The organism is Porphyrobacter sp. TH134, assembly GCF_002855495.1.
GTDB lineage: Bacteria > Pseudomonadota > Alphaproteobacteria > Sphingomonadales > Sphingomonadaceae > Erythrobacter.
Genome location: NZ_PKRO01000011.1, coordinates 1 through 82,845, shown reverse-complemented (window position 1 = coordinate 82,845; position 82,845 = coordinate 1). Strand labels below are relative to the sequence as shown.

The window sequence follows — 82,845 nt, the reverse complement described above, 5'->3', positions numbered from 1 at the left end:
CCCGGAAGACCATCCGCCGGGAAATCGATCAGGCCAAGGCGACACCTCGTAAAGCTGGATGTCGCCTTACGGCTCCTGTGAACTGTCCTTCAACATGAGGCAGATAGGGCGACCACACGACGATGTCTGAAACCTCCGCGCCCCCAAGCAATTGCGCTGCGAATGATTGGTCCTGGAGGCTATGGACAAAGCGCCATTTCTCATTTGACTTAGCTGCCTTTCGGCGCGCTCGAAGTTTGCCTACGTCGTCTTCAATGCCGGCCGCATCCCAAAGTCCGTTGAAAAACGTTCGGATTTCTCGATAATTGGCAAGGCTTTCGACCTCGCGGAAAACGAATGCTTCAAGATTTCTTCCCCAACCGGACAGCGTTAAATTGGCGCTACCCGCACCGATCATTCGCCGACCGTTATCGTCCTCAAGGTAGATGACTTTAGGATGGAAAAGGCTGCGCTCGCCGAACCGCTCCGACAACCGATCGGGACGGATAGCATGTATGGGAACACAGGTCCTTTTGATGCGATTGGTGTCGATGAACCGCGGATCGCAAAAGACCCTGACGTCAGTACCTTTTTCGGTGAGCTCCTGCTGAAGCTGCTCGAACTCGATCCGATTTCGTGGACTTTCACTACCGATCACCGCGGGCAAAATAAACGTCTCGAAGAACTCAATGTCCAAGTTAAATGTGGTGAACCATGCTCGGCGCAGGGGCCCCATCCCGGTCACCTTGCGCTTCAATTCATGCAAGAGTTTCATACAACCGCTCCGCGCAGGCCATTCACGAAGCTGCTGAACTGAGGGAGATAATAGCTATTGTGCCATGAACCAGGCGCACGGCTGTTGGGCTCGGGCATAGAGACCGTCCGCGCATGGACATTGATGGTGCCGTCGCTGCCGACATTGAGCCATGAAACCTGGCCACGGGATTGCATTACCGAGCTATGGTAGATCGCCATTTCGCGAATTTGGCCGTCGAGATCGTTGGCCTTAGCTGCCCTGAGAAGCTGCCTGAGGCGCTTCGCCCCCTCCGTGCCCTTTATGGCTGGCAGATCCGCGTACTCAGAAACAGCACTAGATACGCGGGGCAATTGCGTCGCGTCTCGGCCGAAGTTTGCCCAAGCGCTCGCGACGTCGCCGGTTGATTGGGTTCGCCGAGATGCCATGAGGGTGAATAGCAGCGAGCAATCTGCTAGAAATGGCTCCAGGTGCACAATGTGCTCCAGCTTGGTCTTCTCTGCGGGCGCTAAATCCTGTGCAAGCGCCCGCTCGACAGCCTCTTGCGGCGAGAGATCTTCTGTTTCTTCGAGAACATGGAAAATCGCGCCGGCCGCACCTTGATTGAGCTCTGTCTGAGTCAGCCAAAACTCTTTCGCGTAACTTCCGACTGCCTGAGGGGAGGCAAATGCGCGAGCATATGCCCGAGTTAGATCTGCAGACACATCACTAAATGGAAGCTTCCCGCCTTGGATCGGTCGGGAGACGGTTTCCTTTAGGAATTCATATGTCTTGCTAGCAAGCTTGCTGAGCGAGCTCTTCGGTTCGCCATTTATCAGTTTCTCGGCATCCGCCCACCGGCTTTGATATGCTGGCTTGTGATAGTGATAATTTCCATCGAAGAAGCCCATTTCCATTAGCGGTGTTTTATATCGACCACTGACTCCGAGACCGAGCTGCCGGATCAGGATTTGGCCGACGGGTTCATGGGTAAGGATTAGTGCAGGAGGGCGATCTTCATTCGACCACAGTCTCCGCGCATTTAATATGCCAAGTATTCCGGTCGTTTCTACGTCTTGTATTTTCTCGTGGCGAAGCATTGAAAATACGAAGACGTTCTCAAGGAAAATCAGGCATGCTTGCTTGAAATTCAGGCTATCCTTACTCTGGTATTGGCGATGGAGCGAAGGGCTGAGTTTGACCCGATCATCCTCGACCAGCTTTTTCACCATGTAGTGATGAAACAAGTTGATCGTGAAATTGCGAACGTCGTTCGAGATTGAATTTATCCGGTTGCGAAAAACTTGTCTTCCAAATGCAGACCAAATAATCAGAGTGCCCACGGGGTCAATGTAGGAATCAGACGAAAGAGTGTCGTCGTATTCGGTGAGAAAGCTGTTCAAAAAGTGCGTCATTTGATTATTTTTCTCACGATGTTAAAAGTATCATTGGTGGAGCGCGAAATGGCTGGTCAGAAAGCGCTGGTTGATAGCGGACATCTTTGGGCGTTAGATTGCGGCTGCTTCAGGTCTCAATCCAAGCTTTTGAACACGTAGATCTGCTATCTACATCGGCTATCTAGATGTCTTGCAAGAGGAAATGAGGAATCAAGTGGTTCATTGCTCCAAGCTGCGACCGCTTTTGACGTATCGGGATAAGAGGCTTGGCACATGAGAAAACCTGATTCTGTTGCGGCACTGACCGAATTTGGCCGTGTTCGCCTATCAAAGTCGTTCTTTATGCGGGATTTTCTGTTCTCAGACATCGCCGCGATTCATGGGCTGGCCAACGTGCCTGATGATCCGGACTTGGCGATCGCAGCAGGAAGCAAGCTCTGCGAAGAACTGCTTGAACCGTTGCAGGATCGGTTTGGCCGTATCGCTGTTCGATCCGCCTTTCGGTCGTGCGAAGTCAATGGATTGGGCAATGAGATGCAAGCTGCAGGGAAGGGCGGGTACAACTGCGCGTCGAACGAGGCCAATTTTGCCGGGCATATCTGGGATCGACGCGATGCCGAAGGCCGGATGGGGGCCACGGCATGCGTCGTCGTTCCGGCATTTTGGGACACATTTCAGGCAGAGGGCGATTGGCGCAAACTCGGCTGGTGGATCCACGACCACCTTCCCTATTCGAGCCTAAATTTCTTCCCGAAGTACTGGGCCGTTAACATCGCTTGGCGCGAGGAGCCAGAGCGGCGGATCGACAGCTATACCTATCCCAAGGGCTGTTTGACCAAGGCGGGCATGCCGAACAATTCTGGATCACACGAGCAGGAGTGGGCTGGCATCGAGGCAGCGATGGTGCGCGGATTTGCTTAAAGGGAAAGCACGCATGTCGATCCCAGGACAGTTGATCAGCGCCGTCGATATGGCGGTTGCGGGCGGAATAGATCCGAAGCGCTTTCGAGCTGCCCTTCGCGCAGCAAATCTCGATTGGCATCCACACAACGGGCGTTGGGAGGTCGTGCAAGGGAGTTGTCAGCACCAGGACATGGAGAGGGTCATAGCGCAGCTGACCGCAGGGCGCGTCAGGCTCCGATCTACTTCAAAGGCCGTAAAGGGCGTTTCCACGGCCGCAAACCGCGACGAGCATTACGTGCTCGATCTCTGCGATGCTGTTCTCGGACTGAAGGCTTCCAGGCAGCATTGCTTCCCATTTCTCACCGGAGATCCGGATCGGCATGGTCGCCAAAAGCCACTGCCTGTCGATGGCTTTTACCCGGATCTTGGCCTTGTTGTGGAATATCATGAGCGCCAACACCGCGAACGCGTCGGTTTCTTCGACGATAAGCCGACGGTTTCTGGCGTGTCTCGGGGCGAGCAGCGCCGACGATATGATGAGCGCCGCGCCGAAGTGCTGCCGAGGCACGGCTATAGCTTAGGCTGTGTTGACAAAAGACTTCAGCCATAGGCGGGCGGCGGCGAGGTTGAGGAAGCTCTCGAAGGATAGGATTGTCTTGTCGTAGCGGGTAGCGATACGCCTCTGCGGCTTGAGTTTGCCGAACATGCACTCGACGCGGTTGCGATCCTTGTAACGCCGATAGTCGGGATGCTCTGGCACCTTCCGGTTCGATCGGGGTGGGATGATCGGCAGGATACCCTGGATCAGCAGGCTTTCCCGGAAGCGATCGCCATCATAGCCCTTGTCCGCCAGCAATGCCTTGGGTGCGGCGACCGGGATCTCCATGAGCGGCTCGGCAGCCGTGTAATCGGAAGCTTCGCCGCCGGTCAGGATGAAGCCGATAGGTAGTCCTTGATTGTCACATCGGGCGTGGATTTTGCTCGTAAAGCCGCCGCGTGATCGACCAAGAGCGTTCGCAAAAGCCCCCCTTTTCCGCCCGCTGCCGAGACGTGGCCGCGAACGCTGGTGCTGTCGATCATGTGCTGCCAGTCGTCAGTCAGCCCCAGATCGACCAGTGTTTGCAGGAGGGCATCCCAGACGCCCTGCTCGGCCCAGCGCCGGAACCTGACATAGACCGAGTTCCACTTGCCGTAGCGCTCGTGCATGTCGCGCCAGGGGCACCCGACCCGCAGCACATGTAGCATTCCATTGAGAAATCGCCGGTTGTCGCCCGCCGGCCGCGCCCAGCGACCCCGCTCAGGCGGCAGCAGCGGCCCGATCAGTTCCCACTCTGCATCCGACAAGTCTCCGCGACCCATGACTGCTCCTCAAAAAGCAGTCTTGAATCAGAACTCGGCTCAATTGGGAATCCCTTTTGTCAACACGGCCTAGTCGTTTTCGAGGTGCATGAATTCGCGCATGATAGAGCCAAGCGCCTACTCAGGTTATCTCAAGACGAGGCAATCATCAGGCAACGCCTTCAAAGCTTTATCGCCTGATTAAGGGTTGTTCGGGCAATGATGCACGATGGCTATTGAACCTCGTAACCCCCGACTTGCTGTATTGATAGACGCCGACAATGCATCCTCCCGGATCGCACCGCGGCTCTTTGAAGAGATTGCCAAAATCGGTGAGGCAAGTGTCCGACGTATCTACGGCGATTTCTCAGGCACAAGACTGAAATCCTGGGCCGACGTTCTCGCCACGCATGCTATCAAGGCGCACCAGAACTTCGCATACACCAGTGGCAAGAATGCCTCGGACATTGCTCTGGTTATCGACGCAATGGACCTTCTCCATACCGGCCGTTTCGATGGCTTTTGCCTTGTCTCGTCCGACAGTGATTTTACTGGCTTGGCCTCGCGTATCCGAGAGCAAGGCATCGACGTCTACGGCTTCGGAGAGCAGAAAACACCCGAGAGCTTTCGCCAAGCCTGTCGCCGCTTCATCTACACTGAAAACCTGCTGCCAGAGGCACCCACTCCCGATGAGCCGGGTGGACAGGACTCCCGTCCAGCTAATGTCATGAAACCGCCCACGGCCGCAGCTCCTCTCATCCGGACCGCTATCTCACAGCTTGATGATGAAGGGGGCTGGGTACCTCTCGGCCGCGTGGGCCAACGTCTTGCGGCGCTCGCTTCCGATTTTGACCCCCGAACCTATGGCCAAGGCAAGCTGAGCGACTTGGTCGAAAATGCCGGGGGATTCGAATCTCGCCGAACTGATACGGGCCATTTGCAGATCCGCGTCGTCGCCTCGGAAAATGCGGGCAAGGCTAAGGCTAAACATGCCACGCCCACATAACAGTTCTGGTTCGCTCCTCCGCGAGCTTGGCTCGTCTAGTGTGCTGAAGGTTTGACGAGGGGTCACTGCGGATGGCTCGCCTCACTAAAGCGCATTTGAGCTACATGAAACGCCATGGGATCGAACCCGAAGAAGCTTTTGATGCCACTGGCTTGAGGCGCGCCGAATATCGACCGAGAATGAAGGCTGAGGGGAAGTTTGTCGCCTACGGTGTTACGCCGTGTCACAACGGCCATACTTTGCGCAATCGGTACGGAAACTGCATTCAGTGTTCCCCGGCTTCAATCGCATTTGCGCGTCGGAGTGAATTGCCAGGCTATCTTTACCTTGCCCAGTCGTCGGATTTGGGTTTGATCAAAATCGGCTTCTCAAGCGACGATCCGGACAATCGGATCTACATCGCGAATCTCGATGGCTACGGCGGGGCGTGGGACTGGCGGATTTGCATGACGGTTTGGGCAGAACATGCCGGCGCGAAAGAGATCGCCGTGCATCGCTCGCTTTTCGAATTTCGCAATGAAAGGCTCTGGATACGGAATGGGGCGGCAGTCGTTTCGAAGGAGCTTTTCGATTGTGATCTCGCTCTAGCCATCGAAACTTTGGCGGCGCATCTCACGGCCAGAGAGCAAAAGGCGATTGAGTACCGATAAGCGCCATTGGAAATGCATCTGCGTGGTCGGGTCACGAACCCACCAAGCACAGGCGCATTGTCGCGACCATTTTTGTCGTAGATAACGTTTACAGGGTCGGAATGAACTCAAACTTCCGCACAAGCTTCACCGACCCCATCCAGATTGCGACCCTGGCAGCTGGCAGTGGCCGCATCGGCGTATCATTTTGCCCGGGCAAACAGTGTAGATCCGTTGGTGGATTTGACTGGCGGCGTGACCTCGCTGTTGACTTGGACGCGGTCTCTGAGTGGGGCGCTGTAGCGGTGATCTCGCTGATCGAAGACCACGAGATTGATGCGCTTGGCGTTTCAAATCTGGCTCCGGAGGTGGCAGCTCGAGGGATGCAGTGGTTTCACCTGCCAATCCCCGATGTCACCGCACCCGGCGCTGATTTCGAGCATGGGTGGCGCTCTGCCGGGCCCCATGTGCGCGACTTACTCGCCAGCGGACAAAGCGTCTTCATTCATTGCAAGGGCGGGCTCGGCCGCGCGGGGACGGTAGCCGCGAGGCTCCTCATCGAGCTGGGAGAAGCCGAGCCGAAAGATGCAATTGCGCGCGTGCGCGAAGTCCGCCGCGGCGCAATCGAGACTGTGTCTCAAGAAAATCACTTGCATTCGATCTGGGACATCTACGATCGCGCTCGAGGATGCTTGCTAGGGTTGGCTGTCGGCGATGCCTTGGGGACGACCCTCGAATTCAGGCCGCGCGATTCCTACCACCATATCACCGACATGGTTGGGGGAGGGCCGTTCGGTTTGGAGCCGGGCACGTGGACCGACGATACATCGATGGCCTTGGCGCTCGCGGACGCAATACTTGCGAGTGCAGCCCAGGGTTCTGTCTTCGAGCCAGTGGAGGCGCAAAGTCGCTTCGTCGATTGGTGGAGAAATGGGGCTTACAGCCCGACTGGTGATTGTTTCGACATCGGGATCACGACCAGTCAAGCGCTGAGCCGGTTTGAAGCGACCGGCGATCCCATGTCGGGATCAGCCGATCCTCGTTCGGCGGGGAATGGTTCGCTCATGAGGCTGGCACCCGTCGCGATCTGGGGAATCCATGAGGATCCCTCGATTGTGGCTCGTGTCGCCCGTCGGCAAAGCGCAACGACCCACGCGGCCCCAGCCTGTCTGGAAGCCTGCGATGCTTACTCATTGATCCTGAGAGCCGCCATTTTCGGTGCTGATTTCGAGCGGGCACTGACCCAGGCTCATGGCGAGTATGGGCCTGTGGTCGCGCCGATCATTGCTGGCAGCTGGCGCGGGAAGCAGCGCCACCAAATTTCCAGCAGCGGTTTTGTGGCGCATAGCCTCGAGGCAGCTCTCTGGTGCGTTGCAACCACGGACAATTTTGACGACGCCGTGCTTCTGGCAGCAAACCTGGGGGACGACGCCGACACAACTGCGGCCATCACAGGTCAGCTAGCCGGAGCTCTGTACGGAGCCTCGTCCATCCGGAAATCATGGCTCGAGAAGCTGGCTTGGCGCCATAGGATTGAGGATCTGGCTCGTAACCTAGCCTTCCCTGCAAAGACGCTGCCGAGCTAGTGTTTAACAGGTCGGATGATGACGCCAACACATCAGTGGTTTGATGATACAGCGCACTCGGAGTTCACAGATAGACGGCAGACTTGGCCCAATTACCTACAGCGGGGTCGCGCCCCAGAAATCAAACCGGGGTCCAAGCCTGCCTACTCCCGAGGGAGATATCATGAGAATGATCCAAAGGGACGAAAAGCCAATCCTGACTTCCACATACTCAACATAATAACCGCGAGCTTGCGGGCGACCGCGACCCGTGCCTTCAGAAGTCCGATCCTGTTTGCCAGTCGAAGCCCCCAGGTACGCAAATGGCTTTCTGTCTCAATCCTGCATAGGATCACTGTCGCGGCCGTGATCAAGTGCATCCTCGTCAGTTTGTTGCCATGCCGACTGATACGTCCGCGGCGTGATGTAATTCCGGATTGGTGCAGCGTTGGGGTGAGACCAAGGTAGGCGCCGACGTCTCGATTATGCTTGAAGCGATTGGGATCTCCAATTGCGCTGTAGAACGAGAGCGCGACGATGGTTCCGACCCCGGGGACAGTCATGAAACTCGAGCAAGCGGGTATGCTTGAAGCGAGATCCCGCAACTGTCGATCGAGTACCGAGATCTGTACGCGAAGTGCCTCCGCGATTTCGACTATTGGATGTAAGTCGATCCCGATCTCCAAGCCCTCGCGCTTCATGAGTCTGATCTGATTTTTGACTTCGGCTAACAGTGCTCCCTGACCGGTTAGAAGCTTTATGTCCCCCCCGTGAAGGCGGATGATCGATTGGATCACTGCATCTGTCCGGGTCCTATTCTTCAAAAGGGTTCGTCGCACATTCATGAGTGACCGGATGTTCTGATGCTCCAGTGGCTTAAGGTAGACTGACGAGCCCATCGTTCGCGCAATACGGCCCATTTCAGCCAATCCTCGTGCATCATGGACGTCGGTCTTTTGCCGCCGGATTGCTAGGAATTTGCTAGACTTGCGGACATCGACCACCTGAACTGGAAACCCGAAGGACATGAGTTCGCGCACCATTTGGGTGCCATTTCCGGCTTCAATCGTGATGCGTTGTACGGCTTCGACGCCGTGCCTCCGCAGGATGTCCCTAATGGGTCCGGATTTTGTCTCGCAAATTGCCTCGAAGATGATTTGTCCGTCAGTGTCCACCAGACAAACCGCGGTTTCGAGATGACCGGCATCGAGGCCAACCCAGTAGTTTTGATAGACCATCCAGCGTCTCCCGAGAGGCTTATGCTGGACGCTATGACTATCCACGTATCGAGCCGAAGCCGAATAGGAATGATCCTCGTTCGCGTGATAAGCGCGTAGGAAACGGTAGGAGCAGCGAGGATGGACCCACGAAAGGCTTTGGACGATCTCATACAAGAGCGAGAGGAGTCCTATTCGGCCGTCTCCCGTCTCCTCGGACGAAATTCAGCTTACATCCAACAGTACATAAAGCGCGGGTCACCGGCACGGCTCGATCAGAGTGACATCGCTCAGCTCGCCCTCCATTTCGACGTGCCGGCGAAACTGCTCGGGGGAAAGGGTCATGCCACCACTGCCCGGCGTTCAGTCGTTACAGTGCCGGTGCTTTGGCCAGAAAGTCTTGGCGAGACTCTCGAGCGATCGCGTCTGGTTGATGAGGCTTGGCTAAAGCGCCTGTGTAGCAGACATGGCGGCGTCGCAATTCTGCCAATCATCGGCGAGGCTATGGAGCCGACGCTACGTCAAGGTGATGAGGTGATGATCCAAAGACTACGTGCCGGCGAGACCTTACATGATGGACTTTATGCGGTCCGGGGATCGTCTGAAACGTTCGTACGAAGGATTGCGCTCTACCCCACAGGTAACCGCATCTCTGTGCTGACGGACCATCAATCTTATCCAAGCTGGAACGGCGTGCTTCGAAAATCAGTCAACGTCATTGGAAGGGTGATCTGGATCGGGTCTCAGGTCTCCTGAGTTACTGCAAACTGGGTGGCATCGCCTGATAGCGGATCGACAACGACCACATCGAAATCCTCGCCTGTCTTCGGTTCCGGTCGGGTCAGAAACACGACGCGTTTGCCTGGCAGCGATAGCAGCGCAGCCACCAGAGCGTCGGTGACACTGTCCTCGCGAGAGCGACGATTCGTTTCGGCTCCTGACCGAGAGGCTCAGCGACCATCACGGGCAAGCGTTAGGCAAGATCGCAGGTCGGCGCGAAGATCGGCGTAGACCGCATCTTGAATCAGTTAACCGCCCGATAAAGCTCGAACCGCGCAGCCAACCGGTCGCGGTCGGGCCGGTCGACCAGGCGATCTGGCATCAAGAGTGTCTTGCCGCGCATCGCCTTGATCCCCTGCTCGAGCATGGGTCCGTCGTTCATTGCATAAAGTTCGTCGGAAACATGGATGCGATAGTCGGGGTCGATGCCGATGAGGTTCGCGTCGAACGCGGCGTGATGGACTTTGGACAGAGGCAGGCCATTGGCGACCAGAGGCTGACCGAGCAGTTCGTCGCCATCGGCGATAATATGCGCGGCGTCGAGCAGGCGCCGTTCGGGCAGTCGTGAGATCGCACAGCGCCCGTCATAAGCGCCAAGCACGGCCTCCCGGAAGGTCGCCTGGTGCAAGCGTTGGCTGACGAGACGCAGGGCATAGCGGCGCTCGGGCGCGGGCGGGATGGCGGCCTTGCTGGCGGAAGGTGCCAGAGGCATGCCGAACCCGATCCGGGCGACTAGCTGCGATGCCGACCAGTCGACAATGAAACTGGGGTAGATGGCGGTGTAGCGGCCGGGTGCAATGCCGAGGAAGTAGATGACAGGTACCTGCGCTTCCATGGCTTCCTTCAGCCAGCGATTGTCGGCGGCATCGGGATTGCTGCCCATGAAAGCATAGTCGACCAGCTCTTCGCCAGCATGGATCTGCTCATGGACGCGGCGTTGATCGTCGTACCAGACACGTGCGCCGGTACGCGGAAACACAGTGCGGACACTCAGCAGATAACGCATTACCCTCGGCTTGAAGATGCCGCGCTGCGGATTGACGAACGGGATGCGCTCGCCCTGCCATCGGAAGCCCGCGGCTAGGTCGTCGGCGTCGAGCGGTCGCCCGGCCGCGCGTCGTTCGAGCTCGACGATCGCGGCCTGTCGCATCGCGGCGTCAACGGGGTCGACGAGGCTCATCCGAGATAGCGACGCTCGCGGTGCCAGGCGAGCATGTCGGCGGACGGTGGCGCATAGCCGCGCCGAGGTCCGCGCACCTCGACACCATGCAAGTCGTAATAATGCCGGCCATTGTCGAAATCGGCTTTCAATCGATGGCTGACCTCGAAGCGGTGGTCCTCCGAAACGGTGACGTAGCCGAGATCGAACAGGCGGTGAATGTCGGTGCGCAGCAACAGGCCGTTGGCGGGGTCATGCTCGCCGCCCTCGCCATAGCTGCGGATATGGGCGGCATCGAGAATGGGTAACGTCTGTTCGCCAGAAACAGCGCAGCGCCGTTCATAGGCATCGGTAACGGCAAGGCGAAACGCTCCTTGCCCCAGCCGGGGCCGCACCATTTGTGGTGTGCCATAGCGTTCGGCCGGCGCGCGATCGATGACTGGCAGTCCGGCCCGATCGGCGACACCATCCCACAGGTAGCGGCCCTCGGCATCATCGGTAGAATAGCGTTTGCCGGTGACGATGTTACGCGCAAAGCTTTTAGGGACGGGCAGCCATTGCTCGCACGGCCAGAAAAAGGGCTGGGTCAGAATACGGCAGCCGACCGGCGGATCGCTACGCTGATCAAGAAGGGCGTCGTCGCGGCGGTACCTGGCGATGCGCCGGCGCATTTCGGGCAGAGAGGTGACGCCATTCTTGATTCCGAACGCTTCCCAGGCAAGCGACAGGGGGACGTTGGAGGCATGGCTAAAAACGCCGCCGCCGACGATATAGTCATCGGGCGCGTGCAGCTTAAATAGGAACAGTTCGCCGACCGAGATCGCCCCAAAATTGCGCGTGCCGCTCGGCTGCCAGAAATTGACCTCATCGGGCCGTTCCTGACTGAGCAGCTCGAACCAACTGCGATCGGTGATAGCGACATAAAGACTGACCACGCTGAACAACTTCCCTGTTTTGCCCGTCGAGAGCAAGAGTGCGAAAGCGATTGTCGGCCTTGTCTAGCCTCAGTTTTACGACGTCGTAGCCGAGGCGGGCGGCCTATCCGCTGCTCGTGGCTTGGGCTCGCCGGAATTCCCGGCTGTCGACCCATTGTCCGTCAGACAATATGAGATGGGCGCAATCGCCCCATTTCTCGACGAACGCCGAGACGTCAACGGGTGCGTAATGGTTGGTGATCGAGGCAAAGGGATGAAAGGCGGGCAGCTCGCTCGTGACCTGCCCCTCCGCGTCGCAGAAGTGATGTGCCGCGCCAGGAAGGAGGCGGCGTTCGAACGGCATCGCTGCATTGGGATTGTGGTAGACGTTCAGCCCATCCACCCAACGTTCGTCGTAGCTGGGAGCGTTGACGAGGGAGCGAAAGTGGAGCGGCTCGGTTGCGTTCGGGTCGCTGTCGGGCTGTGTGCCTTCTCTGACGAGGACGACGCGGCCGGTGCCGAAGCCGGCGAGCACACCCATCCGATTGAACTTTGAGATGGTGCCGGCTGTCGTTGACACGACCGCGCTGACGTTCTCGGAGTCATTCGTGCGGAAGAACCCGGAGGGGATGACTTTCTCACCGAAGGCATGCTGCTCTACGCGCGTGGGCACGATCCTCAGTCTTCCATCGGCGTCCTTCGCCCCCGCGTGCTCGTAGCCGAACAGGTAGCGCTCGAGTGCCGATGACGTCGTCACCATTGATCCCGGCGAGGAGAAGTCGGCGATGGCGAGGACGAATGGGTTCGCCGCGACGTGCGGCCTCTCCCAGTAGCGCTTCTTCATCTTGGTGAAGAGCGCGCTGCCGAACTTGATCGGCATGTATTGCTGCAGGTAGGCGGTCTGCTGCTCGGCGGTGTCGCGCGGTGGAGGCGGCACGACCTTCCCTCCGTCACGGGTAGGCCCGACCGTCACGGCCTCCGTTGAGAAGCTACCCGCCAGTCCGGTGCATACGTAGTCCGGCATGGGCTGGGATCGGTCGAAGACGTATCCCAGTTCGACGAGGGTGGCGAACAGATAAAGTTCCCAGATCCGCTGATCGAAGCCGGTGGTCTGGAACTGCTCGATGAAGTTGCCGTCCACGTCGTCATACCATCGCATCATCTTCTCGATAATGTCGCGGGCAGGCGAGTTGGCCTCCTCGGTGATGAGGCTCACGAAGTCTGGATGGAGGCGTTCGTGCGGGTGGACCGGCGTGAAGAAGTCGACGGGGTCGCCGACCTCATCGGCCTGATGGTGATCCTCAGCAGGCGCATCTGCGGCCGCCCGCATTTCCTCAGCGAAAGCTTGGAATGCCTCCTGCGGATCGTCGTAGAAGCCGGAGACCATGACGTTACGGAAGCGAAGATTGCGGTCGGGCGCGAAGATCATCCCAAAATAGTCGCCATCGGTCCGGTCTCGGACGACCATGCCGACGATCCGACCGGCGTCGAGTTCGAAGTAGGCAAGCTCTTCGCATATCAGAACGGCGTGCGGTGCCCGGGCGTATCCAGCGATCGCATTGAATCGAGTAGATGAGATTTCGTCCATGCGGACGTTATGATGCCGGTCCTTGCCGTCGTCTACGAGGGATCGAACCGACTTAGCCACGTTTTCTTATCGACGGCTTTCTTCAACACCAGACCTCGCCACAGTTCAAATGAACGACCTACTTTGGCCGATAGCCGACGAGCATTGGCCGGTCGGTGATAAAGTGCTAGGCAGACAGAGCGAAGGGTGAGGGCTCATCTGTTCCTCTGGGCTGCTGCGGTGATGCGTGAGTCGCCATCAGATTGCCAGCGCGGGAAATGCATCAGCTGGACGGTTTGCAGACCGCCCATTTTCCAAGCCTTCCCCCCCAAACGAAGTATCGAACGGCGGTTAGATTTACGAAAATGTGGGGGAGAGTGTGGGGGTGGCTTTTTTCCGACCCCAATAACAGGATTGATATCAAATCGTTATTTCGATGGTTCGATTCTAGCCCTGTCCACCAACCCCTACCGAGTTGATTGGTACGCTACAGGGGGAAGCCCGGCGGAAAGGGTTTTCGCAGAGCACAGCTTCGCCGATGTCCCCGATCAGACGCGGCATGACGGGCAGGATCAGTCCGATTCCCTGCACGCCCACAACCACGATGAATGCGACGGCAGCCAGCCTGTGTGCGCTTTTAACCGTCATTGGCAGATTATTGCACTGGTCGACGCCAATGCGACACTAAATGTGCTGGTTGGGCTCCAGCCTCGACTTCAAGGTGAGGGAGCGCGCTGGCCACCGGGTCGATGAATTGGGGTGGCCGCGATGCGCTGGGTTACTACGGGCACGCACAGAAGTTCGGAAGGGACGATCTGGCGGACACAACCGCGCAATAATTGCGCTTGCACTGCAAGCATCATCCACACATGCATTACGGGCCACGTTCGCAAGGTCCAATGTCTGATGCGCAGGCGAGGCAATAAGGCGTTGATGGGGAATATGAAAACGATATGAAATTGCGCCGATTGACCTTTTTGTTCAGCATGTGTGTTGCGTTGCCGCTGTCGGCTGGCGATCGGCCTGAAGAACTCGCGCAATCAAATCCGCCCGCCCGGCTGCCTTATGCAGTTCCAGCGCCTGATGCCCCGGCGCTGGCGGCTCTTGGGTCTTTTGCGGTCGGCACGCAAATGCTGGCGATTGACGCACCAGACCGGGTGCTGCTGGCAAGCACCGGTGTTTCGCGGGGGGTGAGGACCATCAAGGCCCGGATCTGGTATCCTTCAGACGCGGCCGCCCATGCGCCGCGAACCGCGTTCGGGCATGCCTTGCCAAAGCGCGGCGGCGCAGGCGAACAATTCATCATCCCCAGCCTCGCCGCCGAAGGCGCGCTGCCGATAAAGGCACAGCGGTTTCCGCTGGTTGTTGTGTCCCACGGGTATGGCGGGTGGGACACCTTTATGACTTGGCTTTCGGAAAATCTTGCGACCAAAGGCTATGTCGTTGTCGCGATTGATCATGCAGATCAGCGCGTGTCGGACCCGGCCGAGTTTCCGGTTTCCTTCGGTAATGTCCTGATCAATCGCGCGGCTGATATACGTGCTGTGATCACAGCTTTGACGAGCCGGGCGGCGGACGCGAGCGATCCGATTGGCAGCGTCATGGATGCCGGCAATATCGGCCTGGTGGGATATTCGATGGGCGGCTTCGGGGTGCTGGGCGCGTCCGGGCTTGATTATGATATGGCGAGCCCGGTGATGGCTCAGCTTCCCGCGCCCGCGCAGTCCGCGATCCTTGAGAGCCAGGCATCGGGCAAGCCGATTGCAGAGCGGATCAAGGGGGTCGTGGCGCTGGCACCGTTTGGCGGAAGTCCGGCCACCCGGGTATGGTCACAGCCGGCGCTGGCCGCCTATGCCAAACCGCTGCTGATCATCGGCGGCGAGCATGACGATGTGGTCGATACCAAAAACGGCGTGAGCTGGATATTCGAGGGCATGATGCGCAATCAGCGGCATTTCCTGCTGTTCCAGAATGCGAGGCACAACATTGGCGGCAATCCGCCACCGCCCGAAGCTGATGGCGATTTTTCGACTCGCGAATACTTTGCCGAGCCGGTCTGGCGCACGGAGCGGATCAACGCGATCAATCAGCATTTCATCACGGCGTTTCTCGATCTTCACCTCAAGCGCGACGAAGGCAAACGGGCTTACCTTGATGTGACCCCGCAAGTTGCAGGCGATGGGCAATGGCCGCTTGCACCGTTGCAGAATGTGGGCGGCACTCCGGCGAGCGCCAGCGAGCCCGGGCACTGGCGCGGCTTTCAACGCCGCTGGGCCCTGGGGCTGGAAATGAAGATCGGCCAGCCTGCGACGCAATGATATCGCGCTGCCGGTGAGGCTTTCAGACGCTGCTGGCCCTGTCGGTCGTTGGGGCATCGTCGATCAGTTCGAGGACATCGCCGATAATCCGCTTCATCGCGGTTCGCGCCCCTGCCACATCACCCGCGACGATGGCGGTATGGACTGCGCGGTGATCCTCCACACTGGCGGACCGGCCCTTGATGCGATTGGTGAAGCGAATGGAGGTGCGCAGCGCGGTCGCGACCATATCGCGGAACTGATTGTAGAACGGATTGCGCGATGCCTCGAGCACCGCGATGTGAAACGCGATGTCGGCTTCGAGCGGGTCGTCGTTGCCCTCTTCGGCGGCGACCATTCGGGCAAGTCCCATGGCAATCGCAGATTGTTCAGCGGGGGTTGAGCCGGCGGCGGCGAGCGCTGCGGCTTCGGGTTCAATGCCAATGCGCAGTTCATTGAACTGGCGCAGCAGGTCGACCGAGAACTTGCGTTCAAGCAGCCAGTGAAGAACATCGGTGTCGAACAGGTTCCAGCTGGATGCTGCCTGGACGATGGTGCCCTGGCGCGGCCGCGCGCTCAGCAGCCCTTTGGCAGTGAGCATTTTTACCGCCTCGCGCGTCACCGAGCGGCTGACACCATATTGCCGGGCCAGCTCGGCTTCGGTCGGAAACGGCTGGGCATCGTAAACCCCGATCACGATGGCACGGCCCAGCGCATCGAGCATGCCATAGGTGAGATTGCGGCCCAGCCCGGTGCGTATGCTAACTGGAGTGGCTGCGGTGACGATGTTGGGATGCTCCTGTTCGGATAAAGCAGATAAAAAAGACTAGATTGCCGAGCGAATTTGTTCAACCGATGGATCAATACTCGTAGCGCAAATCGCGCGCATCGCAAAGGTTCCGCCATGACAATAGCTTCGCTCGCCATCGATTGGGGGTCGACCAACCGCCGCGTGTTTGCGCTTGATTCGGCGGGAGCCGTGGTCGAAACCGAGCGGGACGCGCTGGGGGTACTGGCCATGGCCGGGCGCGATTTTGCAGGCGAAGTGGCGATGCTGCGGGCGCGGTTTGGCGATGTGCCGGTGCTGATCGCGGGCATGGCCGGATCGAACCGCGGCTGGACGGATGCTGGCTACGTGCCGGTCACTGCTGTGGCCCCCGCCAGCCTTGCCGGGCTTGCAGCCGCACTATGCTGGGTCGAGCCGGGGCGCACCGCCATCATTCCCGGCGTGTCGCGGCAAGGCGGGCGCTGCGATGTCATGCGCGGCGAGGAAGTGCAGTTCCTTGGTGCCTGCGCAGCTGGCCTGGTGCCCGCAGACAGCCTGCTGTGCCAGCCCGGGACCCATGCCAAATGGGCGGTCATGAAGGGCGGTGCGATCACCGATTTCACGACTGCGGTGGTCGGCGAGGTGTTTGCTATGCTGGGCAAGGGCGGTCTGCTCGCCGATGGGCTTGATCTGCCGGTGCAGGATGGCCCCGCATTTCGCGATGGGGTCCTGCGTGGGCGTGAGGGCGATCTGCTGTCAGCACTGTTCGGGGCGCGGGCGGCGCTGGTGCTGGGCGAGCGGGAACGGACCGATCAGGCCAGCTATGTAAGCGGGCTGCTGATCGGCGCGGACGCGGCGCAGCGCGTTGCCCCGGGCGCACGGGTTCATGTCCTCGCCGATCCAGCGCTGGGTGCGCTTTATCTGACCGCTCTCGACGTGCTCGGCGCGAGCGGCGTGTTGGTAGACAGCCACAGCGCGTTCATGGCCGGGATCAACGCCATCCGCGCGGATATCACACTGGGAGCCGCGGCTTGACCGGTTCGAGGATCTCGCGCTGCGCGGGTGTCAGCCGATCGAGCAATTCCGGGGAATAGCGGAAGCCATACCGCGTGCTGCCCCAAGCCGGGCCGTAGCGATAGATGACAACCCGGCGATCGCCCGGATTGGTCCGGCGCGTGGCCCCGTGGGCTATGGCATCGACGAACAATAGCGCGTCGCCAGCTTTCAGCGTGACTTCGATCGACCCCTCGATGACTTCGTCCTCAGCCTCGCGGCGCGCATCGAATGGCTGGTTGAACACGGGGTGGGCGATGTTGCTTTTGTGGCTGCCGGGGATCACGCGCGTGCCGCCGTCACCGGGGTTGATATCGGTGAGCGCGATCAGGATATTGACCTGAGCACAGCGAAATTGGCCATTCACGAAGCGGAACTGGTTGCGCACCACGCCGTCTTGACCGCCCGAATGCATCGGGAAAAAGCCGCCACTGCGCCGGATCGAGGCGAAGCATTCATCGATGAACAGCCCTTGCACATAGGTGCCGTCCTCGCCGCAATAGCGGCGGACACGGTCGATCCACGCGGGATGGTCGATCAGCGCTTCGAACGGCGGGCCGGCCTCGACGATATTGTGCAGTTCGGTGCCCGTGGCACCGGCATTGTCCATTCGCTGCACATTGCCCCACCATTGCCCGGCCTCAAGCGCGGGAAATGCATCGAAGGCGGCATTAAGCTGCGCCAGAAGATCCGGTCCGACCGCGCCGGGCAGGACCAGATAACCATTGAGATCGAACAGAAAGTCCTGGGTATCAAAGCCATTGTTCATGCCAAATGCTCCTCAAGCGGCAAGATCAAGCGCCGCACGGACCAACCGCGCGGCATATTCGGTTTGCGGGTGCGCCAGAATGTCGGAAGCTGCGCCTTCTTCCACAATCGCGCCTGCCTTCATGACGATGATCCGTTGGCACAGCGCGCGGACAACTTTGAGATCGTGGGAAATGAACAGATAGGACAGGCCCCGCTCGCGCTGGAGGCGCTGTAGCAGTGCCAGAATTTGCGCCTGGACCGATAGGTCGAGCGCTGACGTCGGCTCGTCGAGCAGCAAAAATTCGGGTTCGACTGCCAGTGCGCGGGCAATCGACAGGCGCTGGCGCTGGCCGCCCGAAAACTCGTGCGGGAAGCGTGCCAGAATATCTCCCATCGCAGCTTCGCCAAGCCCGGCATCATCAAGCGCCGCGCGAACCCGCCTCAGCCGGTCGGCCGGGCCGCTGCCGATGCCGTTGACGATCAGCCCCTCCTCGACGATCTGACGGACCGAAAGGCGGGGGTTGAGGCTGGCGAAAGGGTCTTGCAACACGATCTGCATCCGCCTGCGAAACGGCTGCATCGCGGCGCGGTCAAAGCCATCGATCCGCGTGCTATCGAACGCGATTTCGCCCGAAGCGGCGGCGATCAGGCGCATCATCGCCAGGCCCAGGGTGGTCTTGCCCGACCCGGATTCGCCGACGATCCCAACAGATTCGCCTCGCGCAACCGCGAGACTGGCTGCGTGCACGACGCGAATGTCCGCCGGCTTCGCGCCCCAGCCCGTGCGGCGGGCAGGGAAGTCGACACACAGGTTACGCGCTTCGCACAGCGGATCGCCAGAACCGGTAAACGGCGGTGCGACGGCGGAAGGTTCGGCCGCAAGCAGCATTTGCGTGTAGGTGTGCTGCGGTGTTGCAAAGATCGCGGCCGTTTCTCCCGCTTCGACGATGCGGCCTGCCTGCATGACGTGAACCCGGCTGGCATGGCGGCGGACTATGGTCAGATCATGGGTGATCAGCAGCACGGCCATTGCATAGCGCGCCTGCAAATCCTTAAGCAGCGCAAGGATTTGTGCCTGCACGATCACGTCGAGCGCGGTTGTCGGTTCATCGGCAATCAGCAAATCGGGCTGGTTCGATAGCGCCATCGCAATCATGACGCGCTGGCGTTGCCCGCCCGAAAGCTCGTGGGGATATTGCCGCAATTTCAGCAGCGGTTCGGGCAGGCCGACTTCTTCGAGCAGTTCACCGGCTCGGGTCATGGCCGCTGATCGGCTGATCGGCTGATGGATGCAGATTGCCTCGACGAGTTGTGCGCCGACCGTGTGCAAGGGATTGAGCGAACTCATCGGCTCCTGAAACACCATCGCCATGCGGTTTCCGCGCAGTCGCCGCAGCGCGGGTTCGCGCAAGGTCGTAAGTTCGGTGCCGGCCAAGCGGATGCTCGAGCCCGCCGCGAGCGCTGCGCCGCGCGGGAGCAATCCCATAATGGCCCGCGCGGTCAGCGATTTGCCCGATCCCGATTCGCCAACCAGCGCCACCGTTTCGCCGCGGGCAATGGTCAGCGCCGCTCCGGCCACCAGCGTCCTGGCGCCAAAACCGATGCCCAACCCGGCCACTTCCAGCACGGGATCAGTAAGGGTCGATTGCGTCACGCAGCGCATCTCCCACAGCGTTGAAAGCAAACACGGTGATGAACACAAATCCCACCGGGCTGAGAATCCAAGGGTATGATCCGATAGCGGCAAACGAGCCGGCATCCTGCAACATCAGCCCCCACGAAATCAGCGGGGGTTTCACCGCCAGGCCCAGAAAACCCAGAAAGCTCTCAAGCAGGACGATCGCGGGCAGCGTCAGCGTGAAGCTGACCAGCACGTGCGAAACCAGATTGGGCGCAATGTGCCGATAAACCACGCGCCAGTCGGTCGCACCCAGCGCGATTGCCGCACGGACATAGTCCATCCGGGCCAGCACCATGGTCTTTCCGCGGATCTCGCGCGCCAGCCCGGCCCAGCCGAGCATGGCCATGATGCCGATCAACAGAATAAGAAACATGCCCGAACCCAGCGTGATCGGGATCAGCGCGCCCAGCGCGAGGTAAAGCGGCAATTGCGGGAAGGCGAGCACGAAGTCGATCAGCCGGCTCAGCCAGCGGTCGATCGCGCCGCCTCGGTAACCGGCAATCGCGCCAAGCAGCAGGCCAGTCGTGGTGGTCAGGGTGACGACGATCGTTGCCAGCCCCAGCGAAATGCGTGCCGCCACCAATCCGCGCGAGAAGATATCGCGCCCGAACCTGTCGGTGCCGAGCAAGTGAAGCTCGCCGTCGGGATCGCGCGGCGCCACCAGATGCCCACGCACAAACAGGCCCAGCCGCACCGGCTGTGCGCCTGCTGTGGTCAGGATCGGTTGCAAGGTCACCGGATCGACCTTGCCGCTGTCGATGGGGTTGACGAAGCCTGCGCTGGTCCAATGGCTTGGCGGCTGAAACGGCGCAAAGCGGGTATCGGGATCATGCGGGGCCAGAAACCTGCCGAACAGCACAATTATCAGGAGCAGCACCAGACAGCCGAGCCCGGCCAACCCGAGCCGCGAGCGAGCAAAGCGCAGCCAAACCAGCCGCGCGTAGTTTTGCGGACGAGCAGTGGCCTGTGGGCGGCTCATGCCTCGCTTCCCAGCCTCAGCCGCGGATCAACCAGCACGAGCGCCAGGTCGGCCAGAATGTTGCCGAGGATCAGCGTTGCCGCCAGCACCAGCATGAAAGTGGCGGCTACGAACACATCGCCCACCGCCATGGCCCCGACAATTGCCGGGCCGACCGTGGCGAGGCCGAACACAATCGCCACCTCGATCTCTCCGGTCATCATGTAGGGCAGGGCGACGCCCTGATAGGCGATCAGCGGGTGGACGGCATTGGGCACAGCATGACGCAGGACGACCCTGTGCGCGGGCAGTCCCTTGGCACGCGCCGTCTCGATATACTGCGCGCCGAGCACGTCGAGCAGATTGCCGCGCATGACGCGCACGTTGTAAGCCAGCCCGCCCCAGGTGGCGATCACGATGACGGGCCAAACATGGCCGAGCAGATCGCCGAGTTTGGCAAGGCTCCACGGCGCGCCGGCAAAGGCGGCGGACTGGAAGCTGCCAATCTGGGTGACGTCGAAATGGAAAATGAGGACATAAAGCATGACGAGCGCCAACAGAAAGCGCGGTGTCGTCATGCCCAGGAAGGCGATCACGTTGATCAACCGATCTGCCCATGTGCCGGCATTGGTGGCGGCAAGAATGCCAAGGCCCACACCGATTGCCGACGCGAGCATATGGCACACCAGCGCCAGGGCGATCGTGGCCGGAAGCCGTTCCCAGACGATGTCGGCAACGGGGCGATTGGAGGCCATGGACATGCCGAAATCGAACCGGCTGACGATACCCCAGAGCCAGCGGCCATATTGCACGAGCAGCGGATCGTTGAGCCCGTTCTGCGCGCGGTAGAGCGCCGCCTGTGCATCGGCCTCGGCGGCAGACGCGCCGCCCTGGTTGATCAGCATCGTGCGCAGACCATCGGCATAATCACCCGGCGGTGACTTGATGATCAGAAATGTGACAAGGCTGAGCGCCAGCAGCACGGGAATCGCTTCCAGAATGCGCCGCAGCAGGAAGAGGAAGACGGCCCGGCTCATCGGGCCTTGCAATCAAAGCAGCCGGGCAGTGTGCGCGGGCGCAGTTCCACGCCGCCCTGTTTGGCAGGCGGCACGAACAACCGCTCCCGCATGATCGCATCCTCCGCCCAGTTGAACATGAAAATCGGCATCCCGCCAAACACCCCGCCGATCCGGCGATTGACCACCAGTGCGCCCGGAAAGCGCACCAACCCGACCGCGTTCACATTTTCGGTTGAAAGCGCCTGATAACGCGCCATCAGTCGCCGACGCAGCGCTGGATCGCGCGTAGCCTGAAACGCGCGCACGATTTCGACCATTTCCGTCTCGTAAGGCAGCAGATCAAGCTGGCCATCTGGCCCCGCACGGTGGAACGCGTGGCTATAGGGCCCCATCGGCGCCAGCGCATCGGCGCCCTGGACGACTGTGATCAGTTCGGTCGAATTGGCGCGGGTCAGCAGCCAGTCGAACTGGCCGCTCGCATTGGCGGCATCGCGCTGGGTGCCGCCGACAAAGCGCAGAATAACGCGCAGGCCGATCTCGCGTGCGAAGATGAGCACGCCTTCGGCCAGCGTGCGATCGGTCGCGGTGTCGGGGCTGGCGGTCAGCACGATCTCGATATTGCCGCCATCGGCAAAATTGCGAAGGCCGTCGCCATCGGTGTCCTTGAGCCCGATCCGGTCGAGAAGCCTGCGGGCCTGCGCGGCGTCATGAGCGAACACACGGGTTGCGGCGGCATCGAAAAATGGCGTTTCGGGCAGAATGCCGCCGGCATAGGGCAGCACGAAGGGGCCTTTGGCAAGCGCTGCGGCAAGCGTGCGCCGATCCATCGCGAGGCTGATTGCCTGGCGAAATTCAGGTAGGCGGTTCAGCTGCCTGATGCGCTGTGCGCGGGCATCGGGTTCACCCCAGCCATTGCCTGAAAGATTGAGCAGCACCGAATAAGCAGCGCCGCGCGGGCCAAAAGCGATGCGGAACGGTGCCCCCGGACGCGCGGCTTGCTCCAACACTTCGACATAGTTGCCCGGTACTTCGACGTTGGCGAGATCACTGGTGCCAGCAATCACCTGAATGTCACGGTCATTCCAGCCCAGCAGGCGATATTGCAGCTCGTCGAAATAGGGCAGCTGTTGCCCCTCGGCATCGACTTTCCAGTAATAGGGATTGCGGCGCAGGATCAGAATGTCATCAGGCCGGTATTCGCTGACCACCCACGCGCCCATGACCGGGAAATTGACCCGCGCAGCGGGGAACGCATTGCGATAATCAGCATAGCTGTTGCGCTTGTTGTACCGCGGGTGCTGCGGCCGCAGGACGTGGGCAGGGCCGGGGCAGAACTTGCCGTATGCCATCTGATACAGCACGTCTTCGGGGAAGGGGCGCTGGAATGTCCACCGGATCGTATAGGGGCCAAGCGCTTCGAGTTTCGAACCCTGACCGAATGTATCCGGGCCGGCGCCGCCCAGCGGCGACACTTGCGGATCGAGGACGTTGTCGGTCCAGTAGAACATGACATCGTCGCTGGTGAACGGATGTCCGTCAGACCAGCGCGCGCCTTCAACCAGGTTCATCGTCAATTGCAGGCCGTCTTTCGACCAAGACCAGCTTTTTGCCAGATTGGGCAGGGGCCGCAAAGCATCGGGCCGCACCAGGAACAATGGCCCCGTGCGCGTGAGGCATTCCATTGTGCCGATATCGACCCCGCCCCAGCCCTGCGACTGCCCAGCGCTGTAGTTCCAGCCTTCGGGGCGCCCGCCTGTGACTTGCCGCAGCGCATCGCCGTAATGGCCGGTCCCGTCCGGCATCGCGGCTGGGCCGACGACCAACGGCTCGCGCGGCAGGCGCTTGGAAACCGGGGGCAGCAAGCCTTTGGCCACGAAATCACGGGTGACCCAAACCGGTTCGGAATACGCGGGCAAGCGGCGGAACGACACCAGATCTTCGGGCGCCAATGTCGGCTTCAGCGCACCGGCCGGCATCAGCGCCGCGGTTGCTTCTGGATCGGCGACCCCGGCAGATTGCGGCGGCGCAGAACAGGCAGCTGACAGCAGCGCGGCCATCGCCGCTGCTGTGCGCATTGCTGTGCTTGCCTCTACCATCCCATTCCCCGCCGCGCCGTTCTTCACGGTCACTTTTTGATGCTGTCGGCGTTGCCCACCGATCACAATACGCGCCGTTTCGTCGGCATGGATTTGACAGTAGCAGATTGATAATATAATTGCCAGATCGATGCGGCGCATGGAGCTGAGCTCGCAATCGGAAAGTCGGCAGAACTAGCCGACCCATCAGGGGAGAGACATCGTGGTTCATTCCACCACTAACGGCCGTATGGTCATGAATCTGCGCGCAAGCTGCGCTGCAATCGCTTTCGTTGCCGCCTTTCCGGTCGCCGCGCAGACCGCTGCCGACCCAGAGGGCCCCGGACCGCGGGCTGAAGTCGATGCGCCGGGTGACGAAATCGTTGTCACGGGTCTGCGCGCCGGTCTGAGCCGCGCGATCGACACGAAGCGCAACAGCGACATCATTGTCGATTCGATCGCGTCTGAAGACCTCGGCAAGTTTCCTGACACCAACGTCGCTGAATCCTTGCAGCGCATCACGGGCGTGTCGGTTGACCGCTCCGGCGGCGAAGGCCAATTCATCAGCGTTCGCGGATTTGGCCCCCAGTTTAACACGGTCCTTGTTAACGGCCGCTCGATCGCGACCGAAAATGCGGGCCGGGCTTTCAGCTTCGACCTTCTGGCTGCCGAACTGATCTCTGGCGCCGATGTCTACAAGAGCAGCAATGCCGGCATTCAGGACGGCGGGATCGGCGCGACGATCAACATCAAGACGGCGCGTCCGCTCGATTACGATGGCCAGAAAATCATCCTTTCGGGTCAGGCCAATTACGAACAGCTTGCTGATGAGTTCGCCGGTGACGGCTTTGCGCTTTACAGCAACACCTCCGCCGATGGGCGTCTCGGCATTTTGGCATCGGTCAGCTATCAGCGGCGCAAGGCGCTTGTGAACACGGTGGCGACCAATGGCTACTACCGGACGAATCTGCCGCTTGCCGGTCTCACGAATGTCAATTTTGCGCAGAACTACGATCAGATCTCCGATGCGCAGGACCGTGAGCGTATTGGCGTCAACGGCACTGTCCAATTCGAGGCGAGCGATAAAGTCCTGCTGACCGTCGACGGGTTGTGGAACAAGTTTACCGTCGATTCCACCGCCAATAGCGTTGGCCATTTCTTCTCGCCTGGTTCTGCAACCAGCGCGACGGTGGACGGCAACAACACTGTCACCAGCTTCTCGCAGAACGCAACAGGCCATACCGACTACATCAACCGGACGTTTAACCGGCCGACGGAACTGGTCGCGTTTGGCGCCAACCTGCAATGGTCGCCCAGCGATCTGATCGATGTCACTCTCGACAGCAGCTATTCGAAGGCGACGTCGAACAATGGCGGCAACGAAATCTTCGCCGTCATCGGGTTCAACAATGCGGTCACCTTCAACAACACCGGTTCGGGCTTGCCCGATCTGACTGCTGCCAATGGCTTTGTCGACACGTCGGTTGGCCGTGCGCACTTTGCCACGCGAGAAGGGTTTGATCGCAGCGAGGAAAAATATGAAAACCGCCTCGATGCGACCTTCAGGTCCGAGGGTGGTTTCATCGATGCCGTCAAAGTTGGCGCGTATTTTCAGGATCTGACCAAGCGCAACACGCTGGTCCGCACGGAAGCCAACGTCGGTTGCGCCTATTGCGGCTATGCCATTCCTGTAGGGGCCGGGCTGTTGCAGCCTTTCAATCCCGGCAATTTTTTCAACAACGCCGGCGGCAACTTTCCGCGCCAGTGGCTGCAGTTCAATGCCGAAGACTACTTCACGTTTCTTGAATCGACGGCTGCAGCCAATGCGCAGGATCTGGCCGTCGGCCGTCCGGTCGGATCGCTTGCCGCGTTTCTTGCTGCCAACAACGGCTATGACGCAATCGTCTATCCCGACAGCTTTGCGGTCAAGGAACGCGTGATTGGCGGCTACGTCCAGTCTGATTTCAAGTCGGAAATTGGTGGTCTGCCGATCAGCGGCAATTTCGGTGTGCGCTACACGCGGACGCGGGTGAATTCTCGTGGTTCGCAGCAGGAGTTGCTGGATCTTCGCGTCATTGCCAATGACACGACATCATACACCGGCGTGTTCTCGCCCACGGCAGTTCCGGTTACCCGCATCACGACGTATGATAACTTCCTGCCCAGCTTCAACGCGAAGATCGATTTTTCGGACGATGTGATTGGCCGGTTTGCAGCGTCGCAAACCGTTACGCGGCCTGATCTCAGCCTGCTTGCTCCGCGCGTGAGCTTCACAAACCTGCGCCCGGGTAACTTGCAGGCCGCAGGCGGTAACCCTGAACTGAACCCCTACAAGTCGACAAACTTCGACCTGACGGGTGAATGGTACTACCAGCCGGGCGGCTACTTCACTGTCAGCGCTTTCTACAAGCGCGTGCAGGACTTCGTGGGTAGCTCGGTTGCGGTTGAACCCTTCACCATCGCCAATGCCGACAACATCTTTCCCGGCGGTGCTGCGCCGTTCAATGTGCAGCGCCCGCGCAACCTGGGCGTGATTGATGTCTACGGCGTCGAGGTTGGCTTCCAGCATAACCTGACATGGCTGCCGGCGCCCTTCGATGGGTTCGGCGTGACGGCGAACGCCACATTCGTGGACAGCAGCTCGGCCACCACAGCGGCTGGAAACACGCTGGCGCTCGAAGGTCTTGGCAACAGCCAGAACGCGGTGCTTTTCTACGAGAAGAGCGGTTTGCAGGCGCGTCTGGCCTACAACCACCGTGACGAGTTCATCCAGACCCTGGCGAACGGTACGGGCGGGCAGCCGATCTTTTTCCGCGGCTATGGCCAGTTCGATGCCTCGGCTTCGTATGAGTTGACGCCTTACGCAACGCTGTTTGTTGAAGGCGTAAACATCACCAACGCCAAGACCCGCACGCGCGGTGAGTTCGACAACCAGTTCCTGTCGATTGTTGATACCGGTGCGCGTTATTCTGTCGGGGCGCGGTTCAACTTCTGATCTTTCGGGATCGATAGACTGACCAAAAAGGGGGCGCAGCCGTTGTGGCTGCGCCCCCTTTTTCATGGCCGTTTGCGCGGTGACCGGCGGCACCGCCGGCGGCGGCCGTGTCGGTCAGAGGCGCCGGAGATGCAAAATGATCGCGGTGCCCGGGTGCAGGCGCGGCATCTGCAAGCCTGCCTGCATCAGCATTGCGCCGCGGAACACGCCGCCGACCGCCAATGGCCACGGCTTACCAAGACGTTCCGGCCATACCATTTCCATCGCATAGTCGGCTTCCGCATCGAGCCCTGCAAGGCGCAACGGATCGGCAAAATAGCCGCGCTGTTCGGTCATCAGCGACCACGACACCAGCGCTTCGCTGCGATCGGCGGCGACAACGGCAAACGCGTTTGCGCCCTCCATGGCCTCAAGCCTGACAAGATCGCCGCTATGGATCAGCGCCCGGTGCGCTTTGTGCAGCGCGACACCTGCGGTCAGTTCGGCTTCTTCGGCCGCATCAAGCTGGCGCAAGTCCAGTTCCATGCCCATGTGGCCAAACAGCGCAGTTGCCACGCGCAGCGCCATTGTCAGCTTGCGGCCCGTGATATGACACGTCGCGGGGCCGACATGTGCGCCCATCAGTTCGGCCGGGAAAAAATGCGAAAATCCACGCTGGATGACGAGCCGATCAAGGGCATCGTTCGAATCCGATGTCCACACCCTGTCCGTGCGGGCCAGAATGCCATAATCGGCCCGCCCGCCGCCTGAGGCGCAGCTTTCGATTTCGACGCCCGGATGCGCGGCGCGCAGATGATCGAGCACAGCGTAAAGCCCCTCGACATGCTTGACCGCGCCGGCGCGGCGATCGGCCCCGCCGGGGTGGCTGACATCGCGGTTCATGTCCCACTTGAGATAGCCGATCCGATACTCGCGCAGCAGTGCATCAACCGCAGCATAGATATGCTGGCGCACATCCTCGCGGCCAAAATCGAGCACCAATTGGTGCCGGAACGAAAGCTGCGGCGCGGGCGGCGCGGCGAGCACCCAGTCCGGATGCGCGCGGAACAGATCGCTATCGGGATTGACCATTTCGGGTTCGACCCACAGCCCGAACTCCATGCCAAGGCTGTTCACATGGCTTACGAGCGGGCCAAGCCCCTCGGGCCAAACCGCTGGATCCACCGTCCAATCACCAAGGCCGGCGTTGTCGCTGCGGCGGCCCTTGAACCAGCCATCATCGAGTACGAACCGCTCGACACCAATGGCGGCGGCACGGGTCGCCATGGCAGTCAGCACGGTGGGATTGTGATCGAAATAGACCGCTTCCCAGCTATTGTAGTGCACCGGACGCGGCTTGGCACGGAGCCGCTCGTGCTCTGGCCGGGCACGCAGGTAACGGTGAAAATGCTGCGACAAGCCCGTGAGGCCCGCGTCCGACACGGCGGCGAATATGGGCGGCGATGTATAGGTCGCGCCGGGTGCCAATTGCATCTCGCCCGGCAAGAAGAGCGCGCCCAGCGCCGCGCTTGCGCGTCCGTCGGGTAATGTTTCGACAGCCAGCCGGTGATTGCCACTCCACCCCAGATGAAACCCGAAGGCGAGGCCCTGCGCTTCGGTTGTGGACTCTTCGGCGGCGATAAGGCCGGGAAAGGCATCGTGGCTGGAGCGGCCCCGGCGGTTTTCGCGCAGCCAGGTGCCCATGCTGCGATCATGCGCCCGCGTCATGAATTCCCCGGCCCAGCGGCCTTCAAAACCGATGATGCGGCGGACAGATGCGGGCAGGGGCAGGACCGGCGCGACCAGATCGTCGATCGTGAGCGGAGCATCGCCGCGATTGGTCAATGCGGTGGTCCCCACCAGCACATCGCCGTGAAGCGCGAGATTGTGGACCAGTTGCATCCCATGCGCGGTGTCCACACTGGTGATGACCGCGCTGCTCGCCGTGCTTTGCACTGTCTCAGCCAGCGCCCAGCTTGCCCAGTCAAGGCCGTCGCGGTGCGCGGCAAGGCCGGGGCGGCCGGGACTGCCCTGGCCGACCTGAGGGGTCAGTGCCAGCACCGGTTCTTCTGCTGGCGATGCATTGGCCTCTGCCCGTGCGCCGAGCAGCGCGAGCGCAGCAAGATCCAGGCCATCGGGCAAGCGCACGCCCCAATAGATCGCCGCCGGCAGTCTTTGCGCAAAGCCGATCACCAGCGTTGTCGCAGGCCCATCGAGGCGGATGAAATCAGGCAGGTCGGCGGCCATTGGTAGTCCCTTCCGGTGCGCCTCCAGCGCCCGGCAAAATTATATGATAATTGGGCTGGAACTGTCCAGAGCCTTGAGGCAGGAGTGGCGCGTAACGCGCGCTGCCGGCCATGAGCTGCCGCCGCCTGCGCAATCTGGAGAGATCGATATGCTCGGCGTTTGCTACTATCCCGAACATTGGCCCGAGGAATTGTGGGCCAGCGATGCTGCGCGCATGCACGCGCTGGGCCTTCGCATGGTCCGTATCGGCGAGTTTGCGTGGAGCCGGATGGAGCCTGATCCTGGCCGCTACGATTTTCTGTGGCTTGACCGCGCGATCGATGTGCTGGGTGCTGCCGGGCTGAAAGTGGTCATGTGCACGCCTACGGCGACCCCGCCGAAATGGCTGATCGATCAGCATCCCGAAATACTGCCAGTCGACCCCGCCACCGGCCGTACGCGCGGTTTCGGATCCCGTCGGCACACGGATTTTTCCAGTCAGGCGTGGCTGGCAGCAGCCCGCAACATTACCGAAGTGCTCGCCAAGCGCTATGGCGAGAACCCGCATGTTGTTGGCTGGCAGACCGACAACGAATTGTGTTGCCACGACACCACGCTCAGTGCCTCGCCTGCCGCGCGTGATGGTTTCCGCGCCTGGCTCGCAGAGCAATATGGCACGATCTCCGCGCTCAATGCTGCCTGGGGCAATGTCTTCTGGTCGATGGAATACCGCAGTTTCGATGAGATCGAGCTTCCGGTCGGCGCGGTGACCGAAACCAGCCCGGCGCACCGCATGGCCTGGTTCCGCTCCAGCTCGGCAGCGGTCGTCGCATTTCACGATGAAGCCGTGGCAATTCTGCGCGCGCACGCGCCGGGGCGTTTCATCACGCACAATTTCATTCCGATGCACGAAACCGGGATCGACAATCACGCTCTTGCCGCTCCGCTCGATTTTGCCTCTTACGACAATTACCCCTTGGGCCGCGCCGATCTGGCGCTGGCCGCGATGACGGCGGAGCAATTCCGGCCGTGGATGCGCACCGGCCATCCCGATTTTCAAGCGGTGCTGTTCGATCAGACGCGGGGGCTCACGGGCCGGCCATTCTGGGTGATGGAGCAGCAGCCGGGGCCGGTAAACTGGGCAAGCCATAATCCGCGCCCTGCGCCGGGCATGGTGCGGCTGTGGAGCTGGGAAGCCTTCGCGCACGGTGCGGCGGTGGTCAGCTTCTTCCGCTGGCGGCAGGCACCGTTTGCGCAGGAGCAAATGCATGCCGGCCTGCTCCGTCCGGATTCGACCGAGGCTGAAGCCTGGCCTGAAATCGCCCAGCTCGCGGCCGAGCTTGGCGACATTACGCTGCCGGAAACGACCCAGGCGCCCGTGGCCATGATCGTTGATGTCGAGGCCCAGTGGCTTTGCGCGATCGAGCGGCAAGGCGCAGGCTATGACTACACCGCGCTGCTGTGGAGCTGGTACGGCGCGCTGCGCCAGCTTGGGCTCGATGTCGATTTCGTGGCGCCCGGCGCTGATCTTTCCGGTTACAAGCTGGTGCTCGCGCCGTGCCTTGCTATGCCGACGCCTGCCGCCGTGGAGGCGCTGCGCGATACCGACGCGCTGGTGGTCATCGGTCCGCGATCCGGCGCGAAAACCCGCGATGTCACCATTCCCGACGGGCTTGCCCCGGGGCCGCTCAAGGCGTTGCTGCCGATCCGCGTGCTTTCGGTTGAAACGCTGCGGCCCGATTGTCCGGGCGTTCTGGCGTATGACGGGGCGGACTATGTTTCGACCCGGTGGCGCGAGTCTATCGATCCGGGCGAAGCGGCTGTGATCGGGCAATATGAGGATGGCGCGCCGGCGCTGGTTCGCCATGGGCGGGTGCATTATCTGGCCGCCTTGACCGACGATGCTCTGCTCAGCGCGCTGTTTTCGGATCTGTGCGCCGAGGCAGGCATAGCCGTTACACCGGTTACCGGCGCCTTGCGTCTGCGCCGGCGCGGCGCGCTGACGTTTGCTTTCAATTATGGCGCGGCCCCAGTGCCCGCTCCGGCGCCAGATGGTGCAGCATTCCTGCTCGGCGGTCCCGCGATCGGTGCGCATGATCTGGCGATCTGGACCCACGGCTGAGCCCGCATGCGAGCGGACCCAGCCACAGCCGATGCCTTCTTAAAAAGTGAAGGGCGGACTTTCCGTTCGCTGGCCAACGAGGAAGGCATCGGCGACCAGCTCAAACGGGGCCAGATCGCAATCGCTAAGGTTTGCGGCGATCAGCGAGGCGAATTGGCGGTAGAGGGCGGGATATTCGCCAATCCCGTCGACATCTTGCGCAGCGCCGGCGATGGTCACGCGTTCGCCGCCATCGTGAAGCATCAGTGGCCCGGCATCAGTTTCGACCGTGATGTCCCAGCTTTGCGGGCCTTCCTGGCGGAAATCGAACTCGGCTGTGATCCGGGCGGCTTCGTCGTGGACGAGCGCGAGACTGGCGGCAATGGGCGCACCGCGGCCTTTTGGAAAATCGAGAATGGCCGATTCGAGCCGCACCCGGCCGGGGAGAATCTCGGTCAGGATCGACAGCGCATTGATCCCCGGATCGAACACGCCCAGTCCGCCCGCCTCAAGGATCCATTCCTGCCCCGGGTGCCATTGACGGATATCTTCGCGCCACGAAATGTGCGCGGCAGTCACGCGGGTTTCGGCGAGAAAGGCTTTTGCGGCTGGCACCCCGGCCGCCTCCCGCGAGTGCCAGCTTGCAAACAGCGTCGGGCCGGGCGCCGCAGCCAAAGCCCGCACTTCCCCCAAGGTCGCGCCGGGCGGCTTTTCGAGCATGACGTGCCATCCCTGCGCGCGTGCCGCAGCAGCAATGCGGTGGCGGCCCACCGGCGGCGTGCACAGCGACACGGCATCGATTTCGAGCCCACTCGCGATCAGCGCATCCAGTTCACGAAAATTGGCAACCCCATCGATCACCGCATTGCGGCTGACCGCGGCGACCAGCGCAAAATCCGGGTTTGCGGCAATCGCCGGAAGATGCTGATCGCGGGCAATCTTGCCGATCCCGACAAGCGCCAGACGAATGGGAGCCGGGTGAACGTGAGACGGTCGAATGGGTCTGTTCATGGGGAGCCTTTCCGGTATAATTATCTGACAAATAGACAGGGCGATCGGAATTTGCCATTCCGGAAGAGATCAAAGGGCCAATAATGACTGAAGAAACCGCGCGCGGCGCGCCTCATGCGGCGCCAACTGCGACGACAGCTGCCGGGAACCTTGCCGTCGATGCTGGCGGCGCAAATGCGGGAAAACAGCCACTTCGCTCGCGCGCATGGTTCGACAATCCAGCCAATCCCGACATGACCGCGCTTTATCTCGAACGATATCTCAACTTCGGTCTTTCGGTCGCCGAGCTGCAATCGGACCGCCCGATCATCGGCATCGCGCAAACCGGCAGCGATCTTGCGCCGTGCAACAGGCATCACCTCGTTCTGGCCGAACGTGTGCGTGACGGCATTCGTGATGCAGGCGGCATTCCTCTCGAATTTCCGATTCATCCCATCCAGGAAACTGGCAAACGGCCAACCGCCGCAATCGACCGCAATCTGGCCTATCTCTCGTTGGTCGAAGTGCTGCACGGCTATCCCATCGACGGCGTGGTGCTGACTGTCGGCTGCGACAAGACCACGCCTGCCTGCCTGATGGCGGCAGCCACGGTGAATATTCCGGCAATCGCACTTTCGGTCGGGCCGATGCTCAACGGCTGGCACAAGGGCGAGCGGACGGGTTCGGGCACGATCATCTGGAAGGCCCGGCAAATGCTGGCTGCTGGCGAAATCGATTATCGCGGTTTTATCGAATTGATCGCGTCCTCGGCGCCGTCGACCGGTTTTTGCAATACGATGGGTACTGCGACCACGATGAATTCGCTGACCGAAGCGCTGGGCATGTCGCTGCCGGGTTCTGCCGCGATCCCCGCGCCGTATCGCGACCGCGCGCAATCAGCCTATGAAACCGGATTGCAGGCGGTGGAACTGGTTGCGGCCGACCGCAAGCCTTCGGACATTCTTACCCGCGCCGCGTTCCTCAATGCGATCCGGGTCAATTCGGCGATCGGCGGGTCGACCAATGCGCCGATCCATCTCAATGCCATCGCCCGGCACATGGGCGTCGAGCTGTCGCTTGAGGATTGGCAGGAGCACGGGGCAGGGGTGCCGCTGCTGGTCAATCTCCAGCCGGCCGGGGAATATCTGGGTGAGGACTACTACCGCGCGGGCGGCGTTCCGGCCGTGGTGGGCGAACTGCTCCGCGCCGGGCTGCTCGATGGTGATGCGCTGACTGTGAACGGCAAGACCGTGGCAGAAAACAACGCCGATGCTGTCTCGCAGGATGTGCGGGTGATCCGTCCGCTGGCTGATCCCTTGTTGCCGAATGCCGGGCTGACCGTGCTCACCGGCAACCTGTTCGACGCTGCCGTCATGAAAACCAGCGTTATCTCCGAGCAGTTCCGCGCGATGTACCTTTCCAACCCCGAAGACCCGAACGCGTTCGAGGGCAGGGCGATCGTTTTCGACGGGCCGGAGGATTATCACGCGCGGATCGACGATCCGGAGCTTGCCATCGATGCGCAGTGCCTGCTCGTCATTCGCGGTGTTGGCCCGATCGGTTTCCCGGGCGGCGCCGAGGTTGTGAACATGCGCGCCCCTGCTGCCTTGATCCGGGCCGGGATCGACGCCTTGCCCTGCATCGGCGATGGCCGCCAATCGGGCACATCGGGCAGCGCTTCGATCCTTAACGCCAGCCCGGAAGCGGCGGTGGGCGGCGGCCTGGCACTGCTGCGCACCGGTGACCGTATCCGGATCGATCTCAATCTGCGCACGGCTAATATGCTGGTAACCGAGGATGAACTGGCACAGCGCCGCGCTGCGCTCGAAGCATCGGGTGGATATGAGGTGCCAGCATCGCAAACACCCTGGCAGGAAATCAGCCGCAATCTGACCGGGCAATATCCCGGCGGTGCAGTGATCGAATCTGCTATCCCCTATCAGCGGATAGCGCAGACGCGCGGACTGCCGCGAGACAGCCATTGACGATGGCGATGCTCCCCTACCGCGTCATTGCGCGCGACCGTGCCGATCTGCTCGGCGAAGGCCCGCTGTGGTCGCCGGCGCACAACGCGCTGTTCTGGGTGGATATCATTGGCCAGCGGCTCAACCGCCTCGACCTGGCGAGTGACGCCGTTACCGAATGGGCAGTGCCGGACATGATCGGCTGGGTGATCGAGCGCGCGGGGGGGCAGGGCTTTATCGCCGGGCTGCGTTCGGGATTTGCGCGGATCGACCTTGAACCCTTCGTGATGACTGCGCTGGCGGTGCCGCCCGATCATCCGCCCACCAACCGTTTGAACGATGCCAAGGCCGATGACCGCGGCCGCATCTTTGCCGGCTCCATGCCAACCGCGATTGATCGCGCTTCGGGCAACCTCTATCGGCTGGACCCGGATGGTACCGTGCATGTGCTCGATCGGGGCTATACCGTGGCCAATGGCCCGGCGATCAGTCCGGATGGATGCGTCCTCTATCATACCGACAGCGTGCTCGGCCGGATTTACCGCTTTCCCATCGATGCCGAAGGCAACCTTGGTGAGCGCAGTCTGTTTCGCCAGTTTCACGCGGACGAAGGCAAGCCCGATGGCATGACGTTCGATACGGATGGCGGACTGTGGGTGGCGTTGTGGGGCGCGGGCCGCGTGGTGCGATTGCTGTCGGATGGCCGCATCGATCAGGAAATCGCCTTGCCCGCCAGCCAGATCAGCAGTTGCACTTTTGCCGGACTTGACCTCGACCGGATGTTTGTCACCTCCGCCGCTGCTGATGTCGACGAACCACACGGCGGCGCGCTGTTCGAGGTGAAGACCGGCCGCAAGGGCTTTGTCCCGCACCGCTTCGGCGGGTGAGCCAGCACGCCTGCATGCATGATCCATCGTAACAGAAAGCTGCTGCCATGACCTCCACTGCCGACCGGTTCGCCGCTGCCTTTTCCGCCTGCCCGCTGGTCGCGATTTTGCGAGGTATCACGCCGGACGAAGTGGATGCGGTGGGTGATGCGCTGGTGGATGCCGGCTTTACGCTGATTGAAGTGCCGCTCAATTCGCCCCTGCCGTTCGACAGCATCGCGCGCCTTGCCCAGCGGCTGGGTGGCCAAGCGCTTGTGGGTGCCGGAACAGTCACCGATACGGCTGAGGTCGCCCGGGTCGCCGAGTGCGGCGGTACGCTGATCGTATCGCCCAACACCAACCCCGATGTGATCCGCAGCAGCGTGGCCGCGGGACTGATTTCTCTGCCCGGTTATTACACTCCGACCGAAGCCTTCGCCGCACTGGCCGCCGGTGCGCATGGGCTGAAGCTGTTCCCGGCCGATGCAACGCCGCCGTCCGTGCTGAAAGCGCACCGCGCGGTATTGCCCAAGGATCTGCCGGTGCTGGCGGTCGGCGGGATCGATGCCGGCAACATGGCAGCATGGCGCGCTGCCGGGGCCAGCGGCTTTGGGCTGGGATCAAGCCTTTATAAGCCCGGCAAGTCTGCCGCTGATGTGGCGAAAGACGCGCGCGCTTTTGTGGCTGCTGTCAAATGAGCCTGCGCCAGTCCGCCCCAGTACGCATTCGATAGGACCACAGCGCATGTCTCAGCAGATCATCGGTTCAAGCCAGATTGCCGTCTTTATCGGCATTACGGTGCTGATCGCGGTTGCAACATGGCTGAAGGTGCGCGGACCGGCCGCGCCCCATTCCGGCTCTGGCAGGGAAGTGTTTCTCGCTAACGGGTCGCTGACGTGGATCTATGTTGCCGGCTCGATCACGCTAACAAACCTGTCGACCGAACAGCTCGTCGGGATGAACGGCAACCAGATGCTGCTGCTTGCGTGGTGGGAACTGGCGGGCTTTGTCGGGCTGATGATCCTCGCCTTTGTGTTCGTGCCCATCTACTACCGCGAAAAGTGCACCACGGTCACCGAACTGCTTGAGCGGCGTTACCAGGGTGGCAGCGTTCGGACGGTGATTTCCGCGATCTTCCTGCTCGGGAATATCCTGATCTATCTGCCCGCGGCGCTCTATTCAGGCAGCCTGTTTCTGAAATCGATGTTCGGGGTGGACTGGCCGCTGCTGTGGTTCGCCGTGCCGATGGCGGTGATCGCTGCGATCTATGCCATTACCGGCGGGCTGAAGGCGGTGGCGGTGATGGACACCTTTTCCGGCATCGGCGTGCTGGCGATTGCGTTGCTGGTCGTCGTGCTCGCGCTGTACGCGGTCGATTTCGACCTGGTCAGCGGCGTTCCGCCCGAGCGTGTCTCCATGATCGGGTCGGCGCAGTCGCCCATTCCGTTCCACACGCTGTTCACCGGCATGCTGTTCATCCAGATCTTTTACTGGTCGACCAATCAGAACATTACGCAAAAGGCGATGACCGCGCCCACCGTGCGCGAGGCGCAGAAGGGCGTGATGGCGGCCGCCGTGCTGCGCGTGGCTGTGATCCCTGCGATCGTGGTGATCCCGGGCGTGGTCGGCTACAAGCTGTTCGGCCCCATGGGCGATGCCACCTACGGGCGCGTGGTTGCCCATGTCTTGCCGGGCTGGATGTCAGGCATGTTTGCAGCCCTGATGGCGGCTGCGGTGATTGCGCACACCAGCGCAATTCTCAACAGTTCAGTCGCGCTCTATGCGCTGGATTTCCATGACAAGTTCGTGCGCAAAATCGACAATTTCTGGAAGTTGTCGGCATTGGCATCGGCGGCATTCACCGTTTCGTCGATCATCATGATTCAGGCGTTCGAGAACGCCAGCAGCATCATCAATCTGTTGCAGGAACTCAATGGCCTGTCGTCGATGCCGGTGCTATCCGCCTTCATCACCGGGTTGCTGTTCGCAAATGTCGATGCGCGCGCAGCGGTTATCGGTCTGCTCTATGGTGTGAGCGTCTATGCGCTGCACAGCTTTGTGCTGTACGTGCCCGGCGTGTTCTACCCTGGCGAAACCTTCTACCAGCACATCGGGCTGGGCGGGCTGCACTATATCGACGTGATGCTGATCGTACTCGTCAGTTCGGTGATGGTGGGACTGGGCGCAAATCGGCTGCTGTTCGGCAATCAGGCCCGTTACATTGGGCCGGGGGCAAAGGGGCGGCGGGGCACGGTTCACGCGCGCTGAAGTGATAACCGTCCTGCTGATATTGAGTGGGCAAAGGCGCAGGCCTATGGGTAACCATCGGAGGGCGAGCGGGTGCAGGCCGATCCGCTGTTCAGATCATCCGATTGTGTTGAACCGATGGTTTTTCGAACCAGCCGAAGATGGTGTTGGGGGGAGACGACATGAGCATGATGCCTTTGTTGCTCGCCGCAGTTCTGGTGGTTGCAGCGTCTGAGGGCGGCATTGGAGAAGAAAGTTTTGATCCAGCGACGGTCGATGTTTCCGATGCGATCAACTGCTACCTCGATGCGCCAACCTACAACAGCTTCGCTCTGTCGATTGGCACGAACGACGAGATCTCCAGGCAGCGGGGCTGGAAGAAGATCGACAGCGATAACCCATTTCTGCTCGAATTCAGACTACCCAGCGAGATTTTCGTCACAGACAATTGGACGACCGATCACATTGCCTTCACTTCCACGGGGATCATGGCCGTGCTTGATCTTGAAGACCCTAACGCCATTGCGGGGCAGGTCGGGGTTGAAAATCAGATCGGCACCGACCCGTTGATCGCAGCGCTCGTCCGCGAGATGCAGGCCGCGACGGGCGAACAATCAGCAGATGGCACCAGCCCGCAGGAATCTCACAACAAGCCCGCACCGGTGCTGCGAAAATTTCTGGGTCAGACTGTTCTGGTGGACGAAATCGGGCCGCCGTTCGGGGAGGACAATTGGCGCCAGCGCACGGTAATCTCGCGGAACCTTTCCAATGTCAGCAGCCATCCGGGCAAAACCCTGTTCGGCTGCTCCTACAAGATGGATCTGCTGGACAGCAGGGGCGAGCGTTTGTGAGATTGGCTCACATGGCCCACGGGCCGACCGTCCCGAACGGTTAACGCGGTGCGGGCCAATCAGCTCGCCGGGGGCACGTCCTTGCCAGACACCCATCGCCAGGTGGCAACGGTCCCAAACAGCAGCGTAAGCAAGCCAAGGTTGAGCGCGGCAGGCCAGTAATCTTTCAGCGAACCGCCCATCTGATTGAGGCCCACCATCATTTCCAACCCCGATGATGTGGGAAACAAACGCGCAGCGATAACCAACAAGGTCGGCGTTGCTTCGGCTGGCCACGACAGGCCGGCCAAGAAGAACAGCGGCAGTGAAACCGCCAGCAGCAGTTGGAGCGGGCGTTCGCGCGTCTTGAAAAGGCTCGCCAAGGCCAGCGCTGCGGCCACGGTGGCAGCCACAAACAATATCGCTCCCATAACAACGTCAAGCAGCGGCGCTGCGGCACGGGGGTAATCATGCCACCAAAACACCATGCCGACGAACCAGCCCACTTCAAGCATTCCGATGACACCCGCGGCGAGCGCAATGCCTGCCAATTGCGCTCCGGTTAGCCGCAGGCCTCGCCCCATCTGCTCGCGGGCTGTCCCGGCCAGCAGCGCCAGACCCAGCAGCAGGCTTTGGTGAATGATCACAAAGGCGACGCCCGGAAACACTGCCGCGCCATATCCTTCCCGGGTGTTGAACAGCGGCCGTGGTATCAGCATCAAAGCAGGCGGCGCTGGCGGGCCGGCCGCACGCGCCTGTTCTCGCGCCGCGTCCCGGCCTGTCTGGCCGAGCGCTACACCGATCCCGCCAAGAGCGCTGGATGCGCGCAGGAGATAGCCCCCATGCCCGGTCAGCAGCACTGTTCCGGCGGTGCCGCGCGCAATTTCTTCGCCAAATCCGCGGGGAATGATCAGCGCTGCCACCGCCCGGCCATCGGCCATCCAGTTTTCGGCCTCGGCTGCGGCGGGCAGGTACGCGACAATCTCGGCTTGCTGGGCACCGCTGACCTTGATGATGAGGTTGCGGCTGGCAGCGGTGCGATCGTGATCGACCACAACGACCGGCGCCCGGCTGACAACCTCATCGGTGTAGGCGCTGGGGTAGAAACCGGCGTAAATCACCGGCGACATCAGCAACAACAAGGCCGCCGCCCGGTCTGCTCTGATCGCTGCAAACAGAGCCTGGAACGCAGCCCACATCAGCGCCGTCCCCAACTGCCGGGATCGCGCGCGGCCCGCAGATAGAGCAATGTGCCAGGAATAGCCGTTACCAGCGCAATCGCCAGCATCGCCAATATCGGCCCTGCCAGCGCGGTGCCGCTCCCCGGGGCTACCCACGTGCGCGCCAGCAACCGCGCGAAATGGGTGTAGGGTAGGGCATTGCCCCAGATCCTCGCAAATGCGCTGGCCTGCTCCAGCGGGAAGATTGCCCCGGCAAAGGCGAAGGAAGCCCCTGCATAAAGTCCGGTCATCGACAGCGACTGGCTGAGCGTTCGCGTGCCGCCCACCATCAGCAACGTGACCCCGAGATAGGCCAGATACATCATCGCATAGCCGGTCAGCAGCACGAGCGGTGAACCGGCAAAATGCCAACCGCGCACGCCGGCAAGCCAGAAGATCGCAAGCATGGCCCAGCCTGTGAACACGGCGAGATAGGGCGCAGCCTTGCCTGCCAGCCCGGCGAGATTGGGCGCCCAAGGGCCAATCGAACCGTCGCGCAATTCGCGCCCGAAGGCCGAAACGACCGCCAGCATGAAAATCAGATGCAGCAGCGCGGGATGCAGCAGGCTGACGAGCTGAAATTCCTGGCTGGCAGGTGCATTCCAGGCGATTGCTATAACCGCGCGCACCGGTGCAGGGCGGACACTGCCTTGCGGGAGGACTGGCGCAATCCGATCGGTTGCCTGCCGCGCGTTGGCTGCATCAATCACAGCGCCAAACTCGCGCTGTATTGCCGCGGCGGCAGCGGGGTAACTGGCGTTGAAATAGAGGGTAACCGGGGCCTGTCCTTGCAACGTGCGCTCGGCGGTCTCGCGGGGCACCAGCAGCGCCGCGTGCGCCCGGTGCGAACGGATCAGTTGCTGGGCGGAGGCAAGATCGGGCACGGTGCCTGCAAGCCTCAGGCCGGGGGCGGCTTCAATCCTGATCGCCAGATCGCGGCTGATCGCGCTCTCATCCTGCGCTACCAGCAACACGGGCAATTCGCGGATGACCCCGCCCGATAATTGCCATGCAATCATGCCGCACAGCAGCAACGGGATCCACGTCACCACAGCCAGATCCCATGGGCTGCGCGCAATAAACCGGCATTCGCGCGCAAAGCTTGCCCGAAACCCGGTCCGCTCGGTCATTGCGGCCAAGCGAACAGCACCGACATTCCCGGTCGCAGGCCCGCAATCGGCTTTACCGGCACCAGCCGCACTTCAAAGCCTTTGACATCAAAGCCCTCCGATTGCCGGGTGGCGCGCCAGGTGGCGTAATCGCCTGCCGGCGCAATGAAGCTGACCTTGAAGGTCGCGCTTTGCACACCGAGTGCAGGAATGTTTCCGGTAAGCTGGCTGCCGACCTTTACGCCTTGCAGCTGGTCTTCGCGCAAGGTCACTGTCACCCACGGCGCCTGCACCTCGGTCAGCAGCATGACCGGATAGCCGGCGCTGACGATTTCGCCTGGCTGGGCGAGCCGCCGACCGACCTCGCCCTTGGCAGGGGCGATAATCTGGGTTTCGGACCGGGCTGCGGCGACTTCGGCAGCAGCGCCGCGTGCTTGCGCAGCCTGAGCGGCAGCGGCACGGCGATCCTCGACCCGCACGCCGGACAGTGCCGCATCATATTGCGACCGGGCCGCGCGTTCCGCCTGCTGGGCGGCGATCATGTTCGTGCGCGCCTCATCACGCTTTTGCCCCGCAACCACGCCTTCATTGGCGAGCCGGTTGACCCGCTCGAACGTGACCCGGGCCAGATCGGACGCGGCTGACGCCCGCCGCCACTGCGCCTCTGCGGCCGAAATGTCGGTCCGCCGCGCGCCGGTTTCCGCCTTGTCGGCCTGCGATTGCGCGGCATCGACGGCGGCATTGGCCTGCGCCTCTTTGGCGGAGACCTCAGGGCTATCGATGCGGGCGAGAAGCTGCCCGGCTTTGACCGTGTCGCCCTCGGCGACCAGCACCTGCGCCAGCCGCCCGGTCACCTTGCTGGCAACCCGGTATTCGCGTGCATCGACAATGCCCTGGACTTGTCCGGCCTGCGGGCTCCAAGCCAGCCACAGGCCCAGGCCCACCACCGCCACGGTCAGCACCACCAGCACGGTGGCTGACAGTTTGCGCTGCATGCTACCAGACTGTGCCAAATCTGCTTCGCTTGTGGTCATTGGCTACCCGTGCCTTGGTTTGAAGATGAAAGGAATTCTGGCAGGCGATCCATCTGCCCACTGATTTCTAGCAGTGATATCAGCGCCTCCAAATATTCGTAGGCGGCCTGCGCTTGTTCGACCCGCACACGCCCGGCGGCGAGTTCCGCGTCGGTGACATCGCGGCTGGTACCCTGGAGTTCGCGGAAGGAAAGGCGTGCGACCCGCCGCGCTTCATCGGCGGCCGCAATGGTCTGGCCGTACAGGTCATGCCGCTTGCGGGTCGAGAGCGCCTGCGCATGAGCGATCTTCACCCCCGTTTCGATCTGCACCAGCGCCTCGCGCACGCCCGCTTCGGCCTGCGCTTCGGTCGAACGTGCTGCGGCGACGCCGGCTCGGCGGCCCATGCCTGAGGCGAGCTTGTATTTGACCCCGATGCCGAAGATGAAATCGGGATCGGTCACCAAGGTGTCCTGCCGGTCCAGATTATACTGCGCCAGTCCATACACCGTAGGCCGCAGCTGCGCCTGTTCGGCGGTGACGCCCGCGCCTGCCAGCCTGACATTGGCTTCAAGGCGGTTGAGGCCGGGATGATGGTCAAAGGCCGAGGCGATAAAGGTATCGCGCGGCGGCAGCGGCTGCGCACTGACGGCAAGCGGGGTGGTGGGCTCAATCGGCAGCGGCGCGCGCAGCAGCCCTTCCAGCGCAATATCCGCTGCAGCGAGATCGGCGGCGGCTTTCTCGGCCTCGCGTTGGGCTTGCTCAAGCTGCGCTTCAGCCTGAAGCCGCTGGGCGGGTGCAATCTGCTGTTCGCGCTCCAAGGCGCGCGCGTCGGCCACGTGATCGCTGATACCGGCAACGACCGCTTGCCTGATCGTGAGCGCTTGCGCTGCCAATTGCCGCCCGAAATAGGTGCGGGCGAGCTGCGCCAGCCCCTGCTCCGATGCCTCCTCGCGGCTGGCTTCCTCGATCGCTACGCGGCTGGCTGCGCCGGCCCGTGCCGCGGCCATCTGTCCGCCGGCATAAATCGGCACTGTGGCTGTTACGATGGGCCGTGAGACAAAGCGGCGAATGCGAAAGCGCAGCGGGTCTGCGATACCAAAGGCGTTGGCCACCGGTTCAAGCGACCCCAGCGGCAAGAACAGCGTCTTCTGAAAATCGAGCACCTGCGCCTCAACCTCAACCTCGGGCCGGCCAAGTGTGCGGGTGGCATCGCGCCGCGCTTCGGCCGCCCGCACGGCAGCATCGGCGGCATCAATCGCGTCTGACCGGTCAAGAAACCGCGCCTGCGCCTCGGCATAGCTGAGCGCCATGTCCGGCTCTTGCGCAGCGACGCCTGCGGCCAGCCCGGCAGCCAGAAAAACCGCCGCCCAACCCGCGCCTCGCGTCACTGCCGCAGATCGCATCTCCGTCTCCTCCACCCGTCGCAATGGCCAAGGCGTGCGTGGGGAGATCCACATCATGCCCGCAAAAGCCGCACCCCGCCGAACCGCTGCTTGATCCTCTTGAATGCGCGTGTTTGCAGCGGTGTGGCATGAGCCGCAAGGACAGGCAATCGCCGGTTGCCACGTGTGCCCCGCGCTATAACAAACAGGGTTGGGCAGGCGCCTCCCTGTTTCTCGGGCCTGCGCCGATCAGGCAGCCAGCGTTTCCGGTTGCTGATCGGACCATGCGAGGCCCGGAAGGTAGCGCGCATCGACCTTGCCATCTTTCAGTGCGAACAGATGCAGCCAGCCATTGTCGAACAAGGCGCGCACGCCGGGGTGCTTTTCCAGCACCTTGAGCATTTCCTCGCGCGGGGCTTCGATCATCACGGACAGACGCAGCGGTTCGTGGGCGAAAGTTTCGCCGTCGTGCACTGCCTGCCAGGGCAGGCCGGCCCGCAGCTTACCGCCATTGCCCTCGATCACCCCGATCCCGCCGACCACATTGTGGATCAGCTTGTTGCCGCCCCCGAACATCTCGGGCGCGACGCACGAACCGTAATATTGCAGGCTGATCCAGCTCGCCACCACCACCGGCGCGGTGATGATCAGTTCGAGCGTGCCGAAGCCTGCGTCCGCCTGCCAGTCATAGGAGTGCAGGAAGGCCCGCCCGCCAAGATCGCGGCCCGCGGTGGCGTTACGCGGAGCGGCGATGAAGGCGGCACACCCGGCGAGGCCCCATTCCGGGCGAATTTCCGCCCAGTTCTGCGCACGCTGCGCGATGGTGGCAGCGCGCGCGCCGGGCAGCCGCACGGCGCGCTCTGCGCGGGCAATGGCCGCTGCCTGCGCCAGCAGCTGGCGCACTCTGGCCAGTTCGGCGGCGCGGGCGGCCGGCAGGCCATCGTCATAGATCGTGATGGTATCGGTGGTGGTGTCATGCAGGCCGGCCGCAAACAGCGTGCCCTCCGGCACGTCAACGCCCCGTGATGCCAGCCCGGCGCGGGTTTCGGGGTCGTTCAGCAGGATCGCCAGCAGGCGGGCCGAAACTTCGCCCGTATAACCCCCGCAGGCGCCGCAATGATACGCGCTTTCGTGCGGGTTGTTGGTGGTGTTGCCGCCGTGGCCGAGTAGCAGCACGACCTCGCCGTGCCCGCGCGTCAGGCTCATGGCCTTGAGCACCGCCGCGCCGGTATCGGCCTTGGCCTCAGCGCTCATTCCGCCGATGACTTGGGGGGCGGGTTCGGGCTGAGGTGCTGTGCCAAGGCCGAGCGCAGACTTGATGAGCTTCGCCGCATAAACCGGCCCTGCCGCCTCGACAAAGGCAAAAGATGACACTGCGGCCTGCCGGAACCGCCCCCACGCACGGTGGCCGCGGGCGGCGATGCGGTCGGCCTGATCCGCGGCAGGGTCGCCGGCACTGGTGGTGTGCATCGCCGGGTTCAGCAGCACAGGCAGCCGCGCTTCGAGAATGTCAGAGCCGTGAGCGTGGTGCGCCAGCGGCAGGCCGAAAAACCCGGCAAAGCCAATCGTTTCAATCCCGGTGTCGAGCGATTCCAGCGCGCGGCGGAACACTTCGGAACGCACGTCGATACAGAAAGCTGCTTGCAGGAAGGGGCGTTCGCCCGCCGGGCCTGAGCTGTCTTGCGCGCCCTCCAGCGCGGCGGCGAGGCGGCGCTGGTGGCCGCGGTCGGCGGCGTCCTGAAGGATCGCCAGCGCCACCTGATCGGCGCTTGGGCTGATCGGCGCGGCGTGTTCCGCGACGGTCCCGGCCCAGCTTTCGGCGATTTGCGGGATGCGCACCAGCAGCGCCTCGTCCCAGATCAGACGGATCGCTATCAGGTCCATGACAGTGCGGTCCGTATCGCCGACGAGTTCGGCCTGCCACAACAGCCAGCGCGCATGCTGTGCCCAGCCGCCCATGCTCATGGCAAGGCGGTGGAGCGCGGTCGGTGCGGCGTCGTCGTTGATCCCAAGCGTTTCGGCGGCAGACAGGATCGCCCGCTCGGTCGTGTCCGGGGCGCAGGCGACGTGGGCGCAAAAGCCTTCAAGCCCGGCGATTTCCGGCGTGAGGTCATGCATCGCCCAGCCGCGCCAGGCGGTGAAGGCGTCAGCGCCCGGAGCAGGCGACCACAGCGCCTGGCCGCGATCAAAATGCCCGGCCGCCCACAGGCCGATGCACTTGTCGATCAGCGCGGGCCAATCAATCCCGGTCGCTTGCGCCGCCAGATCGGCAACCGTCGGCAGAGCGCGCGGGGCGGGGCCATCGCCCAGCGTTTCTGCGACTTCGCGCAAGGCCGTGACACTTGCGGGCTTTAGCGGTGAGGGCGAGGCGGCCAGTGCCTGTGCCAGATCACTCGCACCAATCCGGCCGTCTCTGATGGCGGCGACATAGTCTGCACCCTTGCGGGTCACGCGCACACCGGCAACACGGGCCAGCCGGGCGGCGGCGGTGGCAAGGTCTTCGCCGGTTTGGCCGAGGAAGGGGTTCACCGCCACAGTCGCGTCCAGCGGGAAAGCCGGGGGGATGGCGCGGCCGGCTGCTTCAGCGGCTTCAAGCACCGCCGAGAAGCGGGCCGGGGCGATGTCAGCGTGGTTCATCAGCATGGCAATTCTCCGTATCTCAGGCGGGGTTCAGCGGATGGTGGTGCGAAAGCCACCGATCGCACGGTCAAGCAGGGCGTTGAGGTACAGGCCGTTGGCAAGGTGGACGCGCAGGCCTGCGGTCGCCGGGTGATGCGCCCACAGCGGGAACAAGGCTTGCGCAAAGGCGACCAGACCAAAGCTGGCCACGGCGATAACCAGCATGGCCCATTCAAGCTCGCCGGGCATCGGTGCAGGGGGCAGGATCGGGCCCCAGATTGCCTGCGCCAGCGTCTGGAAGCTGAAGTAGCCGGCTGCCGCCGCCAGCGCCGCGCCCGCCGTGCGCTTGGTCAGGGCGACCGGCGCGCGGTCGGCAAGGCCTTGAGCGACGAGGTAGGCTACCCCGAAGATCAGGATTGCACCCAGCGCCAGCGCCTGCGGAGACTTTGGCCCGAAGGCAGCGGTAAACGCGCCGGCAATGGCAGCGAAGATGGCCAGCGCCAAAGCGAAGCTTTTGAGCACCGCAGCCACGCTTGGCACAGCGACCGGGCCAGGGCGGCGGATGCTGGCGACCTCGGCAACCGCGCCGCCCGAGGACAGGAAGGCGTGCGCCTTGTACAGCGAGTGCGCGATGATGTGCAGCAGCGCCAGCGTCCACAGTCCCAGGCCGCATTGCAGCAGCATGAAGCCCATCTGCGAGATCGTCGACCAGGCCAGCGCTGTCTTGATGGCGCTCTGGGTCAGCATCACCGCGGCGCCGAACAATGCGGTCAGCCCGCCGATCATCACCAGAGCGGCCATTGCGCCGGTGCTCATCTGCACCAGCGGGGCCGCTGTAATCAGCAGCACACCGCCCGAATTGATGATCCCGGCGTGAAGCAGAGCAGAGACGGGGGTGGGCGCCTCCATCACCTCGGTCAGCCAGCCGTGCAGGGGGAAAGCGGCGGTCTTCAAGGCAGCCGCAGCCACAAGGGCGGCGACCCCGATTGTTCCGCCAAGGCCAAGACCCATGCTTGCCGCAGCGCCGGAGAGAGCTGTCACGTCCAGCGTCCCGAACCGGGCAAACAGCAGGATGGCAGCCAGCACCAGCATCGCATCACCCGCGTGCCAGACCAGCGCAAACTTGGTCGCCGCGCGCTGGGCTTCGGGCCGGTCGGGGTAGAACAAGAGCAGCCGCTTGAGCGTGAGGCCCACTGCAACAGCAGCAAGGATCATGGTGGGCAGCGTGCCGGCCTGCACAAACACCAGCACAGCGGCGAGTGTGGTCAGCATCAGGCCGTGGAAAGCGCCTTCGCGGGCCTCACCGTCGCAGTAAGTGCGGCTGTAGCGCATCACGATCCAGCCGATAAAGCCAACAAGGCTCGCCATGCTGGCGGCGACCAGATCAGCGCGCAGCCCCAGCGCCAACGGCCCGTCCAGCAGCGCGGCGCCGGTCGGCGCGGCAAGCGCGGTCTGGATCAGGCCCGCCAATGCCAGAGCAAATGCGGCCAGCGCCGAGGTTTCGGACCAGCGCGGCAGGTGCCCGGGACGCTTGCCGGGGCGAGCCAGCGCGAGCAGGCTGACAGGCACCAGCGCCAAAGGTGCGAGCATGGGAAAGGCAATGGCGTCAGGCATGATGCGGCACTCCGGCATGAAGAGCTGTGGGTCGCATTGCCAAGTAGGGGGTGGACGAAACCAAGAAAAATTCATATTTTGCGGTCGAACGTTCGGTTCAAGCGAACGATTAAGCGGGTATTCGACCATGGCGAGCCTCAATCTCCACCACCTGCGTCTGTTTCGGGCGGTCGCGCGCGAAGGCACCCTGACCTCGGCTGCCAAAGCGCTCAACATCTCGCAAAGCGCGGTGTCGACGCAGATCAAGGCGCTGGAGGCTGACCTTGGCCATGATCTGTTTGAACGGCGCGGGCGCAATCTGGTGCTGACCGAAGCCGGGCGGATCGCGCTTGATTATGCCGAGCAGATCTTCCGCGCGTCCGAACAGCTGACCGCCACCTTTCGGGCGGTGGGTGGGCAGCGCAAGGTGCTGCGCATCGGTGCGCTGGCGACACTGTCACGCAATTTCCAGATGGGCTTTCTTGCCCCGCTGATCGGGCGCGACGATGTCGAGGTGGTGCTGCGATCGGGCACCCAGTCCAGCCTGCTGCGCGCGCTTGATGCGCTAAGGATCGACGTGCTGCTGACCAATCAGGTGCCCGCGCGCGATGCGGCTAGTCCCTATCTCGTGCGGCGGATTGCGGAACAATCGGTCAGTCTTGTGGGCACCCGGGCGCGGCTGGCGCTCGCCGCGCAGGGCTTGCCGATGCTGCTAGCCCATGCGCCGTTGATCTTGCCGACGCCCGAAACCGCGCTGCGCGCCGGGTTCGACGCGATGCTGGAGCGGATGGGCATTGTCCCGCGCATCGCCGCTGAAGCGGATGATATGGCGATGCTGCGCCTGCTGGCACGCGCTGATGCCGGTGTGGCTGTCATCCCTCCGATCGTGGTGCGCGACGAACTGGCCTCAGGCACGCTGTATGAATTGATGCAATTGCCGGGCATCACGGAAGAGTTCCATGCCGTCACCATCGCGCGCACCTTTCCCAATCCCTTGCTGCGCGAAGTGCTGGATCCTGAAAGGGGCGCCGCGCCTGATGCAGCCGCAGGGCTTGCCGCAGCATTCCGCGGGCAGTAAGGCGCGCGTCCCATGCAAGAAAGTCCCATGCAGGAAATGCAATCTCCCCCCACCGCCACGCTGACGGGCCGCCCGGTCATCTCTGCCACCGGCTTGTTCACCCCTGCCGACAGCATCAGCAACGACGAACTCGTTGCGAGCTTCAACGCCTTCGTTGACCGCCACAATGCCGCCCATGCCGATGCGATTGCGGCCGGCGAGGCGGAAGCTCTGACCTATTCCTCGGCCGAATTCATCGAAAAGGCGAGCGGGATCAAATCGCGCCACGTGATGAGCAAGGCGGCGATCCTCGATCCGGCCACCATGTGCCCGCGCCTGCCCGAGCGGCCCAATGACGAATTGTCGATCATGGCCGAAATCGGCGTGGCAGCGGCACGTCAGGCGCTGGAGCGGGCAGGGCGCAAGCCGGACGATGTGGACGCGGTGCTGTGCGCGGCCTCGAACATGCAGCGCCCTTACCCGGCGATGGCGATCGAAATCCAGCAGGCGCTGGGGATCGAGGGCTTTGGCTTTGACATGAATGTGGCGTGTTCCTCGGCAACTTTCGGCATCCAGACGGCAGCCGATTACATCCGTGCGGGCAATGCGCGTTCTGTGCTGGTGGTCAGCCCGGAAATCACCTCGGGCCACCTCAACTGGCGCGACCGTGACAGCCACTTCATCTTCGGCGATGTCGCCACCGCCGTGCTGGTGGAAGACGCCGCCATCGCGCCTGTGCAGCATTGGGATATTCTCGGCACCAGGCTGAAGACCGTCTTTTCCAACAACATCCGCAACAATTTCGGCTTCCTCAACCGCGCCGCGCCTGGCAGCGCGGATGCAGCGGACAAATTGTTCGTCCAGGAAGGGCGCAAGGTCTTCAAGGAAGTCGTGCCGATGGTGGCACAGATGATCCTTGATGAAGCGACCCGGCTGGGGATTGATCCCGAAGGCCTGCGTCGCCTGTGGCTGCATCAGGCCAATGCCGGCATGAACCGGTTGATTTCGCACAAGGTGCTCGGCCACGAGGCGAGCGAGGATGAAAGTCCGACCGTGCTGGATACCTACGGCAATACCTCCAGCGCGGGGTCAATCATTGCGTTCCACCAGCACAGTGATGATCTGCGGGCTGGTGACACCGGGCTGATTTGCAGCTTTGGGGCAGGCTATTCTGCCGGCACGGTGTTCGTACGCAAGGTTGCCTGAGGGCCGACCTGCCTTGCGGGGTGGGACGCCTCGCCCTAGAAGCGGAACGATGGCAGGCGAAATTCTCGATAACAAGGGCCGCGGCGAGGCTGGCTGGGGCTGGCCCGCGATCCATCCGGAGGGTCGCAAGTTCGGGCTCATTGCGGCAGGCGTGAGCCTGTTTGTGCTGCTGGTGCTGGGTTGGGACATGATCGGCTGGCCGCTGTTGCTGTTCAGCATCGGAGTATTTGCCTTTTTCCGAGATCCGGAACGGGTGGTGCCGCAAAGCGATGCTGTGATAATCTCGCCTGCCGATGGTCTGGTGACCCTGATTACCGAGGTCGATCCGCCGGTGGAATTGCAGATCGACGACGGATCGGGCGTGGCAGGCCTGCCTGCCGGGCCGGTCACGCGGGTATCGATCTTCATGAGTGTGTTCGATGTCCACATCAACCGGACGCCCGTGGGCGGGACAGTGCGGCGCGTGGTTTATATTCCCGGCCGCTTCATGAATGCCGATCTCGATAAGGCGAGTGACGAAAACGAGCGCCAGCACATTTTGATCGAGCGGACTGATGGGCTGAAAATCGGCTTCACCCAGATCGCGGGGTTGGTGGCGCGGCGGATCGTGCCGTTTGTGAAACCGGGCGATATGCTGGCCAAGGGCCAGCGGGTCGGGCTTATCCGGTTCGGTAGCCGGGTTGATGTCTATCTGCCGGCCGGAACCGATCCGGCCGTCATGATCGGACAGACCGTCATCGCCGGCGAAACTGTGATTGCCGAGGTTGGCCGGCGCGGATTGATCGAAGGAATTTCCCAGTGAGCCGCCCCGTTCCGACTCCGCCCGGCCAGCGCGGTCGGCGCAAGCTGCCCGGATCACGATTCCTGCCCGCCCGGCTTGGGCCAAAGGCGGCAGAGGATGACGACGACGACGTGCCTGCCATGGGCAGCGTTGTCAGCGGGGGGCTGACATTGCGAGCGATGCTCCCCAATGCGATCACGTCAGCCGCGCTGTGCTCTGGGCTGACAGGGATCCGTTTTGCGATTGATGGGCAGTGGACCTATGCCATCGCGCTAGTGGTGCTGGCCGGCATCCTTGACGGGATCGACGGGCGGATTGCCCGGCTGCTGAATGCCCAGTCACGCTTTGGCGCCGAACTTGACAGTCTGGCGGATTCGCTTTCGTTCGGTGTCGCTCCGGCGCTGATCCTGTTTCTGTGGTCGTTGCAGGACTGGCCGCGGTTTGGCTGGTTTGCAGCCCTTGCCTTTGCGATCTGCTGCGCGCTGCGTCTTGCCCGGTTCAACGCCCGGATCGATGTGGACGAACAACCGCATAAATCGGCCGGATTTTTGACAGGTGTTCCAGCGCCAGTTGGCGCGGGGCTGGCCTTTACCCCGTTTTATCTGTGGCATGAGACCGGCTACGAACTGTTTCGCGATCCGGTCCTGATGACACTGTGGCTCACAGTCATCGCCATTCTAATGATATCGAACATGGCAACGATCAGCTGGGGTTCCTTGCGTCCGCGCCGTTCCATTCGTCTGCCCCTGATCGCGTTTACGGGCCTTGCTTTTGCTGCTCTGCTGCTTGAGCCATGGTGGACGCTGGCCACCATCAGCCTCACCTATCTGGCGCTGATGCCCTATGGCCTCGTCAAATACGGCAGGATCAAGCGGCGGCGCCAGCTTGAAGCGACAGCAACTGCAAGCGCGCCGGGCGCTGGCGTGCTGTAACGCTGCGAGGGATTGCGAGGCGAGCGGGAGCGGGGCGAAGGGGGGCAGGCCGAACAGGGGCGGGGCGCAACTGCATCTCCAATGCCGCTGATTGAAGCGCAAACCCGGCGCGCATAATCGCGCCTTCGCGCATCAGCCGACCATAGGCCGCCCGCGCCGTCGACAATGCGTCAGCAATCACCCAGATGGCAAGGATGCCCGAGGCGGTAAACAGCGCAGAAATGGCGAGTGCGAGCATCATGATTGTCCTTTACGCTCATTCGTTCGTTTTTTGTTCCTGAGGCTTTGTTCCCTACATGTTCTTCAGTGTCAAGCGGCTTTGTGACCGAACTGGTCCGGAAATTGACGGATAGGGCTATTCAGGGCTGGATTTGATGCGCTTGCCCCGCTAAGGGCCCGCTCGCAACCGAGGGGCAAATCGCCCGTTACGGATGCGAATTCGCATGGAAGGCGTTCATACCGGTGCCGTCTGCGGGATCTCCGCGACGCGGTTCCAGCCTTCCAGAGGAACAACCGGAAAGGAATTACCTATGGCGGCACCTGTCGTCACGATGCAGCAATTGATCGAGGCCGGCGCTCACTTCGGCCACCAGACCCACCGCTGGAACCCGCGCATGAAGCCGTACATTTTCGGCGCGCGCAACGGTGTTCACATCATCGACCTGTCGCAGACCGTCCCGCTGTTCGCGCGCGCGCTGGACTTCGTCGAATCGACCGTGCGTTCGGGCGGCAAGGTGCTGTTCGTCGGCACCAAGCGTCAGGCACAAGAGCCTATCGCAGAAGCTGCACGCATGTCGGGCCAGCACTTCGTCAACCACCGTTGGCTGGGCGGCATGCTCACCAACTGGAAGACGATTTCGGGCTCGATCCGCCGTCTGAAGTCGCTTGAGGAAATGCTTTCGGGCGATGTCTCGGGCTTCACCAAGAAGGAAGTGCTTCAGCTCACCCGTGAGCGTGAAAAGCTTGAAGCCTCGCTCGGCGGTATCCGCGACATGGGCGGCATTCCGGACGTGATGTTCGTGATTGACGCCAACAAGGAAGACCTCGCGATCAAGGAAGCCGCCGTCCTCGGCATTCCGGTGATCGGCATCCTCGACACCAACGTCGATCCCAGCCACATCGCTTTCCCGGTTCCGGGCAATGACGATGCCAGCCGCGCGGTGCGTCTGTACTGCCAGGCAATTGGTGAGGCGGCGCTGGCCGGCAAGGGCAAGTTCCAGGCCGACGTATCGAGCGATTTCGGCGCGATGGCCAATCCTCCGGCCGAAGCCGTCATTGCTGACGCGCCGGCTGCGGAAGAAACCGAAGCCTGATCCTGCTCGGGTGAGAGGGGCGGGTAATAGAGCTCCTCCGTCAATCGCCCGTCACATTACCCCTTTAGCGCGCCCGGCATTGCCCTCCCACCCGGGACCGGCAGGCCGGGCGCCCGAACACCACACGAAAAGGAATTTCTCATGGCCGATTTTTCCGTCGCCGACGTGAAGAAGCTGCGCGAGCGCACTGGCGCTGGCATGATGGACGCCAAAAAGGCGCTGACCGAAGCGGGCGGCGACATCGAAGCGGCGGTTGATGCGCTGCGCGCCAAGGGCCTCGCCACCGCTCAGAAGAAGTCGAGCCGCACGGCGGCTGAAGGCCTCGTCGGCGTGCTGGTGCAGGGCACCAAGGGCGTGGCCGTCGAAGTCAACTCGGAAACCGATTTCGTCGCCAAGAACGACCAGTTCCAGAGCTTTGTGCGCAACGCGACCGCTGTGGCGCTTGGCCTTGGCACCGACGATGTTGAAGCGCTGAAGGCGGCGGCCTACCCGGAAGGTGGCACTGTTGCCGAAAAGCTGACCGATAACGTCGCAACCATCGGCGAAAATCAGCAGATCCGCCGCATCAAGACCGTGTCGGTCGAGAAGGGCGCGGTCATTTCGTACATGCACACCGCCGCTGCCGAAGGCCTCGGCAAGATCGGCGTGCTGATCGGTCTGGAAAGCGAAGCCGGCGCGGACGTGCTCGAACCGCTCGGCAAGCAGCTGGCCATGCACGCGGCTGCCGCTTTCCCGATGGCGCTGGATGCTGATGGTCTCGATGCCGACGTGATCGAGCGTGAGCGCAAGATCGCTGCCGAAAAGGCTGCGGAAACCGGCAAGCCGGCTGACGTGCAGGCGAAGATGGTCGACGGCGCGGTGAAGAAGTTCGCCAAGGAAAACGCGCTGCTCAGCCAGATCTTCGTGATGGACAACAAGACCGTCATCGCCGATCTGGTCGCGCAGGCTGGCAAGGCCGCTGGCACGCCCATCGTGCTCAAGGACTACGCCCGCTTCCAGCTGGGTGAAGGCATCGAGAAGGAAGAAGTGGACTTCGCCGCAGAAGTGGCAGCCACGCTCAAGGGCTGATTTCAGCGCCAAAGCATCGCAACGGCCGTCGCAGTATGATGCTGCGGCGGCCGTTTGCTTGCGCGCGGTTGTGCACCGCGCAACCTTACCCTTTGCGCATCGGGGGATTGCCCGTTAAGTGCGCCGAACCTATTCCCACGGCCTAGATTCCAGCCCGGAGCCCCGCATCCCATGTCCCTGCCGCCGATCAAACGCGTTCTCCTGAAACTGTCGGGCGAAGTCTTGATGGGCGGCCAGCAGTTCGGGATTGATCCGGCCTTCGTCGCTGAACTGGCTGCCGAGGTGAAGGCGGCCAAGGAAACGGGCCTCGAAATCTGCCTCGTCATTGGCGGCGGCAATATCTTCCGCGGGATGGCGGGCGCGGCCAAGGGCATGGACCGGGCGCAGGCCGATTACATGGGGATGCTGGCGACCGTGATGAACGCGCTCGCAATGCAGAACGCGCTGGAACAGCTCGGCGTGCAGACCCGCGTGCAGTCCGCGATCGAGATGGACAAGGTGTGCGAACCGGTGATCCGCCGCCGCGCCGAACGTCATCTGGAAAAGGGCCGCGTGGTGATCTTCGCCGCTGGCGTCGGCGCGCCCTATTTCACCACCGATAGCGGCGCAGCCTTGCGTGCAGCCGAAATGAAGTGCGACGCGCTGCTCAAGGGCACCAGCGTCGACGGGGTCTATGACAGTGATCCCAAGCACAACCCGGGCGCGGTGCGGTTCGACACCGTCACCTATGACCGCGTGCTGGCCGACAACCTCAAAGTCATGGATGCCTCTGCCGTGGCCTTGTGCCGTGACAACAAGATCCCGATCGTCGTCTTCTCGATCCGCGAGAAAGGCAACCTTGCCCGCGTGCTGGCGGGCGAGGGCACGACCACCATCGTTCAAGACAGCTAAAGACAACCGAAGGAACCCCAGCCATGCCGCAATATGACAAGGCCGATGTCGAGCGCCGGATGAAGGGCGCTGTCGAAGCGTTGAAAAGCGATCTTCAGGGCCTGCGCACGGGCCGCGCCAACACCAGTTTGCTCGATCCGGTCGTGGTCGAGGTTTATGGCTCGATGATGCCGCTCTCGCAGGTCGCCACCGTCTCCGCACCCGAACCGCGGATGCTGAGCGTGCAGGTGTGGGACAAGTCGAACATGACGCCGGTGGAAAAGGGCATCGCGCACGCGAACCTCGGCCTTAATCCCATTATCGACGGCCAGACGTTGCGCCTGCCGATCCCTGACCTCACGCAGGAACGCCGCAAGGAACTCGCCAAGCTGGCCGGCCAATATGCCGAAAAGGCCAAGATCGCGATCCGCAACGTGCGCCGCGATGCGATGGAAAGCCTGAAGACCGACGAGAAGAAGAAGGAAATCTCCGAGGACGATCGCAAGCGTTCCGAAGAGCAGGTTCAGAAGCTGACCGATCAATACGTCAAGGAAACCGACGAGGCCGCCGCCAAGAAGGAACAGGAAATCCTGACGCAGTGATGCTGGCTCGGGGGTTGTAAGGACAGGGCTTGGATCAGTCGCGCGCCAGACACGTGGCCATCATCATGGATGGCAATGGCCGCTGGGCCAAGAAACGGGGCCTGCCGCGCGCGGTGGGTCATCAGCGCGGCGTGGAAGCGGTGCGCCGGCTGGTGCGCTCGCTCGAAGGCACCGGGCTTGAATGCCTGACGCTTTATGCTTTCTCCTCGGAAAACTGGAAGCGGTCGGAAGACGAGGTCGATGATCTGATGAACCTGATGCGCCGGTTCATCAAATCCGATCTGCCCGAATTCATTGCCAATAATGTGAAGCTGAAGATCATCGGCGATTGGCAGAGCCTGGCGCCCGATATTGTCGCGATGCTGGAAGACGCGCTGGCGCAGACTGCGAACGGCAAGCAGACGCTCGCGGTGGCGCTCAATTATGGCGGTCAGCACGAAATCGCGCGCGCTGCGACCAAGGCCGCGGCACTGGGCGAGGTGACAATCGGAACCATCGCGGCGCAGCTCGATACTGCCGATCTGCCGCCGCTTGATCTGTTGATCCGAACCAGCGGCGAAATCCGCCTCTCGAACTTCCTGCTGTGGCAGGCGGCCTATGCCGAGATGCTGTTTGTCGATACGCTGTGGCCTGATTTCGAGCCTGCGCACCTGTCGCAGGCGCTGGATGATTTTGCCCGGAGGGAGCGGCGCTATGGCGGACGGTGAGGCGCGGGTGGGTGATACTGCGGCAGGGGTAAGCGACCTGCCGGTGCGGCTCGGCTCGGCTATCGTCATGCTGGTGCTGGCGGGCGGGGCGCTGTGGCTGGGCGGATGGTTCTGGACCGCGTTTGTCGCGCTGCTGGCGCTTGGCGCCTTGTGGGAATGGAACAAGCTGATCGGCCGCTTTGGCTTGGGCGGGATTGGTGAGACGCTGTGGTTCTTCGCCGGGGTGCTCTATATCGGCGGCGCGGCCTATGCGATCATGGCGGTACGCAACGGGCGGCAGGTGCTGCCGCTTGACCCGGATCTGGCGGGTTATGCGCCGCTTGGTGTTCTGTTGGGCTTCATCCTGCCGGTGGTGGCGGTCGATGTGGGCGCATATTTCGCTGGCCGCGCCATTGGTGGCCCCAAAATCGCGCCGAAGATCAGTCCTGCCAAGACCTGGGCCGGGCTGGCTGGCGGGGCGGTGCTGTCGGCGCTGGTGGGCGTGGTGAGCGAAGTGGCCGATATCGGTCCGGGGGCAATCTTTGCCGGTTACAACGGGATGGTGCTGGCCGGCGCGGTGGTGGGCGGGATCGTTATTGCCGTAATCGCTCAGGCGGGCGATTTCTTCGAAAGCTGGATGAAGCGGCGCGCGGGCGTAAAGGATTCGGGCAGCCTCATTCCGGGGCACGGCGGCTTGTTTGACCGGCTGGACGGGTTCCTCGCTGTGTTTTTTGTGCTGTTTGTGATTGAACAAGTCACCCTTTTGCTGGGATGATGCGGCAATGACCCGTTCGATAACCCTGCTTGGCGCTACCGGCTCGATTGGCGCATCGACGCTGGATCTGGTGCGGCGCAACCGCGATGCCTGGCAGGTTGACGCTTTGACGGCGCAATGCAGCGCGACAGAGCTGGCTGCGCTGGCGATCGAATTTGGGGCCAAGCTCGCCGTCGTGGGTGATGAAACGTGTTTGCCGGCATTGCGCGAGGCGCTTGGCAGCAGTGGCATTGCAGCGGCAGGCGGGCGCGCAGCGCTGGTTGAAGCAGCTCAGCGTCCGGTAGACATGACCGTGGCGGCGATTGTCGGCTGTGCCGGGCTTGCCCCTGTCATGGCGGCGGTCGAGCGTGGCGGCGTCATCGCGCTGGCCAACAAGGAAGCGCTCGTCTCGGCAGGTGAGGTGTTGATGCAAGCCGTCGCTCGCCACGGCGCAACCCTGCTGCCGACCGATTCTGAACACAACGCGATCTTCCAATGCTTGCAGGGCAACCGGATCGAGGATGTGTCCAAAATCACGCTGACCGCCAGCGGCGGGCCGCTGCGGACATGGTCGCAAAGCCGCCTTGATGCGGCGACCCCGGCCGAGGCTGTAGCGCACCCCAACTGGTCGATGGGCGCCAAGATCAGTGTCGATTCCGCAACGATGATGAACAAGGGGCTCGAGTATATCGAGGCCTATCACCTGTTCCCGGTCGGACTGGATAAGCTGGGCATTGTCGTCCATCCGCAAAGCGTGATCCATTCAATGGTCGAATTCCGCGACCGGTCAACGCTGGCCCAGCTTGGGCCGTCCGACATGCGCGTGCCGATTGCGTCATGCCTTGCCTGGCCGCAGCGGATGGAAACGCCGCTGCCCGCGCTGGATCTGGCAGCGATTGGCGAGCTCACGTTTTTTCCGCCCGATGAGACCCGCTTTCCCGCCACCCGCCTGGCGCGCGAGGCGATTCGCGCTGGCGGGAGCGCGCCCGCGATCCTCAATGCGGCCAACGAAGTCGCGGTCGCTGCGTTTCTTGGCGGTCAGATCACGTTCACCCGGATTGCCGCACTGGTGGAAGAGACGCTCCAGCGCAGCAACGATGCGCCGCGCCCTGCCAGCCTTGAAGAAGTGCTCGCTGTCGATCAATCTGCTCGCAGGCAAGCGTTGAGCCTGCTGGAGACCAACGCCCTTGTTTGAATCGCCCCCTTTCTGGATGTATGTGATCGGCTTCCTGCTGTTGCTCGGGCCGCTCGTTACTCTGCATGAGCTTGGCCACCTGCTGATGGGCCGGTTGTTCGGCGTAAAGGCCGATGCATTCTCGGTTGGGTTCGGCAAGGAACTGGTCGGCTTTACCGACAAGCAGGGCACTCGCTGGAAACTGTCCGCGCTGCCGCTGGGCGGTTATGTTCAGTTCAAGGGCGACATGAACCCGGCCAGCGTGCCCGATCCGGCTGCGCCCGTCGAAGAGGGCAGCTTTCAGCATGCCGCCTTGTGGAAACGCGCGCTGATTGTGGCAGCCGGGCCAGTCACCAATCTGGTGATTGCGATTGCCATTTTTGCCGCTTTCTTTGCGATCATCGGCAAGCCTGTGATTGTCGGCGAAGAGGATTCGCGCACCATCGGTGCTTTCAGCGAAGGCAGCGTGGCTGAGGCCGCAGGGCTGAAAGTGGGCGATGTCGTGGTGGCGATTGATGGTCGCCCGATCCGCGATTTCACCGATATGAAAACCAAGATCGCGCTCAATCCGGGCAAGCAGATGGTCTTTACGGTGGAGCGTGCTGGCAGCACAATCGACTATAGCTTTGCTACTGCGCGGGTCGAAAATACCGACAGCTTTGGCAATGTCAGCACCGAGGGGTTGATTGGCGTTGCTCCGGCAGGCGGCAAGTACGAACTTGAAAAGGTGAGCGTATTTGAAGCCATCCCGCTCGGTATCCGGCAAAGCTGGGACTTCACCGGGATGATGATCACCGGCATCCAGCAGATTGTCATAGGCGAGCGTTCGGTCAAGGAACTGGGCGGTCCGCTCAAGATCGCAAAATATTCGGGCGAGCAGATGAGCATGGGGGCTGCGGCCTTTATCCATTTTGCTGCGCTGATCTCGCTTAATTTGGCATTCATCAATTTCTTGCCAATCCCCGCGCTCGATGGCGGGCACCTGATGTTCTACGCGGCCGAGGCAATCCGCCGCAAGCCGGTGGGGCCGCAGGCGACGGAATGGGCCTACCGCACTGGCATTGCGCTGGTGCTGATGCTTATGGTGGTGGTGACGGTGAATGACATTGTGGCGCTGCCGATCTTCGGAAGCTGAGGCAGGCGGACTGCGGCGCTTTTGTCGGTGAAAGGTCTCGCCGCAGGGGCGATCTGGTGCCACGCGGCTTGATTGCGGTGGGGACATGGGGCAGAGGCGGGCGCCGGGATGGGTTGGCGCGCACGATGCGCGAAAGGTTGCTGACACGATGTCACGTCACTGATGGCAAGCATCATGGCGCACTGGGTTGAAAACGGGATTTTTGCTGGATGAACCGAATGAGCAAGACAGGCGCCTGGCCGGTCAATTGCAACGCCTCTGCCCCGCGTCCGGTCATCCGGCTGGCCAGCCTGCTGTGCTGTGGTTCGATCCTTGCGGGGGTTCCGGCGCTCGCGTCTGCCCAGTCACAATCTGGCCAGTCACAAACGGAAACGGCGGCGACTGCTCAGCCAGCAGCCCCTGCGCCTGTTCTGCCAGCGCGCGCGAACGCGATCAGCACCATCACTGTGGTCGGTGCCGAACGGCTCGAACCCACTACCATTCTCAGCTACATCCGTCTGCGCGTCGGGCAGGAATACACCTCTGCTGCCGCTGACGAGGCGCTGAAGGATCTTGGCGCGACGGAGCTTTTCGCCAATTTCTCGATCCGCAATGACAACGGCAATGTCGTGATCAATGTGACCGAAAACCCGGTGATCAACCGCATCGTTCTGGAAGGGAACGAGCGGCTGAAGGCCGACAAGATCCTGCCCGAAATCAAGCTTTCGCCGCGCCAGATCTTCACCCGTTCCAAGGTGCGCGCTGACGTTGCCCGCATCATCGAACTCTATAAGCGTCAGGGCCGGTTCGCCGCGCAGGTTGAGCCCAAGATGGTGCAGCTGCCGCAGAACCGGGTCGATATCGTCTTCGAGATCACCGAAGGGCCCAAATCAAAGGTCCGCCAGATCAATATTCTTGGCAACGAGAAGTTTTCTGACGGCCAATTGCGCGGCGAAATGGTGACCAAGCAATCGCGGCTCACCAGCTTCTTCAGCTCAAACACCAGTTATGACCCTGACCGCCTTGCCTTCGACCAGCAGAAGTTGCGGCAGTTTTACTTGACCGAAGGGTATGCTGATTTCCGCGTGGTGTCGGCGGTGGCCGAACTGACGCCGGATCAGAAGGACTTCATCATCACCTATGTGGTGGAAGAGGGCGAGCGCTATAACTTTGGCGACGTCAAGGTCGATAGCCAGCTGCGCGACTTTGACAGCGATGTGATGAGCACCCAGCTGCCGATGAAGTCGGGTGATTTTTACAACGCGAAGCTGGTCGAAGACACCATCGAACAGCTGACCGAATTGGCGGGCCGTTACGGCTATGCCTTTGCCGACGTCCAGCCGCGCTACAACCGCGTGCCCGACGACCTCAAGATGAACATCACCTTCGTCTTGCGTGAAGCGCCGCGCGTCTATGTCGAGCGGGTTGATATCAACGGCAACACGCTCACGCAGGACAAGGTCATTCGCCGCGAATTTCGTCTGGCGGAGGGCGATGCGTTCAACTCGGTCGGGGTGCTGCGCACCACGGCGCGCATCAACTCGCTGGCCTATTTTCAGGAAAACTTCGAGGTCAAGCAAACCGAGGGTAGCGCGCCCGACCGCATCATCCTTGAGGCCAACGTCGAAGAACGCCCGACGGGCGAATTGCAATTTTCAGCCGGCTTTTCCTCGATCGAGCAGTTCATTCTTGCCGGCAGCATCCGCCAGCGCAATTTCCGCGGGCGCGGGCAGACTGTCGGGCTCAGCATCAACTATTCGCAGTTCTCGCGCTCGGCGCAGATCAGTTTCTCCGATCCTTATATCTTTGATCGGAATATCTCCGGCGGCATCGACATTTACCGGCGCGATTTCAACAGCTTCAACTTTACCGGCAATGATCGTAATACGACGTTCCAGCAGGCCACGACCGGTTTTTCGATGCGCGCTGGTGTACCGCTGACCGAATACATGTCGCTGGTGGGCAGTTACACGCTCAACTATGAAGACGTGTCGCTCGACGAAAACCTGTTCTTTTCGGACCTTAACGGCGACGGCGTGCGGGAGTGTGATCCGCTGCGGGCCGGGCGCTTCTTGTGCGATGCGATCGGCACGCGGTTGAGCTCGATCGTTGGCCTGAGCCTCAATTACAATTCGCTCAACTCGCGCGTTCGTCCAACACGGGGCAAGACCGTGTCGTTGAGCGCCGAGTTTGCAGGGCTGGGCGGCGATGTGCGTTACGCCCGCTTCCGCGGCCGGGCGCAGCAATTCTGGAATGTCGGCAGTTCAGGCTTCATCTTCTCGATCCTGGCTGAGGGCGGCACGATCATTCCGTTGCAGGAACGCCCGGGTGCAGGCGTTGATGATGTGCTGCTGACCGACCGCTTCTTCCTCGGCGAACCGCAAATCCGCGGCTTTGCGATCCGCGGGGTCGGCCCTCGGATTCTCACGCAGCAGTCGCTGCTCGACGATCTGGGGCGGCCGCGGCTGGATGCGAACGGCAACATCCTGTATGTAACCGAGCGCAATCAGGTGCGTGACGATGCGATCGGGGGGCGCAACTACTATCTGGGCCGGGCCGAGCTTGAAATCCCGCTGGGGAGCGGCGCGCGCGAACTTGGCTTGCGGCCTTCGATCTGGGCGGATGTCGGCGCCTTGTGGGGTGTTGAAACACCGGTGCTTACGGTCAATCCCGGCGGCATCCAGCAGCGCGACGCGAATGGTGCGCTGCTTTATGAGGTGCCCACCACCGGCCAGTTCACCACCAGCCCGACCCAGCCGGATGGCACGCCCAACCGCCTGTCGATCCAACCCGGCACCAACCTGCGCGAAGTCTTCCTCGGCAATTCGCCCAGCCCGCGTGTGACAGCCGGGATCGGGGTGAACTGGAACTCGCCCTTTGGACCTTTCCGCATCGACTTCGCTCAGACCATCCGCAAGGTGGAAGGCGATGACGAGCGTACTTTCACCTTTAACGTAGGAACCCAATTCTGATGACACGTCTTGCCAAATATCTCGCTTCGGCTGGTGTTGCGCTGACGGCGCTGACGGCGCTGCCTGCGCATGCTCAGGTGGATGGCCGTCTTGCCACGGTCGATATCTCACGCACCATCATCGGCACCACGGCGTTCCAGACCTCGTACGAGCAGGTCAACACCACTTACGCCCAGCAAAACGAACTGCGCCGTACCAAGGCGCAGGAGCGCCAGACCATGCTCGCCAAGTTCGACAAGAACGGCGACAAGCAGGTTGACGACAGCGAACAGGCCGCGATGCAGAAGTCGCCTGATTTTGCCAAGCTTCAGACCCTTGAGCAGGAAATTCAGGGCCTTGGCAACCAGATCGATGGTGCGCGGGTCTACGCGATCGAGCAGATCATCATGCAGTATCCCGCCGCGCTTGAGCAGGTGACGACTGCGCAGCAGATCAAGATGGTGATTGATCCGTCGTCGCTGCTGTTCGCGCCGCCGGAAGCCGACATCACCCAGCAGGTGACGACCGCGCTCAACGCCAAGGTCGCAAGTGTTGGCGTGGTGCCGCCGGCCGGTTGGCAGCCAAGCCGTGAGGGCGTGCAAATCTACCAGGAAATCCAGCAGCGCCTGATCGCCGCCCAGATGGCGCAGGCACAGCAGCAGCAGCAAGCCGCGCAGCCGGGCAATGCCGCGGCGCCGGCAGGCCGCTGATCCGTTCCGGAGCTGATCGATGAGCGACACGGGTAACGGCGCGGGCGAGGTGTCCGGCTATGACATCGTCAAGATCCTCAAGGCCTTGCCGCATCGTTACCCGCTGTTGCTGGTTGACCGGGTCAAGGCCATCCAGCTGGGAGAACGTATTCACGCGGTCAAGGCCGTGAGCATGAACGAGCAGTTCTTTCAGGGCCATTTCCCTGGCGCGCCGATCATGCCCGGCGTTCTCCAGATCGAGGCACTGGCCCAAGCGGCGGGTATCCTCGGGATCGAGACGATGGAGTTGGCAGGCACGGGGAAACTGGTGATCTTCATGGGGATCGAGAACGCAAAGTTCCGTGCGCCCGTGACCCCGGGGTGCCTGCTCGATCTGCACGTGGAGTTCACGCAAAAGCGCAGCCGCGTCTACAAGTTCAAAGGCGTTGCCAGTGTCGAGGGCAAGACCACCTGCGAGGTCGAGTTCACCGCCATGATGACAGATCCGCCTGCCTGATCGCGTTCCCGCTGACATCTGAGGTTGCATTGGTCAGCGTTCCCGCCTATCGGCCCCGCTTCCCATTCATAGCAGCGCCGGTCGGTACCGGCGCCACGCTGCAAAGGACACCATCATGAAGGCCGAAGGTCACCCCGATTATCACCTGATCACGGTCAAGATGACCGATGGCACCGAATTCCAGACCCGCTCGACGTGGGGCAAGGAAGGCGATGTGCTTGCGCTCGATATCGATCCGCTGAGCCACCCTGCCTGGACCGGCGGCAAGCAGCAGGTTTCCGAAGGCGGCCGTGTGGCCCAGTTCAACAAGCGTTTCGGTGGGCTCAGCCTCAAGAAGTAAGCCCTGTCACGCGATTCGCGGCTTTCCGGTCGCGGCACAAGTTTGCGGTCTCTGACCGCAGGAGGAAGGCGGCCCGACGGGGTCGCCTTTTTCGTATGAGGCGCAGTGTTATGCTTGCGCTGGCGCGGCGATAGGCGGCTGATGCCAGACCTCGCGTCGCTGTGAGCGATCAAAGGATTCGCGGAACGGTGCTGGATCGGTGAGGGCGGGGCACCGCAATTTTGGCATCGCGTAATAATCTTGCGCTGACAATCGCACTGCGCAGTTTTCGCTTTCCTCAGGCAGCCCTTTGTGCAAGAGGCGCGCCTCCCTTGTCAGGGCGCTTGACCGTATGTCTGCGTTGCGTAAACCGCGCCTCTTCGCGCGGGCTTGGCAGCGACCAAAATGGTGGTATGCGGGCAGGAGTGTGTGGCGACCATAGCTCAGCTGGTTAGAGCGCCGGTTTGTGGTACCGGAGGTCGCGGGTTCGAACCCCGTTGGTCGCCCCATCTCCCCGCTTGCTGCTTGGCAGTACCGCGCCCGACAGGGGAGATAGCATGACCGCATTCTGGGCCGAGCCCGATTTCGACGCGCACGAACTGGTGCAACTGGTTCACGACCGTGCGAGCGGGCTGACAGCGATCATTGCGGTCCATTCCACCCATTGTGGCCCTTCGGCGGGCGGCACCCGGTTCTGGCATTACAGCGATCCGGCTGGCGCCATGCGCGATGCGCTGCGCTTGTCGCGCGGGATGAGCTACAAGAACGCGATGGCCGGGCTGCCGATGGGCGGCGGCAAGGCCGTGATCCTGGCCGATGAACAGCGGATCAAGACCCCTGAGATGCTGGCAGCCTTTGGCGATGCGGTTGAGGGTCTTGGCGGGCGTTACGTGACCGCTGAAGACGTTGGTATCACCGAAGCCGATATGGTCGCGGTATCCCAGCGCACCGCGCATGTTTCGGGCCTTCCTGTGACAGGCGCGGGCAGTGCGGGCGGTGATCCCGGCCCGTTCACCGCCTATGGTATCTATCTCGGCATCAAGGCGGCTGTGGCGCACAAGCTTGGCAAGGACAGTCTTTCGGGCGTTCATGTCGCGGTGCAGGGCACGGGTAGCGTGGGCGGCGGGGTTGCCCGCTTGTTGGCGCGTGATGGGGCCAAGTTGACCCTCGCCGATATTAACGCGGCCCGCGCCGCATCGCTGGCAGCAGAGCTTGGCGGCGTTACGGCCTCAACCGATGGCATCATGGCGACGCCGTGCGATGTGTTCAGCCCGAACGCGCTGGGCGCGATCCTTGATGACGAGGGCATTGCGGCGCTTGATTGCGCGATTGTGGCGGGCGGCGCCAACAACCAGCTTGCCAAGCCCCAGCACGGCGCCAATCTTGCCGCGCGCGGTATTCTGTATGCGCCCGATTATGTGATCAACGCGGGCGGAATCATTTCGGTCGCTACCGAATATCTCGCCCGCCGCGACGGCCGCACCGGCGATATTGCCGAAGTCAACGCGCTGGTCGCGCAGATTCCCGGGCGACTCGAAGCGATCTGGCAGGAAAGCGACAGCAGCGGCGTTTCGGCGGATGTGGTCGCTGACCGGATGGCGCAAAAGCTGATCGGACGCGGCTGAAACGGGCACGGCTGCGGGAACGATCCCCCGCTGTATGAATTGCAGTCTTGTCCGCTCTGGGTGTAACGCTACAAGCTCGGCGAGACGCTAAACATTATGCACATATACGCCAACCCCACCCGCTTTCTGTCACTTGCCCGGTGGCTGACACCGCTTCTGTTCTGGAGCGGTCTGGCGCTGTCTGTAGGTGCGGTTGCGTGGGGCCTGTTCATGGTGCCGCCTGATCGGCTGATGGGCGATACCGTGCGGATTCTGTTCATTCATGTCCCGGCGGCCTGGCTCGGCATGGGCGGTTGGGCGGGGATTGCGATCTCCAGTGCCATGCTGCTGATCTGGAAGCACCCGCTGGCCGCACTGGCGGCGCGGGCGATTGCGGTGCCGGGGATGGTGTTCTGCGCGATCTGCCTTGCCACCGGATCGATCTGGGGCCGCCCGACCTGGGGCACCTGGTGGGAGTGGGACGGACGGCTGACATCGATGCTGGTGCTGTTGTTTCTTTACGCCGGTTATATCGCGCTGACAGAAGCGGCCGAGAAGGAAGGCTCCTCGACCAAGATAGCCGCCATTTTCGGCATGGTCGGCGCGGTCAATGTGCCGATCATCAATCGCAGCGTGGTGTGGTGGAACTCGCTCCATCAGCCGCCGAGCATCACCGCTGGTAAAAGCGCGATCGAGGCGACGTTCCTTGTGCCGCTGCTGATTGCGGTGGTCGGCTTTTCCTTGCTGTTCGGCGCGATAGTCTTGATGCGGATGCGGGCGTTGATTGCGCAGGCGCAGGTCGAAGCCCGGCTGCGTCGCCGCGCGCTGGATGATGACGCGCCGGCCATGGCCGCTGCGACCCCGGCGATGGAACAGGCATGATGCGCGAACAGCTTAACCAATGGGATTTTGTCCTGATGGCCTATGGCGTGGGCGTGGTCGCGCTGGCCATGCTGATCGCATGGGCATGGCGTTCGATGGCCCGTGCCGAGGCTCGGCGTGATGCGGTGCGGCGGCGCTGAACAGGAACAATGCAATGAAGGCGAAGCAACAACGTCTGATCCTTGTGATCATTGCCCTGCTGGCGATTGTCGGCGCGGGTCTGCTTGCGGCCTGGAGCCTGCGCAATCAGGCCAATTATTTCTACCTTCCCGAACAAATGGCATCAGAGCCGCCCGAAGTCGGCCAAGCGGTGCGGTTGGGGGGGATGGTGAAGGCTGGCTCGATCCAGACCATGCCTGACGGTGTCACCGTGAACTTCATGGTCACCGGCAACACCGCCGATGCAATCCCCGTGCGATACAGCGGTATCTTGCCCGATCTGTTCGTCGAGAATTCGGGCGTGGTGGCTGAAGGCAGTCTTGGCCCGGACGGCGTGTTTGTCGCCACCAACCTGCTGGCCAAGCATGACGAAAACTACGTGCCCAAGGAACTCGAAGGCATGGGGACCGAGCAAGCCGCCAAGATGGCCGCTGAAACCACAGTCGGGTTGAAGTAACATCGTGCCACAAACGAGGGCCAAGCAATGACTGCCGAAATCGGACTGGCCGCCTTGTGGCTCGCGGCCGCGCTGGCGGTGCTGCAAATGGTTTCTGGCGCTTTTGCGCTGCGTGCTGCCGAAGGTGAGGTCAACGCGCTGGCGATCTATGCCCGCCCGGCGGCTGTGGTGCAGGCGTTTTTGGCGGTGCTCGCCTTCATCATGCTGCTCTACGCTTTTGCGACCACTGATTTGTCGATCAAGCTGGTCGCGAGCAACTCCCACTCGATGAAGCCGATGCTTTACAAGCTGACCGGCACCTGGGGAAACCACGAAGGGTCGATGCTGCTATGGGTTGGCGTGCTGGCGCTGTCGGGCGGCTTGCTGGCAGGCTTTGAAAAGCGGCTGCCTGAACGCACTATGGGCGCGACGCTCGCGGTGCAGGGCTTTGTCGCGCTCGGTTTTTATGCCTTCTTGCTGCTGTCTTCCAATCCGTTCGAGCGTCTGCCCGTCCCGGCGGCGGAAGGCATTGGCCTTAATCCGTTGCTGCAGGACATCGGTTTGGCGATCCATCCGCCTACGCTGTACGCCGGTTATGTTGGCCTGTCGGTCGCCTTCAGCTTGGCGATGGGCGCGCTGCTGACCAATCAGGTGAACCCGGCTTTCGCCCGTGTGCTTCGTCCGTGGGTGCTGGGCGCGTGGGTGCTGCTGACCTTCGGCATTACCGCCGGTTCCTATTGGGCCTATTACGAACTGGGCTGGGGCGGCTGGTGGTTCTGGGATCCGGTCGAGAATGCCTCGCTGATGCCGTGGCTTGCGGCAACCGCGTTGATGCATTCGGTCAGTGTGCTGGCCGCGCGCGATGCGCTGCGGACGTGGACGATCATGCTGGGCGTGCTGGCCTTTTCAATGTCGATGCTGGGCACTTTTCTGGTACGGTCGGGCGTCTTGACCAGCGTCCATGCTTTCGCTGTCGATCCGGAGCGGGGGGCCTTCATCCTCGGCCTGCTGCTGCTCTACATCGGCGGCGCGTTCACGATCTTTGCTCTGCGCGCGGGCGCCGTGGCCGAAGGCAAGCGCTTTGCGGTGGCCAGCCGCGAAGGTGCGCTGGTGTTCAACAACGTGATGCTGTCGGCGATCCTCGCGATCGTTTTGCTGGGGACGCTCTATCCGCTGCTGACCGAAGCATTTGATGTCCGGGTCAGTGTTGGCCCGCCCTATTTCAATCCGGCCAGCGCGATCTTTGCCGTGCCGATGTTCCTGGTGATGGCGGTTGGTCCGCTGCTGCGCTGGAAAAGCGACAAGCCTGCCCGGCTCCAGATCGAGCTTGGGCTGATCGCGGCGCTGGTGATCGGGACAATTGTGTTGGTGAGCTTCTTTGGCCAGTTCCCGCTGCTGCCGTTGCTGGGCCTTGGCCTTGCCGCAGCGCTTGCTGTGGCGGCGTTCATGCCGCTGCGCGGCCGCAAGCTGTGGCGCGTGCCAGTGGCGACGTGGGGCATGGTGCTGGCGCATTTCGGCGTCGCCGTCTCGCTGTTCGGCATGGCCTGCGAAGGCGCGTTCTCGCAGGAACGGCTCGCGGCGGTTGCCCCGGGCGGCACGGAACAGATTGGCGATTTTTCGGTCACTCTCCAGAGCGTGACCCCGGTCGCTGGGCCAAACTGGACGGCGATCGAGGCCCGGCTCGCGATCAGCGAGAGCGGGGGTGAGCCTGTCATCCTGTATCCTCAGGCGCGCAGCTTCTGGTCGCCGCCGATGTCGACCAGCGAAAGCGCTCTGCTCACCCGGTGGGACGGGCAGCTTTATGCTGTCATCGGCAATCAGGCCGAAGACGGGCGCTGGCAAATCCGCGTGTGGTGGAAGCCGTTTGTGACCTTCATCTGGTATGGGGGCCTGCTGATTGCGCTGGGCGGGGTGCTGGCGATTGCGGGCCGCGTGAAGGTGGACGTGAAGCGCCGCACGGCAAGCACCAAAGGTGCTGAGCGGCGCGCCGATCTTGAAGCGCTGGGCGCTTCACCGGCGCCGGCGGAATAATCGGCCATGCGTTCACGGCTGTATCTTTGGGTGCCACTCGCCCTGTTCGCCTTCTTTGCAGGGGTAGCAGCGTACATGCTGACCCAGGAGAAGGACGAGTTCGTCCAAAGCGCGATGATTGGCCAGCCACTGCCCGACTTCACGCTTGAGCCAGCCTATGACGGACTGCCCGGAGCAGCAAAAACAGATTTCGTTGGCCGTGGGCCACGCTTGCTCAATATCTGGGCCAGCTGGTGCCTGCCGTGCATCGCCGAGGCCCCGCAATTGGAAGCGCTGCAAGCACGCGGCGTGGAAATCATTGGCATTGCCATCCGCGACCGGCCCGGCGATGTCGCCAACTTCCTTGCCCGCCACGGCAATCCCTACACTCGGATTGGCAGCGATCCGATTTCTGAAGTGCAGCTGGCGGTCGGCTCGTCCGGCGTGCCTGAAACCTTCGTGATCGATGCCAAGGGCGTGATCCGGTACCAGCATATCGGCGACATCCGCGAAGGCGATGTGCCCAAGCTGCTCGCAGAACTGGAGAAGGCCCGATGATCCGGTGGTTGGCCGCGTTTTTCATCGCCATTCTGGCGCTTCCGGTGGCGGCGCAGGATACCATGCCGCCGGCACCTTACGCCTATAGCCAGCTCGACAACCCGCAGCTCGAAGCCGAGGCTGCCGCACTGATGCACACCTTGCGCTGCATCAAATGCCAATCGCAGTCGATTGCCGATAGCGACGCGCCGATGGCTGGCGATATGCGCCATCAGGTGCGCAGCCGTATTCTCGCTGGTGAAAGCCCGGATGAGATCCGCCGTTGGCTGATCGCACGGTATGGCGATTATGTCAGTTACGAACCTGAGGTCAGCGCCACCACGTGGCCGCTGTTTGCTGTGCCCGTGCTGATCGTGCTGGTGGTGGCAGGCGTCCTGCTGCGGCGCCTTGGGCAGCGGCGTGGCAGTTCAGAAGGGCAATCATCATGATCGGCGGTTGGCTGGCAGTTGCGGCACTGGCGCTTGCAGCTTTTGCCTTTGCTGCGGTGGTTTTGCGGCTTCCGCGCGAAGGGATGACGCTGTTTGGCGCCGTGCTGGTTGCCGGTCTTGCCGGTTATGCCTGGCAAGGATCGCCCGGTCAGCCCTCGGCGCCCAAGGTTGCGGCTGTCGCGGCTGGCGGAGAGGGTGAGGCGATGGTGGATGGCCGTTCCGCGCTGTTCGACCGCACCTTGCCGCCGCCCAATTACTTGGTGACATCGGATGCTTTTGCGCGGCGGGGGCAGTTCGGGGATGCAGCGGCGTTGCTGCAAAAAGGACTGCGGGATAATCCGCGTGATCTGGAAAGCTGGCTTGCGCTTGGCCTTGCCCTTGTCGGCCATGCCGATGGTTTTGTAACGCCCGCCGCGCTTCAGGCCTTCGGACGCGCCCGGGCGATCGATCCGGCGCACCCGGGCGCGGAATATTTCCTTGGTTTTGCCTATCTGCAAAGCGGAGAGATTGTGGCGGCCCGCAATGTCTGGGCGGGGCTGGTGGAGCGTTCACCGGCCGATGCTCCGTGGCGTGAAGGGTTGACCGCTGAAGTGGCCCGACTGGACGACATGATCGCACGCGCACCGATGCTAAAGGGCAGGTGACGCCTTTCTGTCATGTGATGTTTTGCCTGCGTGAGTTATGTTGCAGGTGCTAATGCGCGGTGCTAGGTGCCCGCGCCGCTGGCTCTGAGTTCTTCAGGCCGGGTGGGCAGTACCGGGGGACACGGGAAATCCGAGTATCATGAGCAGCACAGCAGCATCCACCAACCCGCCCGCCGCGCATAGCCACGGTCACAAAGCCTCCACTCTGACGCTCGCCGTCGGGGCTGTGGGGGTGGTGTTTGGCGATATCGGAACCAGCCCGCTCTACGCGTTTCGCGAAACATTTGCCTCGCACAACGGCGCGCCGGGCATTGCGCCGGACGCAGCGCATATCCACGGGGTCCTGAGCCTGGTCTTCTGGTCGATGATGATGGTGGTGACGGTCAAATACGTCTTTACCATCATGCGCGCCGACAATCGCGGCGAAGGCGGCAGTCTGGCGCTGCTCGCCTTGATCAAACGAACATCAGGCCAAGCGGGGTGGACAGCGCCGCTGATCCTGCTCGGCGTGTTTGCAACGGCGCTGTTTTATGGCGACAGCATGATCACCCCGGCAATCTCCGTGCTGTCGGCGACAGAGGGGCTGCAATACATCGTTCCCGGCTTCAAACCGTGGATCGTGCCCACAGCAGTGGCGATCCTGTTTGCCCTGTTTGCCATCCAATCGCGCGGGACCGACCGGGTGGGCAAGCTGTTCGGCCCTGTGATGCTGACCTATTTCACCATGCTGGCAACGCTGGGCGTCATGCATCTCAGCGCCAATCCGGCGATCATCCTTGAGACGATCAACCCCATCAACGCGATGCGTTTCTTTGCGACAGATGGGTTTGTCGCTTTTGTTGCGCTTGGCAGCGTCGTGCTGGCCGTGACCGGGGCCGAGGCGCTTTATGCCGACATGGGGCACTTCGGCCGGAAACCGATCGGCCTTTCTTGGCTTGGCTTTGTGTTCCCCGCGTTGATGCTGAACTACATGGGGCAGGGCGCGTTGATCCTGTCGCAGGCCACGCCAGAGGCGGCGGCGGCGCTGGTCAAGGATCCCTTCTTCCTGATGATCCCCGATGTGGTCCGTGTGCCGGTCATCATCGTTGCATTGCTTGCGACCATCATCGCCAGTCAGGCGGTGATATCGGGTGCATTCAGCCTGACCCAGCAAGCCATCCAGCTGGGTTTCATACCGCGCATGGAAATCCGCCACACCAGCGCGGCCGCAGCCGGGCAGATTTACATTCCGGCGATCAACTGGGGCCTGATGGTCATGGTGATCCTGCTGGTCTTGTTCTTCCAATCATCCAGCGCGCTGGCGGCAGCTTATGGCATCGCGGTAACCGGCGCGATGTTCATCGACACGCTGCTGCTCGCCGCCGTGCTGTTCGCTCTGTGGCGCTGGCCGATCTGGAAGGCGCTGCCGTTGGTGATTGTCTTTCTGATCGTGGATATCGCCTATTTCGGCGCGAATCTCATCAAGGTGCCGCAGGGCGGATGGGTGCCGCTGATGATCGGGTTTGTGATCTTCACCCTGCTCACCACCTGGTCGAAGGGCCGTGAGTTGATGCGGGCGAGCATGACTGAAAGCGCGCTCCCAATCGAAATCTTCGCCAAGAGCGCACATGGCAGCGCCACCCGCGTGCCGGGCACGTCGGTGTTCATGGCCTCGACCAATTCGGGCGTGCCTTCCGCGCTGCTCCACAATATCAAGCACAACAAGGTGCTGCACGAACGTGTGCTGATCCTGACCGTAGCGGTGCAGGGGATGCCCTATGTCGACGAGGCGGAGCGGTATGAGTGCAAGAATTTGGGCAACGGGTTCTTCCGGGTCACGATCAATTGCGGGTTCCTTGAAGAGACCGACGTGCCCAAATTGCTTAGCGCGCTGACGCTGTGCGATGGGGCGTTCGAGATGATGCACACCAGCTTCTTCCTGTCGCGCCAGACGCTGCTGGCCTCGGCCAAGCCCGGCATGGCGATCTGGCGCGAAAAGCTGTTTGCGTGGATGCTGCGCAATGCCGCGAGCGCGATGGCGTTCTTCCGCTTGCCGACCAACCGCGTGGTGGAACTGGGAAGCCAGGTGGAGATTTGAGCCCTGGTGCTGCCCTCACGCTCTTCGCACCGCTCAGCCTGATGGCCATAGCATGTGGGCCGGACACGGCTGGCAGCGCGCCGGCGTCCGAAGGCAAACACGTTTTTATGAGCAATCCGGTCGTTCATTTCGAAATCCCCGTCACCGATTTGGACCGGGCTATCGCGTTTTACGAAGGTGTGTTCGGCTACCAGCTGAGCCGCCAGAACGTTGACGGTTACGACATGGCCTTCTTCCCGCGAGCGGATGGCGCTGCCGGGGCGAGCGGCGCGCTGGCCAAGGGCGATGTCTATCGTCCATCGCATGATGGGCCGGTGATCTATTTCGATGTGCCCGATATTGACGCGGTGCTGGAACGAGCAACCGCGCGCGGATCGAAGATGCTCTATCCGAAGAAGGACATCGGTGCTGGCGGGTTTGTCGCTGAGATCGAGGACAGCGAGGGCAATCGGATTGCCCTGTCGCAGGTCAAGCCCTGATTATCCCCCCGTTGGCGGCTCGTCCTTCAGTGGTTCGTCCCGATCCTCGAAGTTCAACCCATGCTTCAGCAGCATCGGAATCTGGCTGAAGGTGAACAGGAAGGTCAGCGGCAGGAACACCCAGAGCTTGGCCCACAGCCAGCCTTCAAAGTCCATCTGCGCGCGCAAGGCTTCATTGAGGCCGGCGAGCAGCAAAAAGAATACACCCCAATTGCGCGACAATTTGAGCCAGCCTTCGTTCGACAGGCCTTCAAATGCGGCTTCGAGCAGGATTTTCAGCAAGGCCCGCCCGGCAAAGAACCCGACCAGCAGGATAATCCCGAAGCTCGCGTAGATAATCGTGGGCTTTAGCTGGACGAAGGTCGGATCACCGAAAAAGATCGTCAGGCTGCCGAAGCCGACGATCAGCGCGGTCGAGAACCACAGCATCGGCGATACCTTGCCGAGCCGCCATTTCGATACCATCAGCGCGATGACAGCGGCCACCATGAAAGCGCCGGTGCCCGCAATGATCGCCGACAGCTCGCCCACCGGGTTCGGATCGGCCGGCGATTGCCAGCGATAAACCCCGAGGAACACCAGCAGCGGACCATAATCGACCGCCACGCTGATCCAGCTGGCAGCAGCTTTTTTGGTTTCGTTCTCGTTCATCAGGCCACCCCGGCAATCACGCGCGCAACCAGATCGGGATCGAACGGGCGCAGGTCTTCCAGCTTTTCGCCCACCCCGATGGCGTGGATCGGCAGGCCGTATTGCTCTGCCGCCGCCACCAGCACGCCCCCGCGCGCGGTGCCATCCAGTTTGGTCATGATGAGGCCGGTGACGCCTGCGACTTCCTTGAAGACATCGATCTGGGCGAGCGCGTTCTGGCCATTGGTCGCATCCAGCACCAGCACCACATCGTGCGGCGCTTCGGGGTTGAGGCGGCCGAGCACGCGGCGGATCTTGGCCAGTTCCTCCATCAGCTCGGACTTGTTCTGAAGGCGTCCTGCCGTATCGACGATCAGCGCGTCGATCCCGGTGTCGGTGGCCTGTTTGACCGCATCAAACACGATCGCCGCCGGATCGCCGCCCTCAGGCCCGCGCACCAGATCTACGCCGATCCGGCCCGCCCAGGTCGCCAGTTGCCCGATGGCGGCGGCGCGGAAGGTGTCTCCCGCTGCCAGCAGCACGCCGTAATCATCCTCCTGAAACAGGTGGGCGAGTTTGGCGATGGTGGTTGTTTTGCCTGAGCCATTGACCCCGATCACAAGGATCACCTGCGGGCGCGGAAAGGCCGTGATTTCGAGCGGCTTTGCTACCGGGCGCAGGATCGCGGCGATTTCTTCGGCGACAGCTTCCTTCAACTCGCGGGTGGTGATTTCCAGCCCGAAACGCTTGTCCGAAAGTTTGGCGCGGATGCGGGCAGCGGCCGACGGGCCAAGGTCGGATAGGATCAGCGCATCCTCGACCTCGTCGAGCGTTGCATCGTCAAGTCTCGCCGATCCGCCTGATGCGCCGGGAAGGTTTGCGGTCAGCCGCTCGGAGGTTTTGGCAAAGCCGCCAAAGAGGCGCTGGGTCCAGCTGGTTTCACTCATACGAGCAGGCCCTCCCTGAACCCGCGCACAGTCACTTCGATGATTTCGCCCGCGCGCGTTCCTTCGGGCAGCGCGACGCGGGCGTAATTGGGGGCATAGCCCGTGCCGTCGCGTTCGGCGAGGACGGGGAGCGTTTCGCCCACAAGGCTTTCGAGCCAAGCCGCGCGGCGGGCCGCGGCGCGGGCACGCAGGTCGGCAGCACGGGCCTTCACCACCTCGCGCGGCAATTGCGGCATGCGCGCCGCAGGGGTGCCGGGGCGGGGCGAATAGGGGAAGATATGGGCGTGGACGATGTCCAGTTCGTCGATGATCGCAAGGTTTGCGGCGTGGTGCGCCGCGTCTTCGGTCGGGAAGCCTGCGATCAGGTCCGCGCCGATGCTGATATCGGCACGCAGCGCTTTCACCCGTGCGACCAGACCTACAGCATCGGCGCGCAGATGGCGGCGCTTCATGCGCTTCAGGATCATGTCAGCACCGTGCTGCAAGCTCAGGTGCAGGTGCGGCATCACCCGCGCGTCATGCGCCAGCAGCTCGAACAAGCCTTCGTCAATCTCGATCCCGTCGACCGAGGACAGGCGTAGGCGTGTTAGTTGATGAATTTCATCCAGGATGGCCTGAACGAGCGCGCCCAGTCGGGGTGAATTGGCAAGATCATGTCCCCAACTGGTAAGATCGACACCCGTGAGGACAATTTCCTTAGCCCCTGCCGCGCAATGATTTCCCACCTCCTGTAGGACTTCAGCGACAGTCAGCGAACGGCTTTTGCCCCGTCCTTGGGGAATGACGCAAAAAGTGCAGGCATGGTCGCAGCCGTTCTGCACGGCGACAAAAGCGCGGGTGCGGGCGGGGGCGATCGGGGGGGCATCGCCCGCCACATTCCAGGCCCTTGGATCAAGCTTGGCCGCGTTGGCGACCAATCCATCCACTTCCTCCATCGCGCCAAGGGCGGCGCGATCAATCTCCGCGGCGCAGCCGGTAACAACCAGCCGCGCTGCCGGATGATCGCGGCGCGCCCGGCGGATCGCTTTCCGGGTCTGGCTCAGCGCTTCGCCCGTTACCGCGCAGGAATTGACCACCACCAGATCTCGCTCACCAGCAAGCATCGCCCGCATCTCTTCGCTTTCCGCGATATTCATGCGGCAGCCCAGGCTAATGATCTGCGGGGCGTTCAAGAATAATCGTCCCAGTCGAAGGTGCCGCGAAAGCTGATTGCCGCCGGCCCGGTCATCTCGATGGTGCCGCCCGGCGCCCAGGCAATCGTCAGATCGCCGCCGGGCAGGGTCACGCGCACCGGACTGTTCACCAGCCCGCGCCGGATCGCGGCGACCGCTGTCGCACAGGCGCCGGTGCCGCAGGCACGTGTCAGTCCGGCGCCGCGCTCCCACACCCGCAAGCGCAGGTGATCCGGCCCTGCCACGCTGGCGACATTGACATTCACCCGCTCGGGAAACAGCGGATCATGTTCGATCACCGGCCCCAGCGCCCCCAGATCGACCGCATCGGCATCACCGACAAAGAAGATCGCATGCGGGTTGCCGACATTGACCGCCATCGGGTTGTTCAATGGCTCCCAAGCGACCGGCATGGCAAAGGCGTCCATCGCAAAAGCCAGCGGGATCACATCCCAGTCGAACCGGGGCGCACCCATGTCGACCCGCGCCGCGCCTGCCAGCGGCTCAAGCCTGATCGGCCCGCCAGCCGTCTCGACAGTGGCCGCAGCGCCGTGCAGCAGGGCGACAGCGCGGCTGCCATTGCCACACGCTCCGGATTCACTGCCATCAGAGTTGAAGAAGCGCGCGCGGAAATCGTGCGTCGCGCTCGGTTCAAGCAGAATCAGCTGATCGAACCCGATCCCCGTCCGCCGATCGCCCAGTGCGCGCACGACGGCGTTGGTCATGGGGGGGATGACCGCTTCGCGCGCGTCGAGCACGACAAAGTCGTTACCCAGCCCGTGCATCTTGATGAAGGGGATCGTCTGCATCACGGCTGCGCATCTATGCGCCCCGGCACGCTGCGTCCAGCCCTGCGCGCCCCGCGCCGGCGCAACTTGCCAATTGGTGCAGTGGCGTGGCTGGCGGTCAGGGGCGGGCGATACGGGAGATGCTTGGCACCTCGTCAGCCGCGGTGCTTGCCATAGTCATCTGGCCACCCGTCAACATGCCTGCCGCCTTCAACCGGGTGCGCACAGCGTCGGCATCTTCAGGCTGGCCATAGAAATATCCTTGCGCTTTGAGGCGGCCGAGCCGCTTGAGCGCCTTGAGGATTTCCTCGTCTTCAACGCCTTCCGCCGTCAGTGGCAAATCAAGCCCGCGCCCCAGCGACACAATCGCTTCGACAATCCGCGAACGATTGCCCGGCTCACGCAGTTCGGACACGAAGCTGCGATCGATCTTGATCCGGTCAAACGGCAGATTGCGCAGCTGCTCAAGGCTTGAATAACCTGTGCCAAAGTCATCAAGGCTGATCTTCACGCCCTGATTGCGCAGCGAAATGATCATCGATCGCACCAGACCGATGTTTTCATGCAAGCAGCTTTCGGTGATCTCGATCTCAAGCCGCGGCGGCGGGAAATTGGCCGCCACCAGCTTTTTCAGCAATCGCTGGGCAAACCACGGATCGCGTAGCTGAACCGGCGAAATATTGATCGAAAGCGTCAGGCTGTCATCCCATTCGCGCGCATCGGCAAAGGCCTGTTCCATCAGGCGTTCTGACATGTCGTTGATCAGGCCGATTTCCTCGGCGATGGGCACAAAGATGTCGGGGCTGATCAGGCCGAGTTGCGGCGAGCGCCAGCGGGCAAGCATTTCAAATCCGACCAGCGCGCCGGTATCCACATCGACCTGCTGTTCGTAGAAGGGGACGAATTCGCCGTTGGAGAGGCCGCGGCGGATGCCGGTTTCGATCTGATTGCGGAACCTGATTTCGCTCTCCATGCTCGGTTCGAACCAGAAGTAGCGATACCGGCCCTGCTTTTTGGCGTGGTAGAGCGCCATGTCCGCCCGGTGCATCAGTGTGGCGGCATCGACCACCAGCCCGATTGTCCCATCCGCTTCGTGATCGGCCGCAAGCCCGATCGACATGGTCATTTCGAGGGAAAGCTCAGGCAGTTGGAACGGCTGTGCGACAGATTCGAACAACCGGATCACCAGATCATCGACCCGGTCGGCGTGCCCGGCCTGAAAGGGCATGACAAAGGCAAATTCATCGCCGCCAAGCCGGGCGAATTGGGCTTCACGCGGCAGCAGGGCCTTCACCCGTTCGCACAGCATCACCAGCACGGCATCACCTGCGGAGTGGCCGTGCATGTCGTTGACTTGCTTAAAGTTATCAAGATCGATCATGCAATAGGCGACAGCCTCCCCGCGGGTTGCGGCGCGGGCGCGCAATTCTTCGGTCGCCTCGAACATGCTGCGCCGGTTGAGGCACTGGGTTAGCGGATCAATCGATGCCAGCAACCGCGCGCGGGCTTCTGCCTCACGGCGTTCCGCGATCTCGCGGGTCAATTCGCGGTAACGGCGCCAGCCAAAAATGATCAGCGCGATATTGAGCAGCAGGGCATTGACCAGGATGATGTCCGGGCTGGAGCCAGTACCCAGCAGCGCGGCGACTGTCTTGGGCAAGACCGCGCCGCCTGTGCCGACCAACATGATGATCGAAGCCACAGCGATGCCCAGCGCGATGATGTCGCGTTCGGCTGCCTCAAGCGGATTTGTGGGCTCGTGATCGGTCAAAACCATTGCCTTGTCTGAACGGCGCCCATGATCAGATACCCGGTCAATTACGCCCTTGTGCCGGACAATCGCATATCACGCTAAAGATAGCGTTAATCCCCGGGATCCGAGGGCGCTGAAAACCCGGGCTTGGCGAGTCGCAACATTGCGGGCTATCGGGACGCTCTCAACGCTGGGAGCACGCTGCTGCATGGCCTATTGGCTGATGAAATCCGAACCGTTCAAATACAGCTGGGACGATCTGGTCGCCGAGGGCGAGGGGACGTGGGACGGGGTGCGCAATTATCAGGCGCGCAACAATCTGGCCGCGATGCAGGTGGGGGACGAGGCGTTTTTCTACCACTCGCGCGAAGGGCTGGAGGTGGTCGGCATTTGCACCATCAGCGTGGCCGGGATCACCGATCCCACGGACGAGACCGGCAAGTGGGCGGCGGTGAAGATCAAGCCCAAGGAAAAGTTTGCCCATCCCGTGACATTGGTGGCGATCAAGGCCGAACCGCGGCTGGCTGACATGCAGCTGATCCGCCAGTCGCGCCTGTCAGTGTGCGGTGTGACGCCGGCTGAATGGCGGGTGATTTGCGATATGGCGCGCGGCGCGTAACAGCAATTTCTATTGCATATCAATAATCTGGGTTGCAAAGCCACGGCTGGTCGCGGCGGTGCCTCTGTTCGCCTTGCTCTGCTGGCTGAAACGGAACATCGGCCGGCCGATCCGCTTGATGACTGGCGAAGCGCCGCCGCATTGGCCCGCGCGATGAAGGAGGCTCCTATGGGCAAGCTCACCGAAACCATCAAAGGCACCGCCAACGAACTGGCTGGCCGCGTGAAGCAGCAGTCCGACAACCCCGAAACCCGCGCCGAGGGCCTGAAGCAGGAACTCAAGGGTAAGGCCCAGAAGGTCAAGGGCGACGTTCAGGGCGCCATGGGCGACAAAATCTGATCGTCACGCCCCGATTGACGATCAACGTGAAGGCCGCCTCTTTCCCCTTTGAGAGGCGGCCTTCTTCGTGTCAGACTCTGTTCCGCGCGCGCAGGCCGCTGATGGTTGCGCCGCTGGCCGCGATGCGTTCAAGGTCGGTGACAGCGTGGATCAGGCGCAGACCCGTGCGTGCCTTGGCCTCACCGAGGGATGCGATGAACTGCTCGGTTGTTTCGGCCCGGACAGTCCACGCGCCAAAGGCCGCGCCCAACGCCGCAAAGTCCGGATTGATCAGCTGCGTGCCTGAAACCCGCCCAGGGTACTCTCGCTCCTGATGCATCCGGATCGTGCCGTAAGCGCCGTTATCCACCACCACCACGATCAGATTCAGCCCATATTGGGCCGCCGTCGCCAGTTCCTGACCGTTCATCAGGAAATCACCGTCGCCCGCAACGGCGACGACCGTGCGGCCCGGAAAGCGCAGCGCCGCCGCGACAGCGGCTGGCACGCCGTAACCCATCGCGCCGCAGGTCGGTGCCAATTGGCCGGGATAGGCTTCGTAACGCCAGTAGCGATGCCACCAGCCGGCAAAGTTTCCCGCCCCGTTGGCGATGATGGTATCGGCGGGCAGCGCCGCGCGCATCGCTGCCACGCAGGCGGCAAGGTCGATCGGGGCATCGGATGGTTGGCAGGTTGACCATTCGCGCCATTCGCGATGAGCCTCGGCCCCGGCGCCGAAGGGAATGATGGCCTCATCCTCCCATAAGGCTGCGCATTCGGCGAATTCATCGACCGCGCAAGCCAGCGCAAGATCGGTGCGATAGACGCGGCCCAGTTCTTCCGGGTCGGGGTGGATATGAACGAGGATCTGGCCGGGGTGTTCAAGGGTCGGAACCGCGTAACCATCGGTGGTCGCCTCACCCAGCCGCGCGCCCACTGCGATGATGAGGTCGGCGTTTTTGACCCGCTGGGTCAGCAGGGGATTGGGGCCATAGCCAAGGTTCCCGGCATAGACCGGGCTGGTAGGCGCAATCGCATCCTGCCGGCGGAAGGCCGTGGCCACAGGCAAGCCGATGCGTTCGGCAAAGTGCTGGAAGTGTATGCGCGCCTTGGCGTTCCAGCCCGCGCCGCCGATGATGGCGATGGGGCTGGCGGCATCCGCGATCAGATCAAACAGGGCAGCCATAGCGTCCGGGCAGACAGCTTGTGCTGGCCGCAGGACAGCGGGGCGCGGTGTGAGATGGGCCGGGACATGCTGGGTCAGCATGTCTTCGGGCAGGGCAAGCACCACCGGGCCGGGCCGCCCGCTGATCGCCACAGCATAGGCGCGGGCGATGTATTCAGGGATGCGCAAGGGATCATCGATCCGCGCCGCCCATTTGCAGATCGGGCCAAAGAAAGCGGGAAAATCGACTTCCTGAAACCCCTCGCGCCCCTGCATGGTGCGGGCAACATCGCCCACAAACAGGATCATGGGCTGCGAATCCTGATGCGCGACGTGAACACCGATGCTGGCATTGGTCGCGCCCGGACCGCGCGTGACAAAGGCGACACCAGGCCGCCCGGATCCGGCAGCATTCATTGCTCCGTCAGCGCAGGCCATGAAGGCCGCTCCGCCTTCCTGTCGGCAGGTGACGACATCGATGTCAGGCCAGTCGGGCAGGGCATCAAGCACGGCCAGAAAGCTTTCGCCCGGCACCGTGAAAACCCGATCGCACCCCTGCTGGGCCAGACAATCGACCAGCAATGCAGCCGCGCTGCGGGTGGAATCAGGCATGTCACAATCTCCGGTCGGGTCGCTCGCCAGCCTCTACATCTCGCCGCCAAACCGTGCAAACCTGAGAGCCGGGCGGAGTGGTCGCTTCAGCCTGTCCCATGCTGCGACACATTCGCCGCAAAGCGTTTCCAATGGTTAAGAAAGTCCTAATGCTGGTGGGCCTGCCACAGGAGACTCGCCAATGCGCCGCAGCTTGGTTCTTACCGATGAAAGCGCCCGTCACTGGTTCCGCCGGCGTCTGCCGCCGCATGTGAAGCGCGACCTGATTCCGATCCCCGCCGAGGCTTTGTGGCGGTTGACGGTGGATGACGTTCGCGGGGTGGCCAGCACCTATGTGGCTTCCACCCTCGCGATTCTTGCCTTCATTATCTAGGCATCGTCCGGCGTTCGCAGCGCCTCGGCGGCGTGCAGCTTGCGCGCGAGGTGGGCTGAAAACAGGCACAGCACGAGGCTGAGCAGCAATTGTTCTTGCAACGGAATGCCGAAAAAGCCCAGCGCCCCGGCCGCGCCAGCCCCAACCACCATGAACACCGATGAGATGAAGTTATTGGCCGCAACCGACCGTGACGCTTCGGATTTGTCGACGCGGGTGGTGAGAAAGGCATAAAGCGGCACCACGAACATCCCGCCTGCAATCGCGATCAGCAGCAGGTTGGCAATCAGCACCAGTGCGAGCGGCTGCGACACAAACTCGCTTACCGTGAACAGCTCTCCCGACGGGGTCAGGTTCCACATCCGGCACAGGCCGTAAAAGCACACCAGAAGCACACCAAGCACGAGGACCGAGGGCGCAGAGTAACGCGCCGAAATATCGCCTTTCAGCAACGTGTTGATCGACACCGAACCGATGGCAATTCCGGCTGAAAAGGCCACCAGCATGACCGCTGCGACCTGCTTGTCGGCAAGCAGCACATTCTTGGCGAGCGGGATGAACTGCACCGACAGGATCGCTGCGATGGCCCAGAAATAACTGATCGCCAGCACCGAATAGCGCAATTCCAGATTGCCCATCGAAAAGGCGATCAGTGATCGTGACGCGCGGATCGGGTTCCAATCGACTGTCGTCTCGTCCGACTGGGCCGGCGCAGGCGGAACCCAGCGGCAAACCAGGTACCCCACCAGTGCAACCGCAATCACCCCGATGATGCTGCCCATCACCGGCATTGCGCCGCCCAGGATCATGCCGAACAAAATCGCCACATAGGTGCCCGCTTCGACCAGTCCGGTGCCCGCCAGCACTTCATCCTTATGGAGATGCTGGGGCAGGATTGCGTATTTGATCGGGCCGAAGAAGGTGGAGTGCACACCCATCGCAAACAGCGCGGCAAACATCAGCGGAATGGCCAGGCTTTCGATCTGCATCCCTTGTGAGGCGAGCAGCAATCCGGTTGCGCCCACCGCCATGATGATGATTTCGGCAAATTTGATCCAGCGGATGATCTTGGTCTTGTCGCGCATGTCGGCCAGTTGGCCTGCAGTGGCTGAAAACAGCACGAAAGGCAGGACGAACAGCGCGGTGGCCACGCCGCTGATGAGCGTTTCCATCTCAGGCGAATCATACACCTGATAGACCACGAACAGCACCATCGCGTTCTTGTAGAGATTGTCGTTGAACGCATTAAACAGCTGCGTCAGGAACAGCGGGAGAAAGCGCCGCCGACGCATCAGATCGATCGATGTTGTCATGCGGAGGTCTGGCTGTCGCTTCCCTGTTTATTACTGGCACATAGCGCCAAGGGCGGCAGGCACAAGGGCGCATGATCCGGCCGGGCGCAGCGCGCCTGTTTGCGATGATCGTGGGCAATCGAGGGGGCGAGGGGTTTTGCCGCAGCGAAACCGGCGCTAGACGATGAAGCAACCATGTCGAGCCTACCCAACATCCTCACCCTGTCGCGCATTTTTGCGGTACCATTGCTGGCATTTTTCCTGTGGTGGCCGGAATGGCGGCTGGGGTATCTGATCGGCTTCGGCTTGTACTGCGTGATTGCGCTGACCGATTATCTGGACGGCTATCTTGCCCGCGCGCATGGCACGGTCTCGAAGATGGGTACGTTTCTCGATCCGATTGCGGACAAGATCATGGTGGCTGCCGTGGTGCTGGTGCTGACCGCGCAAGGATACCTGCGCGGCCCCTATGCCGGGGACGTGCATGTGATTGCCGGACTGGTTATTCTGGTGCGCGAGATTGCGGTATCAGGCCTGCGCGAATTTCTGGGAGGCATTCAGGTCTCGATGCCGGTATCGAAGCTGGCGAAGTGGAAGACCACCTTTCAGCTCGTCTCGCTCGGCGCGTTGATCCTGGGCGGCGCGGTGCACGGTGCGCCGTGCCAGTCCGTAGGCGAGGGTTGCGGCACCATCGCGCAAAGCTGGGTGCACCTGATCGGCCTTGTCAGCTTGTGGACGGCGGCGGTGCTGACCTGCATCACCGGCTGGGATTACCTGCGGGTCGGCCTCAAGCACATGGACTGAGCCGCCTGCTCACCGGGCCTGATTGAGACTGGCGCGGATGCGTTAGACCTGTTGCGAAAGCCGGGCCAGTTTGATTTTTCTGGGACATCGAGTGAGGACAGGGGGGTGTCTTTTGATGCAAGGGATCAGAAGCCGGCCT

Annotated in this window: 72 protein-coding genes, 1 tRNA gene and 2 pseudogenes; 45 read left to right on the top strand and 30 right to left on the bottom strand. The window is 62.2% G+C overall.

Translation table 11 applies throughout. The annotated features are described in order from the left end of the window. Positions 1–28: 28 nt before the first annotated feature. Together C0V72_RS07215 and C0V72_RS07210 are read right to left on the bottom strand one after the other, a co-directional pair. Complete coding sequence (locus tag C0V72_RS07215) at positions 29–754, bottom strand: phospholipase D-like domain-containing protein (protein WP_101792784.1); 726 nt, start codon at positions 752–754, stop codon at positions 29–31. Then, positions 751–2,127: a hypothetical protein gene (locus C0V72_RS07210; RefSeq protein ID WP_101792781.1), complete on the bottom strand. Its 1,377-nt coding sequence runs from the start codon at positions 2,125–2,127 to the stop codon at positions 751–753. Before C0V72_RS07210 ends, C0V72_RS07215 begins: the two co-directional genes overlap by 4 nt. 255 nt (positions 2,128–2,382) lie before the next feature. Here C0V72_RS07210 and C0V72_RS07205 point away from each other — a divergent pair, with 255 nt between their 5' ends. Further along, on the top strand, positions 2,383–3,030 hold the full coding sequence (locus C0V72_RS07205) for a hypothetical protein (RefSeq protein WP_101792778.1): 648 nt from the start codon (positions 2,383–2,385) through the stop codon (positions 3,028–3,030). Between the two features lie 226 nt (positions 3,031–3,256). Here C0V72_RS07205 and C0V72_RS07200 read toward each other — a convergent pair whose 3' ends face one another. Together C0V72_RS07200 and C0V72_RS07195 are read right to left on the bottom strand one after the other, a co-directional pair. Beyond that, entirely contained in the window at positions 3,257–3,580 is a 324-nt protein-coding gene (locus C0V72_RS07200; protein WP_101792775.1) for a hypothetical protein, read from the bottom strand. Positions 3,581–3,589: 9 nt separating this feature from the next. Then, a pseudogene (locus C0V72_RS07195) lies at positions 3,590–4,371 on the bottom strand (IS5 family transposase). Between the two features lie 208 nt (positions 4,372–4,579). Between C0V72_RS07195 and C0V72_RS07190 the strand changes: the two are divergent. The 3 genes from C0V72_RS07190 (at position 4,580) to C0V72_RS07180 (ending at position 7,571) form a co-directional block, all read left to right on the top strand. Then, on the top strand, positions 4,580–5,356 hold the full coding sequence (locus C0V72_RS07190) for an NYN domain-containing protein (protein ID WP_101792772.1): 777 nt from the start codon (positions 4,580–4,582) through the stop codon (positions 5,354–5,356). A 71-nt stretch (positions 5,357–5,427) separates the two neighbouring features. After that, entirely contained in the window at positions 5,428–6,006 is a 579-nt protein-coding gene (locus tag C0V72_RS16195; protein ID WP_143704543.1) for a GIY-YIG nuclease family protein, read from the top strand. Positions 6,007–6,107: 101 nt separating this feature from the next. Continuing rightward, complete coding sequence (locus C0V72_RS07180) at positions 6,108–7,571, top strand: ADP-ribosylglycohydrolase family protein (protein ID WP_101792765.1); 1,464 nt, start codon at positions 6,108–6,110, stop codon at positions 7,569–7,571. A 161-nt stretch (positions 7,572–7,732) separates the two neighbouring features. Here C0V72_RS07180 and C0V72_RS07175 read toward each other — a convergent pair whose 3' ends face one another. Beyond that, on the bottom strand, positions 7,733–8,788 hold the full coding sequence (locus tag C0V72_RS07175; RefSeq protein ID WP_101792763.1) for an IS110 family transposase: 1,056 nt from the start codon (positions 8,786–8,788) through the stop codon (positions 7,733–7,735). A gap of 120 nt (positions 8,789–8,908) precedes the next feature. Between C0V72_RS07175 and C0V72_RS16190 the strand changes: the two genes are divergently transcribed. Further along, positions 8,909–9,523 (top strand): S24 family peptidase, encoded by a 615-nt coding sequence (locus C0V72_RS16190; protein ID WP_172438946.1) that lies wholly within the window; start codon positions 8,909–8,911, stop codon positions 9,521–9,523. On the opposite strand, the pseudogene C0V72_RS16805 reads toward C0V72_RS16190, so the two are convergent. From C0V72_RS16805 to C0V72_RS07160, 4 genes and pseudogenes are all read right to left on the bottom strand, one after another. Next, positions 9,511–9,690: pseudogene (locus tag C0V72_RS16805) on the bottom strand (DUF6615 family protein); the annotation flags it as partial. The gene C0V72_RS16190 and the pseudogene C0V72_RS16805 sit on opposite strands and share 13 nt — an antisense overlap. Before the next feature lie 101 nt (positions 9,691–9,791). Then, positions 9,792–10,727, bottom strand: a complete 936-nt coding sequence (locus C0V72_RS07170; RefSeq protein WP_101792760.1) for an HNH endonuclease — start codon at positions 10,725–10,727, stop codon at positions 9,792–9,794. After that, positions 10,724–11,641 (bottom strand): HNH endonuclease, encoded by a 918-nt coding sequence (locus tag C0V72_RS07165; protein ID WP_101792811.1) that lies wholly within the window; start codon positions 11,639–11,641, stop codon positions 10,724–10,726. The genes C0V72_RS07170 and C0V72_RS07165 overlap by 4 nt, the downstream gene beginning before the upstream one ends. 103 nt (positions 11,642–11,744) lie before the next feature. Then, a complete protein-coding gene (locus C0V72_RS07160; RefSeq protein WP_101792757.1) occupies positions 11,745–13,208 on the bottom strand; it encodes a hypothetical protein in 1,464 nt (487 codons plus the stop codon). 965 nt (positions 13,209–14,173) lie between these two features. Here C0V72_RS07160 and C0V72_RS07150 point away from each other — a divergent pair. Further along, complete coding sequence (locus tag C0V72_RS07150; protein ID WP_172438945.1) at positions 14,174–15,505, top strand: alpha/beta hydrolase family protein; 1,332 nt, start codon at positions 14,174–14,176, stop codon at positions 15,503–15,505. 22 nt (positions 15,506–15,527) lie between these two features. On the opposite strand, the gene C0V72_RS07145 is transcribed toward C0V72_RS07150, so the two are convergent. Beyond that, positions 15,528–16,208, bottom strand: a complete 681-nt coding sequence (locus C0V72_RS07145; protein WP_101792748.1) for a FadR/GntR family transcriptional regulator — start codon at positions 16,206–16,208, stop codon at positions 15,528–15,530. A 180-nt stretch (positions 16,209–16,388) separates the two neighbouring features. On the opposite strand from C0V72_RS07145, the gene C0V72_RS07140 reads away from it, so the two are divergent. Continuing rightward, positions 16,389–17,285, top strand: a complete 897-nt coding sequence (locus C0V72_RS07140) for a 2-dehydro-3-deoxygalactonokinase (protein WP_101792745.1) — start codon at positions 16,389–16,391, stop codon at positions 17,283–17,285. Here C0V72_RS07140 and C0V72_RS07135 read toward each other — a convergent pair. From C0V72_RS07135 to C0V72_RS07115, 5 genes are read right to left on the bottom strand one after another with little or no spacing between them, the layout of a single operon-like run. After that, positions 17,263–18,072 carry a phytanoyl-CoA dioxygenase family protein gene (locus C0V72_RS07135; protein ID WP_101792743.1) on the bottom strand — a complete coding sequence of 270 codons (810 nt, stop codon included), beginning with the start codon at positions 18,070–18,072 and terminating at the stop codon, positions 17,263–17,265. The genes C0V72_RS07140 and C0V72_RS07135 overlap by 23 nt on opposite strands. Before the next feature lie 12 nt (positions 18,073–18,084). Continuing rightward, positions 18,085–19,707, bottom strand: a complete 1,623-nt coding sequence (locus tag C0V72_RS07130; protein WP_233999828.1) for an ABC transporter ATP-binding protein — start codon at positions 19,705–19,707, stop codon at positions 18,085–18,087. Next, complete coding sequence (locus C0V72_RS07125; RefSeq protein WP_101792809.1) at positions 19,685–20,713, bottom strand: ABC transporter permease; 1,029 nt, start codon at positions 20,711–20,713, stop codon at positions 19,685–19,687. Before C0V72_RS07125 ends, C0V72_RS07130 begins: the two co-directional genes overlap by 23 nt. After that, positions 20,710–21,729, bottom strand: coding sequence for an ABC transporter permease (locus tag C0V72_RS07120; RefSeq protein WP_101792738.1), 1,020 nt, complete (start codon positions 21,727–21,729; stop codon positions 20,710–20,712). Before C0V72_RS07120 ends, C0V72_RS07125 begins: the two co-directional genes overlap by 4 nt. Continuing rightward, complete coding sequence (locus C0V72_RS07115) at positions 21,726–23,840, bottom strand: ABC transporter substrate-binding protein (RefSeq protein ID WP_199797778.1); 2,115 nt, start codon at positions 23,838–23,840, stop codon at positions 21,726–21,728. Before C0V72_RS07115 ends, C0V72_RS07120 begins: the two co-directional genes overlap by 4 nt. A 202-nt stretch (positions 23,841–24,042) precedes the next feature. Here C0V72_RS07115 and C0V72_RS07110 point away from each other — a divergent pair, with 202 nt between their 5' ends. After that, on the top strand, positions 24,043–26,781 hold the full coding sequence (locus tag C0V72_RS07110) for a TonB-dependent receptor (protein ID WP_199797777.1): 2,739 nt from the start codon (positions 24,043–24,045) through the stop codon (positions 26,779–26,781). A gap of 114 nt (positions 26,782–26,895) precedes the next feature. On the opposite strand, the gene C0V72_RS07105 is transcribed toward C0V72_RS07110, so the two are convergent. Then, positions 26,896–29,007 (bottom strand): alpha-galactosidase, encoded by a 2,112-nt coding sequence (locus C0V72_RS07105; RefSeq protein WP_101792729.1) that lies wholly within the window; start codon positions 29,005–29,007, stop codon positions 26,896–26,898. 148 nt (positions 29,008–29,155) lie between these two features. On the opposite strand from C0V72_RS07105, the gene C0V72_RS07100 reads away from it, so the two are divergent. Continuing rightward, positions 29,156–31,108 carry a beta-galactosidase gene (locus tag C0V72_RS07100; protein WP_101792727.1) on the top strand — a complete coding sequence of 651 codons (1,953 nt, stop codon included), beginning with the start codon at positions 29,156–29,158 and terminating at the stop codon, positions 31,106–31,108. A 39-nt stretch (positions 31,109–31,147) separates the two neighbouring features. Here C0V72_RS07100 and C0V72_RS07095 read toward each other — a convergent pair whose 3' ends face one another. Next, complete coding sequence (locus C0V72_RS07095; protein WP_101792724.1) at positions 31,148–32,098, bottom strand: Gfo/Idh/MocA family protein; 951 nt, start codon at positions 32,096–32,098, stop codon at positions 31,148–31,150. 233 nt (positions 32,099–32,331) lie between these two features. On the opposite strand from C0V72_RS07095, the gene C0V72_RS07090 reads away from it, so the two are divergent. From C0V72_RS07090 to C0V72_RS07070, 5 genes are all read left to right on the top strand, one after another. Next, the gene (locus tag C0V72_RS07090) at positions 32,332–34,062 is read left to right on the top strand and encodes an IlvD/Edd family dehydratase (protein ID WP_233999830.1); all 1,731 of its coding nucleotides are present in this window, start codon (positions 32,332–32,334) and stop codon (positions 34,060–34,062) included. 2 nt (positions 34,063–34,064) lie between these two features. Further along, complete coding sequence (locus C0V72_RS07085) at positions 34,065–34,928, top strand: SMP-30/gluconolactonase/LRE family protein (RefSeq protein ID WP_324761525.1); 864 nt, start codon at positions 34,065–34,067, stop codon at positions 34,926–34,928. Between the two features lie 47 nt (positions 34,929–34,975). Beyond that, positions 34,976–35,605 carry a 2-dehydro-3-deoxy-6-phosphogalactonate aldolase gene (locus tag C0V72_RS07080; RefSeq protein ID WP_101792718.1) on the top strand — a complete coding sequence of 210 codons (630 nt, stop codon included), beginning with the start codon at positions 34,976–34,978 and terminating at the stop codon, positions 35,603–35,605. A gap of 46 nt (positions 35,606–35,651) precedes the next feature. After that, positions 35,652–37,175, top strand: a complete 1,524-nt coding sequence (locus tag C0V72_RS07075) for a sodium:solute symporter family transporter (RefSeq protein ID WP_172438944.1) — start codon at positions 35,652–35,654, stop codon at positions 37,173–37,175. A 161-nt stretch (positions 37,176–37,336) separates the two neighbouring features. Further along, a complete protein-coding gene (locus tag C0V72_RS07070; RefSeq protein WP_143704541.1) occupies positions 37,337–38,005 on the top strand; it encodes a hypothetical protein in 669 nt (222 codons plus the stop codon). A 59-nt stretch (positions 38,006–38,064) separates the two neighbouring features. Here the strand turns inward: C0V72_RS07070 and C0V72_RS07065 are convergent, their stop codons facing one another. The 6 genes from C0V72_RS07065 to C0V72_RS07040 form a co-directional block, all read right to left on the bottom strand. Next, positions 38,065–39,183: an ABC transporter permease gene (locus tag C0V72_RS07065; RefSeq protein ID WP_233999827.1), complete on the bottom strand. Its 1,119-nt coding sequence runs from the start codon at positions 39,181–39,183 to the stop codon at positions 38,065–38,067. Then, on the bottom strand, positions 39,183–40,334 hold the full coding sequence (locus tag C0V72_RS07060; RefSeq protein WP_101792713.1) for an ABC transporter permease: 1,152 nt from the start codon (positions 40,332–40,334) through the stop codon (positions 39,183–39,185). Before C0V72_RS07060 ends, C0V72_RS07065 begins: the two co-directional genes overlap by 1 nt. Beyond that, positions 40,331–41,308, bottom strand: a complete 978-nt coding sequence (locus C0V72_RS07055; protein WP_199797776.1) for an HlyD family secretion protein — start codon at positions 41,306–41,308, stop codon at positions 40,331–40,333. The genes C0V72_RS07060 and C0V72_RS07055 overlap by 4 nt, the downstream gene beginning before the upstream one ends. 35 nt (positions 41,309–41,343) lie before the next feature. Then, positions 41,344–42,732, bottom strand: coding sequence for a TolC family protein (locus tag C0V72_RS07050; protein WP_172438943.1), 1,389 nt, complete (start codon positions 42,730–42,732; stop codon positions 41,344–41,346). 228 nt (positions 42,733–42,960) lie between these two features. Continuing rightward, on the bottom strand, positions 42,961–45,348 hold the full coding sequence (locus tag C0V72_RS07045) for a YbcC family protein (RefSeq protein WP_199797775.1): 2,388 nt from the start codon (positions 45,346–45,348) through the stop codon (positions 42,961–42,963). Between the two features lie 33 nt (positions 45,349–45,381). After that, positions 45,382–46,944, bottom strand: coding sequence for a proton-conducting transporter transmembrane domain-containing protein (locus tag C0V72_RS07040; protein WP_101792797.1), 1,563 nt, complete (start codon positions 46,942–46,944; stop codon positions 45,382–45,384). A 127-nt stretch (positions 46,945–47,071) separates the two neighbouring features. Between C0V72_RS07040 and C0V72_RS07035 the strand changes: the two genes are divergently transcribed. The 27 genes from C0V72_RS07035 to C0V72_RS06910 all read left to right on the top strand — a co-directional run bounded on the left by C0V72_RS07035 (position 47,072) and on the right by C0V72_RS06910 (position 72,233). Then, a complete protein-coding gene (locus C0V72_RS07035) occupies positions 47,072–48,001 on the top strand; it encodes a LysR family transcriptional regulator (protein ID WP_101792701.1) in 930 nt (309 codons plus the stop codon). Between the two features lie 12 nt (positions 48,002–48,013). After that, a complete protein-coding gene (locus tag C0V72_RS07030; RefSeq protein WP_172438942.1) occupies positions 48,014–49,186 on the top strand; it encodes a beta-ketoacyl-ACP synthase III in 1,173 nt (390 codons plus the stop codon). Positions 49,187–49,235: 49 nt separating this feature from the next. Next, entirely contained in the window at positions 49,236–49,988 is a 753-nt protein-coding gene (locus C0V72_RS07025) for a phosphatidylserine decarboxylase (RefSeq protein WP_101792698.1), read from the top strand. 119 nt (positions 49,989–50,107) lie between these two features. After that, complete coding sequence (pssA, locus tag C0V72_RS07020; RefSeq protein ID WP_101792792.1) at positions 50,108–50,899, top strand: CDP-diacylglycerol--serine O-phosphatidyltransferase; 792 nt, start codon at positions 50,108–50,110, stop codon at positions 50,897–50,899. A gap of 530 nt (positions 50,900–51,429) precedes the next feature. Further along, positions 51,430–52,212, top strand: a complete 783-nt coding sequence (rpsB, locus tag C0V72_RS07015; protein WP_101792695.1) for a 30S ribosomal protein S2 — start codon at positions 51,430–51,432, stop codon at positions 52,210–52,212. A gap of 141 nt (positions 52,213–52,353) precedes the next feature. Next, a complete protein-coding gene (tsf, locus tag C0V72_RS07010; protein WP_101792692.1) occupies positions 52,354–53,280 on the top strand; it encodes a translation elongation factor Ts in 927 nt (308 codons plus the stop codon). A 171-nt stretch (positions 53,281–53,451) separates the two neighbouring features. Next, positions 53,452–54,171, top strand: coding sequence for a UMP kinase (gene pyrH, locus C0V72_RS07005; RefSeq protein WP_101792690.1), 720 nt, complete (start codon positions 53,452–53,454; stop codon positions 54,169–54,171). A gap of 23 nt (positions 54,172–54,194) precedes the next feature. Further along, complete coding sequence (gene frr, locus C0V72_RS07000; RefSeq protein WP_101792687.1) at positions 54,195–54,752, top strand: ribosome recycling factor; 558 nt, start codon at positions 54,195–54,197, stop codon at positions 54,750–54,752. Positions 54,753–54,817: 65 nt separating this feature from the next. Then, positions 54,818–55,459, top strand: a complete 642-nt coding sequence (gene uppS, locus C0V72_RS06995) for a polyprenyl diphosphate synthase (RefSeq protein WP_233999829.1) — start codon at positions 54,818–54,820, stop codon at positions 55,457–55,459. Beyond that, complete coding sequence (locus tag C0V72_RS06990; protein ID WP_101792681.1) at positions 55,446–56,213, top strand: phosphatidate cytidylyltransferase; 768 nt, start codon at positions 55,446–55,448, stop codon at positions 56,211–56,213. Before uppS ends, C0V72_RS06990 begins: the two co-directional genes overlap by 14 nt. Before the next feature lie 7 nt (positions 56,214–56,220). Continuing rightward, entirely contained in the window at positions 56,221–57,387 is a 1,167-nt protein-coding gene (dxr, locus tag C0V72_RS06985; protein ID WP_101792678.1) for a 1-deoxy-D-xylulose-5-phosphate reductoisomerase, read from the top strand. 16 nt (positions 57,388–57,403) lie between these two features. Further along, the gene (gene rseP, locus C0V72_RS06980; RefSeq protein WP_101792675.1) at positions 57,404–58,501 is read left to right on the top strand and encodes an RIP metalloprotease RseP; all 1,098 of its coding nucleotides are present in this window, start codon (positions 57,404–57,406) and stop codon (positions 58,499–58,501) included. Positions 58,502–58,719: 218 nt separating this feature from the next. Beyond that, positions 58,720–61,452 carry an outer membrane protein assembly factor BamA gene (bamA, locus tag C0V72_RS06975; RefSeq protein WP_101792673.1) on the top strand — a complete coding sequence of 911 codons (2,733 nt, stop codon included), beginning with the start codon at positions 58,720–58,722 and terminating at the stop codon, positions 61,450–61,452. Next, positions 61,452–62,141, top strand: coding sequence for an OmpH family outer membrane protein (locus tag C0V72_RS06970; RefSeq protein WP_101792671.1), 690 nt, complete (start codon positions 61,452–61,454; stop codon positions 62,139–62,141). The genes bamA and C0V72_RS06970 overlap by 1 nt, the downstream gene beginning before the upstream one ends. A gap of 19 nt (positions 62,142–62,160) precedes the next feature. Beyond that, positions 62,161–62,637, top strand: coding sequence for a 3-hydroxyacyl-ACP dehydratase FabZ (gene fabZ, locus C0V72_RS06965; RefSeq protein ID WP_101792668.1), 477 nt, complete (start codon positions 62,161–62,163; stop codon positions 62,635–62,637). A 115-nt stretch (positions 62,638–62,752) separates the two neighbouring features. After that, positions 62,753–62,977: a 50S ribosomal protein L31 gene (gene rpmE, locus C0V72_RS06960; protein WP_101792666.1), complete on the top strand. Its 225-nt coding sequence runs from the start codon at positions 62,753–62,755 to the stop codon at positions 62,975–62,977. A gap of 411 nt (positions 62,978–63,388) precedes the next feature. Continuing rightward, a tRNA-His gene (locus C0V72_RS06955) sits at positions 63,389–63,465 on the top strand. A 48-nt stretch (positions 63,466–63,513) separates the two neighbouring features. Next, positions 63,514–64,581 carry a Glu/Leu/Phe/Val family dehydrogenase gene (locus tag C0V72_RS06950; RefSeq protein ID WP_101792663.1) on the top strand — a complete coding sequence of 356 codons (1,068 nt, stop codon included), beginning with the start codon at positions 63,514–63,516 and terminating at the stop codon, positions 64,579–64,581. Between the two features lie 96 nt (positions 64,582–64,677). Further along, the gene (ccmC, locus tag C0V72_RS06945; RefSeq protein ID WP_101792660.1) at positions 64,678–65,442 is read left to right on the top strand and encodes a heme ABC transporter permease CcmC; all 765 of its coding nucleotides are present in this window, start codon (positions 64,678–64,680) and stop codon (positions 65,440–65,442) included. Then, positions 65,442–65,582, top strand: coding sequence for a heme exporter protein CcmD (gene ccmD / locus C0V72_RS16375; protein ID WP_172438941.1), 141 nt, complete (start codon positions 65,442–65,444; stop codon positions 65,580–65,582). Before ccmC ends, ccmD begins: the two co-directional genes overlap by 1 nt. Positions 65,583–65,596: 14 nt before the next feature. Beyond that, on the top strand, positions 65,597–66,058 hold the full coding sequence (gene ccmE, locus C0V72_RS06940) for a cytochrome c maturation protein CcmE (protein WP_101792657.1): 462 nt from the start codon (positions 65,597–65,599) through the stop codon (positions 66,056–66,058). A gap of 27 nt (positions 66,059–66,085) precedes the next feature. Next, positions 66,086–68,068 carry a heme lyase CcmF/NrfE family subunit gene (locus C0V72_RS06935; protein ID WP_101792653.1) on the top strand — a complete coding sequence of 661 codons (1,983 nt, stop codon included), beginning with the start codon at positions 66,086–66,088 and terminating at the stop codon, positions 68,066–68,068. A gap of 6 nt (positions 68,069–68,074) precedes the next feature. Next, complete coding sequence (locus C0V72_RS06930) at positions 68,075–68,605, top strand: DsbE family thiol:disulfide interchange protein (RefSeq protein WP_101792650.1); 531 nt, start codon at positions 68,075–68,077, stop codon at positions 68,603–68,605. Next, a complete protein-coding gene (locus C0V72_RS06925; RefSeq protein WP_101792648.1) occupies positions 68,602–69,033 on the top strand; it encodes a cytochrome c-type biogenesis protein in 432 nt (143 codons plus the stop codon). The genes C0V72_RS06930 and C0V72_RS06925 overlap by 4 nt, the downstream gene beginning before the upstream one ends. After that, positions 69,030–69,677: a tetratricopeptide repeat protein gene (locus C0V72_RS06920; RefSeq protein WP_101792646.1), complete on the top strand. Its 648-nt coding sequence runs from the start codon at positions 69,030–69,032 to the stop codon at positions 69,675–69,677. The genes C0V72_RS06925 and C0V72_RS06920 overlap by 4 nt, the downstream gene beginning before the upstream one ends. Before the next feature lie 139 nt (positions 69,678–69,816). Next, a complete protein-coding gene (locus C0V72_RS06915; protein WP_101792643.1) occupies positions 69,817–71,754 on the top strand; it encodes a potassium transporter Kup in 1,938 nt (645 codons plus the stop codon). 107 nt (positions 71,755–71,861) lie between these two features. After that, a complete protein-coding gene (locus C0V72_RS06910; RefSeq protein WP_101792640.1) occupies positions 71,862–72,233 on the top strand; it encodes a VOC family protein in 372 nt (123 codons plus the stop codon). Here C0V72_RS06910 and C0V72_RS06905 read toward each other — a convergent pair whose 3' ends face one another. From C0V72_RS06905 to C0V72_RS06885, 5 genes are all read right to left on the bottom strand, one after another. Next, positions 72,234–72,884: an inner membrane-spanning protein YciB gene (locus tag C0V72_RS06905; protein ID WP_101792637.1), complete on the bottom strand. Its 651-nt coding sequence runs from the start codon at positions 72,882–72,884 to the stop codon at positions 72,234–72,236. Beyond that, the gene (gene ftsY / locus C0V72_RS06900) at positions 72,884–73,810 is read right to left on the bottom strand and encodes a signal recognition particle-docking protein FtsY (protein ID WP_101792634.1); all 927 of its coding nucleotides are present in this window, start codon (positions 73,808–73,810) and stop codon (positions 72,884–72,886) included. The genes C0V72_RS06905 and ftsY overlap by 1 nt, the downstream gene beginning before the upstream one ends. Further along, entirely contained in the window at positions 73,807–74,982 is a 1,176-nt protein-coding gene (locus tag C0V72_RS06895) for a MiaB/RimO family radical SAM methylthiotransferase (RefSeq protein WP_101792632.1), read from the bottom strand. The genes ftsY and C0V72_RS06895 overlap by 4 nt, the downstream gene beginning before the upstream one ends. Continuing rightward, a complete protein-coding gene (gene dapF, locus C0V72_RS06890; protein WP_101792789.1) occupies positions 74,979–75,791 on the bottom strand; it encodes a diaminopimelate epimerase in 813 nt (270 codons plus the stop codon). Before dapF ends, C0V72_RS06895 begins: the two co-directional genes overlap by 4 nt. Positions 75,792–75,888: 97 nt before the next feature. Next, on the bottom strand, positions 75,889–77,547 hold the full coding sequence (locus tag C0V72_RS06885; protein WP_172438940.1) for an EAL domain-containing protein: 1,659 nt from the start codon (positions 77,545–77,547) through the stop codon (positions 75,889–75,891). Positions 77,548–77,731: 184 nt separating this feature from the next. Here C0V72_RS06885 and C0V72_RS06880 point away from each other — a divergent pair, with 184 nt between their 5' ends. Together C0V72_RS06880 and C0V72_RS06875 are read left to right on the top strand one after the other, a co-directional pair. Then, positions 77,732–78,142 (top strand): EVE domain-containing protein, encoded by a 411-nt coding sequence (locus C0V72_RS06880; protein ID WP_101792629.1) that lies wholly within the window; start codon positions 77,732–77,734, stop codon positions 78,140–78,142. Positions 78,143–78,310: 168 nt separating this feature from the next. Further along, positions 78,311–78,481: a CsbD family protein gene (locus C0V72_RS06875; protein WP_101792787.1), complete on the top strand. Its 171-nt coding sequence runs from the start codon at positions 78,311–78,313 to the stop codon at positions 78,479–78,481. Positions 78,482–78,551: 70 nt separating this feature from the next. On the opposite strand, the gene C0V72_RS06870 is transcribed toward C0V72_RS06875, so the two are convergent. Next, positions 78,552–80,237, bottom strand: a complete 1,686-nt coding sequence (locus tag C0V72_RS06870; protein WP_101792626.1) for a thiamine pyrophosphate-dependent enzyme — start codon at positions 80,235–80,237, stop codon at positions 78,552–78,554. Positions 80,238–80,418: 181 nt separating this feature from the next. Between C0V72_RS06870 and C0V72_RS06865 the strand changes: the two genes are divergently transcribed. Continuing rightward, positions 80,419–80,610 carry a hypothetical protein gene (locus tag C0V72_RS06865; protein ID WP_101792624.1) on the top strand — a complete coding sequence of 64 codons (192 nt, stop codon included), beginning with the start codon at positions 80,419–80,421 and terminating at the stop codon, positions 80,608–80,610. Here C0V72_RS06865 and C0V72_RS06860 read toward each other — a convergent pair. Continuing rightward, positions 80,607–81,923 (bottom strand): MFS transporter, encoded by a 1,317-nt coding sequence (locus C0V72_RS06860; RefSeq protein WP_101792621.1) that lies wholly within the window; start codon positions 81,921–81,923, stop codon positions 80,607–80,609. The two genes, C0V72_RS06865 and C0V72_RS06860, sit on opposite strands and share 4 nt — an antisense overlap. A 174-nt stretch (positions 81,924–82,097) precedes the next feature. On the opposite strand from C0V72_RS06860, the gene pgsA reads away from it, so the two are divergent. After that, on the top strand, positions 82,098–82,706 hold the full coding sequence (gene pgsA / locus C0V72_RS06855; RefSeq protein ID WP_101792618.1) for a CDP-diacylglycerol--glycerol-3-phosphate 3-phosphatidyltransferase: 609 nt from the start codon (positions 82,098–82,100) through the stop codon (positions 82,704–82,706). Positions 82,707–82,845: the final 139 nt, after the last annotated feature.

What these genes read in the sequence shown, in the direction of transcription:
- C0V72_RS07100 (WP_101792727.1), top strand. Translation starts at nt 29,156, where the DNA reads ATGCTCGGCGTTTGCTACTATCCCGAACATTGGCCCGAGGAATTGTGG.
- C0V72_RS07085 (WP_324761525.1), top strand. Translation starts at nt 34,065, where the DNA reads ATGGCGATGCTCCCCTACCGCGTCATTGCGCGCGACCGTGCCGATCTG.
- frr (WP_101792687.1), top strand. Translation starts at nt 54,195, where the DNA reads ATGCCGCAATATGACAAGGCCGATGTCGAGCGCCGGATGAAGGGCGCT.
- C0V72_RS07095 (WP_101792724.1), bottom strand. Translation starts at nt 32,098, where the DNA reads ATGAACAGACCCATTCGACCGTCTCACGTTCACCCGGCTCCCATTCGT.
- C0V72_RS07145 (WP_101792748.1), bottom strand. Translation starts at nt 16,208, where the DNA reads ATGCTCGATGCGCTGGGCCGTGCCATCGTGATCGGGGTTTACGATGCC.
- ccmD (WP_172438941.1), top strand. Translation starts at nt 65,442, where the DNA reads ATGCGCGAACAGCTTAACCAATGGGATTTTGTCCTGATGGCCTATGGC.
- pssA (WP_101792792.1), top strand. Translation starts at nt 50,108, where the DNA reads ATGGGCAGCGTTGTCAGCGGGGGGCTGACATTGCGAGCGATGCTCCCC.
- C0V72_RS06870 (WP_101792626.1), bottom strand. Translation starts at nt 80,237, where the DNA reads ATGCCTGATTCCACCCGCAGCGCGGCTGCATTGCTGGTCGATTGTCTG.
- dxr (WP_101792678.1), top strand. Translation starts at nt 56,221, where the DNA reads ATGACCCGTTCGATAACCCTGCTTGGCGCTACCGGCTCGATTGGCGCA.
- C0V72_RS16195 (WP_143704543.1), top strand. Translation starts at nt 5,428, where the DNA reads ATGGCTCGCCTCACTAAAGCGCATTTGAGCTACATGAAACGCCATGGG.
- dapF (WP_101792789.1), bottom strand. Translation starts at nt 75,791, where the DNA reads ATGCAGACGATCCCCTTCATCAAGATGCACGGGCTGGGTAACGACTTT.
- ftsY (WP_101792634.1), bottom strand. Translation starts at nt 73,810, where the DNA reads ATGAGTGAAACCAGCTGGACCCAGCGCCTCTTTGGCGGCTTTGCCAAA.
- C0V72_RS07180 (WP_101792765.1), top strand. Translation starts at nt 6,108, where the DNA reads ATGAACTCAAACTTCCGCACAAGCTTCACCGACCCCATCCAGATTGCG.
- C0V72_RS07190 (WP_101792772.1), top strand. Translation starts at nt 4,580, where the DNA reads ATGGCTATTGAACCTCGTAACCCCCGACTTGCTGTATTGATAGACGCC.
- C0V72_RS06875 (WP_101792787.1), top strand. Translation starts at nt 78,311, where the DNA reads ATGGGCAAGCTCACCGAAACCATCAAAGGCACCGCCAACGAACTGGCT.
- C0V72_RS07090 (WP_233999830.1), top strand. Translation starts at nt 32,332, where the DNA reads ATGACCGCGCTTTATCTCGAACGATATCTCAACTTCGGTCTTTCGGTC.
- rpmE (WP_101792666.1), top strand. Translation starts at nt 62,753, where the DNA reads ATGAAGGCCGAAGGTCACCCCGATTATCACCTGATCACGGTCAAGATG.
- C0V72_RS16190 (WP_172438946.1), top strand. Translation starts at nt 8,909, where the DNA reads ATGGACCCACGAAAGGCTTTGGACGATCTCATACAAGAGCGAGAGGAG.
- C0V72_RS06970 (WP_101792671.1), top strand. Translation starts at nt 61,452, where the DNA reads ATGACACGTCTTGCCAAATATCTCGCTTCGGCTGGTGTTGCGCTGACG.
- C0V72_RS07170 (WP_101792760.1), bottom strand. Translation starts at nt 10,727, where the DNA reads ATGAGCCTCGTCGACCCCGTTGACGCCGCGATGCGACAGGCCGCGATC.
- rpsB (WP_101792695.1), top strand. Translation starts at nt 51,430, where the DNA reads ATGGCGGCACCTGTCGTCACGATGCAGCAATTGATCGAGGCCGGCGCT.
- C0V72_RS07150 (WP_172438945.1), top strand. Translation starts at nt 14,174, where the DNA reads ATGTGTGTTGCGTTGCCGCTGTCGGCTGGCGATCGGCCTGAAGAACTC.
- C0V72_RS06905 (WP_101792637.1), bottom strand. Translation starts at nt 72,884, where the DNA reads ATGAACGAGAACGAAACCAAAAAAGCTGCTGCCAGCTGGATCAGCGTG.
- C0V72_RS07060 (WP_101792713.1), bottom strand. Translation starts at nt 40,334, where the DNA reads ATGACCGAGCGGACCGGGTTTCGGGCAAGCTTTGCGCGCGAATGCCGG.
- C0V72_RS07050 (WP_172438943.1), bottom strand. Translation starts at nt 42,732, where the DNA reads ATGCGATCTGCGGCAGTGACGCGAGGCGCGGGTTGGGCGGCGGTTTTT.
- C0V72_RS07080 (WP_101792718.1), top strand. Translation starts at nt 34,976, where the DNA reads ATGACCTCCACTGCCGACCGGTTCGCCGCTGCCTTTTCCGCCTGCCCG.
- C0V72_RS07160 (WP_101792757.1), bottom strand. Translation starts at nt 13,208, where the DNA reads ATGGACGAAATCTCATCTACTCGATTCAATGCGATCGCTGGATACGCC.
- C0V72_RS06930 (WP_101792650.1), top strand. Translation starts at nt 68,075, where the DNA reads ATGCGTTCACGGCTGTATCTTTGGGTGCCACTCGCCCTGTTCGCCTTC.
- C0V72_RS07030 (WP_172438942.1), top strand. Translation starts at nt 48,014, where the DNA reads ATGCAAGAAAGTCCCATGCAGGAAATGCAATCTCCCCCCACCGCCACG.
- C0V72_RS06950 (WP_101792663.1), top strand. Translation starts at nt 63,514, where the DNA reads ATGACCGCATTCTGGGCCGAGCCCGATTTCGACGCGCACGAACTGGTG.
- fabZ (WP_101792668.1), top strand. Translation starts at nt 62,161, where the DNA reads ATGAGCGACACGGGTAACGGCGCGGGCGAGGTGTCCGGCTATGACATC.
- C0V72_RS07025 (WP_101792698.1), top strand. Translation starts at nt 49,236, where the DNA reads ATGGCAGGCGAAATTCTCGATAACAAGGGCCGCGGCGAGGCTGGCTGG.
- C0V72_RS07035 (WP_101792701.1), top strand. Translation starts at nt 47,072, where the DNA reads ATGGCGAGCCTCAATCTCCACCACCTGCGTCTGTTTCGGGCGGTCGCG.
- C0V72_RS06925 (WP_101792648.1), top strand. Translation starts at nt 68,602, where the DNA reads ATGATCCGGTGGTTGGCCGCGTTTTTCATCGCCATTCTGGCGCTTCCG.
- C0V72_RS06910 (WP_101792640.1), top strand. Translation starts at nt 71,862, where the DNA reads ATGAGCAATCCGGTCGTTCATTTCGAAATCCCCGTCACCGATTTGGAC.
- C0V72_RS07175 (WP_101792763.1), bottom strand. Translation starts at nt 8,788, where the DNA reads ATGGTCTATCAAAACTACTGGGTTGGCCTCGATGCCGGTCATCTCGAA.
- C0V72_RS07110 (WP_199797777.1), top strand. Translation starts at nt 24,043, where the DNA reads ATGAATCTGCGCGCAAGCTGCGCTGCAATCGCTTTCGTTGCCGCCTTT.
- C0V72_RS07210 (WP_101792781.1), bottom strand. Translation starts at nt 2,127, where the DNA reads ATGACGCACTTTTTGAACAGCTTTCTCACCGAATACGACGACACTCTT.
- C0V72_RS07120 (WP_101792738.1), bottom strand. Translation starts at nt 21,729, where the DNA reads ATGAGCCGGGCCGTCTTCCTCTTCCTGCTGCGGCGCATTCTGGAAGCG.
- ccmE (WP_101792657.1), top strand. Translation starts at nt 65,597, where the DNA reads ATGAAGGCGAAGCAACAACGTCTGATCCTTGTGATCATTGCCCTGCTG.
- C0V72_RS07140 (WP_101792745.1), top strand. Translation starts at nt 16,389, where the DNA reads ATGACAATAGCTTCGCTCGCCATCGATTGGGGGTCGACCAACCGCCGC.
- C0V72_RS07065 (WP_233999827.1), bottom strand. Translation starts at nt 39,183, where the DNA reads ATGTGGGCTGCGTTCCAGGCTCTGTTTGCAGCGATCAGAGCAGACCGG.
- C0V72_RS06860 (WP_101792621.1), bottom strand. Translation starts at nt 81,923, where the DNA reads ATGACAACATCGATCGATCTGATGCGTCGGCGGCGCTTTCTCCCGCTG.
- C0V72_RS07040 (WP_101792797.1), bottom strand. Translation starts at nt 46,944, where the DNA reads ATGCCTGACGCCATTGCCTTTCCCATGCTCGCACCTTTGGCGCTGGTG.
- C0V72_RS06880 (WP_101792629.1), top strand. Translation starts at nt 77,732, where the DNA reads ATGGCCTATTGGCTGATGAAATCCGAACCGTTCAAATACAGCTGGGAC.
- C0V72_RS07135 (WP_101792743.1), bottom strand. Translation starts at nt 18,072, where the DNA reads ATGAACAATGGCTTTGATACCCAGGACTTTCTGTTCGATCTCAATGGT.
- bamA (WP_101792673.1), top strand. Translation starts at nt 58,720, where the DNA reads ATGAGCAAGACAGGCGCCTGGCCGGTCAATTGCAACGCCTCTGCCCCG.
- C0V72_RS06865 (WP_101792624.1), top strand. Translation starts at nt 80,419, where the DNA reads ATGCGCCGCAGCTTGGTTCTTACCGATGAAAGCGCCCGTCACTGGTTC.
- C0V72_RS07045 (WP_199797775.1), bottom strand. Translation starts at nt 45,348, where the DNA reads ATGAACCACGCTGACATCGCCCCGGCCCGCTTCTCGGCGGTGCTTGAA.
- pyrH (WP_101792690.1), top strand. Translation starts at nt 53,452, where the DNA reads ATGTCCCTGCCGCCGATCAAACGCGTTCTCCTGAAACTGTCGGGCGAA.
- C0V72_RS06990 (WP_101792681.1), top strand. Translation starts at nt 55,446, where the DNA reads ATGGCGGACGGTGAGGCGCGGGTGGGTGATACTGCGGCAGGGGTAAGC.
- rseP (WP_101792675.1), top strand. Translation starts at nt 57,404, where the DNA reads ATGTATGTGATCGGCTTCCTGCTGTTGCTCGGGCCGCTCGTTACTCTG.
- C0V72_RS06935 (WP_101792653.1), top strand. Translation starts at nt 66,086, where the DNA reads ATGACTGCCGAAATCGGACTGGCCGCCTTGTGGCTCGCGGCCGCGCTG.
- pgsA (WP_101792618.1), top strand. Translation starts at nt 82,098, where the DNA reads ATGTCGAGCCTACCCAACATCCTCACCCTGTCGCGCATTTTTGCGGTA.
- tsf (WP_101792692.1), top strand. Translation starts at nt 52,354, where the DNA reads ATGGCCGATTTTTCCGTCGCCGACGTGAAGAAGCTGCGCGAGCGCACT.
- C0V72_RS07075 (WP_172438944.1), top strand. Translation starts at nt 35,652, where the DNA reads ATGTCTCAGCAGATCATCGGTTCAAGCCAGATTGCCGTCTTTATCGGC.
- C0V72_RS07105 (WP_101792729.1), bottom strand. Translation starts at nt 29,007, where the DNA reads ATGGCCGCCGACCTGCCTGATTTCATCCGCCTCGATGGGCCTGCGACA.
- C0V72_RS07205 (WP_101792778.1), top strand. Translation starts at nt 2,383, where the DNA reads ATGAGAAAACCTGATTCTGTTGCGGCACTGACCGAATTTGGCCGTGTT.
- C0V72_RS06885 (WP_172438940.1), bottom strand. Translation starts at nt 77,547, where the DNA reads ATGGTTTTGACCGATCACGAGCCCACAAATCCGCTTGAGGCAGCCGAA.
- ccmC (WP_101792660.1), top strand. Translation starts at nt 64,678, where the DNA reads ATGCACATATACGCCAACCCCACCCGCTTTCTGTCACTTGCCCGGTGG.
- C0V72_RS06915 (WP_101792643.1), top strand. Translation starts at nt 69,817, where the DNA reads ATGAGCAGCACAGCAGCATCCACCAACCCGCCCGCCGCGCATAGCCAC.
- C0V72_RS07055 (WP_199797776.1), bottom strand. Translation starts at nt 41,308, where the DNA reads ATGCAGCGCAAACTGTCAGCCACCGTGCTGGTGGTGCTGACCGTGGCG.
- C0V72_RS07070 (WP_143704541.1), top strand. Translation starts at nt 37,337, where the DNA reads ATGAGCATGATGCCTTTGTTGCTCGCCGCAGTTCTGGTGGTTGCAGCG.
- C0V72_RS06920 (WP_101792646.1), top strand. Translation starts at nt 69,030, where the DNA reads ATGATCGGCGGTTGGCTGGCAGTTGCGGCACTGGCGCTTGCAGCTTTT.
- C0V72_RS07215 (WP_101792784.1), bottom strand. Translation starts at nt 754, where the DNA reads ATGAAACTCTTGCATGAATTGAAGCGCAAGGTGACCGGGATGGGGCCC.
- C0V72_RS07125 (WP_101792809.1), bottom strand. Translation starts at nt 20,713, where the DNA reads ATGAGCCGCCCACAGGCCACTGCTCGTCCGCAAAACTACGCGCGGCTG.
- uppS (WP_233999829.1), top strand. Translation starts at nt 54,818, where the DNA reads ATGGATGGCAATGGCCGCTGGGCCAAGAAACGGGGCCTGCCGCGCGCG.